We start from the raw sequence: 112750 nt of genomic DNA, 5'->3' as shown, positions 1-112750 counted from the left end.
TCGCCTCGGCATGATCGTAGGTCTTGGGGAACAGGCCGATCGGGTTGATGCCCTCGCTCTTGCGGCCCGCGTACCAGATGTCGAGATTGGCGACGACGGCGGCGGCATCGAGTGGGGTGCCGTCGGAGAAGGTCACGCCTGATTTGAGATGGAGCGTGAATTCGGTTGCCTTGTCATTCTGTTCCCACTTCTCGACGAGCCAGGGACTCACCTTGCCCTCGGCATCGACGTAAAGCAGCTTGTCTGTCACATGGCCCCAGATATGGCCCTGAAAACTGGAGATTGCGCTGTTGTTCGGCACCCAGGTATCGCCGAGCGAATCGATGAGAAAGGTGATGTCACCACCTTCTTGCGGGTTGTCCGCACTCAAAGCCGGGCTGAATCCCGCCGAGGCGACCACGGAGGCAGCGGCCAGCATTGAGGTGGCGGTCAGCAGACGGCGGCGGGAAATGAAAAGTGGAAAGGAATAGTCGGTCATGATTCGGTCCTGTCTTGATTGCCGAGCAGATCACGAGGCCTAGCCTAGCAGGGCAAAGTCTGAGAGAAAGACTGGTTATTCTTTTTCTATCAAATTTATAGATTTTATTTTCTGCGATTGCAAGAGTTGGAGATCGGCTTTTTCGAATCCGGCCGGATATCGGATGGTGAGCCTCATTCGACCTGGCAGGCGACCGTTAAAAAAGCAGGCTACCGCTCGCCACCATTCCCGGTGGAATTGCCGTTGTTCACAAATCTCACTTCCTCGAGTATCCGCACCGGAGGTGGTTCGCCAATGAAACGCTCGACCTCCACCCTGGTAAGCTGTCCTGTCGAGGCCTGAGCCACCTGAGAGGTTCCGATGTCGCGGGTGAGGATGTTCGGGTTGCCATGGATACACATGGTCTTGTCGACACTCGGGTCTTCCGGCTCAAACCATGCGCCCGTGGCGAGCTGTATCACGCCCCGCCGTACGTCGTCGCTCAAGACGGCGGCCGCGAGGCACGCGCCGCGCGCGTTGAAAAGCCTTACAATGTCACCATTCGAGATGCCGCGTTTGGCCGCATCGCGCGGGTTGATTCGAACCGGTTCCCGGCCCCTGATCTTGGTGGAGCGACTGAAGTCGCCGTAGTCCAACTGACTATGCAGCCGCTGACGTGGCTGATTGCAGACGAGATGGAGCGGATAGCGGCCGTCATCCGCCTGTGCTTCCGGCCTGGCCGGATACCATCGCGGATGACCAGAGCAATCGTCGTAGCCGAAGCTATCGATCGTCTGCGAAAAGATCTCGATCTTGCCGGATGGCGTTGGAAGTGCGGCGGTCTCTGGGTCGTCGCGGAAGGCACGCGCCGGCCCGCCGTCGTCGGGTTGAAGTGGCAGTACCAGCTCTCCCCGCTCCCAGAATGTCTCGAAGTCGGGAGCCTCTTGCCCGCCAGCTGCGAGCGCCTGGCGCGTCGGCTCGTAGAGCAAAGCGAGCCATTCCGTGGCTGTGCGATTTTCGGTGAATGCTTCGACTATGCCGAGACGGCGCGCGATCCCGGCGAAGATATCGTAATCGTCTCGCGCCTCGCCGACCGGTTCGATCAGCTTCTTCATCGCGATCATCAGGGGATCGCCCTGCGCCGCGCCGATATCGTCGCGCTCGAGCGTCGTCGTGGCCGGCAGGACAATGTCGGCGTGGCGTGCCGAGGATGTCCAAGCCGACTCATGGACGATGATGGTGTCGGGCCGCTTGAATGCTGCCCGCAATCTGTTGAGATCTTGATGGTGATGAAACGGATTGCCCCCCGCCCAATAGACGAGCCGGATATCGGGATAGTTCAGTGCCTGACCGTTATAATTAAATGCGCCGCCGGGATTGAGCAGCATGTCGGCGATGCGCGCGACGGGAATGAAATCTTGTACGGGGTTCTTGAACTGTCCAAACGTGGGCAGCGGAACCGTGAGTTGGCGTTTGCCAGTGTTGCCCAAGGCTCCAAGGGAATAGGAATAGCCGCCGCCGTCCAGACCCATCTGTCCGAGCATGGCGGCCAGCACGATACCCATCCAGACCGGCTGCTCGCCATGGTCGGCACGCTGCAGGGAGTGACTTACGGTGACCAGCGTTCTGTTGCGCGCCATCGCTCGTGCCAGATCTCTGATGACATCGATGCCGATGCCGCAGATTTGGGACGCCCATTCCGGGCTCTTTTCGACACCGTCGGTCCGGCCGAGCAGATAATCTTCGAAGCGGTCATAGCCGATCGTATAGCGGTCGAGAAATCCGCGATCGTGCAATCCTTCGCTGACGAGGACTCGGGCTAGGCCGAGCATCAGTGCGACATCGGTGCCGGGCAGAAGCGCCAGCCACTCGGCATTGGCCTCGGGGAGAAAATCGTCGCGCAACGGGCTGACGAGGACGAAGCGCGCGCCGCGCGCACTGGCGCTCTTGAGCCTGTCCGGCACAATATGCTGGCTGTTGCCCCCGCCATGCACATCAGCGTTCTTGATTGCCATACCACCGAAGGCGACGACCAGTTCCGTGCTCCGCTCAATGGCGTCCCAGGTGACGCTTTTGCGCTCGAAATGGTCGTAAGGTCCGAGCACATGCGGAATGATGACCATCGCAGCGCCGGAGCTGTAGGTGTTGACGGACCGCACATATCCGCCCAGCAGGTTCAGGAAACGGTGTACCTGGCTTTGCGCGTGATGGAAGCGTCCGGCACTGGCCCAGCCATAGGACCCTCCGAACACCGCCCGAGCCCCGAAGTTTCCGTAGACGCGCCGAAGCTCGTTCGCTACAAGGTCAAGCGCTTCCGGCCAACTGACTTCCACATAGTCATCCGCCCCACGGTTCTGCGAGTTGCCGGAGGTACCTTCGAGCCAGCCACGTCTAACGGCCGGGCGCCGGATGCGCACGGGACTATCCGCAATCGCTGGCAGGTTGCCCAGCAGCGGCGATGGGTTCGGATCGTCGGGGTGAGGCCGGATCTCAAGCTTTCCATCCTGGTAGCGGCCGGAGAACGCGCCCCAATGCGAGCTATGGGTCTTGAACATAGTCATGGCAGGGTTCCCGGATATTCTGTTCCTAACCGGGCAAGATCTTGCCTGGATTCATGATCCCCTTGGGATCGATGGCATGCTTGATGACGGCCATGAGGTCGACGGCATCGCCGTGTTCATGGCGGAGATAGGCAATCTTGCCGGTGCCCACGCCGTGTTCACCCGTCGAGGTGCCGCCGACGGAGATCGCGTACTCAACCATCTTTTTGTTGATGGCTGCGACTTCCTCGATTTCCCGAGGGTTCGTTGGATCGACAGCGAAGACGACATGATAGTTGCCGTCGCCGACATGGCCCAGGATCGCGGCCGGGACTGTGCAGCCTTGCAGGAGCTCGCGCGTCTTGACGATGCAGCCGCTCAGCTGGGAGACCGGCACGCAGACATCGGAGGACCAGCCCTTGGCGTTCGGCCGCTGCGAGACGACAGCGTAGAATGCGTTATGACGCGCCTTCCACAGCCGGTTGCGCTCTTCCGGTGCATTGGCCCACTCGAAATCCTTGCCGCCATGGTCCTCGACGATCGCCGCCACCATTTCGACCTGCTCCTGCACGCCGGCGGGCGAGCCGTGGAATTCGAAGGCAAGCGTGTCCTCGATCTTCAATGCGAGATTGGAATAGGCATTGACGGCCTTGATCAGACCGCGATCCATCAACTCCATGCGGGCAACCGGAATTCCGAGCTGCACGACCGCAATCGCGGCATTAACCGCCTGTTCGACGCTTTCGAACGAGCAGAGTGCCGCGGAGATCGTGTCGGGGATGCCGTAGAGCCGGACCGTCACTTCGGTGATGATGCCGAGTGTGCCCTCGGAACCGACGAACAGCCGGGTGAGGTCGTACCCGGCCGATGACTTCCGCGCCCGGCCGCCGGTGCGGATGACCTGGCCGGTTGGAAGCACAACAGCCAACGACAGGACGTTCTCGCGCATGGTGCCGTAGCGCACTGCATTGGTGCCGGAGGCGCGCGTCGAAGCCATGCCACCGAGCGAGGCGTTGGCCCCGGGATCGATGGGAAAGAACAGCCCTTGGTCGCGGAGATGCGCATTGAGCTGTTCGCGGGTCGCGCCGGCCTGGACTGTGCAATCAAGATCCTCGGCGCTGACGCGGAGGATTTCGGACATGCGAGAGAGATCGATCGAGATGCCACCGCGCACTGCTGTTAGATGACCTTCAAGTGATGTGCCGGCACCATAGGCGATAACAGGTACGTTCTCCGCCGCGCAGAGCCGAACGAGGTCCGCCACCTCTTCGGTGGTCTCCGCGAATACGACCGCGTCCGGGATCTCAGGCGTGTGGTGCGATTCACCGCGGCCATGCTGTTCGCGCAAGGCCTGTGCAATGGAGAAACGATCTTCGAAACGGCTGCGAAGCGTCTCGGTGAGAGCGGGAGGCAGCGCGCTCATCGGCCGCCCGGACCAGTGTCGACAGGCGTATCGCCCGGCTGGCCCCACTCGGCCCAGGCGCCATCATAGATCGCGACATCGACCTTACCGGCCAGATGCAGCCCGAAGGCAAGCGCTGCCGCGGTGACGCCCGAGCCGCAACTCGTGATGACGGGCTTGGTGAAATCGAGGCCCGCCATCTCGAACGCCTTGCGGATGTCCGCGACCTTGAGGAGTTCGCCGGTCTCCGGGTTGGTCAGAGCGTTGAAGGGAAGATTGAGGCTGCCGGGGATATGGCCCGAGCGCAGGCCTGGTCGCGCTTCCTTTTCCTCCGCCGTGAACCGGCCGGCCGAGCGCGCATCGATGACTTGCTCCGCCCGACTTTCCAGATTTGCGAGAACATAGGCCTTCGATCGTACGGCGGCCGGGTCGAACGTGGCGCGGAAACGTCCACTGGCGGGTGTTGCGGTTTCGGCAGTCACCGGACGTCCTTCGGCCAACCATTTCCTGAGCCCACCATCGAGGATCGCGATCTTGTCATGGCCGAAGGTGCGCAGGGTCCACCAGACGCGTCCAGCCGACATCAGGCCGGGCGTGTCGTAGACGATGACGATGCTGTCGTTGGAAATGCCGAGTTCCGTGGCATGGCGCTCGAAGGCCGCCGCCGAGGGCAGCATATGCGGCAGCGTCGTCTCGTGATCGGCAATCGCATCAATGTCGAAGAAGCGCGCACCGGGGATGTGCCGCGCAGCAAAGTCCTCGGCCGCGACGGGCGTCACGCCAGGCAGCTTGAAGGACCCATCGAGAATGACGAGATCCGGATCATCGAGATGGGCCGCCAGCCATTCGGTGGAGACGAGCGAGCCCGGCAGGGAAACAGACATGTGAAACTCCGGAATGTGGTCTCAAGAAGCGCAACGCGCGGCCGGCGCAGCTTGCTGACCAAGCCGCGCCACACGATGACTTCAAGCGACGAGCTTTTCGCCTTTGAGATGGCGTTCGAGGAAGGGCAGGCTGTCCTGCCCCCAATAGAGCTCATCCTCGAAGCGGAAGGTCGGAAGGCCGAAGACACCCGAGGCCTTGGCAGCCTCGATGTTCGACTTCCAGATAGAGAGTGCGGTGCTGGCATGGGCAAGCGCTTCGAGCGCTGCACCGTCGAAGCCGGCTGCTTCAGCGGTAGCCTGGCGGATCTCGGTCTTGCCTATGTCCTCGCCGCGCGTCCAGAAAGCCTCTTGGAGCGCGCCCGTCAGTTTCAGCCAATCCGCGCCACTTTCGATTGCGGCGATGACCATGAGACCGGCAGGCGTCGGATCGGAGAGGGCGGCGCGATTTTCGAAGCTCAGAGTCTTACCACGCATTGCCGCCCAGCGCTTCAGGTCCTTGGTCCAATAGGCACGCCGCGCCTCCGGCCTGTTGCGCGAATAGATCGCCCCATTATCTTCGATCAACGGGATGACATAGGGGCGAATGGACGCTCCGTGCTGCGCAGCAAGCGCGACGAACGGCTCAAGGCCAATGAAGGACTAGGGCGAACCTATTCCGAAGAAATAATCGATGGTCTTTGTCATGTTGCAGCATTCTCAAAAGATTTGGTTGAATGGATTGCCGTGTCGAACACGGACAGTGCGCAGTCCCGCGCGACGAGCACGGCCTGTGGGTCGCGTCCCACAGCCACCGTTGCCAGCGCTCCTTCATAGAGGAGGGCGAGGTGGGCCGCAGGCTTGTCGGGCTCAACATCGACCTTCGACATGATATCGCGGAAAATATTCCCGACCATCTTCTTGTGCAGTCGCGCGACGGACACGACACGCTCGGAATCGCCGTGCTCGGCAACAGCGAGTGCAAATGCGCAGCCCCTGAATTCCGGGCTGTCGGCCTTGTCGTACAAGCGCTCGAAAATCAGCTTGAGCTGGTTTCTCGGTTCCTCTTCCCTCTCCAGGGCGTCGCGGAGCGAGCTAATGACCCGGTCGTGACGATCCTGAAGATAGGCCGCAACAAGATGGTCCTTGGAGGGAAAGTGGCGATAGAGCGTCGCCTTGGCGACCTTCGCCACGTCGATGATGCGATCTATGCCGACGGCGCGGATGCCTTCGCTATAGAAAAGCGCGCCGGCGGCTGTAAGAATTTGCTCTGATATGGGCTCTTTCATTGGACTGCTTCGGGTTGGGAATTTCTCATCAAGGGACCGCACGCCACATTATCCGGCTGTTGCCCACATGGTGGGTTCCTGGCGGGGTGAATCGCTCCGCGATCGGTGGGCGTTGGGCAAGACGAGAAATCGAGAAACTGGCTTGGGCGAGACAGCCAGAAGCGCGTTGCCTCCAGCAAATTCCGGGTTTTGCTAACGAGCCATCTTGATTTCTGCTCCTTCTCAAGTCGCAATAGTTTATTCCCCTGTTGCCCGCTGATCCATTCAGTCGACGAGGCATCAAATCTATAGGATTAGGCGATTAATAGAAAGACAGGTCGTTCCTTTTCCACTATGTTATTAGAAATGTTTTGCTTACGATTCATTTGGAACGCTCAGTTTTTCCGCGGTCCGGCCCGACCATGCCTTCTTAAGCACACGGGTGTTGATTTCCGCGAAGAACTGACCCGGGATTTCCACTGAGAAGTGACCCGCCTATTAGATATTTTCCGGGTCGATGGTCGTGGTCAAGGTCTTGGTCTTCTCCTTTGCTTTTTTGGGTTCCTGGGCAGAGCTGTTTTTGAATCGGAAGCTGTCGTTGCCGGATTCAAGGATGTGGCAATGATGGGTCAGGCGATCGAGCAGCGCCGTCGTCATCTTGGCATCGCCGTAGACGCTGGCCCATTCGCTGAAGCTGAGATTGGTGGTTATGATGACGCTCGTGTGCTCATAGAGCTTGCTCAGCAGATGGAAGAGCAGCGCGGCGCCTGAAACGCGGCGGCATGGTTGTGGCCTTGTGAAGGCGCCGAGCCCTGTCCACCGCCGTGCTGGCAATAATTAAAGGACTACTGGTAGCGAAGAAGCAGGCTATGCCTTTTTGCTGGGTCACGTCGAGGGCGGGCGTTTTCGCTTGCTTGGCAGATACTGAACGTCCTGACGACTCCCCAAACTGAGTATCCGGGAGCGCAGATTAGAAGATCGGTGTCTCGCTGCTCGGTCGACAAAGGAGATACCGGCCCGCCGAGCCGCTATCTGGAAAAGGCAATTCAGCGGCCAAGTGTCTAGCCAGGATGGAGCGAGTGCCCGGAGACATCAGGAAACTCGAGAAAGCTGAGCCTTCATTGACTATTCGCAAGGCGCCCGGCGGAGATCTTGGTCGCAGCCACGATGTGTGCTATGGGCCAAAGGCGGAAGTCGGGTCGGCTTTGCGCCCCCATTTTCGCGTTCCACTCCAGCCGGCGCCTCCCTGGAACCTGCCGTTCGTTCAGCCTGTCCGCTGCACGATCGCAGCGGCCGAATTGGAACCTTTCCGAAGCATCCGCCAAGTCGTCAGTGATCCTTGTCGGCCTTCTTGGCTGCGTCCTCGCGCTGCTTGAGCTGCTGATTCCGGACCTGACCCGCTTCGTCGAAGAACTCGAAAGGCAGTGCGTCGAAGACGTCCCCCGAGATTCGAAGGATCGGCCCGCGACCAGAGAAAGAAGGGATCGACCAGCTCGATGATCGCCAGGAGTCTGGCCCATTGGAGGGGCTTCGGCGACGTCATCAGCAGGGCCCGACGCTCCATTGCCGACGCTTCCAGCGCACGCCGCCGGACGGCGTCGCGAGCGGCCTCCTGAACGCCGGGCGAAGCATCCCCGGCGAGCGTGTCGAGCCATGCGAGCGAGATATAGGGAGGTATCACCGCGGCCAGCCGGGCGGCCATGGTCCGATCCTTGGCGCGCGAGGCCGTAGCGAGTGGGGAGGCCAAGGTCGCTAGTTCCTCGCCGCCAAGGTGGATGCGCAGCCGCCGCTCAAGCCCCAGGCGAAGCGACGGCTTGGCGGTGCGATTTCGCTCGATCGGTTCCGGGCCGGCGCACTCAGGATCGACCTCGAGCATGAGGTCGGCCGCCACTGCGAGATCGTGGCGAACCGGGAGGCGACGGGCAGCGAAATATGCCTGTTCGGGATCCTCCTCGCGCAGATACTCATACGTCGCAATAATCGGTCGCTTAATTCTAACTAAAATCGGGAATTTGCAGCGAATAGGATAGGAAAACAGAATGCTTGCACGGGGCATTATACGGCTTGCCGCCCGTTAGACTCTGATGACGGGGGCCGCCGGCCGTCTGATGGCATTCCTGCGGTTAAATTCTTCAACTATCTGCGCAACGAGATTGGAATGCTGTCCCGGGATCTTCGATCCCTTTCAACGCGAAAACAACGTCTGCGATCTGACGAAAAACCGATCGACAATCTTCAACCCGCGTGATTGGGCAAGTCTTATGGACGTGCCACGTTCCCTGCAGCGAGAAAATCATCCTTATGCAAGGATTCCGAGGCAATACCTGCCAGTTCGCGGATGAAGAAGTCGAGGACGGTCGAGGGCTTTTCTGCGGAACGCGTAGCGATGACGAATGTGGAGTGAATTCGAGTTTCGTCCGGAATAAGTGACCGGAAACAACCTTTCTGAACCCAGTCGCGTGCATAATGGTCCGGCAAGTAACCGACATAGTGTCCGGACATCACGAACATCGCCTGTGCCTCCATATTGGAGGCGATAGCGCGAACTCGTGCCTGCGGAAAGAATTGCAATTCACGCATGTTGGCGTATGGCCGTACAACGAAATCGAAGGCCTCGATGCGTTCTATCGTCAATTCGGCTTCCGCTTGCTTAAAGAGCGGGTGCCCCTGGGCGCAGTAGAGCGAATGGATTTCCTCCCGAAGTCGGGAGAGCTTCAGACCCTGATAGGGTTGCGTTTCCGGTAGAAGCGCGATGTCGAGTCCGCCATTGGCGATTTCGGAAAGCAGTGCATCCGGAGAGTCGATTGCCAGTTCAATTCGCGCTTCAGGTGCCTTCTCGCTGATACGAGCGATAACTCGATGGATCGGCAGATCGGTGTCAGTAATGGTGTTGTCGATCAGGCCGAGCCTCAGTGTGCCGGTAATCCGGTTCTTGAGCGCACCAATGTCGCTCTCGAAGGCATTGAGCGCCAGAAAGAGTCCTTTCGATCGTTCAAGCACGATAGCGCCACGATCCGTCAGCTCGAAACCCGAGCGGCCGCGCCGGCACAGCTTGAAGCCCAAACGATCTTCCAGAGCCTTGATGTGAAAGCTGACGGCGGATTGGCTAAGGCCGAGCGCGATCTGTGCGCCGAGAAAGCTCTTATGCTCGGCGACTGCCCGAAACGCCGTCAAGGAGCGAAGGTCGGATTGAGCCAGCAGCATCCGTCTTTCCTTACATTAATAATTCTGATGTAGACTTTATATCTTTCCTATTTTTCTGCGCTATTGTCCATGCTTTTCTCTTCTGCGGAGATCACTAAGCGATCCGAAAAAACAGGGGAACAAAACTATGAAAGCCATTCGGAATTCGAAGATCCTTGTGGTGGGCGCGGTGTTTGCTGTTGCCCTTGCTGGGCCTGCCGCGCGCTCCGCCGATCTGCTGGAAAAGATCAAGGCTGCAAAGGTTTTCACCGTTGCCACCGAGGCACGCTTTGCGCCGTTCGAATTTGTCGAGGACGGGAAGATCGTTGGCTATTCCGCCGACATCATGGAAGAAGTCATGAAGGCGATGCCCGGCGTCCAACTGAAGCGGCTCGATCTGCCTTGGCAAGGTATCCTGCCGGGTCTTGCGGCTAGCCGCTTCGATTATGTCGTCACTTCGGTCACGGTTACGCCGGAGCGTATGAAGGCCTACCATCTATCCGCACCGATCGCAGATGCCACGATGGCTATCCTGAAGCGTAAGGGTGATGCCGAGATTACCAAGCCAGAAGACATTGCCGGCAAGGCAGTCGGCTCGCAGGCAGGCTCGGCCCAGCTCGCAGCGCTTGAAAAATTCGCCGGCGAACTGAAAGCGGGCGGTAAGGGTGAGATAGCGGTTTCGACATACACCGACTTCTCAGAAGCCTATGCAGACCTCGGAGCCGGTCGTATCAGCGCCGTCGTCAACTCGTTGCCTAACCTCCTCGAAGCGGCGCGTCAGCGCCCGGACGTCTTCGAAGTCGTGCTGCCAACTTTCGGTCAAAAGACCTATTTCTCCTGGGCTGGCCGCAACGATGCCGACAGCGCCTCGCTCAACGCCCTGATCGATGCGGAGCTCGTCAAGCTCAACAAATCCGGCAAGCTTGTCGAACTTCAGAAGAAGTGGTTTGGCGCTCCAATGGAACTGCCGGAATCCCTTCCCGCCGCCGAGTAAGCCGGACGAAGAGAACCGGTAATGAATAGGGCACTTGCAGACGTTTGGCCACCGCTTCTGGACGGCCTTGTCACCACGGTCACGGTCAGTTTTTCGGCACTTCTTCTCGGTGCGCCATTGGCCATTCTCCTTGCCGCGGCTTCCCGGGGCGGCAAGGTCGTGAGCCGCGCGGCAGGGCTTTATCTCTCCTTCTGGCGAGGTACCCCCATCCTCGTGCAACTATTGATCGTCTTCTATTTTTTGCCCTTTCTCGGACTGGCGTTGGAACCCGCCGTCGCGGCAACACTAGCACTGGCATTGAACACCGCCGCCTTCCAGTCGGAAATCTACCGCGCCGGACTTCAAGCGATCCCGCAGGGTGAGATCGAGGCGGCTGAAATGCTTGGTCTGTCCGCCAGCCAGACGTTTTTCAGGATCGAAGCACCGCAGGCGGTGCGTCTGATGCTGCCGGCGCTGGTCGGGGAGATGCAGGCTCTCGTCAAGAACTCTTCGCTCGTCTCCGTGATCGCCGTTACCGACATTGCCCGCCGGGCGCAGCAAGTGGCCGCGTCTACGTTCCGTCCGCTGGAAGCCTATGCCTCGGCGCTGTTGTTTTACGTGACGATCGGAGCGGTGCTGGCATATATCGGTCTTTTGCTCGAACGCCACTTGGCGCGGAGGGCAAAACGATAATGCCCGGTTTCGTCAACGATATTCCACTCTATGCCGCCGGCCTCGCCACGACGGTTGCGGTTTCCCTGCTCGGCATTGGCATTTCCATTCTCGTCGGTATCGTTCTGGCACTGGCGCTCCGTAGCCGCTTCCAGTTCATCGCGCTGCCGATTCGATTCTACGTCGAATTTGCCCGCGGCGCACCGCTAGCGCTCGTGCTTTTCCTTTTCTATTATGGCGGTCCGCAATTTGGTTTGTTGCTCAGCCCCTTTGTCGCTGGCGTCGTCGGTCTCGGTCTTTATGGCGCGGCCCCTTTTGCGGAAATCTTTCGTGCCGGCTTCAACGCCATCCCGAAGGGTGAGCGTGAGGCCGCCGAAATGCTCGGCCTCACGCCGGGCCAAACCTTTCTCAACATCGAACTACCCCAGGCACTGCGCCTCACACTTCCTGCCTCCGTGGGGCAGACGATCAATCTGGTGAAAGAGTCGGCGGTCCTATCAGTCATCACGCTTGGCGAACTGACGAAGGTTGCTGCCACGATCAGTTCCATCACCTTTGCCGTCGTCACGCCCTATCTTACCATCGCCCTCCTTTACTGGGCGCTCGTCGAAATTATTTCGCGGTTCGGCTTTTATGCGGAGCGGCACTTTGCGGTGAAAGGCTCCTGATATGACGGCAAGAACAGCTGCGATCTCGGTGCGCGGACTTCAGAAGCGGTTCGGTGCGAAGACGGTGCTGTCCGGCATCGACCTCGACATTCATGCCGGCGACGTCACCTGCATCATCGGCCCCTCCGGTTCGGGCAAGAGCACGCTGTTGCGTTCGATCGCGTTTCTCGACCCTTACGACGGCGGCGAGGTGCAAGTTTTTGGAAAAATAATCGGCTGGCGGGAGACGCCACTCGGGCGCGAACGGGCCGGTGCGAAAGAACTGGCGGAAACACGCCGACCGCTCGGCATGGTGTTCCAGCATTTCCACCTCTGGCCGCATATGAGCGTACTCGACAATGTCACATTAGCGCTTCGGCTGGCGCATGGCGCTGCTCGAAAGCAAGCGGAGGAAACCGGGCGTGCAATGCTGGAAAAGGTAGGGCTTGCCGCCTTCGCGGACCGCCGTCCCGACAGTCTGTCCGGGGGGCAGAAGCAACGCGTGGCGATTGCCCGGGCGCTTGCCAGCACGCCAAAGGCAATGCTGTTCGACGAACCGACGTCCGCGCTCGATCCCGAACTGGTAGGCGAGGTGCTTTCGGTCATGAAGACGCTCGCGGCGGAGGGCATGACCATGGTCATCGTCACGCACGAGATGGGTTTCGCTGCCCATGCGGCCAACCGCGTCGTCTTCATGGATGGCGGTCGCATTGTCGAGGAAGGCTCGCCGCGAGCGCTATTCGCCGAGCCGAAGAGCATGCGTCTTGCGCAATTTCTACAAACCTGGCGCGAACGCGCACTTTGATACCTTGAAAGGAACGATCATGGCTGCTCACGGTTACGACAATGGCCGGCTCAACCTGCCCTTCGTCGGCATTTCTACCTTTGCCAAGAGCCCTTATGTCGAGAACTGGGACCAGATCTCAGCGGATGTCGCTGTCCTCGGCGCGCCCTTCGACTTCGGCACGCAGTGGCGTTCCGGCGCGCGCTTCGGACCAAGAGGCATCCGCGAGGCGTCCACGCTGTTTGCGTTCGGCCACGCGGGAGCTTACGATCATGAAGACGACGTGACCTATCTCGAAGGCGTCAGGATCGTCGATATCGGCGATGCCGATATCATTCACACCGACACGATTTCGAGCCACGCCAATATCGAAATCGGCGTCCGCAAGATTCTTGCGGCGCGCGCGCTGCCGGTTGTGCTTGGCGGCGATCATTCCGTCAACATACCCTGCATCAATGCCTTCAGTGATCAGCCGCCGATTCATCTCGTGCAGTTCGACGCGCATCTCGATTTCGTCGACGAGCGTCACGGCGTGCGCTACGGCCACGGCAGTCCAATGCGCCGCGCGTCGGAAAAGCCTTGGGTCACCGGCATGACGCAGCTCGGCATCCGCAATGTGTCATCCACCGCCAAGGAAGGTTACGACCATGCCCGCGCTCAAGGATCGGACATTCTATCGGTGCGTCAGATCCGGAATCTCGGCGTCGAAGGTGTTCTGAACCGAATTCCTGCAGGTGAACGCTATTACCTTTCCATCGACATCGACGGTTTCGATCCATCGATCGCGCCAGGCACAGGCACTCCAAGTCATGGAGGCTTCATATACTATGAGGTGTTGGAACTTATTGCCGGTCTTGCGAAGCGTGGCACCATCGTTGGCGTTGATCTGGTCGAAGTCGCGCCCGACTACGACCATACCGGCACAACCGCTATTCTCGCCGCACAACTTCTGCTTAACGCCATCGGCCGCATCTTTGCGGTTAGCGGCAGAGCGGTAGGCAAGATCTCGCGGTGATTAGTGCTTCCGCGAAAATCCTGATTTTTCTAGGCCCCGGGGCAAAGTCAGCCGCTGTAGCGGGGTCGTTCGGGCGTTCTCGCAGATAGTCGAACGCTCGCTCGATCAGTGCGCCCAAGCTCGGGACCTGTCGGGAAATCCCTGATCCTACCCACAGCGCGAACGCGCCGTTCTCGGCGGCTTGGTAGGCGCGGCGCCGCGATCGGGCTAGCGGGCGAATCCCGAACCAACTGTTTCAGAAGCAATCAAGCCATCCTATTATGCTTCTTGGGGAATTCGATGCCACGACCTCTGGGTTAAGTATATGTTTTAAGACCAGATTGCGCGCCCATTTCAGCCGTCGCATGGCTCGTTCAGGTCCTCCTGAAAGCAGCCATGGCTGGGCCCCGACCTCCGAGGCTCTAACCTGTCTTCGTCATGGGACGCGGACAACCATTTCCACCTCGAGCTGCAATATCGGGGTAAAGAGGGACTGTACTCCCAGCACGGTGAGACTGGGCATTGCGCCGGCAAGCATCGCTTGGATAGGTGCGTAAGCCTCGAGAAAGCGCTCCGTTGTGCCATCGACAACATAGATGCGGAGCATAACGATGTCGGCGGTCGAAGCGCCTAGCTCCCGAAGGGCAGCCTTCAAGCTATCGGCAATGAGCTCCGCTTGGCCTCCTACGGTCTCTGGCACTGCCGAGCCGTCGAGCGGGGAAGCAATCTGCCCCGACAGGTAGGCCAGTTGCCTTGCCTGGGCGACGCTGATTTGTGAGTGACCGTTCGTGGTCGAGTCCCACATCGTTGGAGGGTTGTGACGAACCACGGGGGCGGTATCGAGAGGGGACATGGCGGACATGACTATTCTCCATCGTGTTTGCTTCGCGCGCGAGTGGGAACGGAAGGTGCCCTCGCGCTACAATTCGCGATATAAGCGATATATTGGGGAATGTGTGTCCCCACACTGTGGACGAGGTGCCTGTTGCGAGACGAACTCGACATCGGAGCCATCCGGGCGTTTGTCGCGGTTGTGGACGCCGGCGATTTCACGACGGCTGGGCGGGCGCTGCGGATAACGCGATCGGCTGTGGGGAAGGCCGTTATCAGGCTGGAGGAGCGTCTCGGCGCAAGGTTGCTTAACCGAAGTACGCGCCGGGTTTCGCCCACTTCGGACGGCCTGCTTTTCTACGAACGCTGCGTTTCGCTGCTGGCAGATATGGAGGAGGCAGAGGCGGCAGTCCGGCACCGTGTGCAAAAGCCCCGTGGCACGATAAAACTGTCCATTCCTGATGCCTATGGCCGGCTACGCATCCTGCCGGTTCTGCAGGAATACCTCCTCCAATGGCCAGAGATCAGGGCGGAGGTAACATTTTCCGATCGCATCAGTGACCTCGTTGGCGGCGGCTATGATCTCGCGGTTCGCATAGGGGGACTTGAATTCAGCGCCGGCCTTGTGAGCCGCGTCATTGATCGGATCGATGGAGTCCTGTGCGCCGCGCCGTCCTACCTCTCCGGACGCGGCAAGCCAGACGCCCCCGAAATGCTCCAGGATCATGATCATCTGGCATTTGGCCGCGATGGGCAATTAATGGCCTGGTCGCTTCAGACTGGAAATGAACCGGTCAAAGTCGGGCACGCGCAGGCGAGAATGGTCATGGACAGCGCCGATGGCTTGCGCGCCGCTGCGATTGCAGGCCTCGGCATCGCCAATCTGCCCAGCGCAATTGTAGCGGCCGATCTCGAAGCGGGGAGATTGGTCCGTCTTCTGGAGGACCATCAAGGTGAACCGCTCCCGGTATATGCGCTCTATCCAGATCGTCGCCATATGCCCTCGAAGGTCCGAATGCTCATTGATCTGCTCGTTCAACGTCTGGCGCAACGCGGGAAAGGGACGGATTTGTGAGAGCCCTGCGCGCACCTACGCCTTCTCAACAGTGCCTGACCGCTTTTGGCCATTTTGCCGGGCTCGTTGAACGACCGCAATGGGGTCGAAAGCTGAAAGAGCTGACCTGCGGCGCAACGGCAGCTATCCTGCTTGCGGCGCCTAAAAGCTGCCAGACAGCTACCGGCCCCAATCCAGTCACTCATCTTGGTCGCGCCAATGACCACTTTGGGGCCGACAGCGGACTGACGGCTTTCATAAACCTGATCAGGCAAAGATGACATTCCGTCCTGCAAGAGGAGTTTGCAGATGCCAGGAAGCCTGACATTGCCGCGTTCCAAGCCTAATCATGCCTGGCGCACACAGGTTCCCTATCGTCTTGTAGATCAGGGCTCGCCGAGCGTCCGATATTGGCATAGCTGCATCAAAACTCTTTCCACTCGCTTGCTGCCACGGCCCCATTGCCGCTGAATGCCTTGGTCAGCTTGGCGGTCATCTGGCGCGCCGGCGACGCCACCGGGTTGGAGTTCGGCCGAGCCGGAGCAGGAGCCGCAGAATGCGGCAGGTTTCGTGATGCTGGTACGGTTCCAATGTTGAACTGTCTCACCAGTTGGAACAGGCTGTCGGCCTCCCTGGCCAAGCTGTGTGCAGCGGCGGTCGCCTCCTCGACCATCGCCGCGTTCTGCTGCGTGCCTTGGTCCATGGAATTGACTGCAGTGTTGATTTCCTTGAGGCCTGTCGCCTGTTCTTTGGAGCTTTCGACGATAGCGCTGACATTCGAATTGACCAGTTGCACCTGACTGACAATCTCTTGCAGTGCCGTGCCCGTTTCACCAACCAGGCTCACGCCGCTCCTCACATGCTGGTTTGACGCGCTGATGAGTTCCTTGATTTCTTTCGCAGCTTTGGCGGACCTTTGGGCAAGTTCCCGAACTTCCTGAGCCACGACGGCAAAGCCCTTCCCGGCATCTCCCGCCCGGGCCGCTTCGACCCCAGCATTCAATGCGAGCAGGTTTGTCTGGAACGCAATCTCATCGATAACGCCAATAATGTTGCCGATCTCCGATGACGAGGACTCGATCTTGCCCATTGCATCCACGGCGTTGCGAACCACCGTTCCGGAGCGCTCGGCATTGTCACGAGTCTTCGCCACCAGCTGACCGGCCTCCTGGGCTCGATGGCTGGAATCTGCCACGGTCGTCGTAATTTCTTCGAGTGCTGCGGCTGTTTCCTCGACGGAGGCTGCCTGCTGCTCCGTCCGTTTCGACAGGTCGTCGGACGCCGTGCGTATCTGTTGAGCACCGGCCGCAATCGCGCTCGCGTTCTCCGCCACCGACTGCATGGCCCCACGGAGTTTGGCCGTCGCGCTGTTGAAGTCGATGCGAAGCTTTTCGAGCGTCGAAATGAAGGGGGTTCCGACGTCCTGGGTCAGGTCGCCATCCGAGAGTGCCTGCAAAGCGTCCGCCAGCCGATCCACATTCTCAACGCGGGCGGTAACGTCGGTGGCGAACTTGACCACCTTAAAAATTTTGCCGTTCATGTCGATAATCGGATTGTAGGAGGCTTGAATGTGGACCTTTTTGCCGCCCTTGCCGACCCGCAGGAATTCGTCAGCAACAAACTCACCGCCGGCGAGCCGCTGCCAGAAACGGCGATAGTCATCGGTGGACGTGTAGTCCTTCTCGCAGAACATCGCGTGATGCTTTCCCACGATTTCACTCAGCGAATAGCCGAGCGTGGTTAGAAAGTTCTCGTTGGCGGTGAGAATGTCGCCATTGGGGGTGAACTCGATCACCGCCTGGGCTCTCGATAGTGCGTCGAGTTTTCCGGCGTCTTCGGCGGCCTTCAGCTTCTGTGCAGTAATGTCTGTCGCGAACTTCACGACTTTAAAGGGTTTTCCGCCCCGGAACACCGGATTATAGGATGCTTCGATCCAGATTTCCCTCCCACCCTTGGCGATACGCTTATACTGGGCCCGGTCGAAATTGCCGGCTGCAAGATTGCGCCAGAATTCTGTATAGGCAGGACTGGAGGCTTCGGCCGGATCAACGAACATCCGATGATGTTGGCCAACAATCTCCCGGAGCTCATAGTTCAGCGCTCGGCAGAAGTTCTCATTCGCTTTGAGGATTTTACCGTCGAGGCTGAATTCGATAATGGCCTGCGACTTGTTCATCGCAGCCATTATCACGTCGTTGTCACGGCTCAAGAGCGCGAAGTTCATAATTGGTTTTCCTTTGGGCGATTGGTTGCGCGCTGACTTCCTCGGCAAGCGCTTGGACTTTCTGCTGATCGTCGAGCGTCATTCGTAGAGTTTCGACCGCAATCAGGTTCTCCTCGGGAATGACAAGAAAACCACGAGTAGGTTTCTCTGGATGGGGCTCCAAAAGCGCCCGGAAAAGCCTGGAACAGTCGGTCGACATTTTAGGTTTTCGATCAGGAGTGCGTCGGTGGAAGTCGCTAGAGATTAACTTTCTTTCGGATTTTCGAGCGGATTTCCGGCGGTTCTCCGAAATACAATCCGCATGGATAGTTACGAATTCACTAAAATGATGCCGTTCAGCTCAATTTGACGGTTCTTTGCCCAGCAGAGGTTGAGCACGGAAACTCAGAAAGTACCTCTGATGGAATTTTCTGATCTGGACAGTGTTGTGCAGCTGATAAATGCCATTCGAATCATTCCGAAGAAGCAGCACTTGCGCGTCTCCGCACTCTCAAGCGCGAATTTCCGAGGTCGCCTGACGCGACGGACATGAAACCGTGTTCGCTGGTGTGGCTCGTTTTGAAATATACGTGTACCGCAAGCGCATTCTTGGCTCGGCGCGTTCATCAGCGAACTGTTCAATTAGAATCCGCATCTGCCCCTTCGACGTCCCTCCGGGCAGGAAATTCCAATCTCCTGTGTGCCAACTTTTGGAACTCTGCCGCCGACACGGGCTTGCTGAACAGATATCCCTGCATTTCATCGCAGTTGTTGTCATGTAGGAACTGCATCTGCTCTTTGGTTTCGACGCCTTCGGCGATCACTCTCAGGTTGAGCTTTTGGCCGAGCAGAATGATCGCACTTGCAACCGTCCGGTCGCTCTCGTTCGAGGCAAGATCGTTGATAAACGATTTATCGATCTTAAGGCGGGTGACGGGGAAATTCTTCAGGGCACTCAGGCTGGAATACCCCGTGCCGAAGTCATCAATGGAAAGCTGCACGCCCAGTGACTGCAATTCGGACATCGTATTGATCGCCTGACCGATGTCCTGCATGATCAAGCTCTCGGTCAGCTCCAGTTCGAGAAAATTCGCCGCAAGCTTGCTGGTTTTCAATGCGTGCCGAACAAGCGCTACCAGGTTCTTATCCCAGAACTGACGCGCCGAGACGTTTACGCACACGCTTATTGGGCTGAGCCCTGCGTCTTGCCAAGCTTTGTTCTGTCGGCACGCTTCGGTGATCACCCAGTCGCCAATCGGAACAATGAGGCCGGTTTCTTCCGCCAATGGAATGAACTCCGCCGGCGATATCCGGCCCATCGCTGGATGATTCCAGCGAAGCAGGGCCTCTGCGGCGAAAATCTCGCCGGTTCGCAAATCTATTTGCGGTTGGTATTCCAGGATCAATTCCGAACGCGTCAATGCGTTGCGCAGTTGTTCGTGAAGCATCAGTTTTTGATGCGCCTTGGCGTTCAAATCAGATGAATAAAACTGGAAGTTGTCTCGGCCGATGGCCTTGGCTTGATACATCGCCGCGTCGGCGTTGGCGAGCAACGTTCGAGTATCGGTGCCATCCGCAGGGTAGTTGGCAATGCCGATGCTGCAGGTCACTCGCAACTCGTGCCCCCCGACATGGATTGGCGCGGAGATGGCGTCAATGATCCTTTGGCAGGTGGTGGCAATGGTATTTGTCTCCTTCGGCCGATCCGGCAGGAGGATGACGAACTCATCTCCACCGATCCTGACGACGCTGTCGGATGTCTGCACATGCTGTTGCATCCGTGCGGCGACAATTTGCAAGAGCTCGTCACCGGCTTCATGGCCGAGACTATCGTTAACGAGCTTAAATCGGTCCAAGTCGATGAACATTACAGACACACTCTCGTCGCGGCTCGCCGCGCGATCGAGCGCCTGGGAGACGCGGTCGCTCAGAACTGTGCGATTGGGAAGGTTCGTCAGGACGTCGTGAGTGGCTATATATTGGATGCGCTCCTCGGCGAGTTTCCTCTCGATCGCTATGCCTGCGATGCGCGTCGCGACTTCGACGAGGGCTCTCTCCGAATCGGTAGGCCGGCGTATGGTCTCCGAATACATCGCGAATGTACCGAGCACCGGGCCCGTATGCGAGATGATCGGTTCCGACCAGCAGGCGCGATAGCCGAAGGTTGACGCCAGGTCTCGATAATCGGCCCAGAGCGGGTCGGTCTGAGTGTCCGCGACGATGACAGATTCACGGCGATAAACGGCTGTGCCGCATGAGCCGACATTTGGCCCGACCCTAACGCCGTTGATCGCTTCAATATAGGCAGGATGGAGACTCGGTGCAGCGCCGTGCCGGAGATGCAGACCGTCGGCGTCGAGTAGCAACACGGATCCGATAATGCCCGTAAGCTGTCCCTCGACGAGATGAATGAGCTCGGTCAGAATATCCTGCAGCGGCGCCGCCGTTGCGATCATTTCGAGAACTTTTGCCTGGCCCTTGCTCAGCATTTCCGAACGCTTGCGTTCTGTTATGTCCCTGGCGATGCCGATTAGGCCGAAGACGACATTGTTTTCGTCGCGCAATGGCATCTTGGTCGATGCGAACCATTTACATGCGCCGGTTGTATCGAGAATGCTTTCTTCCCGATCGATCATCGGTATTTCGGTGGCCAGGATCGCCAGTTCACGCTCACGAAAAGACTTTGCCAAGTCGGGAGAATGGAAGTCTGCATCGGAAAGGCCGATCATTTCGGCCGGCGTCCTGCCGCAATCGGCCGCGAGCGCCTTGTTGGCCACGACAAAGCGGCATTCCAGATCCTTGACCCAAAGGTAATCCGGCACCGTGTCGATCAGATGCTGCAGCGACAAGCGCTCATTCGCAAGCGCCGCATTCGCGACCTTGTCGGTAATTTCCTCATGGGTGGCGACCCATCCACCGTCAGCCATGGGCTGATGACAAATGCGGATGATCCTGCCATCCCTGAGTTCGACGTTCCGGACATGGCTACGGTCGGCGACTTCGGGTGACGTACAGAAAACATGGTATTCCTCGGCGGTGTCCATCGGACACATGCCGCTTTGAAAGCGAAGATCGATAATCTCCCAAAGCGTCATTCCGGGTTGCAGCAATTCGGGGTCCAGACGGTAGAGTTCGGCATATCGATCATTACTGAGGACCAGTCGGTACTCACCGTCAAAAAAGCACACGCCTTGTGAAATATTATCAATCGCCGTCTGATAACGCAGCATCTGAGCCATCAGCGTGGGCAGTTCCGAAAGGGAATCCGTTTCGGTTCCGGAAGCGGGCGGGCCATCGGCCGTGTAACGCGGAGCTGATGTTTTCGACTTTCGTTCCAAAGACACCTCACACCTCCCTAAGGGCAATCCAACGGACTATTGCCGGTGGAGCATGAAGGAAATATTAACTCTTACTAAAGCAAGTGTCGGTTGAACACGACCCGCACATTCGTTGTGTCCCGGCCGCAGTTAATTGCCTGTTACCAACGAGCAAGCTTGACGCCGTCCTGCTACCTATTGCAAGCCTCTCAAGGCCAAGTTTGATTTCCGGGGCATCCACAAAAATATCCCATAGAAGCCGCGACCGGTGATTTTCAATCATCGCCACGATCGGCCCTAGTGATTAGGCAGAGAAGTTTAACCCCTCTGGGCGCCCAATTATGCCCTTACAAACGTGGCCTAAGGCAAGGAGGGTAAACCTTCGATGCCTTTGGTAAAGTCAAAAGCCGCGCCAAAACACACTCCAGCTTGATTTGGCCGTTTGCCAAGGCGGAATAAGTGGTCTGGATGCCGAGCACATAATGCATAAGCAGGTCTGTGGCTTTGCGCAGGTTATTGGCCGAGCTGCGCATCGCGGAACCATCCATCGGCGTGAACCAATCGAACGGACTTTCCGTTTCTCCCGGAGCAAGGGATGTGCTCCTCATGCCATCCAAATCGAAGCGACCGACTTCGACCGTCGTGCCGCCTTCCTTTCTCGCCACCACCGAACCGAGACCCGACTCAAGAAAGTAGACTAGTTCGATCGGCTGATGTGCGGTCTCAACGACTGCCGAAGGCTGAGCTGCACTCTCCCGTGACTGAGAGCAAGTAGCCCGAGGTCGGCGGGCGAAAGCGCGCAGAGCAGACGGTTCTTGAGTAACTTGGGTGGGAGAAAAAACGATGATCTTCCAATCGTGAGCGCCCCTGCGGGGCTGACGATGCATATCAAGGTGCGCTTAACTGCGCAACAACTTGGGTACGAATTTGCACGAAAACACGACCGAGAATCGTTATGTGTCGCGCAACGCTAAATGTTATTGTTTTGGATGTATTCAATTTAAGAGAGAAATGACCGCAAGCAACGACTCCGTTCCCAGTTGCATGCGAAGACACCCATCGTGTCATCATGAGCGATCATTCAACGTCCGGGCGGATTTCGTGTTGATCAATTGGAACCAGGGCAGATGATAGCATGACAAACGCAACTTCCAGCAAACTCGTTGATTTTGCCCATACGGACTGCACAGTGTTTTTTTGGCTGGGCGAGATACCCGATGAGAGGTTTTGCTCTCTGGAAGGGGCCGTACGCCACGTCAGCCGCCATCGTGCGTTCGCGGACTCGGTTGAAATTTTCGTCCATTCGGCCGTAACACGTCCCCCAATCATCAGTGGGGAGGACTTGGTCGCGCTCATGCACCGAGTTGGGCATCCTGTGAGAAGCGCAAGCTGACAGCTATTTCCTCCCGGCCGCTTAACTCGCTTTCAAGCAGGATTTCGGCGATGTCGGGATTGGCTATTCGATTCGGTGCTCTGGTCGCGTCGTTGAAATGACGGCGTCGCCTTAAGCGACAGGTGCTGACCGAGACGTGATGTATCAGTATGACCGAAGCCTTGTTCACCCATTATAGACGCTATCGCTTTCCAGCCGAGATCATCGCGCATGCGGTGTGACCCTACTTCGGTTTCCGCGTGAACGTGCAAGATAGTTCCCGCATGACGACAGCGTCTGTGCTAGGTTCAACTAGCCAGGAGCTTTAGGCCCGTGCCTATACCACCTTCAGAAATTTCTGCCGGTTTTGCTTTCGCTTGGAAAGCCTCCTGTGCCCATGAAGGGCTATCATGACAAATCCGCCGCCGCCCGCTCCAGAATTCGCTTTCGATTTCGCGCTGGCAGTAGTTCTATCATCTGATACGCCCTTACTAATGCTCGACGAAAACCTTCTTATCTTAGCAGCCAGCAAGTCCTTTTGCAGGGCGTTCCAAATCAATCCTGCCGATGTTAACGGTCGGCCGATGGCGGAACTGGGTTCAGGCGAATGGGACGTCCCACAGTTGGACTCCCTGTTGATGGCTACCGCTTCGGGATTTGCTAACGTTGCAGCGTATGAGATGAGGCTACAACGTCCTGACCGGCCTTTAAGCAACCTGGTGATCAATGCTCATCGAGTCGATCATCCCGACCCTGGCATCGTTCGACTTCTGCTATCCATCGCCGATGTTACAGCGGCACGCGCTAACGAGAAGCAAAAGGATGATCTTATCCGAGAAAAGGCCATTCTATTGCAGGAGCTGCAGCATAGAGTCGCCAACAGCCTCCAGATTATTGCCAGCGTATTGATGCAGAGCGCACGCAAGGTTCAGTCTGAGGAAGGCAGGCTGCATTTGTTCAACGCCCACAATCGGGTGATGTCAGTTGCTGCTCTGCAGCGGCAGTTGGCGACATCGAGCGTTGAGGATGTCGCGCTTCGCGCCTATCTGACGGACCTTTGTCGGAGCATCGGAGCATCCATGATCCACGACCGCGACCTTATCTCGTTGAAGGTGGAAGTCGACGATAGCGTCGTAAAGGCAGACATCTCCATCAGTTTGGGGTTGGTCGTCACCGAATTGGTGATCAACACTCTCAAACATGCCTTTGCCGGACAGCGTCCTGGAAGAATTGCAGTGAATTATCGATCTCGCGGCGCGACATGGATGTTGTCGGTCGCCGACGACGGTGTCGGCATGCCCGGAAGCCTCGAAAACGCGAAGGCTGGGCTCGGCACGAGCATTGTAAGAGCCCTTGCAGCCCAGCTCGAAGCGGAAATAGTAGTTGCTGACGGCCGCCCAGGCACCCGCGTCTCGCTGACCTATACGCCTGAGGTCGCTAGGAATCCCGTTGCTGGTACTTCCTCCATCGTACCTGTCTGAGCGGAGATACCGAAAGCGACGACACAGCCCAGTACACAGTCGAGAATACGGCCAAGCGCATCCGTGACGATGTCGCTTTCCGAAATAATTCTCTCTGCGTCTCTGCAATAGCCACCCCCGCCCGTAGACCGGGCGGGCGGATGCCCGTTCGATTGCTAGCGATAAGTGTCATTCTCACTACCCTTGACGTTCCAGCCGTCGCACCATTTTGACCATGCGGTGTCACAGCCTGGCAGCGAACGGTTGATCCGTCTGCCGGCGAGTACAGGCCGGAGAGGTTCTTTAAGAGCACGGCAAGCATCCGGGGATGGAGTGAACGTGATGTGTCGGACGGTCTCGCGGCTTAAACTACTCGGCGACGGTCCTAATAACGCTCATTGTGTCAGGCGCGGCATATTGACGACTTTCAAGAACAGCGCGTTCATCGCTTCGTCGATGCCTTGGGACGGGGAAACTTCGAAGAACAGTCCTTCCGAGGCGCAGGCTTCCATTTGCGTGCCGATATCGGAGCGAAAGGGCTTGATCCAGTCCCGATACCAGCTGTTATTCTCGATCGACAGATAGGTCGTATAGAGAACGGCGATCTGCACGCCGTTTTTCTTGATCTGATCGCAGACTTTGAAATCGAGGGGGGCCTGACAGCGGCCACTTGTCAGCTTCTTGAGGCAGCCCGAGGGTTTGTAACTGTCGTTGACGCCGTCCGAGACGAAGAACATCACCTTTTGTCGATCCGAATTGTTGAGACCGCTGCCGCCCTTGTCCATGATTTGCTTAAGCTCTTTCAGCATCTTCTCGAAATCGGTCTGCTGGTCGTTATCGTAGCCCTGCTTAGGAATTGACATCAAATCAATGGTCTGCGTCTGGGTCTTCACGGTGTCAAGATCCGCCGACAAAGGTGCAACATTCGTCAACTCCACCTTGGTCGCCTTAGCGCCCATCGAGTAAACCGCCATGCGATATTGATTGGAGTAGCGTCGCACCTTCTTCGCAGTGTCCATCATTTTCTGTGCGGCTTTGCTAACGAGTTGGACGCGCAGCGTGACACCGAGCTTCTTGGCAAGGGAATAGTAATCCGAGGTACTTCCTTCGATGTGGCAGGCGAAGGCACATTTGTCAGGAGTATTGGCTTCCATTTTGGCTATGTCCGCCGTCGTGGCGCCCAAACCCATGGATGGCGAATTGTCGAGCATCAGGTGGAAGTCAATGTAGCTCGCGGGCACGTAGGTAGCCTTGGCAATACCGGATACATCAATCTCACGTACGCCGAACATCCTCAGGAAGCTAGTCGGCACAGTCGCCTTGAAGCTAACGGTGGAGACGAACGTATTTCCCGTGCGAATAATGCTGATTTCCTTGGACTTAAAATTGTCCTTGCCCATTTTCTGGAGATTGGAATCGAAGAGATATCCAGCATCCAACTCGGCCAGCTTGATCTCGCCGGTCAGGCTTTCCGTCAGGGCGGCAATAACGCCGGCTGATTGCTCCGAAAGCGCTCCCACGGCGGCGACGTCGGCTGCGTTTTGCATTTCAGTTTTGACTGAGAGCGCATAGCCATAGTCGATGGCCACTCCTATCGCCAATGCTATAGGCGCCATCAACAACGCGAAAATTATTCCGAAGTTTCCGGAACTATTGCGAGTGAGACTCGCGAAACCATTCTTTAATGAAAACATGGCAGCACCCGACCCCTCTTGATCAAGAGCTACTCTATCTACCGCTTATTGAGCTGTAGTTAATAAAGGACGCGCCACGGCCAGTTGTTGTCCCATATTTAATTAGAGGTTAACACCGATGCATGCGGCCAGTTCTAGAAATGGCCACCGCCTCTACCAGGGCGCACTTGCAATGATCTTGTACTATTGGAGGGTGCCCCCAACCCACTGAGTACGGTGAAGATCATTGTCTTCAGCTAGCGAGAATGACGGTTATCGATACCAAACCGACGTGCCAGCGATGCGCCCTCCAATGTCGTATGGTCGGGGGACGGTACCGAAAGTCTTTTATGCCCGCTTACGTGTCGCCGGTTGGCGGGACTTTGTGACCAATATAGGGCGCCTTGCTGACCGGCTGCTCCTGACGAGTCTGAACGAGAAGGCAAGTCTAAGCTCGTCGCCTATCTCCAAAAGATCAACGCCATCCCGGCCACCACAAGTGCGGCTCCGGCCCATGCACCAGTTGCAGGTACTTCCCGGGTCTTCAGCCAGAGCATCGGCAGGATAATCACAGGTGTTGTCGCAGACAACGTCGAGACGATACCGACCTTTCCGCCGGAAAGCGCGAAGAGAAGAAGCGTCATACCGAAAGCCAGGGCGATGATACCTGTCATGGCGGTTTGGAGAAACACGCTCTTCGTTAGTCGGCCCCTCGGCCTAACCGCCTCGATGGGCAGCTGGGTGAGCGCGGTCAGGCAGAGGGCGCCGACCGCAACACGCAGCATGGAGGCGGCCAGAGGATCGATTCCGGTCGCCATGACGGGCCTCGCGATCAGGGAGCCGATCGCCTGGCTGAGCGCGGCCAGAAGGCCGACGAGCACGCCAAGCCAAAGCGGTCCTTTCACAGTCTCCCATTCGTGCAGCTGCGCCTTGCGCTTGCCGAAGAGGATTGCGAGCAGAACGCCGCAGAGTGTCAAGGCTATGCCAGTCACGGCAGGACCCGAAAGCTGTTCGCCGAGCACCAACCATCCGAGCAGCGCAGCAATCGGGGCGTTAAGGGCGAAAAGGATTCCCGAGCGGCGCGGCCCCAGTCGGTTCAGGCAGGTGAACAGAAGCGTGTCACCAGCAAAGATGCCGATGAAGCCGGACAAGAGGAGGGGCCAAAGTATCTCGGGCTGCAGTTCCCGCCATGTTCCCGATGCGAGGACGTAGAGGCCGAGCAGGAAGGCGACAAAGAGCTGCCGCGTCCTGTTGAAGGCCAAAGCTCCGAGATGTCCCGCTGGGCCTGCGGACAGAAGTCCCGTCAGCGCCCAGCAGGTCGCGGCACCCACGGCCGCCAATTCATATGTTGGCATCTCGTCCTCCTTATCCCGCGACCCGCTTTATCCGGTCGCCGACGCTACCTGTGCTTGCGCGCCCATCTCACGTTCTGGGTCAGCCCGCCATAGCCATAGGCATCGCCGTCGACGGCGTGGACCAAGACATAGCTTGCCTCGTGCACGGGGCCGATCAGCGCGTTCATCTCGTCATAGACGCGCCGGACCCATTCGGTCGTCTCGTCCTTGATGTTCGTGTGCTCAGTGATCGAGACCTCGACATAAAATGTTCCGATCTTCTGGTCGGCGACACTCGATCCGGCAACGATCCAATCACCGGGTTCGGCGCTCTCCACGAGGACCGCGGTGACACCCGGATCCTTGTGTAGGATTTCGGCCGTAAGGCGAGACAGCAGAGCTGCAATTTCCTGTTTCGGATCGCGTCCGTCCTGGGGTTTCGTGTAACGCACTTTGATCATGGGCATGGGGTATCTCCTTGTTGCCGAAGGACCTTGCGCGAATCTCATCATAATGAGAAGATGCGTCCTGATATTCCAGCTATAGTGATTTCCTATGATTGATCTCGAGGGCGTCCGCCTGTTCATTCTCACCGTCGAGCTCGGCAGCCTGACGAAGGCGGCCGAGGCGGCGGGAACCGTGCAGCCCGTCGTCAGCCTGAAGCTGAAGACGTTGGAGCAGCGGCTGGGCAGGCGTCTCATCGACCGTACGCCGCGTCACATGCGGTTGACAGAGGACGGCGAGGTCTTCCTGCCGAAGGCACGAGAGCTGCTGGTCAAGCACGAGGAAGCGGTGACCTTCGGCGACGAAACACCGCTGAATTTCTCGCTCGCTGTCAGTGACCACGCGATCGGCAGTCGGTTGTCGCCGGCAATCCGGGCGATGCGTGTGGCGCTTCCCGCCAACGCGGTGATAGACGTGAGTATCGGCTTCTCCCGGCACGTCAGGGAGACCTTCGCATCTGGACTGGCGGACGCCGCCATCATCCGTCGCAACGGCGGTGGTTCCGAGGGCGAGATTCTGCGCACCGACAGGCTGGGATGGCGGACGGCCCCGGGCTGGCGGCCACGCTCGAACAGCGCCATCTCGCTGGTGTCGCTGGGATCCGGATGCGGCGTCCGAGAAATCGCGATAGCGGAGCTTCGAAGGGCCGGCGTAGATTGGCGCGACGCTTTCACCGCTGGAAGCTGCGCGGCTCTTCTCGAGGGAATTCTTGCAGAGGCGGGCGTCGCACCAATGGGAGACATCTGCGCCCGCGGCCTGCCCGACCGCGGCCCCGAGCTGGGGCTGCCGCTGTTGCCAGCGTCAGACATTGTCCTTCTTTCCCGAGCACGAACGCCAGCCCATGCGTCGGCGATCAGGGCGCTGGCCGCCGCCGTATCGAGCACGGCCGGCTAGGCTGAAGAGATGAACGTGTCTTGATCTCCGGCCGCGGCGCCATCAGCAACAATCCCGCCACGCGGTCAGCGCTGCGCGGGGTGGTGCGGTCGATGGCGTTCTAGCGCTGCCACTGGACGTCGAGATGCTCGTAGTGGCGCATTTCGGTGATTTCGCCAATGAAAGGGCGGATCAGGGCCAAGAATGGCGGGAAGTGAGGACCTTTGCGAAAGCCTTCCAGATGGTCCTCCGTCGATGTCCATTGGATTCGCAAGATCAAACTGAGCGGTTCTTCCACGCAGCGGGTGAGATCATATCCCAAACACTGTGGCGCAGCACGCAGATGCTCTATTGCAGCACTATAGGCTTCAATCAGCTTCTCAGGTTTATGTTCTGTCATCTGATAACGAATGTATTCGACTATCATTGAATTTCCCCAGTTGACTCGCCATCATGATGAACAATTCTCCAGTCACTGCAATGGCTTACCTCAAGGTAAGGGGTGTACGACTAAAGCGTGTCGCATTTATTCAGCCTCATAGCCGGCTGCTCTGAAGAAGTTTCTGCATTCTGACACGGAGAAGAGTGCGACAATGTCGCCGAGCGCCTGAGTGATGGCGTCGAAGCTTCGAGCGGCTCGTTTTCGCAATAGGGACTTGAGCTTGGAGAATGCCATCTCGATCGGGTTCAGGTCCGGCGAGTAAGGCGGGAGGAAGAGGAGCCAGGCACCCTTGGCCTTGACGAGCTGCTCTGCGCGCTCGCTCTTGTGGAAGCCGACATTGTCGAGAATGACGACGTCACCTGGCGATAGCGTCGGGGCAAGCTGTGTTTCAACCCAGGTATCAAAGATGCGGCTATTCATGGGTGCATCGACGATGAAGGGGGCAGTGAGGCCGTGGCAGCGAAGTCCAGCAATGAATGTCTGCGTCTTCCATTTTCCGAAGGGAGCATAGGCGACAAAGCGCCGCCCTTTGCGGGACCATCCGGTGCGCTTGGTCAGCCGCGTGTTTGTCGATGTCTCATCGACGAAGATCAGCCGCGCCAATGCCTTGTTGAAGAACCGCTTTCGACGCCTAATCCACAGGTCACGCGCCTTGGCGATCTGCGGCCTGCACTGTTCGCTTGCCCTGAGGCTTTTTTTTATTGCTGAGCCCCAGCCGATGCAGGAACCGGCCGACGGTCGCGCGATGGACTTCGACACCGCGCTCGGCGAGCTCGACACACAATTCGTCCAGTGTCACTTCGCCATGGCCTGACACACGTTGGTTGATCCATTCGCCGTGAGCCGACAGCTTGCTGCCGGGCGGCTGGCCCTGCCGGGCAGGCGCAAGTGAGCCCGACGATCGTTGCAGGATCATCATGTTGTTGACGAACCGAGGAGATACCCGAAAATGCCGGGCAGCCTCACGATGACTATGACCCTCTTCCACAAACGCAACAACACGCGCACGCAACGCTATCGGATGCGGCTTGCCCATGGTCGTTCTCCTTCCGTGGGCAAATTGAATCACAAATCACAAAATAACGGAATCCCGAATCTGATTACCTGCGACACGCTTTAGAAGACACCTCAATACCTTTCCGCCCTGCTCGGATCGAAGATGGGAAACATCCATGGAATTTGATAAGCTGAACGACTGCACTGTCATGGACACGATTCAAGCGATCGGTGGCAAATGGAAGCCACGTATTCTGTGGCACTTGCGGAACGGAGCGGCCACATTCGGTGAACTACACCGCGTCGTGGGAATCTCAGAAAAGGTTCTGCATGAAAACCTGCGTGCCTTGCAGCGCGACGGACTAATATCGCGGACGCCTTACAAAGAAGGATCGGTCGAATTCGTCGAATATGACTATACAGATTACGGCCGCACGCTAATCCCCGTCTTAAATGCCGTGGGGACGTGGGGCTTATTGCACAAGGCAAGATCCGCTTGAGCTCGAGGACGCCCTGCGACCGCCGAGTATGTCGAAACCAACACGTGTCGCAATGTGTCGGGCCGCCAGCACGTGCTTATTGAACGCATAGGACTTCACCACCCAAGGCGGAATGCAGGTTTGCAGGCGTATGCTTTTCCTCGGCGTACTTGGACGCCGTGCCATGAGCCCCACGGTAACGGTTGTATCAAGAGCGTCGTTCGACTTCGGCGGCTCCTTCGCGATGTTTTGCGACTATGTCGCTCATTGGGAGGCGGCAGGTCCGCAGGCAGCGTCAAACCAAATCAATGGCTGCTTTTGGGCAGAGGCAAGGACCGCCTTTACGACCGACATGGGGGCGCAAAGCTGCCGGTACAGACCGAGGATTAATCAAACTAAGATCGTTAGCCATCGCTTCGGAACAGATGAGGAAACCTAATGGCTAACCGACCCGGTAGCCAATTGATTTCACTGTCTAATGTGTGTCCCTCCGGGACCGACTATCCTTTGGGCTGCATGAGAACGTGACGTGCCAGTCGGCGTTGGAGTTGGCCGCTTGAAAATTCTCGCCTGCTTCTATGCAGGCAGCGCGTGTGTCAAGCTCGGCAGAGGTGACGTCGGTGCCCGTTGGTGTCGTAAGCGCTACTATTAAGATCCACTTCATGACTATGCCCGCAATCGCTCGATGATCTCGCTGGCCTGCTCTTCAGGTCCGCGTCTGCGACGGCCAAGAAAGGCGTCGGCCGAGGCGCGTGAGATGCGCAGCGATCTTCCCTTTCCGGTGGTCTCCAACTCGCCGTCTTTTACAAGGCCTCGAATATAGTGCTCCGATGTCTTCCACATCTTCGCCAACTCGCTCACACTGTGAGTTTCGGCCGATTGCGTATCGCCATCGTCGCGCAGCCCGAGCGCCATAATCTTGCGCACGGCTGTTTCGAGTTCCTCGCGATCCCAAATCGGAAAATCGCCGACCATGCGGGGCTGCGGCATTTGCCCCGATTTCCACCACTTTACGAATTCATTTGGATCGATACCAACGAAGGCCGCCGCCTTGTCTTTGTCGAGGCCGATCGGCTTGAGGCTGACTATCTCGATATGAGGCGCTGAGAACGATTGTTCGAGCCTGGCTACGATTTCTGCGGACAGACTTCGACGACTTTGGTCAGCCGCACCGTCAAGCCGCTTTTTGAGGGCTGCCGGAATTATGAGTTTGAATTGTGTATCGCCTGTCGCCATGCCCGCAAGTATGGACATAAAGTGTCCTTGACGCCATGGACATTTTATGTCCATACAAAAAGGACAAAAAATGTCCCTCATGGAGGCGCGCGTGCGTAATGATCAAGTTCAGTTCAAAGTCAATCTACCGGAGCATGTGAAGCAATGGCTGGCTGAGGAGGCCAACCGAAACATGCGTTCGCAAACTGCAGAGGTCATCTTGGCGATTAAAGAAAAGATGGGCCGTCAGCAGCAATCCCACCAAACGCAAAATGGCTCTGTCACGGCCTGAGAAACCGACGGAGCCATTTTCTGTGAGGACCAAGGAGGGTCTCAAATGCAAGAGCTTTCTACACCAAGCCTTCGTCTCATTCTGACTTCGATTGGCGATTTCGCCAACACAGACGGCCGCCCGCCCCGCCGCCTCGAGCGGGCCGCCCGGGCGGGTGCTGCATGAGCGCGCCCGCCATCAGCGGCCCGGCGATCGTTGCCGCCGGGCCGCGTTCCAGTTTCAAGCAGATCGATGTTGAGCGTGCCATCAAGGGCGCGCTCAAGGCTGGCATGATCGTCCATGAAATCATTGCGTCGGCCGATGGCATCCGCGTCGTTACGCATCCCTCGGCCGCCAAAGTTCGGCCGGCGGTAAACGAATGGGACGAGGTCTTCGACGATGGCGCGCAAGAGTAAGTCGGCGCTGCCGAAACACGTCTCGCCGGCCCGCGATCGCCACGGAAAAATGCGATATCGGTTCCGCAAGGGGATGCACTCCGCCTATATCAAGGCGGAGTTTCCATCCGACGATTTCGACCGCCAGTACCAAGCAGCCCTGAAGGGCGAGACGATTGCGAAAACGCAGGTCGGCAAGAAGCGCGAGGTATCGCGCTCGATGTCGGCGTTGATCGCCTCCTACTACCAGACAGCGGAATTCACCGGCACGGCCGCTTCGACGCAAAACACCTATCGCGGCATAAGCGAAGCGCTGCGCCGGGAACACGGCACTAAACTTGTCGCGGATCTTACTCGGGCGCACGTCAAGGCCATGATTGGCAAGATGTCGAAAACCCCGGCCGCCGCCAACAATCGACTTCGCATGCTCCGGATCCTGATGCGCACCGCGCTCGACCTCGAATGGATAAAGGTCGATCCCACCGACAAGGTGAAGGGCTTTTCGAAGAAGACGGACGGCTTCCACACCTGGACCGAGGACGAGATCGCCGCCTATGAAACCCGCCATCCGATCGGCACCAAGGCTCGATTGGCAATGGCGTTGATGTTGTATACGGGCCAGCGCCGAGGTGATGCCGTTCGATTGGGCTGGAAGGATGTCAGCGGCATCAAGATCGCGGTGCGACAGGAGAAAACCGGGACGCGATTGAAGCTCAAAATGCACCCCTCACTCGTTGAAGCGCTGGCCATGACCGACATCGGCGCGCCTTCGTTTCTTCGAACAGAGTTCAAGAAGGAATTCTCACCTGCCGGCTTTGGCAACTGGTTTCGCGACCGGTGCGATGAGGCGGGCTTGCCGCAGTGCTCGGCCCATGGCTTGCGCAAGGCGGCCGCCCGGCGCCTGGCCGAGGCAGGCAACAGCGTAAACCTCATCGCAGCGGTGACCGGGCATCTCTCACTCAAGGAAGTCGAGCGTTACACGCGCGAGGCAGATCAGGAAAGAATGGCCGCTGCGGCGGTCGATACGATGCCGGAAAGGTCCGATCGCAAACAAGAGATTGTCCAACCGGCCCAAGAGGTTGGACACACGAAAGGAAATAGCGATGATAAGTCAAATAGTTAAGAAAAATGATGGCGGACAGAGCGGGATTCGAACCCGCGGTACGCTTTCACGTACACACACTTTCCAGGCGTGCGCCTTCAACCACTCGGCCACCTGTCCGTAACGGAAAGCCGATCAGATCGGCGGAAGACGAGATAAGAACTCAGCCCCGCCCGTTCCGGCTACCGGGCGCGGATATATACCGAGGTCCCTCGCCATATCAACCCTGTTTTGACATTTTTGAGACAATTCGTCCGTCGTCGCATAGATGAAACATTGAAACCGCAAAATCCCGGGATTATCTGATCTGTGAGTGGATTGTCCAAGCGCTAAGTTCCGCGTGGATCCGACGGTGTGGGAAGTGTCATGCGTTTCGTGTTGAGGTTCCTCAGTCTGGCCTTTCTCGTGGCCGCGGTGATGACCGGGATCATCGATTCCATCCAGTCGGTGGCGAGTGAGATGGTGGTCGTCACGCCCTTCGGCGCGGCGATCTTCAGCGTCAATCCGGAAATCCTGGCCGCCGCCGAAACCTGGTCGCTGGCGCACCTGCCGGCCTGGATGTGGAACACCTTCGCCGAATGGACGCTGCTGCAGCCTGCCTTTGCGGTTTTCCTGTTCCTCTCCTTCGTGCTCTGGGCGGTCGCTTACAAGCGCGAACCGGCGGCCGGCCGCTTCGCTGCATGAACCTGCCAAATATCTGAAAGAACAGGAGAAATCGGCATCTGCCGGTTTTTTTTACCATTTGAAAAATTTTTGGTGAATTTTTTCTTCCACCATGCAAGGATGCCGCGCAGCCGGGTCTCGGGAGGTTTGAGGCCGGTCGGAAGGTGCGTGGCGCGCTTACGCTCAAGAGGGGAGCGTGCCCGAGCTGAACCAAAGAAAATGTGTTAGCAAAAACAGGGCTCACAAATGAAAAAAATTCTTCTGACACTCATGGCCACTGCATCCATGGCCGCTTCGGCTTTGGCAGCCGACGTCAAGCCAGCACTGATCTATGACCTTGGCGGCAAGTTCGACAAGTCGTTCAACGAAGCGGCCTTCAACGGCGCCGAGAAGTTCAAGGCCGAAACCGGCATCGAATATCGCGAGTTCGAAATCGCCAACGACGCGCAGCGCGAACAGGCGCTGCGCAAGTTCGCCGGCGACGGCAACAACCCGATCGTGGTCGCAGGCTTCTCATGGGCCGCGGCACTAGAAAAGGTCGCGGCTGAATATCCCGACACCAAGTTCTCGATCATCGACATGGTCGTCGTCGGCAAGCCGAACGTCAAGTCGATCGTCTTCAAGGAACAGGAAGGCTCCTATCTTGCGGGCGTCATGGCCGCGATGGCTGCCAAGTCCAAGAAGGCCGGCTTTGTCGGCGGCATGGATATCCCGCTGATCCACAAGTTCGCCTGCGGCTTCGTCGGCGGCTTCAAGTCCGTCGCCAAGGACGGCGAAGTGCTCCAGGCCTATACCGGCACGGATTACACCGCATGGAACGACCCGGTTAAGGGCGGCGAAATCACCAAGTCGCAGATCGCCCAGGGCGCCGATGTCGTCTATCACGCCGCTGGCGGCACCGGCGTCGGTGTTCTCCAGGCGGCTGCCGAAGCAAACAAGCTCGGCATCGGTGTCGACTCCAACCAGAATGGCCTGCAGCCCGGCAAGGTCCTGACCTCGATGCTCAAGCGCGTCGATGTCGCGGTCTATTCGTCCTTCATGGATGCCAAGAACGACAAGTTCGTCGCCGACATCCAGAATCTCGGCCTCAAGGAAGATGGCGTCGGCGTCGCGCTCGACGACAACAACAAGGCGCTCGTGAGCCCGGAAATGCTCGCTGCGGTCGACAAGGCCAAGGCTGACATCATTGCCGGCACCGTTCAGGTCCACGACTACATGTCGGACGAGAAGTGCCCCTACTGAGACTAGTTGAGAAGGCCCGCCTCTTCACATGAAGGGGCGGGCTTGTCATATCCAGGGGAATGGGACGCGGGCAAGATCCGGACACCGGGCAGCGTCAATAGTGGGGCGGCCGTGTGATCGCGGGGGCTTCGAGGCTTGATTCTTCGATCGCGCTAAATCGCTCCTTCAGCTGTTCGAGCGTCTTCTGCATCTTGTCGATGGCGTTCCACTGGCTGGCGATCTCGGCCGACAGTTCGTCGATGGTTCGCGCCTGGTGGGCAGCGAGTTCCTCGAGTTCGGTAAGGCGGGCGGGCAGGGCGCCGGTCGCATCTTCCATGGCTTCAATCCCCGATAATTTCGTCAAAGGCGCTGGACATCAGGCCCGGAACCTTAAAATGTGAATCGTATGCGCCGCCATGAGAGGCAGGCCGTCAGCGATATGGACCGTCATGAGCGAACTCGCCATCGAACTCAAGGGCATCGACAAGAGCTTTGGGCCTGTCCACGCCAACAAGAATATCGACCTCAAGGTCCGCAAGGGCACGATCCATGGCATTATCGGCGAAAATGGTGCCGGAAAATCGACGCTGATGTCGATCCTGTATGGCTTCTACCAGGCAGACAAGGGCGAGATTCATATCGGCGGCAAGCAGGCTAACATCAAGGATCCGAGTGCCGCGATCGCATCCGGCATCGGCATGGTCCACCAGCATTTCATGCTGGTCGAGAATTTCACCGTGCTCGAGAATGTCATGCTCGGCGCCGAGGACAGCCCGATCCTCAACAAGGGTATCGCCAAGGCGCGCAAGGAGCTCAAGCGGCTTGAGGACGAATACGAGATGGAGGTCGATCCGGACGCCCTGATCGAAGAACTGCCGGTCGGCATCCAGCAGCGGGTGGAAATCCTCAAAGCCCTGTTTCGCGGTGCCGAAATCCTCATCCTCGACGAGCCCACCGGCGTGCTGACGCCGGCCGAGGCCGACCATCTGTTCCGCATTCTCGGACAGCTCAAGGACCAGGGCAAGACAGTCATCCTCATCACCCACAAGCTGCGCGAGATCATGGCAATCACCGACGAAGTCTCGGTCATGCGCCGCGGTGAGATGGTCGCGACCCGTGAGACGGCGAAGACCTCGGTCGAGGAACTGGCCGAACTGATGGTCGGCCGCCGCGTGCTGCTGCGTGTCGAGAAAGGCGAGGCCAAGCCCGAGGGCGTAAAACTTGCGGTGCGCAATCTCACGGTCCGGGATTCCCGCGGCGTCACCATGGTCGATAACGTCTCGTTCGATGTCCGCGCCGGCGAGATCGTTGGCATTGCGGGTGTCGCTGGCAACGGGCAGTCCGAACTGCTCGAAGCGATTTCAGGCATGCGCCGCGCCGTGTCCGGCAGCGTCGAACTCGATGGCAGGGATACGGATGCCACCGGCCATCGCGATCCGGCGGGCTTGCGCAAGCGCGGTCTCGCCCATGTGCCCGAGGACCGCCACCATATGGGCCTGGTGCTGAAATTCGAGGAGAGCGAGAATTCCATCCTCGGCTACCACGACGACCCCAAATACGGCCGCGCCGGCCTGCTCAATGTCGACGCCATCCGTGCCGATGCGCAGGCCAAGATGGAGCAGTATGATATCAGGCCGCCCAATTCCCGGTTGAAGACCGCCAATTTCTCCGGCGGCAACCAGCAGAAGATCGTGCTGGCGCGTGAAATGGAACGCGACCCGATCGTGCTGATCATCGGCCAGCCGACGCGCGGCGTCGATGTGGGCGCCATCGAATTCATCCACCGCCGCATCATCGAAATGCGCGACGCCGGCAAGGCCATTCTGCTGGTCTCGGTCGAGCTCGACGAAATCCGCTCGCTGGCCGATCGTATCCTCGTGATGTTTGCCGGCCGCGTGGTCGGCGAGCGCACGCCCGAAACGCCCGAAGGCGAGATCGGCCTGCTCATGGCCGGCGTCGAACAGAAACTGGAGGCTGCCGAATGAGTGCGCCCTTTGCGAAACTGCCGAACTGGGCGGAATATGGCCTGATCCCGGTGATCAACCTCGTCGTTGCCTTTCTGATTTCGGGCCTGGTCGTGGTGTTTGCCGGCGAAAATCCGTTCAAGGCCGCCTATCTCATGGTTTCGGGCGCCTTCGGCTCGGGCGAGGGCATTGGCTACACACTCTACTATGCGACAAACTTCATCTTCGCCGGGCTGGCGGTCGCCGTCGCCTTTCACGCCGGCCTGTTCAATATCGGCGTCGAGGGCCAAGCCTATGTCGGCGGCATCGGTGTCGCGGCCGCCGCGCTCGCATTCGATGCCACGCTGCCCTGGTATCTCGTTTTTATGCTCGCTGTCATCGGCGGCGCCATCATGGGTGCGCTCTGGGCGCTGATCCCGGCCTGGCTGCAGGCCTATCGCGGCAGCCACATCGTCATCACCACCATCATGTTCAACTATATCTCGTATAACCTGATGCTGTGGATGCTGAACAATGTCTACAAGCCGCTTGGCTCCATGGCGCCGCAGTCGCGCACCTTCGGGCCGGGTGGTGAAGTGCCGAAGCTCGATTGGCTACTCGCCATATTCGGCCTCGACAACCGCAACTCGCCTTTCAATCTCACCTTCCTTCTGGCGCTTCTGGCCGCCTTCCTGGTCTGGGTGCTGATCTGGCGGTCGCGGCTGGGTTACGAGATCCGCACGCTCGGCTTTTCCTCGGGCGCAGCGCGCTACGCCGGCATCTATGAGAAGCGCATCATCATTATCACCATGCTGATTTCGGGCGGCCTTGCCGGCCTCCTGGCGATCAATTCGATCATGGGCGACCAGCACCGCATCCAGCAGGAATTTGTCTCCGGCGCCGGCTTCGTCGGCATCGCGGTGGCGCTGATGGGCCGTTCGCATCCCATCGGCATCGTGCTCGCCTCCGTGCTGTTCGGCATGCTCTACCAGGGCGGTGCCGAAATCGCCTTCGACATGCCCAATATCTCGCGCGACATGATCGTGGTCATCCAGGGTCTTGTTATCCTGTTTGCCGGCGCGCTCGAACACCTGTTCCGGCCGTGGGTCGTGGAGGCCTTCGCGCGAGCGCGTAGCAGGACGACCGCAACCATCGTGGAGAGGGCGTGAACCATGGGCAATGTCGATCTCTACGTTTCGATCATCCAGGGCACGATCCGCAATTCGGTGCCGCTCATCCTGACGGCACTGGCCGGCCTTTATGCCGAGCGCTCGGGCGTTGTCGATATCGGCCTTGAGGGCAAGCTGCTGGCGGCGGCTTTTGCGGGTGCCTCCGCCGCGGCCTTCACCGGGTCCGCTACGCTGGGCCTGCTAGCCGCCGTTCTCTGCGCCGTCGCCTTCTCCGCGGTCCATGGCTATGCCTCGATTTCCCAGCGCGGCGACCAGATCGTCTCCGGTACAGCGCTTAATTTCATCGCCATCGGCGGCACGGTGATCATCGGCCAGGCCTGGTTCAACATGGCCGGCCGCACGCCCTCGCTGCCGCCGGAAGCCAAATTCGCCAGCGACTGGGGACTGCCCTTCCATCAGGCGCTCGCCGGCATCCCGGTATTCGGCGACATCTATTCGCGCATCCTGTCAGGCCACTACTGGCTGACCTATTTCGCCTATGCGCTGATCCCGATCACTTGGTGGATACTCTACCGCACCCGCTTTGGCCTCAGGCTCCGCGCCGTGGGTGAAAATCCCGGCGCCGTCGACACGGCCGGTATCTCGGTCGTCAAGCTGCGTTACCAGGCCGTGCTGCTCGGCGGCGTGTTTGTCGGCCTCGCGGGCGCCTTCCTATCGATGGCGGTCAGTTCCGGATTCACCAAGGGCATGTCGGCAGGCAAGGGCTATATCGCGCTCGCGGCACTGGTCTTTGCCAATTGGAAGCCGAAGAACATCCTGTTCACCTGCCTGCTGTTTGGTTTCCTCGATGCCCTGTCGATCGCCTATCAGGGCGCCAGCATTCCGTTTGTCGGCCAGATCCCGGTTCAGGTCTGGACGGCTTTGCCCTATGTCCTGACCGTCGTGCTGCTGGCCGGCTTCATTGGCAAGGCTATTCCGCCCAAGGCTTCGGGCACGCCTTACGTCAAGGAGCGTTGAGATGGCCGTCACGGATATCCTGTTCGAAGCCGCGCAAGACGCGATGACCCGCTGCCATGCGCCCTATTCGAAATTCCCGGTGGGAGCCGCGATCCTGGCCGAGGACGGCAAGGTCTATAAGGGCGCCAATATCGAGAACCTCGCCTTTCCGCAGGGCTGGTGCGCCGAATGCACCGCGATCGGGGCGATGGTTATGGGCGGCGCAAGGAGGATCATCGAGATCGGCGTCATAGCCGAAAAACTGGCCTACTGCCCGCCCTGCGGCGGCTGCCGGCAGAAGATCGCCGAATTTGCCGATCCATCGACATTGATCCATCTCTACGACGGCGCAGGCATGGTGAAGACAATGACCATGAATGAGCTTCTGCCCTTCAGCTTCCAGACCGATACGATCGATAGAGGCTGAACGATGATCCCGCAGGAAATCATCCTGACCAAGCGCAACGGCGGCGTGTTGGGTGCACCGGAGATCAGGGAATTCATCCAGGCGCTTTCCGACGGGCGACTGTCCGAGGGCCAGATCGCGGCCTTTGCGATGGCCATCTGGTTCAATGGCATGAACCGCGACGAGACCGTGGCGCTGACGATCGCCATGCGCGATTCCGGCGACGTCATGGCCTGGCCGGATCTCGACCGGCCGGTTGCCGACAAGCATTCGACCGGCGGCGTGGGAGACAATGTCTCGCTCATGCTGGCGCCGATCGTCGCCGCCTGTGGTGCTTCTGTGCCGATGATATCGGGCCGGGGTCTCGGCCATACGGGCGGCACCCTCGACAAGCTCGAATCCATCCCCGGCTACGATATTTTCCCGAGCGCCGAACGCTTCCGGGAGATCGTCGGCGAGATCGGCTGCGCTATCATCGGCCAGACCGGCGAGATCGCGCCCGCCGACAAGCGGCTCTACGCCATCCGCGACGTGACCGCCACCGTCGATTCCGTGCCGCTGATCACGGCCTCGATCCTGTCCAAGAAGCTTGCGGCCGGCCTCCAGTCGCTGACCATGGATATCAAGGTCGGCAACGGCGCCTTCATGCAGACCATGGAGGAGGCCGAGGTGCTGGCCCGCTCGATCGTCGACGTGGCCAACGGTGCCGGCGTGAAGACGACCGCGCTGATCACCGATATGAATCAACCGCTTGCGGATTGCGCCGGCAACGCCGTGGAAGTGGCACATGCCATGGCGTTCCTCGAAGGGCGCAAGTCGGGCACGCGGCTCCACGAGGTGGTAATGGCCTTCGCCGCCGACATGCTGGTCAATGCCGGCCTCGCGCCCTCGCTTGCCGAGGCACACGCCAAGGCCTCACATGCCTTGGACAGCGGTGCCGCGCTGGAGCGATTCGGCCGCATGGTGCATGCGCTAGGCGGGCCATCGGACTTCTCGGAGAACTGGAAAACCCATCTGCCGGTCGCACCAATCGTCAGGCCCGTGCCCGCACGCGAAAGCGGCTTCGTCTCGGCCTACGCGACGCGGGAAACAGGCCTCGCCGTGATCGCGCTCGGTGGCGGACGGACACATCCGGACGATACGATCGACCACCGGACCGGCTTTTCAGCGATTCTTCCTGGAGGTACCAGGGTAGAGCGGGGGGATCCCATCGCCTTCGTCCACGCGGCCGACGAGGCGTCGGCCGAACGGGGCACATGGCATTATCTCTCTGCCGTGACGATTGCCGATGAGGCACCAGCGCATTCGCCGGTCATACTCGACAGGATCAGTTGACGAGCTTCAACTCGTCGTTCTCCGCCTTGTAAGAGGAGAGTTTCTTGAGGAAGCTCATGCCGATCAGCGGGAAACTCAGCGCCTTGCCGCGGATCACCATCGCATCGACATTGCGCACCTGCACGGTGCCGATCTCGACGGATTTGAGGATGATGCGTGCCGCCTTGACCTTGCCGTTGGCGGTCGCGACCTCGTAGCGGAACTTCAGGTCGTTGCCGCCATAGCCGAGGCTGCGCGCCGTCATTTCGGAAAGCGTCACGAAGGTCGCGCCGGTATCGATCATTGACTCGACCGGCTTGCCGTTGATGCGGAACTTGCCGCCGAAATGGCCGTTGTCGGCCGCTCTCAGCGTATAGCTGCGGCCGTCGTCGGCAGGCGCCGAAGCATCGACCAGGCTCGCATGCGCCCCGACCTCTTCCTTCGCGGCTTGTTTTGTCCCGACAAAGCCGACCATACTAGGAACATTGACGGCGACGACGATCGTCGCTGACCAAATCAGAATTGCACGTCCTATCATCACGACCGTTCCAGCCTCAAAACATTGCTGAAACGCTAGGCCCAATTCCTCATCAAATGGTAAAACCAGTAATTTTCAGGGGCTTGGAAGGCAATCGCCTGATTGGAGGGTTAACGGATCACTTCGTTCCGTACATGCGGTCGCCCGCATCGCCCAATCCCGGCACAATATAGCCCTTCTCGTTGAGATGGCTGTCGATCGAGGCCGTGTAGATCGGCACATCAGGGTGCACGCTGTGGAAGTTCTTGATCCCTTCGGGGGCGGCCAGCAGGCAGAGGAAGCGTATGTTCTTGGCATTCCGTTCCTTGAGCTTGTCGATCGCCGCGATCGAGGAATTGCCGGTCGCCAGCATCGGATCGACGACGATCACCAGCCGCTCGTCGATATCCTCGGGAGCCTTGAAGTAATATTCCACCGGCTTCAGCGTCTCGTGGTCGCGGTAGACGCCGATATGGGAGACGCGCGCCGAGGGCACGAGATCGAGCATGCCTTCGAGCAAGCCGTTGCCGGCGCGCAGGATGGAGGCGAAAACCAGCTTCTTGCCCTCGAGCACCGGCGACTGCATCACCTGCAGCGGCGTCTCGATCTCTTCCATCGTCATTTCGAGGTCGCGCGTCACTTCGTAACAGAGCAGCGTCGAGATCTCGCGCAGCAGCCGCCGGAAGCCGGCCGTGGAGGTCTCCTTCTTGCGCATGATCGTCAGTTTGTGCTGCACAAGCGGATGATCGATGACTATGACGCCGTCCATGGGAGAAGCCTTCCGAGCATAGAGTTTCCAGTTCGACTCTTTTCATGCCCAGCCGTCATTCGCAAGCTTTTGGCGGCGGATTTGTCCTATCATCCCCAAACGTGAAGTTCTAAAGGAAGCTCCGTCCATGCTGTCCCGCCGCTATGCCGAGATGCCGCGCCACCGTCTCGCCAATATCGGCAAAACTCTTGAGTACGCCTTGCGCACCGGGCCGTATCGTCGGGCCGAACGCCAGCACCGGCACCTTTTCGCGGGTATGGTCGGTGCCGCGCCATGTCGGGTCGCAGCCGTGGTCGGCGGTCAGGATCACCAGGTCATGCGGCCGCATCTTGCGGGCTACCTCGGGCAGGCGCCGGTCGAAGGCTTCGAGCGCCGCGGCATAGCCCGGCACGTCGCGCCGGTGTCCGAAAAGCTGGTCGAAATCGACGAAATTGGTGAACACCAGATCGCCGTCGCCCGCCTCGTCCATCGCGACAAGCGTCGCATCGAACAGCGCGTCGTTGCCATTGGCCTTTGTGAGTGTCGAAATGCCCTTATGCGCAAAGATGTCGCCGATCTTGCCGACCGCATGCACCTGCCTTCCGGCCTCTACCAGCCGGTCGAGAAGCGTGGGCTCGGGCGGCGGCACGGAAAAATCCCGCCGGTTGCCGGAGCGCACGAATGTCTCGCGGCTCTCGCCAATGAAGGGCCGGGCGATGACACGCCCGATATTCAGCGGATCGAGAATGCCGCGCACCGTCTCGCACATCGCGATCAGCCGATCGAGGCCGAATGTCCGCTCATGCGCCGCGATCTGGAACACGGAGTCGGAGGATGTGTAGCAGATCGGCTTGCCGGTCCGCATGTGCTCCTGGCCGAGTTCCGCGATCACTGTGGTGCCCGAGGCGTGCTTGTTCCCCAATATCCCGGGCAGATCGCAGGCGGAACAGATCTGCTCCACGAGCTCGGGGCTGAACGCGTCGCCCTCGTCAGGGAAATAACCCCATTCGAACATCACGGGCGTGCCCGCGATCTCCCAGTGGCCGGAGGGTGTATCCTTGCCGCGCGAGGTTTCGCTCGCGGCTGCATAGGCGCCGATCACCTTGTCCGGACGCTCCATGCCGGCCGGCCAGAAGCGCGAGGCGGCTTCATGGGCATGCAGCAGGCCGATCGCACTCATATTGGGCAGCTGCAATGCACCTTCGCGCAGGCCTGCCCGGTCGCCGGCGCCGGCAGCGCAGAATTCCGCGATATGGCCGAGCGTGTTAGCGCCGAGATCGCCATAGGCCTCGGCATCGGGCGCATTGCCGATGCCGAAGGAATCCAGCACAAAGAGAAAAGCCCGCGCCATGCGATCGCCTCGTTGAGGTCATCAGGGCGCGCATATCGGGTCGCGCGCCGGTTCCGCTGGCGTAACGCGACATCCGCCAATTTGCAACGGGATTGCTAGCCGCAGTCGCTGCAGGGCACGTCATTGCCCAGGCGCTCACGATAATAGAATTCGCGGTTGATGGTGATCGTCCGTGTCGAGGCTTCGCTGCCGGCCGGCGAGCCGAAGAACAGCAGCATCGTGTGCTCCACCGAAAGCTCGGATCGCACCAGGAAGGAATTGGCCTTCTTCAAGTCGTCGGGGACAGCCACGGCCGAGCCCTTTGTATAGGGGTTGCCGCCACTTTCGTCCCATGACCAGAGCACCTGGGCATTGCCGCCGCCGTCTATCGTCACCCCGGTGATCTTGAGCTTGAGGCCGGGAGCCGGGCTCGGCGCGATGGTGGCCTCGGCGGTGTCGACCATTTCAGTCAGGAACGCCTTGTTCACCGTCTCCTGCCGCGTCACGATATCGGCGATCGTGCCGGCGGCCTTGAGCGTCTTCTGGGCAACGGAATAGCCCGTCGTGATCTCGAACGAACTGATATAGATGGCAAGCAGGATCGGGGCCAGGAAGGCAAATTCCATGGCGCTCGCGCCCGATCGGTCGCGAGCCACGTCCCGGAGCAGGCCAAACGCACGGTTGAGGCGCAGGAACACGCCCGATCGGCCGCCGATCTTCACATCCGACTTCGCGACCTGTTCACTCATTGTAGTCCTCGTTCTCGAAAGCGGCGGTCTGCACGATCAGGAAGTCCGTCGGAACGGGCTTGTTGGCGGGGCGGATATTGGTGATGTAGGGCCGCATCAGGTCGGTCATGATCTGCCACCGATAATAGGCGCGCAGCATGTTCTTGGTTTCCGGGCCGCCGGGAGAGAATGCGAATTCGGTCGTGTCGAGGTCGGAATAGGTGTCCGTGGAGATCTTGGGGACCTCGCGCGGCATGTCGGCGAAACTCGCGAACTGCCGGACGTCGAGATAAAGTTTCTCCGGCGTGGTGGCCTCGGTCGCTGAGCACATGCCCATCAGTTTGACCTCGTCGCAGAACATCTGGCGGAATTCGGCTTCCGTCACGTCGGTGGGCTTGCCTTGGCCGAATGTGATTTCACCCGTGCGCAGCTTGCGCGCCATGGTCTCGACGGCGTTGGCCATCAGCTGCTCGCCTGCAAAGGCAACGAAGGTCTCGAAGATTGCGAAGATCAGCAGAAGAAAGGGAACGGCAAGCAGGGCGAATTCGAGCGCGGCCGCGCCCTCACGGTCGCGGCCGAGACGAAACAGCGATCGCAGTCGCCGCGGCCTCTTACGCATGTCCTTAGAATCCATATGGATGCCCGTCCGCCACAATGTGAAAAGTCACAATAGCGGCAAAGCTTTAAGCCCGGGTTTTTGGCGCGGCGGGTTTTTTACGTATATTCGCAATAGGATGGTAAGGATTTGGCCGGCCTGCGGCCTTTACTTGCTGTCGCCGCCAGTTAGCGCTTGATGTTCTTCACAGGAGGGCGTGCAGGAAAGCACCGTGCGCTCCGTCTGCTTGAACAGGCGCACCGTGTTGCCCTCGTCGATCGAGACCAGGATCCGCTCGTCGAGCAGCGCATTGCCTTCCGCGTCCAGCAGCACCAGGTTGGTCGTGCCGAATGCTTTCCCAGTCAATACGATAGTGCGGGAATCCGCCACCGTTGCATCCGCGACCTCGGAATTGCCGACGATGACCTTGGAAACCGGCTGGTCGAGCTTCAGAACCTTGGCGTGGTTGAGGAACACGCGCATCATGCCCTCTTCATCCTCGGCCAGGCCAATTGCAGGCACGGCGAGCGAAGCTGCCACCGCGAAAACGCTCGCGTATATTATATGGAGGGATGTCCGGAGGGTTGGCCCTACGCGCATGTCTGTGCTTTCAGATGGTCTTTGCTGAACGAAATGTGGACGAGAATGATGAATGAAGCCTTAAAGTGTCATGTAATAGCGATGTTCGCCGGTAAGAAGTGTTGAAGTGCCTCCGGCACATGCGATTGAACCTTCAGGTTTATTTTTACGGCACGTGGCGTCTACTGAGCTGTTCAGGAACATGATCGGAAGAATCCGGCGTTGGCGCTCCCTGTCGTCGGCAAAAGTAACTTGACAAAAAATATCATAGATTCAACGTTTTGAAGTAAAAAACAGAATATTTTACCGATCGAATTACGAGCTTGTTCACCAAGTCTGTCTTTGGAAAGCATTTACCGGTTGTTAACCGAATTTCTTAAGTCGCAAGCAACGACCCGTATGTAGATTGTGTTCATCCGATCCAACGGCCAAAAAGTTGGCGGAAGTGCTGATGTAATAGTTACCAAGGAGACGACCATGTCCGCGATTTTCGCACGCTTTATGAAAGATGAGTCCGGCGCTACCGCCATCGAATACGGCCTCATTGCTGCTCTGATCTCCGTTGCCCTGATCACCGGTGCAACGACCCTCGGCGGCGCTCTGAACAACCAGTTCCAGAACCTGTCGACCCACCTTGATACGCCGGCGGGCTGATAATTCAGAACATTCTCATTCTGAATCGAGCTTGAAGAAGCCCGCCTCTCGGGAGGTGGGCTTCCTTCATTTTCGCCGGGTTTGGCGGCAAATGGCACACTTTATTTGCAATTTCACGGTCTTTTCCATCACCGGATTAGCTTCGTTTAAAGGTTTGGGTGATTAGATCAGTCGATGCATTGCCGGAGCAAGAGTTTTATGTTTGCAAAATTCATCGCATGCGAAGACGGCGCCACGGCCATCGAATACGGGCTGATATCCGCGATCATGGCCGTCGCGTTGCTCACCGGCTTCGGAGCATTCAGCAACGCGATAAGCAATCAATTCGTTTATCTATCCGACACGATGACCAATTCCTGGAACTAAAAATAGGCTCGTCGCAATGGTTACGGCTGCAATTCTGGTTGTTTTCCCGCTGTGCATGGCCATGGCTGCCTGCAGCGACCTCCTGACCATGACCATCCCCAACCGCCTGTCGGTGATCCTGATCGCATCGTTTCTCCTGATCGCGCCGTTTGCCGGGCTCTCGCTTCAGGATATGCTGATGCATCTCGCAGGCGGCGGCATTGTCTTTGCGGCCTGCTTCGCGCTCTTTGCCTTCGGCATCATGGGCGGCGGCGATGCCAAGATCCTGGCTGCCAGTGCGCTGTGGTTCGGTTTCGACCAGAGCCTTCTCGTCTATATCATCTATGTCTCGGTGTTCGGCGGCCTGCTGAGCCTCGCCATTATCAGCATGCGCTCCCAGCACGATATGATCATGACCTATGGCATCCCCGTTCCGCAGACAATGATGCATGCGAAGAAAGTGCCATATGGCATTGCCATTGGTGCCGCGGCCTTCATCGCCTATCCGTCTTCGCCACTGGTATTGTCGGCACTCGGCATAGCGCAGTCGTGATCATGTTTATCTTCAATTAACTATAGCTGTAAGCATAAAGTTAACCATAATTACACCAATTGCTGATCATTCTGCGCGTTGAAATCAGTTCAATCCGCAGGGATCACCAATGAAGCCCGCCCGACTCATCATTCTTACCGTCGCCCTGCTCGCGGCCGGCGCTGCCGCGTTCCTGGCCTTGAAGCTGACGGGCCGCGAGCGCGTCGTCGAGCTTCAGGCGGAAACGGTCATCAAGAAAGAGCCGTCGATCAACGTTCTGGTCGCAGCGGCGAATCTGCCGGTCGGCTCGCGGCTGACCGAGGAATCGATGCGCTGGACCGGCTTTCCGGAAGGCAGCATCGTCGAAGGCTTCATCACCGACCAGGCCCGTCCCGAAGCGCTCACCGAACTCAAGGATGCGATCATCCGCATGCCGATCTTCGAGGGCGAACCGATCCGGCCGGAAAAGATCGCCGATGCCAGCGGCGCGATCATGTCTTCGCTCCTGCCCTCGGGCAAGCGCGCGGTTGCCGCCGACATTTCCGTCTCGACCTCGGCCGGCGGCTTTATCCTCCCCAATGACCGCGTCGATGTGATCATGGTCAAGAAGGATGAGCAGGACGGTTACGATACCGAGACGATCCTCTCCAATATCCGCGTTCTGGCCATCGACCAGGAAGTGCAGGAAAAGGACGACGCCAAGACCTTCGTCGGCGCCACGGCGACGCTCGAACTGACCCCCGAACAGGCAAAGGTTCTCGCCGTCGCCACGCAGATGGCCGACCGGCTGACGCTGGCGCTACGCTCGGTGGCCGATGCGCAGGAGCCCGACGCGCTTGTCGCCAAGCACCTGCTGTCGGGCGAAGGCAATCGCAATACCATCCAGATCATCAAGTCCGGTGTCATCCAGAAGATGAACGACGCCAAGACGTCCAGCGAACAGTCGCAGTAAACGGGGCCGAAAGAGATGACATCAAGATCCACAATCCTCGCCCCGCTCAAGATCGCGCTCTGCCTGTCGCTCACATTCGCAGGCATTCCGGGTTTCGAGACCAACATGATTGCGGGCCTCGGCACGCTGCCTGCCGCGGAGGCCGCCCAGGCGATGATCAAGATCTCGCAGGTCGGCCCCGGCGTGAACAGGAAGATCAAGCTCGGCCTCAACAAGGCGGTGGTCATCGACCTGCCGACCGATGCGCATGATATTCTGGTCGCCGACCCCGCGATCGCCGACGCCGTGACCCGCTCGTCGCGCCGGCTCTATGTCTTCGGCAAGCAGGTCGGCCAGACCAATGTCTTCATCTTCGGGCCGAACGGCGAGGAACTGATCTCGGTCGATCTCGAAATCGAGCGTGACATCACCGGCCTCGAAGTGAACCTCAAGCGCTTCATTCCGGAATCCGACATCAAGGTCGAGATCATCTCCGACAATATCGTGCTTACCGGCACGGTCCGCACGCCGCAGGATGCCTCGCAGGCCGAGAAGCTCGCGGAAATCTTCGTCAAGGGCGGTGAAGCCACCACCCGTAATGTCTCCGCCTCATCGACTTCGGCTACGGGCGATGCCTCGGTCGCGCTCTTCAACGAAGACCGCCAGCAGTCCCAGATCGTCAACATGCTGACCATCGAGGCCGAAGACCAGGTGATGCTCAAGGTCACTGTCGCGGAAGTCAGCCGCAGTGTCATGAAGCAGCTCGGCGTGAACAGTGCGATATCCGGTGACAATGGCACGATCAGCTTCCAGAACCCGACCAATCTCGGCGGTGCGACGAACTGGATCAATCCGACCCAGGCGACCGGCACCATCGGCGGCCTCGATATCTCGGCTTTCGTCAACGCGATGGAACAGGCGGGTGTCATGCGCACTCTCGCCGAACCGACCCTGACGGCGATATCAGGCGAACAGGCCAAGTTCTATGTCGGCGGCGAGTTCCGCATGGTCGGCCAGCAGGACGTGGACGACGGCGGCGTCACCCGCGAACACGAACAGGTCGAATACGGCATCAGGCTCAATTTCAAGCCCGTCGTGCTCGCGCCGGGCCGTATTTCACTGCAGATCGAGACGAATGTCTCCGAGCCGACCTTCGAAGGCTCGGTCACCTCGGCCGGCACGATCTGGCCGATCATCGGCAAGAAGAAGAGCGTCGACATTGCGGCCTCGACCCTGATGGGCATCCGCAAGCGCGAAGCCTCGACCACCGTCGAACTGCCCTCCGGCGGCTCGATCGTGATCGCCGGCCTCGTCCGCGACGATATCCGCCAGGCGAGTTCGGGCACGCCGGCACTGATGAACATACCGATCCTGGGCACGCTGTTCCGCTCACGGGATTTCCAGCGCAACGAGACCGAACTGGTGATCATCGCCACGCCCTATCTCGTCAGGCCCGTCGAACGGTCCAAGCTTGCCCGCCCGGACGACAACTTCAATCCGGAAAACGATGTGACCGGCTTCTTCCTCAACCGGGTCAACAAGATCTACGGCCGCAAGGAAAACAGGCAGCCCGGGCCGTATAACGGCACCATCGGCTTCATCTACAAGTGAGAAGGGGACCCGCAATGATCAACGAAAACAAGAAATTCCGCCTTCTCAAACTCGCTTCCGTGGCCGCCCTGATCGCTGTCGCCGCAACGATGTCGTCCTGTGCCGCAAGGCCCGACCGGCAGACCACGAGCGGCATCCCGGACGATTACCGGACGCGGCATCCGATCACGCTGGCCGAAGTCCAGCACAATCTCGATGTGCCGGTCGGCACCGGCGAACACCGGCTGCCAACGGGCACGCGCGACCTCATCCGCGGCTTCGTGCAGGACTATGCTGCCTTGTCCTCGGGCACGATGCTGGTCGCGGCCCCGACGCAGTCCGCCAATGCCGGCACCGCCCAGGTGTTGAAGGCCGAGGTGCGGCGCGTGCTGATCAACGCCGGCGTCAAGCCCAGCCGCGTCGTCGTGACCTCCTATGATCCGTCGAATGTCGAAGCCTCGGCCCCGATCAGGCTCAGCTTCGTCGCTGTCACCGCCATCACCGGCGAATGCGGCCAGTGGCCGACGGATCTCTTCGGCCCGACGATCATGGACAATACCAACTGGGAGAATTTCGGCTGCGCGACCCAGCAGAATCTCGCGGCCCAGATCGCCAACCCGACGGACCTCGTCGGACCGCGCGGCACGTCGCCGATCGATGCCCAGCGCCGCGCCGAAGTCATCCGGGTCTATCGTGAGGGCGACACCACGCCGTAAGGCGGGCGCGGGCTGCCGCGCCGCCGATGTCAGGAATTTGAAAACGGAAGTCCAGGACCATGAACGCAGTCGAATATGGCATCAACACGGGGCAGGACGAGCCCGAGGCCGAGGTCCAGACCCGGCCCGGTGATCTCGATCATCTCCGGCCGCTTCCCCGCATATCGGTTCATGCCTTTTGCGAAACCGAAGGCATGTTCACGGTCATGGAAAAGCTCGCCCAGGACCGGCGCATGGCCAAGGTCTCCTTCCGGGTGACCCAGGGCAGCATCCAGGCCGCGGCCAACATGTTCTCCTCGGCCCCGACGCCCAATCTCATCATTCTGGAAACCGGCGCAGTGCCGGCCGATATCATGGAGGAACTGGCCCCGCTTGCGGAGGTCTGCGATCCCTCGACCAAGGTCGTCCTCATCGGTCGTTACAACGATATCCCGCTCTATCGCGAACTGATCCGCAACGGTATTTCCGAATACATGGTGGCGCCGGTCGCGCTCGCCGATATCATCGCCGCAATCTCCTCGATCTTCGTCGATCCCGAAGCCGAGCCGCTCGGCCGCACCATCGCCTTCATGGGCGCCAAGGGCGGCGTCGGATCGTCGACCATTGCGCATAACATCGCCTGGGGCGTCTCGACGCTCTTCTCGTCGGAAACCATCCTCGCCGATCTCGACCTGCCCTATGGCACCGCCAATATCGATTTCGACCAGGACCCGGCCCAGGGCATCGCCGAGGCGGTGTTCTCGCCGGAGCGCCTCGACGACGTGTTCCTCGACCGCCTGCTGACGAAATGCTCCGAGCGGCTGTCGCTCCTGGCGGCGCCCTCGCTTCTCGACCGCGCCTATGATTTCGACCGCGTCGCCTTCCAGCCGATCCTGGAAATCCTGCAGCGCACCGCGCCGGTCAGCATTCTCGACGTGCCGCATGTCTGGAACGAGTGGACCCGCTCGCTGCTGGCCGATGTCGACGAGATCGTCATCGTCGCGTCGCCCGACCTTGCCAACCTGCGCAACGCCAAGAACCTGTTCGACCAGCTCAGGAAACTCCGGCCCAACGACAGGGGCGCGCATCTGGTGCTCAACCAGGTCGGCATGCCGAAGCGGCCGGAAATCCTGCCGCAGGACTTCTGCCAGCCGCTCGACCTCGAGCCGATGGCGATCATTCCCTTCGACGTCCAGTTGTTCGGCCAGGCGGCGAATTCGGGCCGCATGATCGCGGAACTCGATTCGAAATCGCCTGTCGCCGAAATCATGTCGCAGATCGCCCATGTGGTGACTGGACGCGCCTCGGTGAAGAAGCCCAGGAAGGCCGGCCTCGGCGGCATTCTCGGCCGCCTCGGCAAGAAAAAGAAGTAGTTGCATTCGCTTTTGGATTGGTAGGGATCGATGTTTGGCAAACGTGGAAATGAAGGCCCGGTAAGGCCTGCGGGCGGTACGCTCACCGCGCCGCCGCCGCAACAGCAGCAGCCGGTCGCGACAATCCAGCCGCCGCCGCTCGCACCCGTGCCGGTGCTGCAGGAGCCGACCCGCGACTCCCAGCCGATGCGCAATAATAACGCGCCCGTGCCGCCCTTGGCGCGCAAGAAGCAGGCGCGGTCGGAAGATTATTACGACACCAAAAGCCAGGTCTTCTCGGCCCTGATCGACACGATCGACCTTTCCCAGCTCGCCAAGCTCGACACCGAGAGCGCGCGCGAGGAAATCCGCGACATCGTCAACGACATCATCACCATCAAGAACTATGCGATGTCGATCTCCGAGCAGGAGGAACTGCTCGAGGATATCTGCAACGACGTTCTCGGTTACGGCCCGCTCGAGCCGCTGCTCGCCCGCGACGACATCTCCGACATCATGGTCAATGGCGCCAACCAGACCTTCATCGAAGTCAACGGCAAGATCGAGGATTCGGAAATCCGTTTCCGGGACAATAGCCAGCTTCTCTCGATCTGCCAGCGTATCGTCAGCCAGGTCGGCCGCCGCGTCGATGAAAGCTCGCCGATATGCGACGCACGTCTTCCCGACGGCTCCCGCGTCAACGTCATCGCGCCGCCGCTCGCCATCGATGGCGCGGCCCTCACCATTCGCAAGTTCAAGAAGGACAAGCTGACGCTCGACCAGCTTGTCCGCTTCGGCGCCATCACGCCCGAAGGCGCCACGCTGCTGCAGATCATCGGCCGCGTCCGCTGCAACGTCGTCATCTCCGGCGGTACCGGCTCGGGCAAGACCACGCTGCTCAACTGCCTAACCGCCTATATCGACGGCCACGAACGCGTCATCACCTGCGAAGACTCGGCCGAACTCCAGCTGCAGCAGCCGCATGTCGTGCGGCTCGAAACCCGCCCGCCGAATATCGAAGGCGAGGGCGAGATCACCATGCGCGATCTGGTCAAGAACTGCCTGCGTATGCGTCCCGAACGCATCATCGTCGGCGAAGTCCGCGGACCTGAAGTGTTCGACCTTTTGCAGGCAATGAACACCGGTCACGACGGTTCGATGGGCACGATCCACTCCAACAGCCCGCGCGAGTGCCTCAACCGTATCGAATCGATGATCGCCATGGGCGGCTTCACGCTGCCGGCCAAGACGGTGCGCGAGATCGTCTCCGGCTCGGTCGACGTCATCGTCCAGGCGGCCCGCCTCCGCGATGGTTCGCGTCGTATCACCCACATCACCGAAGTGATCGGGATGGAAGGCGAAGTGATCATCACCCAGGATCTGATGCGCTACGAGATCGAGGGTGAAGACGCCAACGGCAAGATCATCGGCCGGCACAAGTCGACCGGCATCGGCAAGCCATATTTCTGGGATCGCGCGCGCTATTTCGGCGAGGACAAGCGGCTCGCCGCGGCGATGGACGAGATGGAACAGAAATCGAAATAGGTGGAAGTGTAATGTTCGGTCTCGATCCTGTCATACTGGCTATCATCGCGCTGGCCGCCATCTCGGCGGGCGCGGTCAGTTACGGCGTGCTCTTCTCGCGCATCGAGAACGACAAGAAGGCCCAGTCGCGCGTTGCCAAGGTCAAGTCGGCCGAGACCGACCGGGTCAAGATCAAGGCATCGCGAGACCGCCTCGCCGAGATGACCAAGCGCCGCAAATCGGTGCAGGATTCGCTGAAGGAACTCGAAAAGAAGCAGGACGAGGTCAACAAGAAGAAGGCCGCGACCCTCAAGGCCAAGATCATGCAGGCCGGATTGGGTTTTTCCGAAACCCAGTTCTATATCGGCAGCGTGCTGCTCGGCCTGTTTGCCGGCACCTTCGCCTTCCTCGGTGGCATGAACATTTTCGTCGTGCTCGGCATCGCTTTCGTCGTCGGCGCCGGCATTCCGCGCTTTTTCGTCAATTACGCTCTCAAGCGCCGCCTCAAGAAATTCATGGACGAATTGCCGAATGCGCTCGACGTCATGGTGCGTTCGATCAAGTCGGGCCTGCCGCTCAACGATGCGCTGAGACTGATTGCCAACGAGGCAAAGGAGCCGGTGAAATCCGAATTCCGCCGCGTGGTTGAAGCCCAGCAGATGGGCCTCTCCGTTCCCGACGCGATCGGCCGCATGTATATGACGGTGCCGCTGTCGGAAGTCAGTTTCTTCGCCATCGTCATCCAGATCCAGGCGCAGGCCGGCGGCAATCTCTCCGAAGCACTGGGCAATCTTTCCCGCGTCATCCGCGACCGCAAGAAGATGAAGGCGAAGGTCACGGCGCTTTCGATGGAAGCCAAGGCATCGGCCTACATCATCGGCGCGCTGCCCTTCATCGTCTCGTTCCTCGTCTACCTGACATCGCCGGACTACATGATGATCCTGTTCACCGATCCGCGCGGCCATCTGATCATGGGCATTTCGGCGGTGTGGATGTCGATCGGCATCTTCGTCATGCGCAACATGATCAATTTCGATATCTGAGGACGAGCGGCCATGGACGAAAATCTCGTAGCAACGCTCACCGATCCGCAGGTCATCCTGGCGGGCCTCGTCGCCATTGCGGTGTTCGCCACGCTTTACACGCTGGTGCTACCCTATTTCGACTCGGGCGGTCTCGACAAGCGCATGAAATCCGTCACCACCGAGCGCGAGCAGATTCGCGGCCGCGAGCGTGCGCGGCTCAACACCGAATCGTCCTCCAACCGAGCGTCGCTCCGCCACCAGAACAATTCCTCCGTCCGCAATATCGTCGATAAGCTCAACCTTCGCGAGGCGCTGGTCGACCAGAATACGATCGACAAGCTGCGCGCCGCCGGCTTCCGCTCGCAGAACGCGCTCAACATGTTCCTCGTCGCGCGCTTCACGCTGCCCTTCGTGTTCCTCGCATTCGCCGCCTTCCACATCTTCGTCCTCGGCTACCTCGCCGACAAGGGCCTGATGATCCGCCTCCTCGCCGTCATCGGCATCGGCTACCTCGGCTTCTATTCGCCCAACATCTTCATCTCCAACAAGATGGGCAAGCGGCAGAAATCGATCCGCCGCGCCTGGCCCGATGCCCTCGACCTGATGCTGATCTGCGTCGAATCCGGCGTCTCGATCGAGGCCGCAATCAAGCGCGTATCTGAGGAAATGACCACCAATTCGCCGGAACTCGCCGAGGAAATGGTGCTGACCAATGCCGAGCTGTCCTTCTTGCAGGAACGCCGCGTCGCCTACGAAAACCTCGCCAAGCGCACCCAGCTCGACACCGTCCAGGCCGTCAGCCAGGCGTTGATCCAGGCCGAACGCTACGGCACGCCGATCGCCCAGGCGCTGCGCGTGCTGGCCCAGGAAAGCCGCGACCAGCGCATGAACGAAGCCGAAAAGAAGGCCTCGGCGCTACCGCCCAAGCTCACCGTGCCGATGATCCTGTTCTTCCTGCCGGTGCTGATCGCGGTCATTCTCGGACCGGCGGGTATTCAGGTTTCGGATAAGTTCTGAGTTTAGAAAGACCCCGCCCCGAAACCCCTCCCCACAAGGGGGAGGGGCCAATCCGTGGTATTCCGTGCAGACCCCACTTCCCTTCCCGTATGCTGCACGGAAAACAGTTCTGCTCGCTCTACGTTAAGTGGCGCAGGGCGCTGCAACACTTAAGCCCCTCCCCCTTGTGGGGAGGGGTTGGGGCGGGGTCTTTCTTTCTGTCTTTCGTTGCCCCCTCAATTCTCCTTCAGCCGATACGGCAGCGTCGCCCGCCGCTCGTGATCGATCACCAGCCGGCCCTTGAGCGGCGGCACGGCGCGCGCCGCACAGGTCGTCCGCTCGCAGATCCGGCAGGAAATCCCGATCGGGTCGTAGGCGGAGCGGTTGCCGAGATCCATGTCATCGGCATAGACGAAATTCGCCGCGTAGGAGATCTCGCAGCCCAAAGCCAAAGCATAGTGCTGCCGCGCCAGGTGAAAGCCGCGCCCGCCCTTGGTGATCTGTGTCGAGAGACAGAGATAGCGCACCCCATCCGGTGTCTCCGCCAATTGCCTTATGATCCGCCCCGGCGACTCGAAGGCCTGATGCACGTTCCATAGCGGACAGGCCGCGCCGAAGCGGGCAAATTGCAGCTTGGCCGCGCTGTGCCGCTTGGTGATGTTGCCGGCGCGGTCGATGCGGGCGAAGAAGATCGGAATGCCCTTCAGCCCCGGCCGCTGCAGCGTCGAAAGCCGGTGGCAGACCTGCTCCAGGCTCGCCCCGAAGCGCACCGATAGCAGGTCGAGATCGTGCCTGATCTCACGAGCCGCATCCATAAACTTCCGGTACGGCAGGATCAGCGCGCCGGCGAAATAATTGTGCAAGCCGATGCGACAGATCTCATAGGCTTCGCTGGTGCGGAACGCCGCATTCCGGGCAATCGCATCGATCGCCGGCCCCGCCGACAATTGCGCGATCTGCAACGCGATCTGGAAATCGCGCGTCGATGCCGGCAGATAGGGGTTGAGCGTCAATATCCGCGCCTCGCGGTCATAGCTGCGGATCAGGTCGTCATCGCGGCCCGCACGCGTGATCCGCACCCCGAACGCCCGCTCCAGATAGCCACTAAGCGCCGCATAGCTGTCGGTATCGCCGATCCCCAGTTCGCCGGCGAGCTTCTCCGCCAGCAGGTCTATCTCGTGGATATAATTGTCGACGAAATGGAAGAAATCGCGGACCTCCTCATAAGGCGTGTTCTCGGTGAGCCCGGATGTTCGCCCCAGCGTATCGTCGATGCTGGCAAGCTGCTCGGAATTGTGCCGGTAGGCCTGGTGCGCCGCGATCAGCGCATGCGCCAGCCCAGGCGCATTCTGCGTCACCAGCTTCAACTCCTGCAGGTTCGGTGCATAGGCCGCGAAGATCGGATCGCTCAAGGTTTCCGACAGCGCCGACATCAGCCGGTCGCCTTCCCCGGCCGAGAGATCAGCCAGGTCGATCTTGAATTTCTCCGCCAGCGACAGCAGCACCGAAGCTGAGACCGGCCGCTGGTTGTTTTCGATCTGGTTGAGATAGCTGATCGAAATGCCGATCCGCTCGGCGAATTGCGCCTGCGTCGCCCGGTTGGCGAGCCGGAGATCGCGAACCTTCCGGCCGATATAGAGTTTCCCAATCGCCATGCGCGAACCCCGCTTTGCAAATTTGCAAATTTCAATCTTGCTTCTTGTAAACTGCGCATATTTGCCTGATCAATAGTTTTCTTGCATGCCGCGCGGACGTATGGAAATTCAAGGCGTCCGCTATTCGCAGCCGAAATGGGAGACACATGCGCGAAATCCTCGATCAACTCGAAGCGCGCCGGGAGGCTGCCCGCATGGGCGGCGGCGAAGCCCGTATCGCGACCCAGCATTCCAAGGGCAAGCTCACCGCCCGCGAACGTCTTGACGTGCTGCTCGATGAGGGCTCGTTCGAGGAATACGACATGTATGTCACCCACCGCACCACCGATTTCGGCATGGCCGAAAACAAAGTGCCGGGCGATGGCGTGGTGACCGGTTGGGGCACGATCAATGGCCGGCTGGTCTATGTTTTCAGCCAGGACTTTACCGTGCTCGGCGGCTCGCTCTCCGAAACGCATGCGGAAAAAATCTGCAAGATCATGGACATGGCTGCCCGCAACGGCGCGCCCGTCATTGGCCTCAACGATTCCGGCGGCGCCCGCATCCAGGAAGGCGTCGCTTCACTGGCCGGCTATGCTGAAGTCTTCCGCCGCAATGCCGAAGTTTCCGGGGTCATTCCGCAGATCTCCGTCATCATGGGCCCCTGCGCCGGCGGCGCGGTCTATTCGCCTGCCATGACCGACTTCATCTTCATGGTGCGCGATTCCTCCTACATGTTCGTCACCGGTCCCGATGTGGTGAAGACCGTCACCAATGAGATCGTCACGGCGGAAGACCTCGGCGGCGCCAGCACCCACACGACCAAGTCCTCCGTCGCCGATGGCGCCTTCGACAACGACATCGAGGCACTGCTCAAAATCCGCGACCTCTTCGATTTCCTGCCGCTCAACAACCGGGAAAAGCCCCCCGTGCGGCCCTTCTTCGACGATCCGGACAGGCTGGAGGATCGCCTCGACACGCTGATCCCCGATAGCGCCAACAAGCCCTACGACATGCGCGAACTGATCCTTGCGATTGCCGACGAAAGTGAGTTCCACGAAATCTCCGAAGCCTTCGCCCGCAACATCCTCACCGGCTTCATTCGTCTGGAGGGCCAGACCGTCGGCGTCGTCGCCAACCAGCCTATGGTGCTCGCCGGCTGCCTCGATATCGATTCCTCGCGCAAGGGTGCCAAGTTCGTCCGCTTCTGCGATGCCTTCAACATCCCGATCCTGACGCTGGTCGATGTGCCGGGCTTCCTGCCGGGCACCAGCCAGGAATATGGCGGCATCATCAAGCACGGCGCCAAGCTGCTCTTCGCCTACTCGCAGGCCACCGTCCCGATGGTCACGCTGATCACGCGAAAGGCCTATGGCGGCGCCTATGACGTCATGGCTTCCAAGCATATCGGCGCCGACGTCAACTACGCCTGGCCGACCGCCGAGATCGCCGTCATGGGCGCCAAGGGCGCGACCGAAATCCTCTACCGCTCGGAACTCAAGAACCCGGAAAAGATCGCCGCCCGCACGAAGGAATACGAAGACCGCTTCGCCAACCCCTTCGTCGCCGCCGAACGCGGCTTCATCGATGAGGTCATCATGCCGCATTCCTCCCGCAAACGCCTCGCCCGCGCCTTCGCCATGCTCCGCACCAAGAAGCAGGAAAGCCACTGGCGCAAGCACGATACGATGCCGTTGTGAGGTTGGATCGGTTGATGGTTGTCCTGGAGGGGGTAACTCAACGCACCGACCAGACCTATATGACTTCTGCGCTCGCTCCCAAGGGCGCTCAAGCACAGCAAGGATGGAGTTTCCATGACTGACAAATTACCCGAGAACAATTTTCCCGCCGGCTATGAAGTGCCCAAGGTCTGGACCTGGGACAAGGGCAATGGCGGTACTTTCGCCAGTATCAACCGGCCGATCGCCGGTCCCACGCATGACAAGGAGCTGCCGGTCGGCAAGCATCCGCTGCAGCTCTATTCGCTCGCCACGCCCAACGGCCAGAAGGTGACGATCATGCTCGAAGAGCTGCTCGCCCTGGGCCACAAGGGCGCCGAATATGATGCCTGGCTGATCAGGATCGGCGATGGCGACCAGTTCGGCTCCGGCTTCGTCGGGGTCAATCCGAATTCCAAGATCCCCGCCATGATGGACCACTCGACACCCGAGCCGACTCGTGTCTTCGAATCCGGCTCGATCCTGGTCTATCTCGCGGAGAAATTCGGCGCCTTCCAGCCCAAGGATTTGAAAGGCCGAACGGAGGCGATGAACTGGCTGTTCTGGCAGATGGGCTCGGCACCCTTCCTCGGGGGCGGCTTCGGTCACTTCTTCGCCTATGCGCCGATGCACATCAAATATGCCATCGATCGCTATGCGATGGAGGTGAAGCGCCAGATGGACGTGCTCGACCGCCATCTCGCCGATCACCGGTTCTTGGCCGGATCGGAATATTCGATCGCCGACATGGCGACCTGGCCTTGGTACGGCAAGATCACCGTCAACCAGTCGTATCCCGATGCCGGCATCTTCCTTGAAGGGGCTAGCTACAGACACGTGCGGCGCTGGTTTGAGGAGATTGGCGCCCGGCCGGCCGTCCAGCGTGGCATCATGGTGAACCGCACATCGGGTGATCCATCCGGGCAATTGCATGAGCGTCATGACGCCTCCGACTTCGAGACCAGAACCGCGGACAAGCTCGCCGCGGCCTGAGAACTGAACTAAGGCGGCCCGACGCCTCGCGCATCGGGCCGCCTGTCACGAGCATCGCCTCGGCCCATCCGGAAGCAACCACTTCATGATCACCAAAATCCTCATCGCCAATCGTGGTGAAATCGCCTGCCGGGTCATCCGCACCGCCCGCGCCATGGGCATCAAGACCGTTGCCGTCTATTCCGATGCCGACCGCGAGGCGATGCATGTGAAGATGGCGGATGAGGCCGTGCATATCGGTGCGCCGCCCTCGGCCCAGTCCTATCTGGTCATCGATCGCATCATCGAAGCGATCAAGCAGACGGGTGCCGATGCGGTGCACCCCGGCTATGGCTTCCTGTCGGAAAACCGCGACTTCGCCGAACGCCTCAAGCAGGACGGCGTCATCTTCATCGGCCCGCCGGTCGGCGCAATCGAGGCGATGGGCGACAAGATCACCTCCAAGAAGATCGCAGCTGAGGCCGGTGTCTCCACCGTGCCGGGCCATATGGGCCTGATCGCGGATGCCGACGAGGCGGTGAAAATCTCCACCGGCATCGGCTATCCCGTGATGATCAAGGCTTCGGCCGGCGGCGGCGGCAAGGGCATGCGCATCGCCTGGAACGATGCCGAAGCCCGCGAGGGCTTCCAGGCCTCGAAGAACGAGGCCAAGAGCTCCTTCGGCGACGACCGCATCTTTATCGAGAAATTCGTCGACCAGCCCCGTCATATCGAAATCCAGGTTCTCGGCGACCAGCATGGCAACACGCTCTATCTCGGCGAGCGCGAATGCTCGATCCAGCGCCGCAACCAGAAGGTTGTCGAGGAGGCGCCGTCCTCGTTCCTTGATGAAGCGACGCGCAAAGCCATGGGTGAACAGGCGGTGCTTCTGGCGAAAGCAGTCGGCTATTTCTCCGCAGGCACTGTGGAATTCATCGTCGATGGCGCCAGGAATTTCTACTTCCTCGAAATGAATACCCGTCTGCAGGTCGAGCATCCCGTGACCGAACTCGTCACCGGTATCGACCTCGTCGAGCAGATGATCCGCGTCGCCAATGGCGAAGCGCTCGCCTTCGCGCAGGAAGACGTGCAGCTCAATGGCTGGGCGATCGAAAGCCGGCTCTATGCCGAGGATCCCTATCGCGGCTTCCTGCCATCGATCGGCAGGCTGACCCGCTATCGTCCACCGGTCGAAGGCCACCAGGCCAATGGCACCATCATCCGCAACGATACCGGCGTTTATGAGGGCGGCGAAATCTCGATGTATTACGACCCGATGATCGCCAAGCTCTGCACCCACGCACCGGATCGGCCGCAGGCGATCGAGGCGATGGCGGCGGCACTCGATCATTTCGAGGTCGAGGGCATCGGCCACAACCTGCCATTCCTGTCGGCCGTCATGGCCCATCCGCGTTTCTATTCTGGCAACATCACCACCGCCTTCATCGCCGAGGAGTGGCCGGAGGGTTTTCACGGTGTTTCGCCGGATAACGATCAGGCCCGGCTGCTCGCTTCCATCGCGGCCTATCTCAACCTGATCGACGAGGACCGCAAGACGCGAATCTCAGGCACGCTCGCCAACCACACCCGCAAGCTGGGCGCCGAATTCGTCGCCGTCGGCGGCGATCACTATTGGCCGCATGCTATCACCTTCGAGGCCGGTGTCACGACGATCAGCTACGGCGATGGCATCACGCATGCGGTTTCGAGCGACTGGAAGCCGGGCACACCCTTCGCCGTCTTCACGCTCAACGGTCAGGAACTCGGCGTCAAGGTCTCCCGCTCCAGCACCGGCTGGCGCCTGCGCTGGCGCGGCATCGACATGGTCTACCGCGTCATGAGCCCACGCCTGTTCGAACTCTCGCAGTTCATGCCCGTCAAGCAGGCGGCCGATACGTCGAAACAGCTCCTCTGCCCCATGCCCGGCGTTATCACGCAGGTGCTGGTCAAGGAAGGCGACACGGTCGAAGCCGGCCAGCCGCTGGCCACGGTGGAGGCTATGAAGATGGAAAACATGCTGAAAGCCGAGAAGAAGGCGCTGGTGAAGTCGATCAAGGTCGAGGCGGGGCAGAGTCTCGCGGTCGATGAAGTGATCATGGAGTTCGAGTGATGTCTTTGGGCTTGGCACACCCCCCTCTGTCCTGCCGGACATCTCCCCCTCAAGGGGGGAGATTGGCAAGCGGCACAGGCCTCGCCCTACATCAGCGTCGAGCGCAGCTTGCACGACGTTCAACTGAGGCCGAGCGAATGCCCCATCCAATCTCCCCCCTTGAGGGGGAGATGTCCGGCAGGACAGAGGGGGGTAAACCGGCCCCAAAGTGCACTATAGGCCGTAGGCCTTCCTCTTGTCTGCAATCAGCTTCTCGAGCTGAGCGCGACTTTGCTCCCTATCGAGAAACTCACCTCGCCGGCGTCGAGCGATCAGTTCTCGCAACGCCGCAAGCTCCTCCTCATTCCAAGCCGGCTCCGACTCTGGCTCCTCGGCCTTCGATTTCTCAGACATGCGGCACTCCTTCTGATCTCATCGAAGGTCATGACTCGGCAGCACCGTCGTCAATCTGCAGTGGTGCCCCATGAAAAAGCCCACCTCCATGGCGGCTCTCGAAAAGCTCGGTCGCGCCCGCCTCTCCAAGTCGTTCTTCATGCGCGAGTTTCTCTATTCGGAAATCGCCAATCTCCACGGCATGACGAACATCCCCGACGATCCCGATCTCGCGATCGAAGCCGGCACGCGGCTTTGCGAGGATTTGCTCGAACCGCTGCAGGATCGCTTCGGCCGCATCGCTATCCGGTCGGCTTATCGCACCGGCGAGGTCAACGCCTTCGGCAACAGGCACAATTACAGCTGCGCCCGCAACGAATCGACCTGGGCCGATCATATCTGGGACCGGCGCGATGCCCTGGGCCGCATGGGCGCCACGGCCACCATTGTGATCCCCTGGTTCGCTGATCACTACGAAAAGGGTGCCGACTGGCGGGCGCTCGCCTGGTGGATCCACGACCATCTGCCCTATTCGCACCTCTATTTCTTCCCGATCCGCGCCGCCTTCAACATCCGCTGGCGCGAAGATCCGGAACGCCGCATCGACTCCTACATTGTACCGAAGGGCACCCTGACCAAGCGGGGCATGGCGAATTGGGACGGCAAGCATGCTGATGAATATGCCTGGTTTTCAGGCGGCGCCTATGAAACGGGATCACGCCAATGACTGACAAGAAAACGATCGCAGACTGGGAGAAGCTCGCCGAACGCGAACTCAAAGCCGCTCCCGATACGCTGACCTGGCACACGCCCGAGGGCATCGACGTCAAGCCGCTCTATACCGAGGCCGATACCGAGAACCTCACCCATCTCGGCTCGCTCCCCGGCCTCGCGCCCTTCACCCGCGGCCCTCGCGCCACGATGTATGCCGGCCGGCCCTGGACGATCCGTCAATATGCCGGCTTCTCGACCGCCGAGGAATCCAACACCTTCTACCGCAAGGCGCTCTTGGCCGGCCAGAAGGGCCTCTCCGTCGCCTTCGACCTCGCCACCCATCGCGGATACGACTCCGATCACGCCCGCGTCACCGGGGATGTCGGCAAGGCAGGCGTTGCGATCGATTCCGTCGAGGACATGAAGATCCTCTTCGACCGGATTCCGCTCAATGAAATGTCCGTCTCGATGACCATGAACGGCGCTGTCATCCCGATCCTCGCCAATTTCATCGTCGCGGGCGAGGAGCAGGGCGTGTCGCGCGCCGATCTCTCCGGCACCATCCAGAACGATATTCTCAAGGAGTTCATGGTCCGCAACACCTACATCTATCCACCCGAAGCCTCGATGCGGATCGTTGCCGACATCATCGAATTCACCTCGAAGGAAATGCCGAAGTTCAACTCCATCTCGATCTCCGGCTACCACATGCAGGAGGCCGGCGCGACGCTGGTGCAGGAACTCGCTTTCACGCTGGCCGACGGCCGCGAATATGTCCGCGCGGCGATCGCCAAGGGTTTGGATGTCGATGACTTCGCCGGCCGCCTCTCCTTCTTCTTCGCCATCGGCATGAATTTCTTCATGGAGGCGGCCAAGCTGCGCGCCGCGCGCCTGCTCTGGTCGCGGATCATGGAAGAGTTCCAGCCCAGGAAGGCCTCGTCCTCGATGCTGCGCACCCATTGCCAGACCTCAGGCGTGTCCCTGCAAGAACAGGACCCCTATAACAACATCGTCCGCACCGCCTATGAGGCGCTGTCGGCCGCACTCGGCGGCACCCAGTCGCTGCATACCAATTCCTTCGACGAGGCCATCGCGCTGCCGACTGAATTCTCCGCCCGCATCGCCCGCAACACCCAGCTCATCCTCCAGCACGAAACCGGCGTCACCAAGGTCGTCGATCCGCTCGCCGGCTCCTATTATGTCGAGAGCCTCACGGCGGAGCTGGCGGAAAAAGCCTGGGCGCTGATCGAGGAAGTGGAAAGCCTCGGCGGCATGACCAAGGCCATCCATACCGGCCTGCCCAAGCGCCTGATCGAGGAAGCCGCCACCCGCCGCCAGGCCGCCGTCGATCGCGGTGAGGAGGTGATCGTCGGCGTCAACAAATACCGTCTCAATGAGGAAGCCGATATCGAAACCCTCGATATCGACAACAAGGTCGTCCGCGAGGGCCAGGTCAAGCGGCTCGAAAAGACCTGCCAGCTGCGCGACCCCGGGACATGGGCGGATTCGCTGGAAGCGCTCAAGCAGGTTGCCCGTAGCGGCGAGGGCAATCTTCTCGCCGCCGCCGTCGAGGCCGCCCGTGCCCGCGCCACAGTGGGGGAAATCTCGGATGCGATGCGCGAAAGCTTCGGCGATCACACCGCCATCCCTGAAGTCGTCACCGACATCTACGGCCCGGCCAGTATCAACGATCCCGAATATCAAACGCTTGTTAGCCGGCTAAGAGCGCAGATCGACAAATCGGGCAAGCGGCCGAAAATCCTCGTCGCCAAGCTCGGCCAGGATGGCCACGATCGCGGCGCCAAGGTCATCGCCTCGGCCTTCGGCGATATCGGCTTCGAGGTCGTCGCTGGCCCGCTGTTCCAGACGCCGGATGAGGCGGCCGATCTCGCGATCGAGAGACAAGTCGACGTCATCGGCGTCTCCTCGCTCGCCGCCGGCCACAAGACACTGATGCCGCAGCTGGTCGATGAGTTGAAGGCGAGGGGCGGCGGCCATATCATCGTCGTCTGCGGCGGCGTCATCCCGCGCAAGGACTATCAGTTCCTCATGGATCACGGCGTCTCCGCCGTCTTCGGCCCTGGTACCAATGTCGTCGATGCGGCGCGCGCCGTGCTCGATCTCGCCGAGGGAAGGTTGAGGAACGAATGATGCTGGGCCGGGTCAATCACATCGCACTTGCCGTGCCCAATCTCGAAGTCGCCATCGCGCGCTACCGCGACAGCCTCGGCGCCACTGTCTCGGTGCCGCAGCCGCTGCCCGAGCACGGCGTCACGGTCGTCTTCGTCGTCTTCGACAACACCAAGGTCGAGCTGCTCGAACCGCTCGGCGAAAACTCCACCATTGCGGGCTTTTTGGCGAAGAACCCCGACGGCGGCATGCATCACATCTGCTACGAAGTCACCGACATCATCGCCGCCCGCGACCAGCTGAAAGCTGCCGGCGCCCGCGTGCTGGGCGGCGAGCCCAGGATCGGCGCCCATGGCAATCCGGTGCTCTTCCTGCATCCGAAGGATTTCTTCGGCACGCTGATTGAACTGGAGGAGGTTCGTGCTTGAAGTCAGGCTATTCAGCGGCGAAACCTGCCTCGGCACCGCAACTCTTTATGCCGCCGACCCGCCAATGGGCGTCGCATCCGGTCCGCTGAATCCAAACGATGCCTATTTGCCATTAAGGTCGATCATTGACGCGATTTTTCAAAACTCCGGTGATTGGGATGCCTTGGCGCTGAAAGTCGTTGCAATTGGCGACGGGTCGCGTGTTGAAGGTGTTGGCGGCATCTCTATCGGAGACTTTCTCGGTAACGAGGCATTTCCGCCAGAAGTGACAGTCCTCGGGATCGATTGTGCCAGCGGCCTCTATGAGCTTTGGTTCGGAACAGATCCGGCCTACCGCGCATACTACGGCACGTGACCCCTGAACGAGCCGCGCTTCCTTGCTTTGCGCATACACGGCGTATCTCCTTGTCGGGGATGCGCCGCTATATGTTTGCCTGCAGTGGGTTGAGGACTGTAGTTATTTGAGGAACCGTTCCACCGCCTCGATCTCGCTGCGGCGGATTTCGTGCCCGCCATCGTGCCAGTCGAGCTCAACCGTTGCTCCCTGCGCGGCGAGATAATCGGCGAGCGCCTGGGTGACCCGCGCCGGTCCGATCGGATCGGTGCGGCCGGCGGTGATCAGCACATCGACGCCCTTGAGCGTCGGATTGTCCTTCGGTGCGAACGGGATCAGCGGATGCATCAGCACCGCCTTGTCGAACAGCCTGCCCTTTTCGATCAGCACATTGGCGAGGATATTGGCGCCGTTGGAAAAGCCGAGCCCGATCACTTCGGATGCCTGATGCTCCGCCTTGAGCGCCGATACGAAGCCGGCGAACTTCTCCGTCGCCCGTGCAAGGTCGGCCATGTCATAGACACCCTCGCCGGTGCGCTTGAAGAAACGCGCCGCGCCATATTCGCTGACATCGCCGCGCGGCGATATGATCGTCGCATCGGGTATCAGGTCGCTGCCGAATTCGAAAAACTGGTTCTCGTCGCCGCCCGTGCCATGCAGCACGAAGAAGATCGGCTGGCCCTGTGCACCTGATTTCACCCGGTGCACATAGCCGTGGTCTCTGGAAAGTTCGATCGTCGCCATTTACGCCTCCAGATTCGCAAGCGTCTGGGTCAGGATCGGCCTGAGATGCTTGTGCTGCTGCGGCAGCATCAGGCCCTCGCCGAGATGCGCCGTATCCTCGTCGCGGTTGAAGCCCGGCTCGCTGGTGGCAATTTCGAACAGTACGCCGCCCGGAGTGCGGAAATAGATCGCCCAGAAGTAGTCACGGTCGATCACCGGCGTCACCTGGTAGCCCGTATCCATCAGCGCCTTGCGCACTTCGAGCTGGGTCTCTCGGTTGTCGACGGCAAAGGCCACATGGTGCACGGAGCCCGCGCCCTGCTGGCTTCTGGCGATATTCGGCATGATTTCGAGGTCGATGAACTTCGCGTCGTTGCCACTGGGCACGATCAGGCGGGTGACACCGTCCTTGGCTTCGAACTGTTCGTAGCCCATGAACTTCATCAGCTCAGTCGTCGCACCTTCGTCGCGCAGCCGCATGGCAACCGAGTGGAAACCACGGATCGCATGATCGGCGCTGACACCGTTCTCTGTCCAGGGTTCGCGGCTATCGTCCTTCACCTCGACCAGCGCGAAACCGTCGCCATCGGGGCCGGCAAATTCCAGCCGCTTCTCGCCGAAGGTCTCGTCGCGCTTGATGCCGGTGACGCCCTGCTTTGCAAGCCGCTCTTCCCAGAAGCCGAGCGAGCCCTGCGGAACCGAGAACACGGTCGTGCCGACCTCACCGGTGCCCGGACGGCCACGGCCGATATTGGGAAAGGGGAAATAGGTCATCACAGTGCCCGGCGTGCCGGCTTCATCGCCGTAATAGAGATGATAGACGTCCGGCGCGTCGAAATTGACGGTCTTCTTCACGCGGCGCAGGCCGAGCGTATGGGTGAAGAACTGGTTGTTGGTCCTTGCATCCGCAGCCATCGACGTGACGTGATGCAGGCCCTTGATCTGGTTCAACATGGGTTTCTTCTTTCTCCGGCCCGTGCCGGCACTGATTGGATGACGCTTATATGCGCCTCCCCAGACGGTTCGGGTATCCCCCGCCGCGAGCACGGATTGTCTTCAAATATTGAACGATAGATAATACGAAACGCAATAAGTGGTTTACGATGGCCGGCGGTAAAGCAGCGGCAATCCATACATCGGCTCAATGCGCTTGATCGCATCGGCGAGGCTTTCGTGGGAGACATCCATGGTGAATCCATTCGAATGGATCATCATATCGGCATCGACCATGATGGCGACATGGCCCTTCCAGAACACCAGATCGCCACGCCTGAGTTCATCCCCTGATATCTCCATCCCGATCGAGGCGCGCTGCATGTCGGTGTCGCGAAGCACCGCTCGGCCGGTCATCATCATCGAAAGCTGCACGAGGCCTGAGCAATCGAGCCCGAAGCCCGAGCGTCCACCCCAGAGATAAGGTGACGCGAGAAAGCGCGTCGCGACGTCCACATAATCGCCGGCCAGCGGCACGCCGACCTCGGCCACGTGCTTGGCGATCACTGCCCCACCGTCTACCAGCAGATATCGCGTGCCGCGCGTCTCGGCGTCGCCGGTCACGGTAATCCGGCTGCCCATCGAAAGCGCTCTCACCGTCGGCCGCTTCATGTCGGGCTCGGAATAGACGAAAGTCCGCGGCGCCGTCACCCAATGCGTCGGCTCGGCACCGGGTCCGCCCAGCGCCGCCTCCTCGACATAGCCGACATAATCGTCGACGCCGGATTTCACCCAGGCCCAGCCATCTGCGCGGTCGAGCACGCTCACAGGCTCGCCGAACAGCAGTTCCGTATCGATGCCGGATGTGAGGCTCGGCTGCGGCCGCATCGCCGTCGTGGATGCGACCACCCGGGCAGGCTTGCCCTCGACGAAGCGCAGGGCCTCCACCTGGCCCTCGAGCCTCTTCTCGGCAAGGTCGGTTCGGAAAGCATTCAGGCGGCGGTCGAGCATTGCGTCCTCAGCTGAGTTGGCGGCCCTGGTCGATGATCAGGTCACCGAATTTCTCAAGATAAAGCGCACCGGTCAATGTTCTTTTAATGATCACATTGCGGCGGTCGCGATCGTCGCGCACCCGGTCGACGATGCCCATCTCGCCCATTGTGTTGAGCGCCCGCGTGATCACCGGCTTGGTCACACCCAGCGTCGCCGCCAGACCGCGCACCGTATGCGGTGGCGGCACGAGATAGATATGCAGCAGGATCGCCACCTGTCGCATGGTCAGATCGACATCCCCCGCCTTCACCTGTTCCAGCGAAACCTGGTGCCAGAGGCCGAGCGCCTGCGAGGCGGTGAGTTCGACGGGCAACGGCCGGCTCCGGAAAAATCGTTTCGAGACCGTTCCATTTTCCGCGAAATGGCGAGCCGGTGCAATGGGAGTCCGCATCCGTGGTTAATCGCACCTGGCTCCAGGCCCCTGGATCTTGGAAAGCCGATACTCCGCCTCTTCCCTCAATGGAGCGATTTCCGAATTCACACAATCGCGAATGACAGCAATAGCATCCGGTGTTCCGATAGCACTCAGCGCCCAAAGGCATTTCTTGTAATAGGAGCCATAGTCGTCATGTGCGAGATGCTCAAGCCTGGGCTTAAGATCGATGGCCGTTCTTAGAAAGGGTATCGCACGCGCATCTTCGGCGTCCTGGAGCAGACGAATGATGTCTTCCTGGGAGATGTGCCAGTCTTCGGTAACAAGCTGGCACGACAAATCAAAATACACGGACAGGGGCACATCAAATAAGAGAGCCAGCCCGAGTGCTGCTTCGACAACGTCGGAACTCTTGGCGGTTATCGCCGCACCCAGTTGATCGCGCACAGCAGAGGAAATGTCATTGAGGTCAAGCGGCAACGTGTCGGGCGAAATCTGTGGAGCCGGCCGCTTCTCGGGAAGACCGATGGCGCGCGAATGTATGTACACGAAAACCTTGGCAAGTTCGTCGTCCGTCCACATCACCCCCGCGCGCTTCTATTCTCCAGCATATGGAATATCGCCCTTATCGCCTGCGCTTCGCCGCCCACCGGGGCATGCGGCCGCTCTGATGGCGTCCAGCCGAAAATGTCGAAATGCGCCCAGCTCTCGGTCTTCTTCACGAAGCGCTTGAGGAAGAGCGCGGCCGTGATCGCACCGGCCATGCCCCCCGAGGGCGCGTTGGTCAGGTCGGCGATCTTGGCGTTGATGTCCTTCTCGTAGCCCTTGTGGAGCGGCAGGCGCCACATCGGATCGTCCACTTCGAGGCTTGCATCGGTCAGCTGGCCGGCGAGGTTCTCGTCGTCGGTGAAGAACGGCGGCAGGTCCGGACCGAGTGCAACCCTTGCGGCCCCGGTCAGCGTCGCCATGTCGATCATCAGCTCCGGTTCGTCCTCGTCGGCCAGCGCCAGGGCATCGGCCAGGATCAGCCGTCCCTCTGCGTCGGTATTGTCGATCTGCACGGTCAGCCCCGCACGGCTCCGGTAGATATCGCCCGGCCGGAAGGCATTGCCGGAAATCGAGTTCTCGACAACCGGCACCAGCACGGTCAGGTCGATCTTGAGCTTGGCATCCATGATCATCAGCGCCAGGCCCATGACGTTCGCCGCACCACCCATGTCCTTCTTCATCAGCAGCATCGAGGCGGACGGCTTGATGTCGAGCCCGCCGGTGTCGAAGCAGACGCCCTTGCCGACCAGCGTCACCTTGCGATGGCCCTTCTTGCCCCAGCGCAGCTTGAGCAGCCGCGGCGCCTGTTCGGACGCGCGGCCGACGGCATGGATCAGCGGAAAGTTCTGTTGCAGCAGATCGTCGCCCCGCACCACGGAAACGTCGGCCTTGTAATGCGCCGCAAGCTCGCGGAACGCGGCCTCCATCGCATCCGGCCCCATGTCGTTGGTCGGCACGTTGATCAGGTCGCGGGCGAGGAACACGCCGGCCAGCAGCCGCTTGACGCGCGCCGCATCGGCATCGGCCGGAAGCATCAGCGTCGGCTGTTCGCTGCCGTCGGCCTTGTATTTGTCGAACCGGTAGCTGCCCAGCCCAAAGCCCAGCAGCAGCCGGTTGGCGGTCAGCGGCGCGGTCTCGATATGCCAGTCGCCGGCCGGCAGCAGCCGCGCCAGCTTGCCGGTGATATAGGGCGTGTCCGACGGGTTCTTGCCGAGCCCGAACAGCGCGCCGCCGAGAAGTCCGGTATCGGATGGCACCAGCAGCAGCGAACCGGCGTCGCCCTTCCAGCCTGCCTTCTTGGCCCATTCCAGCGCCACCGGATCGACCATTTCGGTCTCGATATGGGCCGGTGTCACGGCAAAGACCGGCAGCGTCTTGCCACCCTTGGTGTTGAAGGGCGAGGTACGCTCGATGAACTGATAGGGGGCCATGGCAAGTCCTTGGAAGGGCGCGTTGGGAAGGGCGCGTTAACGCTCTGTTAGGGTTAACAGATTATTGCTTGAGCGAGGATTGCGGCAGCATTGGGCACGAGCTTTGCCAGCCGCGCCAGATTTCGCAAGGGGTTCGGCGATGACATATCATACGGGGCGGAAAGCGCCATTCAGGCAGGCGATGGTCGGGCTGGGTTTCCTGGCGCTGGCGCTCACCGCTTCTTGCGCCACCAACCGCGGCGATACGACCGGCTCGATCCCGAATTCCCGCAAGCCCGTCGACCAGATGAGTGCTGCGGAGATCGCCGGCGCCACCCGCAGCATCGGTGCTGCCTATGCCAGGAACCCGAAGGACCGCAATACCGGCCTGCAATATGCATCGCTGCTGCGCATGACCGGCAAGAATGACCAGGCGCTCGCCGTGATGCGGCAGGTTGCCATCCTCTATCCCAAGGATCGCGACGTGCTCGCCGCCTATGGCAAGGCACTGGCCAGCGCCGGCGATCTCGAACAGGCGCTCGGCACGATCAGCCGCGCCCAGACGCCGGATCGCCCGGATTGGAAGTTGAAATCCGCCGAAGGCGCCATCCTCGACCAGCTCGGCCGCTCCGATGCCGCGCGCCAGGCCTATCGCGATGCGCTCGACATCAAGCCGAACGAGGCCAGCGTGCTCTCCAATCTCGGCATGTCCTACCTGCTGACCCGAGACCTCAAGACCGCCGAGACCTATATGCGCTCGGCCATCTCCCAGCCCGGCGCCGACAGCCGCGTGCGCCAGAACCTCGCGCTCGTTGTCGGCCTGCAGGGCCGCTTCCAGGAAGCCGAGAACATCGCCCGCCAGGAACTGACCGCCGAACAGGCGGATGCCAACATGACTTATCTCAAGGCCATGCTGGCGCAGGAAAATTCCTGGAAAAAGCTCGCCTCGAACGACGATAACAGCACGAACTAACGCTGCGATTCGACGAACAGGCGGTATTGATTGACGCCTCGTGCGCGGATTGATACTTCTGGTTGGAGGGATTGTCTCCAGACGCGTACGGCGACGCAGTCCGGCCCACGAGCATATTTGGCTGCGAAATTCACACTTGGACAGCGCATCGCATGACGTCCGGATCGGCTTTATAGGTCAGGGGGAGAAGCGCGCATGGTAGCCGGCAACGAGAGCGTTCCCACCACGGCGGTGCAGTCCGACAAGCTCACGCTCGTACCCCTGATCGCCCTGGTCGTCGGCCCGATGGTCGGCAGCGGCATTTTCAACCTGCCTTCGGACATGTCGCGCCACGCTTCGCCGGGGGCGATCATCATCGGCTGGGTGATCACCGGTATCGGCATGCTGATGCTCGCCTTCGTCTACCAGTCCCTGGCGGTGCGAAAGCCGGAGCTCAATTCGGGCCCCTATGCGTATGCCAAGGCCGGGTTCGGCTCATATGTCGGTTTCACCAGCGCCTGGGGCTACTGGCTCAGCGCGTCGCTGGCCAATGTCGCCTTCGTGGTGGCGATCTTCTCGGCGCTGTCGTTCTTTATCCCCGCCTTCGGCAGCGGCAACAATCTGCTGTCGATCGTCGGCGCATCGATCTGCCTGGTGCTGGTGCGCCTGCTGATTCTGCGGGGTGTCAAACAGGCGGCACTGATCAATGTCGCCACCACCGCCGCCAAGTTGATACCGCTGCTGCTGTTCGTGCTGATCGCGATCGTCGCCTTCAACTGGGACAAGTTCACCTTCAATTTCTGGGGCCGGCCCAATGGTGCAGACGCCGGGCTCGGCAGCGTCGTGGACCAGGTCAAGAGCACGATGCTGGTGACGCTCTGGGTGTTCATCGGCATCGAAGGCGCCAGCGTCTGCTCGGCGCGAGCCGCCAAGCGCTCCGATGTCGGTCTCGCCACCGTCATCGGCTTCCTGGGTGCGCTGGTGCTGTATGTGCTGGTGTCGCTGCTGTCGGCCGGCTTGCTCAGCCAGCCCGAGCTCGCCGGTCTCGGGGTTCCCTCCATGGCCGGCGTCCTCGAGCCGTTGATCGGCCACTGGGGCGCGGCGGTGATCAATATCGGCCTGCTGATCTCGGTGGGTGGCGCGTTTCTGTCATGGACGGTGATCTGCGCGGAAATCCCGTTCATCTGCGGCAAGGAGGGGACTTTTCCAAGCTGGTTCGGCCGGGAGAACGCCAGCGGCGCGCCGGCCAACGCATTGCTGGCGACCAACATTCTCGTCCAGATATTCGTGCTCGTCAGCTATTTCTCGCTCAGCGCCTACCAGTTCTTTGCCTTCATTTCGTCGGTCGCCATCCTGCCGCCCTATGTCCTGTCGGGTGCCTATGCGTTGAAACTTGCGCTCAAGGGCGAAACCTACAGAACCGATGGAGCGGGCCGCAACCGTGACGCGGTCGTTGGCCTGTTGGCGACGATCTATGGCCTCTGGCTGATCTATGCCGCGGGCCTCACCTATCTGCTCTTGTGCACGATCCTTTTCGTCCCCGGCATCCTTGTCTATGCGATGGCAAGGCGCGAGCGCGGTGAAAAGACATTTGCCGGCGCCGAAGTGGTGCTGGCGGCGATCATTGTCGTGCTCGCGTTGCTGGCGGCGTGGCTGCTCTATACCGGTGAGATCGGCAGGGCCTGAGGCAAGATCGTCGGATTCTTAAGGTTGGTGTGCGCCCGAACTCAGCCGCTCGATCCATTTGTCTCAGTCCTGATTTCCGCTATTCTGGGCGAAAACATGCCTGGAACGATCGGAGGACCAATGACGAAGCATCGCATCTATTCAATAAGCCTCGCGAGCGTCTATCCCCACTATGTCGCCAAGGCGGAGAAGAAGGCGCGCACCAAGGCGGAGGTCGATGAAATCATCTGCTGGCTCACGGGCCACAGCTTGGAGAGCCTGGGCGACCGGCTGGCAGACAAGACGACTTTGGAGGATTTCTTCACGCAAGCGCCTCGCATGAACCCCTCGCGATCATTGATTACAGGTGTCATCTGCGGCATCCGCGTGGAAGAAATCGAGGAGCCTCTCATGCGAGAAATCCGCTACCTGGACAAACTGATCGACGAACTCGCGAAAGGCAAGGCGATGAGCAAAATCCTCCGAGGCTCGCCGCCCAATAGCGACGACAAAACGCAGTGAGGGCTCCGGCAGGCAAAAGTCGCGGACCCGCTAGACCAAAGATTGACCTGCTGCCATCTCTACTATAAGGTTTATTGTATACAAAGATCGCGCAAGTTATGCGTGCCGCTCCTGTCGCTTTGGCAGTGCCAATTGTGAGGTATTTTCTCTCGGAATTGCTTTCAGACCAAACAGCATTCTCTGGCTTATAGTTTACGGACAAGGGGGCGGATATGGACGAACAGGCTATCTATGCAAAACTCGACAGGGCGAGCGCACTCATGTTCGCCAAGGACATGGCCATCGTCGATGAACTCTGGAGTAACGGCTTTCGATTGGTGGGATCGGAAGTTGGCGAGATCGCAGAGACGCGTGATGAACTCGAGGGGCTGGTCGCCTATGTTTTCACTGCGCCTTTCAGACTGCGCTGGATTTGGGACAGCAAACCCGTCACCATAGAGAACGACATCGCCTGGGTCTTCGCGCAGGGTCGTGTCGAGTTCGTGTATGATCGTCATGTCCATCCGGCGGCCTACCGCCTGGCGGCGATCTTCCGCCGCGCAGGCACCGACTGGACATGGCGCCTCTACAGCGGTTCTGAACCGATGCCTCAGAGAGCTTGGCCGTCGCAGACGACATAAGGCATCCACGCCCGACCCCTTGAAAGTGCTGCAATCAGCGCCATACCAAATGGTGCCGAGCAGTTTTCTGTTGTGGCAAACGAAAAATCTGATTTACTGGAATCTCGCTCTTTGGCTTCAGGGGAGATGGCCGATGGTGTTGACGCGCAGGGAAACTTTGATTGGTGGTTTGGCGCTCCTTGGCAGCGCTGCCATCGAAAGTCCGGCACTCGCCGCGGCGTCCGATTTTGCCGGCACCGCGGTCGACAATGGCGTGACGTACCGGACGACCAATTTCGCCAGGATCGACAAGAAGTGGCGCCGCCAGGTCGTCAAATATTTCTCGAGCGAGCCCATTGGCACGGTTGTCGTCGATACCAGGCATCATTTTCTCTACCTGATCATGGAGAACAAGACGGCCATCCGCTACGGCGTCGGCGTCGGCAAGGATGGCTTCAAATGGTATGGCCGCGCCACGATCGACGCCAAGACGCTTTGGCCGAAGTGGACGCCGCCGGCGGAGATGCGCAAGCGCCATCCCGAACTGCCCGAATCCGTCGAGGGCGGCTCCTCGAAAAACCCGCTTGGCCCCCGCGCCATGTACCTGCATAACGGCGGCGTCGACACCGGCTACCGCTTCCATGGCACGATCGTGCCGTCGAGCATCGGCAAGGATGCGTCGAGCGGCTGCATCCGGATGTTCAACGAGGACGCCATCGACCTCTACCAGCGTTGCCCCATCGGCACCGCCGTGCAGGTCCTGCCGCATATTGCCGACCAGGCCCCGCCAGGCGATCAGGCCAGCCAGGCAGTGGTCGAATGAGGAATATCATCCAGATGCCGGCAACAGCAGAATACATGAAGCGCCTTGTGGCTGCGATCGCGCTGGTCGCGCTCGCCGCCTGTTCCACCACCGAAGTCGCCTCCGTGGAGGAACCTCCGGCGGTGCCGATGACCGGCCAGACCAACGATCCCGCGCCCGGCTTCGAGACGGTGTCCGCCGGCAGCCAGGAGGATTTCATCCTCAATGTCGGCCGCCGGATCTACTTCCCCCAGGATTCCGCGGCGCTCGATTCCGTCGCCAGGGCGACGCTGGATAGCCAGGCCGCCTGGCTCAACCGGCACCCGAAATGGCTCCTCAAGCTGCAGGGATTCTCCGACGATTCCGGCTCCGCGTCCAAGATGAAGACGCTGTCGCAGAAGCGCGCCGATGCCGCGATGGCCTATCTCGTCTCGAAGGGCGTCGACCCGAGCCGGATGTGGGCCAAGGGCTACGGCAACGACCGCGAAGTCCGCGATTGCAACGATCGCTCCTGCAAGGTGCAGAACCGGCGCGTCGTCTCCAACCTGCGTACCCAGCCCGAGGACAGCTAACGCGGGCGGCGCCCTCAGATCCACACGTCGTTCCGCGCCGTCAGTTCGCTTTCGAATTCGCCGGTATTCTTCACGCCGCGCGGCTCGATCAGCATCATCTTCACCTCGCGTTCGGCATAGGGCTTGTGCTCCTTGCCCTTCGGCACCACGAACATCTCGCCCGGCCCGATCGTCACCGCGCCGTCGCGGAAATCGATCCTCAGCACGCCATCGAGCACGATGAAGGTCTCGTCGGTATCGGCATGTTGATGCCACACGAAGTCGCCCTCGATCCGGACGATCTTGAACTGGTAGTCGTTCATCTCGGCCACCACGCGCGGCTGCCACTGGTCGGAAAACAGCGCGAATTTCTCGTCGAGCCGGATCGGGTCATAGGTCTTGGTCATGCGAAAACTCCTCTATCGAAGCCGCACACTATCCGTCCCGCTGCAAAACGTATTGAACGATTGTGCGCGCCGGTCCTATTGTGCGGGCTTGCGCCGGAATCGACAGTCTGATTGAACATTCATTCAGAATGCAAAGGAGTTTCGCATGTCCCGCCACGATGTCATCGTCATCGGCGCCGGCTTCTCCGGCCTCAGCGCCGCAACCGAGCTCATGGCCCAAGGCCTCGACGTGATCCTTCTCGAGGCCCGCGACCGCGTCGGCGGTCGCGTCGAGTCGAAGCTGCTCGCCGATGGCGCGCGCATCGATACCGGCGGCCAGTTCCTCTGCCGTGACATGGTGGAACTCAATGCGCTGGCGCGTGCCCATGGCAGGGCGGTGACCTGGGCCTATGTCGAGGGCGACGAGGTGTTCCAGCCGCCGATCTCGCTCACGCGCGGCTACGAAATCTGGGAGGGCGTCGAGGCATTGCGCGAACATATCATCCGCCTCGACCCCACCGACCCCGCGCTGAAAGGCCTCACCGTCAGCCAGTGGATCGCCCGCCAGCCCGGTCTCGACCAAGATGTCGCGAGCGCCTTCCTCCGCCTGATCGAGGGCCTGTGGTGCCGCTCGCCCGACGAGGTCTCCTTCGCCTGGCTCGCCTCGACGGATTCCCGCATCACCAATGAATATTCCGAGATGGAATCCTTCCTCGCCACCACCATGCACGCGCTGGCCGAGGATGTCGCGGCCACCCTCGGCACCCGCCTCAAGCTCTCGAGCCCCGTCAAAAGCATCGCGCATGGCCCCGACGGCGCCACGGTGCATACCGGCGACACAACCTACGAAGCCCGCCGCGTCATCGTCTCCGTGCCGCCCGTCATGGCGAGCCGCATCACCTACGATCCGCCGCTGCCCGCGCCTATCACGAATGCCTTCGCCGCCTGGGGAACGGGCCACTGCATCAAGATCTTCATCCGCTATGCCACCCCGTTCTGGCGCGCCCGCGGCTTCTCCGGCACCGTCATGTGGAGCGCGCCCCAGGGCCTCTATGCCTGCGACGCCAGCCGCGAGGGGAACGGGGGTCTCGCAGACCTTTTCGGCCTGGTCATGTTCATCGGCGGCAGCTTCGCCAAGTCGTGGCACGGCCGCCCGCAATCCGAGCTCGAAACCTTCATCCGCACCCAGCTCGTCACCGCCTTGGGCGAGGAGGCCGGCAACATCATCGAACTCTCCATCCGCGACTGGACCGACGACACCTGGTCCGGCGGCGCCTATTCCGACGACGTCATCGATCCCAACGCGGCCGACCCCGAAGCCCCGCTCCGCCTCGGCCACGGCCCCCTCCGCTTCGCCTCGTCCGAACTCTCCCCCAGCTACCCCGGCTATATCGAGGGCGCGATTGTCATGGGCAGATTTGCGGCGCGCGAGGCTGTTCAGGATTTGGCACGGTAGGTGCCGCTCGCTCCCGCTTCTCCCCTTGGGGAGAAGATGCCCGTAGGGCAGATGAGGGGTTCCCTCAAGTAGAGTTAAAACCCCTCATCTGCCTGCCGGCATCTTGTGTGTTGAATTTCTGGTAAAGTTGGTTTTGTCCGGTTTGTCCGCCTGATGTTGACGCACCAGGCGGACCACCGTCGGAGGGACCGTTGGCATCAGAGCCCTTTGGGCTGTGGAGAAGCTGGGTCGCCGTCGGCTGTTCACTGATCCGGATGGTTGCAGGGACGATCGGGTCCGGAGCCACAAGGAGGGATCGATGAACATATCGAAGTCTAACACATTTAGCGCCGGGGTCGATGTCGCCAAGCTCTGGCTGGACGCGGCGATCCACGGCTCGGAGGCGATGGTTCGGGTGGCCAACACGCCGGCCGGACATGGCGAGCTGATCGACTGGCTTTGTGCCCAGGGCGCCGGGCGCGTCGGACTGGAGGCCACCGGCGGTTATGAGCGCGCCATCGTCAAAGCCTTGCGCGACGCAGCGCTTGAGGTGGTCGTGCACCAGCCCATCGAGGTCAGGCTGTTTGCCCGCATCAAGCGCCTGCGGGCCAAGAATGATCGCATCGACGCCCGGCTGATCGCCTGCGCCACGGCCCAGGTCGAGAGCGTCAGAGCCGCCGCCGATCCGCGCCTTGCCGAACTGGCCGAGCGACTGACGGCCTATGAGCAAGCCAGCGAGCTTGCAACGCTGCTGAAGACCCAGATGGAGCATCTGAGCCTGCCCGACCTGATTGAGGATGCCCGCGCCCAGTTGACCATCCTGCTGGCGCGAAAGGCCAGGATTGTCGCCGACATCATGGCCCGCGTCCGGCTCTGGCCCGACCTCGCCCGGCGGCTCGCCCTGCTCAACTCCTTGCCTGGTGTCGGTTCCATCGTGGCGCTGAGCCTGCTGATCCGGATGCCCGAACTGGGCGCGATGAAGCGCGGACAGGCCGCCGCCCTGGTCGGTGTTGCGCCGTTCGACCGCGATTCCGGCGAGCGAAAGGGCCAGCGCTTCATTGCCGGAGGCCGCCGCAGGCCTCGAAAACTGCTCTACATGGCTGCTCTTGCCGCCAAACGATGCGATCCCGGCCATCGCAGCTTCGCCCAACGCCTGGCTGCCGCCGGAAAACCGCCCAAGCTCATCCTCGTCGCCATCATGCGAAAGCTCATCGAGGCCGCAAACCTCGTCATCCTGCGCGATACGCCTTGGGTTCCACAATAAAAATGACATGGTTGCTTCTCCCCCAAGGGGAGAAGAGGGAAGCTGCCGCCCCGCATGTATGAAACGTACCGTCCCATCCCTGGCGCGATAACCCCTTGCCCCTACATCCGTTTTCTCTAAAGTCCCTGCCATCGCAGGCCTAGCGCGCTTGGCCTTGCCCCTCACCCTGACCCTCTCCCCGTAAGAACGGGGCGAGGGGACGCCAGAGGCGCCAACAGTGCCGCGAGTCCCTTCTCCCCGCGAGCGGGGAGAAGATGCCGGCAGGCAGATGAGGGGCAATCTCCAGGCACGCCAGAAGCAAGGAGAACCTATGCCATCCACCACATCCATGATGATGAAAAAAATCGTCCGCAAGGGCTCGCTCCGCCTCACGCTCCCCACGGGCGCCTCCCACACCTTCGGCGATGGCTCCGAATCCACCATCGCCATCCGCATCACTGATGACGAGGCCGATCGCGCCATCGCCAATGATCCGGCGCTGAAGCTCGGCGAGATGTATATGGAAGGCCGGCTGATCATCGAGGAAGGCAATATCTTCGATTTCCTGTCGCTGCTCGCCCGCAATGGCATCCGCAAGGCGGCGACCCCGCGCATGGTGGCGCAGGGCCTTGCCCGCATCCTCGCCTTCCAGGCAAGCTCCCGCCTGCCGATCAATCGCAACCTCAGGAATGTCTCGCACCATTACGATCTCTCGGCAAAACTCTTCGATCTCTTCCTCGATGAGGACTGGCAATATTCCTGCGCCTATTTCGAGCCGCGCGAGATCAGCCTCGATCAGGCCCAGCTCGCCAAGAAGCGCCATATCGCGGCCAAGCTCCAGCTCCAGCCGGGCAATCGCGTGCTGGAGATCGGCTCGGGCTGGGGCGGGCTCGGCATGTATCTCGCCGAATCCTCCGGCGTAGATGTCACCGGCATCACGCTGTCGGAGGAGCAGCTGAAGGTCTCCCGCATCCGGGCGCAAAAGCGCGGGCTGGCGGAAAAAGTCCGCTTCGAGCTCACCGATTACCGCGATCTCAAGGGCCAGTACGATCGCATCGTCTCGGTCGGCATGTTCGAGCATGTCGGCGTCGGCAATTTCCGCAATTTCTTCCGCAAGATAGCCGAGGTGCTGGATAAGCAGGGCGTCATGGTGCTGCATTCCATCGGCCGCACGAAGCCCAACTACGCCACCAATCCCTTCATCGAGAAATATATCTTCCCCGGCGGCTACATCCCCTCGCTCGCCGAAGTCCTGCCGGCGGTCGAAAAGGCGGGCCTGCTGGTCAAGGATATCGAGATCCTGCCCATGCACTATGCCTGGACGCTGCGCGCCTGGCGCGAACGCTTCGTTGCCAAGCGCGCCGAGGCCGTCGCGCTCTACGACGAACGCTTCTTCCGCATGTGGGAATTCTACCTCGCCGCCTCAGAAGTCGCCTTCCGCCACGACCGCCTGTTCATCTTCCAGATGCAACTCGCAAGACACCAGGACATGGTGCCCTTCGACCGGAATTACATCGCGCGGCGGGAAGCGGAATTGCGGGAGTTCGAGGCGGGGAGACGGGGGCTGGAGAGGGTGGAGTTTTGAGGGGGGCACCGCCGATACTCAGTTCGGGCAAGTGAATTGAGTTGAAAATCCCAGGCAAGATCGTTAAGCTCTGCGTTGAGGGATCATGGGTCGGCAACCTACTTGAACGAACGTTGGGCGCAACTATTGTTCGCTGGAGCACCGCTAGCGCTCGGCTACTTAGCGGGTATCGCATATTTGTCGGAATACCTTAACGCTTTTGGCATTTCGATCAATGAAATAGAGCTCTCCATACCGACGGTGCTCTCCTATTCCATCAACGTATTTTCTAGTTCATATTTGATCTATCCTCTGTTCTTAATCTTCTTTGTCGCGTCATTGTTTTATTTTTTTAGACTGATAGATGGCGTTTACCCGACGATTTTGAACATATCAAAATCTCCGTGGTATTTCTCAATATTCTTGACATTTTTACTCTTCGTACTGTTTTTCTATACAAAATGGGCTGCCACTTCAGTAGCAGAAAGCAAGGCGAAGCTCGTATGGAATGTGCCATCGCAGAATGTAATTCTTCGACAAATCTCGGAGAAGGATTTTGCTTTCGGCAGACGACAACTTGAAATGCTTAAAGACTGCCTGACTTCGGCGAGGACTCGGCAAATATTCTCAACGAGCAAAAATACATTTTCGCTTTGCCGTTTTAAGAATGGAGAGGCATTGGTCTTTTCGCATGGGCCGGACGGACAAGTAATATCTATCAGGAGTATCAGCGGTGAAATCTTGGCTGACTAGTTCAATAATATTAATGCTGACCGCCAATATGGCTTTGGGACAGGCCAAGGAAGAAAATACTCAGAACACCAGCTTGGCCGCCGCCGTCAAGCGAGTTTATGCTTTCACAGACGACTTTTCCTTGGGCTATTATTTCGAGGTTGTTGACGCATCGAAGATAAAATTTCACGACTGCAAGACGCAAGAGATATCAGACATCGAAGTCGAAAAACTCAATAAGACGACAGAAACCTGCGACTCGATAGGTGGGCCACCGTCTAAAGACTTTACCGCGATTGGGGGCAGTGAATGGAGTTACGTTGCCAACGGCAGCTATTTTCTTGTGACGAGTTCGGACAACAAACAAAATCCCGCCAAGGTACCTTGTGGGCAAATTCCTGCAACTGTCTTTGCGGCAGCGGTGTCTGCCAAAAAGGACGTGCTGTCCTACGCTGTAAGTTCACCAACAAGTCTTGCGACTGTAGTCGCGGATTTGAATGTTAGTAAAGACAATGTGAGTGTTGTGTCGGCAGACCAGACAGTCACCGACGAAGACTGCAAATTTGCAGAAAGTTTTTGGACTGTGCCTCTTGGCACTGTCTTGAACTCCGCGCCAGAAGGGGCATTGGCAGTCTTTTCCACTCAGTCACAGTAGATTGTCTTCGCCGACGAAGAGGGTCGTTTTCTTCATTCCTAGGAAAACTTTGTGCCCCTCATTCCCGTGGTGTGGATGAGCTCAAGTATGATCTACTTATATAAAGGTTCGCAGAAAAATGATGGGGCAATGGAGAGGTCGGTTTAACGGCTACGCCGCTGGAGAGATCACCGTCGAAATTGATGAATTGGATCAAACCTTTTCCGGTCGCGCCTGTGTTTTTCAAGACGCGATGGAGCCTTTAGTTTTTGTTGTACAGTTTGAGACAGCTAACAAAAATCAAACTCAATCTTTCATGCAAAGCATCGATATTCAAAGGGTCGCAGACACGACGAGTGTCTCAAGGGACGAACTGATGAAGGCGTTCCCGACAGCCATCTTCCCAGAGACCGTCTTCGTGCGGCTTCGCAAAACCAGTAAATCTCTCCACCTAAATGCAGAAACGTATTCAAACGGAACCAAGGTAGGAAAGATAACCGCATCCTTGGCTTATGGAAATTCCGAAAAGAAAAGTAAGCTTAAAGCTGATAGAAAGGTAAATACGTGGGAAAAATTTAAATCTATGGTTGGAAAAATGGAATCAGATAGATTTATATTTCGTGGTCAATCAGTCTGTAAAAGATTGAGAACGTCGTTTCATAGAACAAATAGAAGAGACTTAGGAAAGTTCGTAAGTCAGGATATTCCCACTCTCCATGGGGTTGTCACGTCGAAAACCAAACATTTCTTCGATTTGACGAACAATTATCAGAACGCGGCTTTTTGGAATTTGCTTCAACATCACGGATATCCGACTCCGTTATTAGACTGGACACACTCCCCCTATGTCGCTGCCTACTTTGCTTTCAGGGAAAGAGCGTCAGCAGATGCTGATCCTCGACGAAAAATACGGATCTTTATGTTTGATAGAGCAGAATGGGAAGGAGACTATAGGCAGATTTATTCGGTTGCAAATGTTTCACCGCATTTTTCAATATTGCGTCCCATTGCTTTAGAAAATCCTCGCGCCATACCTCAGCAAGGGATTTGCTCAATAACAACTGTCGATGATGTCGAGGATTACATAGAACTTCTCGGAAAGCAGAAGTCGAAATCTTATTTACGAGTGTTTGAGTTGCCTTACAGCGAGCGTGCTGCGGTATTGTCCGAGTTACGGCTGATGGGGGTGGCTGCGGGATCGCTTTTCCCTGGGATAGACGGCGCATGCGAGGAAATGAAGCTACGAAATTTTGCCCTTTAGTGTGTCTCAACGATTGAAAGAACGCTGTGCTTGCCAATCGTAGATCCTGATTAGCAGTTAGTAGCCTGCAATAGGAAAAAATTCCTCCTCCATCTTCCCAAATCCCCAACTCCATGCCATAATCCCTCCCGTTCCGTATCGGCTACACCCTGAGGCGTCAGGGCGAGGCGGGACCGGTGACCGGCATGGAGAGACGACGTAAGTCTCCATGCGGGGCGTCCGCGAGAAGGGCCAGTCCTCTGGGGACGGCAGTCGAGAGACTGAGTTTCGCCCCGGACGTGCGCTGTAGCGCACACATATCCGCCTCCAATCGCGAAAAGATGGAGATACGGGGGCAGTGCTGGCGAGTTCGTGGATGGAGACACCGTTTGACGGGGCACGGCGACGTGTCTTAACCGGCCGCGAAAGCGGTCATATAATCCGGCACGGAGACGTGCCCCGGCCGATTTCCTTTGTCCAGACGGAGGGATCGGGACGAGAATGCATCACACCACGGACGGAACCCGCCGCGTGAATGCCCTCCCATGCCTGAAACCCCGCCCATGCCTGAAACCACCCCAAGCCTGAAAGGAGCCCCATGTCCACCTGGTCCCTCACCCCTCTCGAACGTGCCCGCCTCGCGCGCCGCACCGTTGAAATGCTGGCGATGCCGGAGCTGGTCTGCGAAAAGCGCGTGTGCCGGCGCAGTCACATTTGCGAATTCTTCGACAGCAAGAGCGGCGAGCGCTGGTGTCTGCGCCACCTCGACCCCGAAGCGCGCGCCGTCTGGGATGAACTCCACGCCATCGTCATCAAGATCGCCGATCAGGTCCATGTCAGGGAGCCCTCGCGCGACCCGCGCTTGCGCGAACTCGAAGAGGCCGCGATCGAAATCGTCAAGGCCGTCCCGTTGCATGACCCCGTGTGCCACCTGTTCGGAAACTGGCTCAAGGCCTATCGCGCGAGCGTATCGGGGCAACCGGTGGAGAAGCCCGACGGCCGCGACGCCGAGTTGATGCTCCCGGAGGGCGCGGATTTGGATGACTGGAGGAATTATCGGTGAGGACGGAGCGAGGACCCCCCTCTGCCCTGCCGGGCATCTCCCCCTCAAGGGGGGAGATTGCCTAGACGCGTTCGCCTCGCCCTACATCAGCGTCGAGTGCTGCATGCACTACGCTCAATTGAAGGCGAGCGAGTGCCCCATCCAATCTCCCCCCTTGAGGGGGAGATGGCCGGCAGGCCAGAGGGGGGTGCGCCACACTCGCCGACTCTCTACGCCACCACCGTCAACCTCCGCCGCCGCTCGTCCAGCATCACGATCACCAGCCCGCTGGCGATCACCAGCACGATGCCGATCACCGCCCACGCATTGGGAAATTCCCCGAACACGACCAGCCCCGAAATCACCGCCCAGACCGAGAACGTGTAGTAGAACGGCGCCACCACCCCGGTCGGCCCGGTGCGATAGGCCATGAAGATGAAGAAATGCCCGAAGATCAGGAAGAAGCCGGCGCCGGCGAGCAGTGCCAGATGTGACGCCTCGGGCATGACAGTGGTCTCGAGCGAAAAATGCGCGATCACCGCGCCGATCAGCACCACGACGACCGCCGAGATCGCCACGATCATCCCGGGTACTTCCGCGCCCACCCGCCGCCCGGCGACATCGCGCGCCGCGCCGAACACCGCGTTGGCAATGGCGAGCAGCGCGAAGATCGAGATCCCCTCCATATCAGGCTGCGCCACCATGATAGCGCCGGCAAAGCCAAGCCCGATCAGCGCCATCCGGAGACCGCCGATCCGTTCGCGAAACAGAATCGAAACGCCGAGCAAAACCAAGAGCGGTGTGAGCTGTCCCAGCGCCGAGGAATCGGCGATCGGCATGTTGGCGAGCGCCACCACATAGGCCAGGATCGCCGCCGTTTCCAAGAGGTTGCGGGTCAGCACCCGCCCCTCGAACATGAGCGGCAGCCGGCGTCCGTAACCGAGCGCGAACAGCATGGGAAACCCGAATGCCGCCGCCCAAAGCCCGCGCAGCATCAGCACCTCATAGGGCGGCAGGCCCGCTGTCGCGAGCTTCATCAGCGTATCGTTGACGACGTAGGAACCGGTCGCGATGACCATGAAAAGCGGGCCACGGATGGCGGAGGGAATGGCATTCATGCCGGCACCAGATCAGAGTTATCAAGCGCCGGCAATCCACATCCCCATCCCGGCACTTTACTCGCCGTACGGAATCCACACATTCTTGATATCGGTGGCGCGGCGGAGGTAAAGCGGCCCTTCCCCCTGCGCCGGATCCATCCAGTCGTATGCCTTGCCGTAATCGGTGAACACCCGCTTGAGATTGCCCACAGAGGCCTTCTCCACCATCTCCGACAGCGCCTGCGACCCGAAGGCCCAGACCGCGTCGACGTCGTTGTGCGAAGCGATCGCCTTGCCCAGCTCCATCGCCGAACCGGTGACGATATTGACCACGCCGACCGGAAGATCCGAGGTTTCCAGCACCGAATAGAAATCCGTCGCCGACAGCGGATAGGGCTCGCTCGGCACCACCACCGCCCGGTTGCCCACCGCGATCAAGGGTGCCACGAGGCTGATGAAGCCGAGCAGCGGCGCTTCCGGCGGGCAGATCACGCCGACCACGCCCTGCGGTTCCGGCATGGCGAGTGCGACGCCGCGCAACGGCGGCTGGTGGATCGCGCCTTCATACTTGTCGGCCCAGGCGCCATAGGTGAACAGCCGCGACACCGACGCATCGAACTCCGCCCGCGCCGAACCCGGCGTGCGGCCGGTCTGGGCGGCGAGGCGGGCGATGAATTCATCCGCCCGGCCGGAGAGATTCTCGGCGATGTAGTAGAGGATCTGCGCCCGGTTATGCGCCGTCGCCGAACCCCAGCTCGAAGCACCGATCGCCGCGACCACGGCGTTGCGGATGTCCTTGCGGTTGCCCTCGCCGACCTCACCGACCAGCTTGCCCTTGGGCGAGACGATCGGGCGATTGTAGTTGCCATCCGGCCGCGCCTGCTTGCCGCCGATGAAGAGTTTCGCCGTGCGGTCGATCAGCGGCGCGGAGAAATCGCCTGCCGTCGTCCGCAGCTGTGGCACGGCGTAATCGAGCCGCGCCTTGCGGTTCGCCCATGCCTTGGGCTTGAGATATTCGTAAGCGCCCTCGCGTCCGCCCTCGCGGCCGAAGCCGCTCTCCTTCTTGCCGCCGAAACCGGCCGCCGCATCGAAGAGATTGGTGGCATTGACCCACACCACGCCCGCCTGCAGCCGCGCCGCGACATGCAGCGCCAGCCCGATCGTCTCGCTCCACACGCTGGCCGCAAGGCCATAGCGCGTGTGATTGGCGAGCTGCACCGCTTCCTCAGGCGTGCGGAACGTCATCGACACCGCCACCGGCCCGAAGATTTCCTCGGTCGCGACAATCGAGGTCGGCTGAACGTTTGCGAGCAGCGTCGGCCGGAAGAAGCTCCCACCTTTCGGCAGTTCGATCTCGCTCTGGTAGAGCGTGGCACCTTCCTCGACACCCTGCTTGACCAGCTTCTCGATGCGCTTCAATTGCACCGGGGCGACGATGGCGCCCATGTCGATCGCCTTGTCGAGCGGCTGACCGACGCGGAGCGACTGCATGCGGCGCCTGAGCCGCGCATGGAACTTTTCCGCGACGCCTTCCTGCACCAGAATGCGAGAGCCCGCGCAGCAGACCTGGCCCTGGTTGAACCAGATCGCATCGACCACGCCTTCCACCGCGCCATCGAGATCGGCGTCGTCGAACACGATGAACGGCGACTTGCCGCCGAGTTCCAGCGTCAGCGATTTGCCGGAGCCGGCGGTCTTTTCGCGGATGATGCGGCCGACATCGGTCGAGCCGGTAAAGGCGATCTTGTCGATGCCGTCATGCTCGACGATCAAGGCGCCGGTCTCGCCTTCGCCGGTCACGACGTTCAACACGCCCGGCGGCAGGCCGGCAGCGGCGGCCAGTTCCGCAAACAGCAGCGCCGTCAACGAGGTGAATTCGGCGGGCTTCAGGATCACCGTATTGCCGAGCGCGAGCGCCGGCGCGACCTTCCAGGCGAGCATCAGCAGCGGGAAGTTCCACGGAATGATCTGGCCGACGACGCCCACCGGCACATGGTCGGAAAATTCGCTCTCCTGCAGCTGCGCCCAGCCGGCGTGATGGTAGAAATGCCGGGCGGCGAGCGGCACGTCGATATCACGCGTCTCACGGATCGGCTTGCCGTTGTCGATCGCCTCGACCACCGCGAGCAGGCGGCCGTGGCGCTGGATCATCCGGGCGAGCGCATAGAGATGCCGCGCCCGTTGGTGGCCCGAAAGCTTCGCCCATTGCGCCTGCGCCTTGCGGGCGGATGCAACGGCCGCATCGACATCGTCCTTGGTGCCGATCGCGAGCTTGGCAAGATCGCCGCCGGTCGCGGGCTCATGGGTAACGAAGGTCTTGTTGCCGGAGGAAGCGCGGAACTCGCCATTGATGAAATGGCCGAACGTGCCACCGTGGCGCTTGATCCAGCCGCGCGCTTCGGTATCGGCTTCAGGGGCAGGGCCGTATGACATCTCGTCGAAGAATTTTGCTACGCTCATTTCTATCATCCAATCGGGTGTCTGTTGAAGGACGAATAGGCGCCCGTGACGTGGTGTTCGAGCTGGCGCTCGATATCGGACAGCAGCGTCGAGGCGCCGATGCGGAAGAGATCGGGCTCGAGCCATTCGCGGCCGAGCTCTTCCTTCATCAGGAACTGGTAGTTCAGCACATCCTTGGCCGCCGAAATACCGCCGGCCGGCTTATAGCCGACCTTGAAGCCGGTGCGTTCCTCGTAGTCACGGATCATCCGCAGCATGATAAGCGTCACCAGCAGCGTCGCATTGGTGCCTTCCTTGCCGGTCGAGGTCTTGATGAAATCGGCGCCCGCCATCATGCAGACCAGCGAGGCACGGGCGACATTGCGCAGCGTCTTGAGGTCGCCGGTCGCGAGAATGGCCTTCACATGCGCGTCACCGCAGGCAGCGCGATAATCCTGCATTTCCTTGTAGAGCGCATCCCAATTGCCGGTCAGCACATGCTCGCGGGTAATGACGATGTCGATTTCCTTCGCGCCATCGGCGACGGAGGCTTCGATCTCCTTGACCTTGGTCGCATGTGGCGACAGGCCGGCTGGGAAGCCGGTCGAGACGGCGGCGACCGGAATGCCGGTGCCGTCGAGCGCTTCTACAGCGGTCGAGACGAAGCGGTGATAGACGCAGACCGCACCCGTCGTGATGCGGCGATCGCCCATGCCGAGGCTGTCGAGGATATCCTGCCGGATCGGGCTGGCGGCCTTGGCGCAGAGCCGCTTGACGCGGCCGGCCGTATCATCGCCGTTCAGCGTGGTCAGGTCGATGCAGGTCAGCGCCTTGAGCAGCCATGCAGCCTGCGCGTCCTTCTTCACCGTGCGGCGCCCGGGCAGCGAGGCGACGCGCCGCTCGCCGGCGGAGAGATTGACCCGCTGCTCGGCAACCCAGCCGAGATCGAGCTCCATGCCGGGATTGCGCGGCCAGCCATGATTGGTGGCGGCTTTCGGCCTTTCCATCGTTGTCGTATCCACGTCAACCTCCCTGGGACATCGAGGTCCGAGATTGTTATATTTCTATCAAATTGGTGTTATGATTGCATCAATCCTTGGTATGGTCAAGCGCAATCTCGCGCACGAATGTGCCATGAACGTGGCTTGCTACGCGGCTTCGTCAGCGAACCAAGGCCCGTCCTCGGTATAGATGACATCGAACGCATCGGCGCGGGCGAAGAAGGCGGGCTTCACCCGCCCGAGCTTGGAATTGTCGATGACCAGCAGGTTTTTCTGGGCAATGGCCATCGCCTTCTGCTTGACTGCGACCTCATGAAAATGCGCGCAGGTGGCGCCGCGCATCTCGTCGAGACCGGCGGCGGAGAGGAATGCGGTGTTGATTCCGACCCGGTCCAGCGTATCGAGCCCCTGCGGACCGGAGAAGGATGCCGTCTCCGGATGATAGAGGCCGCCGAGCACGATGAGCCGGATATTGGGCGCCCGCGACAGGCGCTCGGCGATGTTGAGCGCATAGCACACCACCGTCACCGGCATGGTTTCCGGAACAAGATCAATGAGATGCGACAGCGTCGTGCCGCAATCGACGAAGATCGTGTCGTCGGCATGGATATGGGTGAATGCGTGGCGGCAGGCCTCCCGCTTGGCAGTCGCGTGCCGGTCGGCCTGCTTGCGCAGATCATAGGGTTGCTCCGGTTCGACCTTTCCCGCCGGCATGATATGGCCGCCGAGATAGGCAAAGCGCGCCGCATCGCCGGCAATGTCGCGCCGGATGGTCATCTCCGACACGCCGAGCCGCTGGGCGGCATCCCTGAGATGCATCACGCCGCGTTCGCCGAGGATCGCGGCAAGCTGGTCGAGCCGGTCCTTGTTGCGCGGCGCCATGAGAGAATTCCTTCGGATCTTGATGATCCACAGGATGTAACCCTTTGGCCAAGACGTCAACCGATTTGTGAAAATCGTAACAGAAATGGGTTATTCGTAGATCGCCCGCAACTGCTTGGACCCCTGCGTCAGCAGGCTCGCATCGTTGCCGATGGCGATGAAGGTGGCGCCGAGGTTGATAAAGTGCTTGGCCAGTTCCGGGTTCGCCATGTAGATGCCGACGGCCTTGCCATGCTCAAGAATGCGCTTGATGGCGCCCTCGATGACGGCGGTCACTTCGGGCGCGTAGGGATTGCCGAGATAGCCCATGTCGGCCGAGAGGTCGGCGGGGCCGATAAAGACACAATCGACGCCGTCGACGGTGGCGATCTCGTCGATCGCCTCGATCGCCTTCATGCTTTCGACCTGCACCATGAGCAGGATTTCCGCATCGGCCGTCGCGGCATAGTCGGCGATGTAGCTGAAACGCGAGGCCCGCGCACCACCCGCGCCGACGCCCCGTATGCCATGCGGCGGATAGCGTACGGCCTTCGCCAGCATTTCCGCCTGCTCGCGATTATCGACCATCGGGATGAGCAGCGATTGCGCGCCGGCATCGAGCAACTGCTTGATGATCCAGGCCTCGCCGATCGGCGGCCGCACCAGCACGCTCGATTCCGAGAAACGCAGCACCTGCAACTGCTGCATGATAGTCTGCAGATCGTTGGGCGAATGCTCGCCATCGATCAGCAGCCAGGAGAAGCCGGCATCGCCCAGCAGTTCGGCCGAATAGCTGTTGGCGAGCGACAACCAGAGCCCGGTCTGCAATTTACCCGCCTTGAGCGCAGCCTTGAGTTTGTTATGCGGGGCAGGCATGTGGCGGTCTCCAAGATGTGTGTGCGGGTTTGATACGCCCTTCCGAGTGGTCGACACAAGGGGCGCAGGGCGCAGATCCCACTTATCCGGCGCTCGCCGCCATGAGTTCCTTCCGGTGTTGCAGACACCACTCCAACAGGGGATAATCGCGGATGTAATGCTGCCGGATGTTTTGTTCGCCCAGCGCCGAAAGAGTCTTGGACATGGTGTCCGGTGCCTTGTGGGCGCCGACTTGGTCCTTGGGCAGTTCGATATCCGGTCTCATCCCCACGATCTCCTTGAACCGGATAAAATCGTCGTCAAGCGAGCGCTGGTCGCCTATGAAAACGATCTGATCCTTGGCGGCTTCAAGAATCTCTATCGAGCCGAGATGGAAGCGGAGGTCGCGCTTGAGGTGACCGACGGCTTGCATCGCTTTCTCGGCAATGGCTCTGGTGGTGCCATCGCTGGAAGACAGCGCTTCTGCAAGGTCGTTGGGCCTAATGAACCGCGAGAACACCTTCTCCTCGCGTGGCGACCACTTGTGAACGCCATATCTGCCGCCTCTGAATCTGCTGTTGAACGCCGACACGAACCGATCGACAGGATCGCGCACGACAAAGCACAGCTTGAGCTTCGGCTGATGCTCCAGGATTTCCTCGATCCGGGCGCCATGCCCGAGATTGGCGACGTTCTGCTCCCCGGTCAGGTCAAGATGTTGCTTGATCGCCGTTTTGAGCGCCGAACCGCCCGTCTTGGCAATGTGGAGAAATCCGAACGGTCGTTCAAAAACGTCTTTATGCTTGTCAAAATCCATGGATCGATCTTAGGTCGGCAAGCTAGAAGCGGCAAGATGGAAATGACCGGTGTCACACCAGTCAAAGCCGGAGAATTTTCATCTCTACAACAACGACTTCATATTGAACCCCGGATCCGCGACCTGCTCCCGCGTCAGCACCTTGCCACCCTCGAGTATCTTCCGCGCCATCATGTATGCTGCACCATCGTTGAGACAATCTGCCGCCAAAAACTCGTCGCCCTTGAAATAGAAATGCGATTTTGCTCCCTCGCGCAGGCCTTTGCGGGTGATGACGTGGTCGAAGCCGGTATTCAGGCCCGCGATCTGCAGCTTGAGTTCGAACTGATCGGACCAGAACCACGGCACCGGCTTGTAGGATCTGGCCTCGCCCAGGACGTTGTGGGCCACGACCACACCCATGTCGTTGGCGTTCTGAACGCTTTCGAGCCGGATCATGGTGCCGCGATAGGGAAAGCTCGCGCAGTCGCCGATCGCGTAGATCGAGGGGTCGGAAGTTTCCAGCCTCTCGTTGACGACGATGCCGTTGTTGTAGGTCAGGCCGGCAGCTTCGGCCAGCGCGGTATCGGGATAAACGCCGATGCCGGTGATGATGAAATCAGCCGGAATGACGCGGTCGTCGGCGAGGATGACGCCGTCGGCGATGCCATTCGTTTCGTGGATTTCATGCAACTGGGCGTTTTCGAGAATTGTTACGCCATGGCCCTGGTGTAGCGCGCGGATATCGTCGGCGGTCTCGGCTGAGGCCACGCGCTTGAGAATGCGGTCGGCAGCCTCGATGACGGTGACGGAAACGCCCTTCTTGGCGGCTTCGGATGCGGCTTCCAGGCCGATATAGCCGCCACCGATGACGACCAGCTTCCGGCCTTCCTTCATCCGTTCGATGAGTTTCAGCGCATCACCATGGTCGCGCATAACGTAAACGTTGGGCAGGTTGCCGCCGATCTCCGCCGGAAGGCGGCGCGGTCTGGCTCCGGTAGCAAGAACGAGGGCATCGTAGGAAATATGGCGGTCGTCGTCGAGCACGACGAGCTTGTCCTTGCGATCCACGGCCTCGGCGCGCGCACCCTTGAGCAGTTCGATCCGGTTCGGCTCGTACCAGTCCTCGGGCCTGAGCAGCACCTGTTCGAAGGTAACCTTGCCGGACATGTAGCCCTTGGAGAGCGGCGGCCGCTGATAGGGGGGCTCTGCATCGGCGCTGACGATGGTGATTTCGGCATCGGGCGAAAGGTGCCTGAGCTGGGCTGCGAGCGAAAGCCCCGCATGGCTGCCGCCGATGATCACTGTCTTCATGTATTTTCACTCCCTGGCGCTGGCGGGCAGATACTGAGTCTCCGTTCAGAGTACCAGTCCCGGCGACTGGTCATTGTCTGTCTGCGCAGCGCTCATGTCTGTTCCCGGCTTCCGGCGATGATCAGCTGGATCCCGTTGGCCTCAAGCATGGCCTTCAGGTCGTCGGGCGGCGCCGTATCGGTCACCAGCATGTCGGGCATATCGACGGTGATTGGTGCCGTATGACCGAATTTGCCGCCGTCTGCGACGATGATCCGGTTCTCTGCGATCCGCGCGGCCTCGCGGGAGAATTCCGCTTCCTCCATGTCCTGCAGCATGAAACCGCGCTCGTTGATTGCGGCGATGGAGAGGATCGCATGCTTGACATTGAAGCGGCGGATGAAGCTGACCGCTTCATTGCCGAAGGCGCCGCCGTCATGCGAGCGCAGCGGCCCGCCGGCGAGGAAGACGCGATTGCCGTTCCTGGTGGCAAGCGTGTGGGCGACCGAGATCGAATTGGTGACGATGAACAGGTTCTGATGCTTCTGCAGCGCCACCGCAATGAAGGCGGTGGTCGAGCCGATGTCGAGAAACAGCGTATCGCCATCCTGGATCAGATTGGAAACCTCCGCCGCGATCACCCGCTTGGCCTCGGCGCTCTCGTTCATGCGGAAATGCAGCGGCTGTTCGGAGGAAAAGTCCTTGAGGTGGACACCGCCATGGACCTTGGTCACATGGCCGCTTTCCTCGAGCACCCGGATGTTGCGCCGGATCGTCTCTTCGGAGACGTTGAGCCGTTCGGCCAGGAATTGCACGCGGCTAGAACCGCCCGACAGCCTGAGTTCCTCGAGGATCTCCCGCTCCCGGTGGTTGGAATAGCCACCGCCCCGCTCCGCTGATGACATGGTCTTCAACCCCGCAATCCATATCAGGCAAACAACCAGGAAATCCACAATTAGCCAAAACAATGACGGAAAATGTGGCGCCGACTTGACCTTCAATTCATTTTGAAAGAGCTTACAGGCCGAAATCAGCCTGCGGCAAGTGCTAACTTTAGCACTGAGACCGGTATAAGGGCGGGGGAACACGACCGCGAAAGCGGGCTGGATGGAACGCATGATAGAATCGCCCGAGGACAGGATCCGCTCGCTCGGCATATGGTCGGGTCCGCTGACGATCGAGCCGCTCTCCGGCGGCATGACCAACCGGAACTACCGGGTGCGCGATGGCGCGCGCACGGTGGCGGTCAGGTTCGGCGAGGATATCCCGGTCCATATGATCAGCCGCGCCAACGAGCTTGCGGCGGGCGCCGCAGCGCATGCGGCCGGCATCTCGCCGGCGATCGTCCACCACGCACCCGGCCTGCTGGTGATGGACTACATCGACGCAAAGACGTTCGGCCCTGACGATGTCAACGACCCGGCCAACCTCAGTCGCATCATTCCGCTGATTCGCCGGTGCCACACTGAAATCCCGAAATATTTTCGCGGACCGGCGATGATCTTCTGGGTTTTCCAGGTGATCCGCGATTACGCCAATACGCTTCGGGACGGCGACAGCCCCTATCTGCCGGAACTCAAGACGCTGCTCAAGCGCGCCGAACAGCTCGAAGCGGCCGCCGGGCCTTACACGATCGCCTTCGGCCATAACGACCTGCTGGCTGCCAATTTCATGGACGACGGCAAGCGGTTGTGGCTGATCGACTGGGATTATGCCGGCTTCAACTCGCCGCTCTTCGACCTCGGCGGCCTGGCCTCGAACAACTCTCTGCCCGAGGCAAAGGAGCATATGCTGCTCGAAGCCTATTTCGAACAGCCGCTCAGCGACATGGTGTGGCGCCGCTACCAGGCGATGAAATGCGCCTCGCTGCTGCGCGAGACCATGTGGAGCATGGTGTCGGAAATCCATTCGACCATCGGCTTCGACTATCAAAGCTACACGACTGAAAATCGTGCGCGCTTCAATCGCGCGTTCGACGCATTCAAGGACATCTGACATGAAAGATCTTCCTGCTTCGGCAAAGATCGTCGTTATCGGCGGCGGCATTATCGGCTGCTCCACCGCCTATCATCTCGGCAAGCTGGGTTTCACCGATACGGTACTGCTGGAACGTAAGAAGCTGACCTCGGGCACGACATTTCATGCCGCGGGTCTCGTCGGGCAACTCCGGACCAGCGCCAACATCACCCAGATGCTCGGCCATTCCGTCGAACTCTACAAGACGCTGGAAGCGGAGACCGGGCTCGGCACGGGCTGGAAGATGAATGGCGGCCTGCGGCTCGCCTGCAACCAGGAACGCTGGACGGAGGTCAAGCGGCAGGCGACGACCGCGCATTCCTTCGGGCTTGAAATGCACCTGCTGACGCCACGCGAAGCGCAGGAACTCTGGCCGCTGATGCAGGTCGACGATCTCGTCGGCGCCGCGTTCCTGCCGACCGACGGTCAGGCCAACCCGTCCGACATCACCCAGGCGCTTGCCAAGGGCGCGCGGATGAAAGGCGTCTCGATTTTCGAGGATACCGAGGTCACCGATCTTGAGATCGAGAATGGGCGGATTCGCGCCGTGATCACCGAGCGCGGCCGGATCGAATGCGAGAAGGTCGTGGTCTGCGCCGGCCAGTGGACGCGGGCTTTTGCCGGCCGCTTCGGCGTCAATGTGCCGCTGGTTTCGGTACAGCACCAATATATGATGACCGAGGCGTTCGGCGTGCCTGGCAATCTGCCGACATTGCGCGACCCGGACCGCTTGACCTATTACAAGGAAGAAGTCGGCGGGCTGGTCATGGGCGGCTACGAGCCGAACCCGATCGGCTGGGCGGAAAGCGGCATTCCGGATGGCTTCCATTTCTCGCTGCTCGACAGCAATTTCGACCATTTCGAGCCGATCATGGAACTCGCGCTCGGCCGCGTGCCGATGCTCGAAACCGCTGGCGTCAAGCAATTGCTCAATGGCCCGGAAAGCTTCACGCCCGATGGCAACTTCATTCTCGGCGAAGCGCCGGAACTGAGGAATTTCTATGTCGGCGCAGGCTTCAACGCCTTCGGCATTGCCTCGGGTGGAGGTGCCGGCATGGCGCTCGCCGAATGGGCCGCCAAGGGCGAGCCGCCCTATGACCTCTGGCCCGTCGATATCCGCCGTTTCGGGCGCCCGCATTTCGACACCGACTGGGTCCGCACCCGCACCTACGAGGCCTATGGCAAGCACTATACGCTGGCTTGGCCCTTCGAGGAAAACATGTCAGGCCGGCCTGTGCGCAAGTCGCCGCTCTATGACAAGCTCAGGGGCCAGGGCGCATGTTTCGGCGAGAAACTCGGTTGGGAACGGCCCAACTGGTTTGCTGATCTCGCCGCCGGTGAAAAGGCCGAGGACGTCTATACCTATGGACGGCAGAACTGGTTCGCCGCCGTCGGCCGCGAGCACAAGGCGGCGCGCGAGGCTGCCGTCGTCTTCGACCAGACATCGTTCGCCAAATTCGCGCTCAAGGGCCGCGATGCGGAAGCCGCGCTGCAATGGATCGCGTCGAACAACGTCGCACGGCCGGTGGGCTCGCTGACCTACACCCAGATGCTCAACGACAAGGGCGGCATCGAATGCGACGTGACCGCCGCGCGGGTGGCGGAGGACGAATATTACATCGTCACCGGCACCGGCTTTGCCACCCATGACTTCGACTGGATCGCCCGAAACATTCCCGATGGCCTGCATGCTAGCCTGGTCGATGTCACCTCGGGCTGGTCGGTTCTGTCGCTGATGGGTCCCAAGGCGCGGGATATCCTGCAATCGATCACTACGGCCGATGTGTCGAACGCTGCTCTGCCGTTTGGACAATTCCGCACGATCGGCATATCAGGCGCGCCGGTGCGCGCGCTGCGCATCACCTATGTTGGTGAACTGGGTTATGAGTTGCACATGCCGGTGGAGTTCACATCGGGCGTCTACGATCGGCTGATGGAAGCCGGCCGCGCCCATGGACTGGTCAATGCCGGTTACCGCTCCATCGAGAGCCTGCGACTGGAAAAAGGCTATCGCGCCTGGGGATCCGATATCGGCCCCGATCACACGCCATTCGAGGCCGGCCTGAACTGGGCCGTGAAAATGAAAAGCGGCGCGAAATTCCGTGGCCGTGACGCGCTGGAAAAGCAGGCGGAGGGTGGCGTCAAGAAGATGCTGGCTGCCTTCACGGTCGATGATCCGGATGTGGTGCTGCTCGGCCGCGAGACCATCTATCGCGATGGCAGGCGGGCCGGCTGGCTGACCTCCGGGGGCTTCGGCTATACGTTGGGCAAGCCGATTGGCTACGGCTATATCAGGAATCCGGAAGGCGTCACGGCGGATTATGTGATGTCGGGGACATATGAGCTTGAAGTCGCGACGGAACGTCTGAAGGCGAATGTATCGCTGAAGCCGTTGTATGATCCGGAAAATGTGCGGATCAAGGGGTGATGTGACCAGCGGGCGGAGTGTGTCGTTTCACCCCCCTCTGTCCTTCCGGACATCTCCCCCTCAAGGGGGGAGATTGACTCGTGGCAACGCCTCGATCAAAGCCGAAACAGAGATCGCAGTTCTCGGTGTGTGAGTAGGAGCCAACGTCGTGATCCCAGCCTCTCCCTCCTTGTGGGGGAGATGCCCGGCAGGGCAGAGGGGGGTGCTTACACCCACCAAGGCTCACACAACCCCCGCCAATTCCCGCCGCTGTTCCTGCATCTTGAGGAACACGCGGTAATCGCGATCCAGCGCCATCGCACGAATCTCATTGGGCGGGATGACATTGGCCGGCCGCGCCATGGCCTGGCAGGCCTCGGCAAGCGATGGATACCAGCCGGCGGCACTGGCGGCATTCATGGCGGTGCCAAGCAGCATGGCTTCCTCGCCGGCCGAGATCGCGACTTGCCGCCGCGTGGCATCGGCATAGAGTCGCGCGAGCAGCGTGTTGCGGGCGTGGCCGCCGCCGAGATGCAGTGTTTCGACCGGGCCGTCAAATTCCATGAGTTCGAGGATCTGCCGCATACCCAAAGCGAGCGATACCATCGCGCGGTAATAGATCGCGCACATCGCATCGAACGAACTGTCGAGTGTCAGACCATGGATGGCGCCGAGCACGCGGGCGTCACCGAGCGGCGAGCGGTTGCCGTGGAAATCGGGCAGAACATGGATAGAGCCGCCGAAGCTGTCGCCGGTCTCCGCGATCAGGTCCTGGATCCGCTCCAGCACCAGATCATGGGTTTCCGGCGTCGGCCCGAGACCGGCGCCATGGGCACGGATGATGTGGTCGAGCAGCGCGCCGGTGGCCGATTGTCCGCCCTCGATCACCCACCAATCGGGCAGCACCGCATCGCGGTAAGGACCCCAGAATGATTTGATGAATTGCGGCTCCTTCGAGAAGCGCATGACGCAGCTCGACGTGCCGCCGATCAGCCCCGCCTCGTTGCGTGACGCCGGGTTGCTGCCGGTCAGCGCCAATTGGCCCGCATAGGCGTCGACCATGCCCGACGCGACCTTGCAGTTCGTGCTCAGCCCCAATGACCTGGCAGCCGGCGCCGTCAGCGTGCCGACGCACGCGCCGACCTGTGCGGGGATGTCGGTGATGCCGGCGCGCGTGCCGAGATCGTCGAGGCCGGCGCGATCGAGGAAATCCCGTGTCCAACCTTCCTCGGTATGGCTGAGATAGTTCCACTTGGTGGTCATCGTGCAGACCGAGCGCGTCAGGCCGCCGCTCGCCCGCCATGTCAGGAAATCGGCGAGATCGAAGATCATCCCAGCCCGGTTCCAGACATCGGGACGATGCGATTTCAGCCACATCAGTTTGGGAATCTGCATTTCGGGCGAGATCGACCCGCCGGAATGCTTCACCATCTCTCCACCCAGCGCGGCCAGCTCTTCGGCTTGCTCTACGGCCCTGTGGTCGAGCCAGGCGATCGTATCCCAACGCGGATCATCGTTCTGGGAAACCGGGAGTGGCCGGCCCTCCGCGTCGCGAACCGTCAATGAACAGGTCGCGTCGAAACCGATGGCGTCGATCTCGCCGGCCGCGACGCCGGCTTCATCTCTTGCGCCAGCCACGGCCCGAGTGACAGCGGACCAGATATCTTCTGAATCATGCTCAGCGGATTGTCCGGATGTCCGGTTCATCTCGATGGGGAAGCTGGCGCGCCCAAGCATCTCGCCCCGCCGGTCGAAAATACCGGCCCGGGCACTGCCCGTGCCCACATCGACGGCAACAACGTATCTTCCCATTACTCCGCCCTAACTGCCGGATGCGGCTATCAGGCCGGGCAGCTGCGCCATATCATCAAAAATGGCGGCGGGTTTCAAGCTTTCGACGATGGGAAGCAGATTGGATGCCACGGCATGCGAGGCGCCGGTAAAGGCAAACACCGTCATTCCGGCGGCTTTGGCGGCGCGGATGCCGGCTGGGCTATCCTCGATCACGATGCAGTTGCGCGGGGAAAAACCCATGCTGCGCGCGGCATGCAGGAAGAGATCCGGCGCCGGCTTGCCGTTCGCCACCATGCTGGCCGAGAAGATATTCGGTTCGAAGTAATCGATCAGCCCGGTCTTCCGGAGGCAGAGGCGAATGCGCTCCAACTGGCTCGAAGAGGCAACGCAATGCGCAAGCGGAAGGCTGCTCAGGATATCGGCCACGCCATGCACCGGCTCCAGTTCGGCCTCGAAACGGGCATAGAGGCGCTTGCGCATATCGCCGAGCGCGTCGTCGTCGAGCATCAGCGAATGTTCCGTGGCGATCATCGCGGTGATCGACGCCATGCTCTTGCCGAGGAAATTCTCGTAGGCCCAGCTTTCGCTGAAAGTCAGGCCCGCATCGGCCAGCATTTCGCGCAGCACCGCAAACGAGATCGGCTCGCTATCGACCAGTACGCCGTCGCAGTCAAAGATGACCAGCTTGCCGTTGGACTTATTCATCATGGGGAACTCTGAACATCGCGTCTGTGGATGGGCCATCCAGCGGACGGATGAGGGGCAAGCGCTTGCCCCTCATCGCCTTACCGCGCCCGACACTTCTCTGCAAGCCGTGGTGGCGCCGGAGAAGCGGGAGGGTTGGGGCGCGGGAGGTCATGGCTCCAAACTAAGCCAGGTTTCCGTCGATATAGGCCTTCAGCGTCGCCCGTGTGCCCCTCGAATGGAGCGACGCCAGCGCCTCGGCAAAACGCTTCTGGAATATGGGCGAGGTCCCGACATCGCCAAAGATGTCCTTGAGTTCGAGGAAGGCGAGGGGGTCCTCGCGTGATTTCATTGCAGCCTCGTGCAGCCGGCCGGCGCTGGCATCGTTGAATTCGATTGTCTTGCCGGAATCCGACTTGCCCTCGAAATAGCGGCACCAGAGCGCCGAGACCAGTGCCAGGCCCTGGACATCCTGGCCCTTGGCGAGCCGGTCGGAGGTCGAGGGCAGGATGAATTTCGGCTGCCGGTTCGAGCCGTCCTGTGCAAGCCGCGCCACCGTATCGCCGATCTTCGGATTGGCGAAGCGCCGCTCGATCAGCTTGAAATAGTCCTGGATATCGGTGTTCGGCACCGGCGGCACGCAGGGAATGATTTCAGTCTTTTCGAGCTTGGCGAGAAAGCCGCGGATGTCAGGATCCTCCATCGTCTCATGGACGAAATGGATGTCGAGCAGCGCGCCGGGATAGGCGATCGTCGCATGCCCGCCGTTGAGGATGCGGATCTTCATCAGCTCGAAGGGTGCGACATCATCGACGAAGGTGACGCCGACATCCTCCAGCGCCGGCCGTCCTGCGGTGAACTTGTCCTCCATCACCCATTGCTTGAATTCCTCGCAATAGACCGGCCAGGCATCCGCGATGCCGAAGGTCTCGTCGCAATGGCTGATCTCGCGCGCGCCGGTGGCCGGCGTGATGCGGTCGACCATGGAATTGGGGAACGAGACGTTGTTGGCGATCCACTCGCCGAAAGCAGTGTCATCAGCGAGCCGGGCAAGGCCGACGACGGCATGCTCGGTGACATGGCCATTGCCGGGAATGTTGTCGCAGGACATCACCGTGAAGGGCACGATGCCGCGATCGCGGCGGAGTTTCAGGCTTGCGAGGATGATGCCGAACACGGTCTTCGGGTCCGACGGGTTCTTCGCGTCCGCAACGATGGCCGGATGTTCCGGATCGAATTTTCCGGATGCCGGATTGATGAAATAGCCGCCTTCGGTGATCGTCATCGAGACGATGCGGATCGATGGATCGGCGAGCTTTTCGATAATGGCGCCGCGGTCGGCGGGATCGAGGAAGTCGATCATCGCGCCGGTGACGCGCGCGGCCGACTTGCCGACATCCTGCTCGACAACCGTGGTCAGGTAATCCTGACCCTTGAGCTTGTCGCGCATGGCGCCGTCATAGGCCGTCACGCCGGCGCCGATGAGCGCCCAATCGCGGTCGCGGCCGGTGTTGAACAGGTCGTCGAGATAGACCGCCTGATGCGCCCGGTGGAAATTGCCGATGCCGAAGTGAACGATACCGGCCTTCAGATCGCCGCGCTGATAGGCCGGGATCGCGGCCGTCGCGGAAATGGCGCCGAGATTGGCGAGCGAGAGTTTCGTACTCATGGCATACGTTCCTTATGCAAATCGGACGAGCTAGCTCATCCAGTTGCCGCCATCGACATTGTAGGTCTGGGCGACGATATAATCGGCTTCGGACGAGGCGAGGAAGACTGCCATTCCGGTCAGGTCATCCGGCCGGCCCATGCGCCCGAAGGGCACGGCCTCGCCGACGAGCCGTTTCTTCTCGCCAAGCGGACGGTTCTCGTATTTCGCAAACAATGCGTCGACGTGTTCCCAGTGCTCGCCATCCACCACGCCGGGCGCGATGGCGTTGACGTTGATGCCGTGCTGGATCAGGTTGAGCCCGGCCGACTGCGTCAGTGAGATGACGGCGGCCTTGGTGGCGCAATAGACGGCGACCAGAGCCTCGCCCCGGCGTCCCGCCTGGCTCGCCATGTTGATGATCTTGCCGCCCTTGCCGCGCTTGATCATGGTCTTGGCCGCAGCCTGCATCATGAACAGCGTGCCCGATACGTTGATAACAAACAGCCTCTCGTAGCTCTCGCGCGTGATGTCGGTGATCGGCGCGAGATCGAATAGCGCGGCACCGTTGATCAGGATATCGAGACCGCCGGTCTTGTCCTCGACCGAGACGATCGCGGCATCGATGGAGTCCTGGTCGGTCACGTCAAGTCGTATCGCATAGGCTGACGGCCCGAGATCGGAGGCTGTATGGCTCGCACGCTCGATGTCGATATCGGCGATCGCCACCTTCGCGCCCTCGCGGATATAGGCTTCCGCGAAGGCCCGGCCGATCCCCCGCGCCGATCCGGTGATCAGCGCGGATTTGCCGTCGAGGCGTTTCATCGGATCGCGAGCCCCCTGTCGTCGAACTTGTGGACGCGGCTTGCGTCCGGCGTGAGATAGACCTTGTCGTCGAAGCGGATGTCGGTCTCGCCGGGCGCGCGCACGGTAATGACGCCCGCCTTGTCGGTCTTGACGTGGATGAAAGTATCCGAACCGAGATGTTCCGTCACGCCCGCAATGCCGCTCCAGGTGCCCTCGGTCTTGGAGATGCCGAGATGTTCGGGCCGGACACCGATCGTCGCCGCGCCATAGGGCTTGGCGATGTCGCCGGAGACCAGGTTCATCTTCGGCGAACCGATGAAGCCCGCGACAAAGACATTGTCCGGCTTGTGATAGAGTTCCATCGGCGAACCGACCTGCTCGATATTGCCGGCATTGAGCACCACGATCTTGTCGGCCATGGTCATCGCCTCGACCTGGTCGTGGGTGACGTAGATCATCGTCGTCTTGAGCTGGTGATGCAGTTCCGAGATTTCGAGCCGCATGTTGCCGCGCAACGCCGCATCCAGGTTGGAGAGCGGCTCGTCGAACAGGAAGGCCGAGGGTTCGCGGACGATGGCGCGGCCGATCGCGACACGCTGGCGCTGGCCGCCGGAGAGTTGGCCGGGCCGGCGTTCGAGATAGTTGGTGAGGTTGAGCACGCGTGCCGCATCCTCGACCTTCTTGTCGATGGCAGATTGATCCATCTTCGCCATCTTCAGCGGAAAGGCGATGTTCTTGCGCACGCTCATATGCGGATAGAGCGCATAGGACTGGAATACCATGGCGAGCTTGCGCTTGGCCGGAGCCTCGCCGGTGACATTGCGGCCGTCGATCTCGATCGTGCCGGATGTCGTGTCCTCGAGCCCCGCGATCAGGCGCAGCAGCGTGGACTTGCCGCAGCCCGACGGGCCGACGAACACCACGAACTCGCCTTCGTTGATGGTCAGGTCGATGCCGGGAATAACCTGCGTCGCGCCGAAGGACTTGTTGACTTGTCTGAGCTGAATATTTCCCATTTTACCCTCCCGGAGTTTCTTATTTCACGGCGCCGAATGTCAGGCCACGCACCAGCTGCTTCTGGCTGAACCAGCCCATGATCAGGATCGGTGCGATCGCGAGTGTCGAGGCTGCACTGAGTTTCGCCCAGAACAAGCCCTGAGGGCTCGAGAACGAAGTTATGAACGTGGTCAGTGGCGCTGCGTTCGTCGTGGTCAGGCGGATCGTCCAGAACGCTTCGTTCCAGGCGAGGATGATGTTGAGCAGCATTGTCGAGGCGATGCCCGGCACCGCCATCGGCAGCAGCACGTAATAGATCTCACCCCAGAGCGAAGCCCCGTCCATCCGCGCAGCCTCCAGGATCTCGCCCGGAATTTCGCGGAAGTAAGTGTAGAGCATCCAGATCACGATCGGCAGGTTGATCAGCATCAGCATGATGGTCAGGCCGATGCGGCTGTCGAGCAGGCCAAGGTCGCGAAAGATCATGTAGATCGGAAACAGCACCGCCACGGCCGGCATCATCTTGGTGGAGAGCATCCACATCAGGATGTCCTTGGTCCGGCGCGTCGGCGCGAAAGCCATCGACCAGGCCGCGGGCACGGCGACCAGCAGCGCAAGCACCGTGGAGCCGAGCGCCAGAATCACCGAATTCAGGAAAGGCCTGAAGTAGTTGTACTGGCTCTGGACGTCATAATAGCTCTCCATCGTAAAGGACGGGATCAGGTTGAAGCCCTGGATCGCTTCCTGCTCCGACTTGAAGCTCGTTATGATCGTGTAGAGGATCGGAAAGAAGATCAGTAAGGCGATAGCCCACGCCGCGACGGTGACGGCTGCGGTACGCCTGGTGGAAACAGCTCGTGCCATGATGCGCTCCTATCGGTCGAGGTTCTTCCCAACCGCCCGCATCGCGAAGAAGGCGACGATGTTGGCGAGGATGACTGCGATGATGCCGCCGGCCGAAGCTTGGCCGATCTTGAATTCGAGGGTCGCCTTCTGGGCGACGAGGAACGGCAGGTTGGTGGATGCGTAGCCGGGGCCGCCATTGGTCGTAACCAGGATTTCCGCATAGACCGAGAGCAGGAAGATCGTCTGGATCAGGATCACCACGGTGATGGCGCGGGCGAGATGCGGCAGTGTCAAATAAACGAAACGGTTGAGAAAATTCGCGCCATCCATCTCGGCCGCTTCCTTCTGCTCGCCATCGAGCGATTGCAGCGCGGTGAGCAGGATCAGCGTGGCGAAGGGCAGCCATTGCCAGGCGACAATGATGATGATCGACAATAGCGGGAACCGCCCGAACCAGTCGATGGGACTGAGGCCGATGGAGCGCAGAAGATCGGAGATCACGCCATATTGGGCATGCATGATCATGTTCTTCCAGACAAGTGCGGCCACCGGCGGCATGACGAAGAACGGCGAGATCACGAGAATGCGGACGATACCCTGACCCCACATCGGCTGGTCGAGCAGCAGTGCGAGCAGGATGCCGCCGACGAGGGTGATGGCAAGCGCGCTCGCCACGATCGTGAGCGTATTGAGGATCGACCACAGGAAGGCGGGATTGTTGAAGAACAGCAGGTAATTGGAGAACCCGACAAAGCCATCGCGCATCGGGCTGAGGGGATTATATTGCTGGAAGGAGAACCACAGCGTGATCGCCAGCGGCACCGCCATCCAGATCAGCAGCAGCCCGACGGACGGCGCCAGCATGGCGCGGGCAAGCGAGCGGGTTTGTTGCGTAGCCATTCCAATCCTCCTCCCATTTACGGTCCTGCGACAGGTTCCCGCAAGCGGGAGAGACAGCACCAGCCTACTTCTTGATCAAAGCGTTTGTTCTTGGAGTTATCGCACAGGCACGCATCGATGGCGACGCGTGGAAAGTTCTTGAAAGAGGCCGCCCGACCAGGCCGGGCAGCCAAACGTCCTTGGGAGACGATTACTGGATATATCCGCCTTCGGTCATGGTTGCCGTGGCGGCATCCTGCGCCTGCTTCAGCGCTTCATCGGTGCTCATCTGGCCGGCAAGTGCCGCCGAGAAGAGCTGGCCGACAGTGGTACCAAGACCCTGGAATTCAGGAATGGCCACGAACTGCACGCCCACGTAAGGCACCGGCTTGACAGTCGGCTTGGTCGGATCGGCGGAGTTGATGCTGTCGAGCGTCATCTTCGCGAAGGGAGCAGCCTTCTGGTATTCCGGGTTGTTGTAAAGCGAGGTGCGCGTGCCCGGAGGAACGTTGGCCCAACCTTCCTTGGCGGCGACGATTTCGAGATAGTGCTTCGAGGTTGCCCAGGCGATGAACTTCTCGGCCGAAGCGGCCTTCTGCGTCCCGGCCGGAATGGCCAGCGTCCATGCCCAGAGCCAGTTGCCACGCTTGCCGAGCCCGTTATCGGGCGCCAGTGCATAGCCGACCTTGTCGGCAACCGTCGAGTCCTTCGGGTTGGAAACGAAGGAAGCAGCCACGGTGGCATCGATCCACATGCCGCACTTGCCCTGCTGGAAGAGTGCGAGATTTTCGTTGAAGCCGTTGGACGAAGCGCCCTGCGGACCGGCATCGTTCATCAGCTTGACATAGGTATCGAGCGTCGTCTTCCATTCCGGTGAATCGAACTGGGGCTTCCAGCTTTCATCGAACCAGCGTGCGCCGAACGAGTTGGACATGGCGGTCAGGAACGCCATGTTCTCGCCCCAGCCGGCCTTGCCGCGCAGGCAGATGCCGTTGATGCCTTCGTCACGATTGGTCATCTTGCGGGCCGCATCCGCAATGAATTCCCATGTCGGGGCGTCGGGCATGGTCAGCCCTGCCTTTTCCATGAGGTCCTTGCGGTACATGACCATCGAGCTTTCGCCGTAGAACGGCGCGGCATAGAGCTTGCCGTCGGCGGAAAGACCGCCGCGGATGGCCGGCAGGATATCGTCGACGTCGTAGTCGGCGCCGAGATTGTCGAGCGGTAGGAGCCAGCTCTGCTTGGCCCAGATCGGAACTTCATAGGTACCGATCGTCATCACGTCGTATTGGCCGCCCTTGGTGGCGATGTCGGTAGTCACGCGCTCACGCAGCACGTTCTCCTCGAGCGTCACCCATTCAAGCTGGATGTCGGGATTTGCCTTGGTGAAATCGTCCGTCAGCTTCTGCATACGGACCATGTCGCCATTGTTGACGGTCGCGATGGTGATGGTTTCGGCGTTGGCCATGCCTGATATGGCGATTGCTGTGCTCGCGCCCAGCAAGAAGGTCTTCAAGTTCATGAGATCTTCCTCCCAGAAGAAAAATGAGCAAATGCTATGCTCATGGGCATTTACCCGAGCATTCGCGAATGTGTCAAGCGGAATTCGTTGCCGCAGCGCAGCAATGTTCTTTCAGGAGAAACAAAAACAGTCCCGCAACGGCTGAAATGCCGGCAGGCCGAAAGGTTGCAGGAATTGAAAGAAGATCAGGCCGTCTTGAGCAGATGCTCGGCAGTTTCCTCATCGGTGATGAGGCCGTTGATCAGGTTGCCGCGCAAGGCGCCCGATATGCCGGGGAACTTGCGGTGCCCCTTGGCGGCGGCGATGACCAGCGAGGTTTCGCGCGGTGGGATCGGCGACGAAGCCACCCGCTCATTGGTGATCCCCTGGATCATCTTGCCGTCACTGTCGAACGACCAGCCGACGATCTCGCCGGCGGCACCGGCACTTCTCAGTGCCGCCAGTTCGGCCGATGTGATGAAACCATCGACATAGAGCGGCGCATCCTCGGTGAAATCGCCGATGCCGACGAAGGTGACATCGGCACGCGCGGCGAGCGCCAGCGTCGGCTTGATCATCGCCTGGGCATGCAGCATTTCCCGCTCGCTGCGCGAACTGGCGATAACGGGCAGCGGCATCGGGAAGGAGCGGACATTGACCGAGTCCGACATGGTGAAGACGACGTTGTAATACGCGGCGGAGCCATCGGGCGCGATATTGCCGGTCAGCGACACGACCCTGTGGTGGCGGCAATCCATGCGCGGCAGCAGTTCGACGGCGGCCTTCAGCGTGCGGCCCGTACCGACCGCGATCAGCACCGGCTCCTCGCGCTTCAGCCACCGCTCCATCTCGGCGCTCGCCGCCTCGGCCACGCCTGTGATGGTGGAATCGGACCCAGGATCGGTTGGCACGACATCGACGAATTTCAGCCCGAACCTCTCCCTCAGGGCGTCGGACAGCTCGAGACAATTGGCGATCGGATGGTCGATCTGCACGCGCACCAGACCCTCGGAACGAGCGAGCGAGACGAGGCGCTGGGCCGATTGCCTGGACACGCCGAGCTTGGCGGCGATCTGGTCCTGGGTATTGCCGGCGACATAGTAGAGCCAGCCCGCACGGGCTGCGTCGTCGAGGCGGCTCACTCTCTTGCTCATGGATCGGTTGGCTCCCGGAATTTTCCGCGCGGATCATAGGCCGCAACCCGAAAATTGGAAGGGGTCCCGCAAAATTCGCGGGGGGCACGTCTTGGCTTTTCCTTCCGCTCGGATATGGTCAGCGAAGGCCCTTCATAAAGTGATTTCATGCGCATACTCATCGTCGAAAATCTCCATAAGACATCCCTCGGGCAGGTCGGCATTGCCCTTGAAGAGGCGGACGCCGAACAGGTCTGGGTCCGGCCCTGGAATGCCGAACCGCTTCCCGCCGCGAGCGACGGTTTCGACGGCATGGTGGTGCTGGGCGGCGAGCAGAGCGCCATCGACGACCATATCCATCCCTATCTGCCGGAACTCGCGCGGCTGATGAAATGCTTCGGCGACGACGACAAGGCGGTGCTCGGCATCTGCCTCGGCAGCCAGCTGCTTGCCCGCGCCCATGGCGGCACCAATATTCTGGGCCAAGCGCGGCAATTCGGCTGGCATCGCGTGGCGAGGACCGAGGCTGCGGCTCAAGATCCGGTGCTGTCGGCGATCGATGCCGAGTTTCCGATCTTCGAATGGCACAGCGACACATTCACGCTGCCGGAAGACGCGATCCATCTGGCGACCAATCCCGATGTCGCCAACCAGTGCTTCCGGATCGGCCGGGCGTCCTATGGCATGCAATTCCATTTCGAGGCGAACCGCCAGGTGGTCGAGGACTGGAATCGTGGATTTGCCGAGACGATCGAGCGGACAATGCCGGGCTGGCTCGCTGACTATGACAAGCATGCCGCAACCGATGGCGTCATTGCAGACAAGGCGGGCCTTGCCATTGCCCGCGCCTGGGTCGGGCAAATCTAGAGAGCTTGAGAACACCAAAAAGCCCCGGCGTTGCCGCCGGGGAGGATGATCAGTCTCCGGGGACGCGGAGACTGACGGTGAGGTGGTGGGCGGTGAGGTGATGGGCGGTGAGGCTGTTGGTTGGCGCCGGTCTGCAGCGCGCTGGCCGGCGCGTGCCGGGGGTCAGGGCCGCTTGAACGCGCAGCCCCGGTCGGTCACACGCGCTTTGAGGTCACACCAGCTTTTCGAAACGGTAGCCGGTCCGCGAGCGGCGGACGATCGACTTGCGGATATTGTCGAGCGCGAATTCGCCCGACGTGGTCTTGACGATCAGGATGGCATGGCCTTCGCCGCGGCGGGTGCGGACAACGGCGATCTTCAGGGCCGAGGCCGGCACGCCGGCGCGGATCAGCTTGTGGCGCTTGGTCATCGCATAGTCGTCGCAATCGCCGTAGGCCGGATTGATCGACCATGTGTCGCCACGCTCGCGGCGCGGGCGGATCGAACGGTTGACCTGGGCATTGACCGACACGAGAAGCGCCCGGATCTTCGGCGTGTAGGTGACCACCGAGCGGCGCGACTTGCGGCATTCGCTCGGGTTCTTGAGGCAGAACAGCTGGAAGGCGAGCGGGGCGGCGGCCATCTCGGCGCGCTGGTGGCGCGAGCGGGAACCGAGGTTCCAGGCATTGGCCTCGGGCACGCTTGCCGCGGTGAATGTCAGAGCCGCGAGAACCGCGACGATAAGCTTGCGAAACATCTCAGTCATCCCCGTTTTCCGGCCTGCCCTTTGTTGCCGGGCCTGGTGCCGATTGGTTGGGGCGGAGGCTCCTGTTATCCGGATATTCTCTCCGCCGATGACACCAATCTACCGACGACCCGCTAAGGCCCTCTCAAACCAATCGCTAAAATTTGACCTATCTGTCGTTTTTAGGGACGCATGTGTTCCGCAATGGCGCGAAGCAGGCTATTGCGGCTTCGGCCTTCCATCCGGTCACGAACTTCTTTAGGATCGGGGCCTCCTCCCGCGACGCGATTTCATGCCCGGCAAAGTCACCATCCAAAGCATTACACTGACCGCTTTCCGCAACTATGCGGAGGCGTCGCTCGGCTTTGACGGACGTCACGTCGTGCTGACCGGCGACAACGGGTCCGGCAAGACCAACCTGCTGGAGGCGCTGTCGTTCCTGTCGCCCGGGCGCGGATTGCGCCGCGCCGTCTATGCCGATGCGGCCAAGGAAGGCATGGACCGGGGCTTTTCGATCTTCACCCGGCTCGACGGCATGGATGGTGAAGTGGAGATCGGGACCGGCATCAATCCCGGCGAGGCCGGTACCCGCAAGGTCCGCATCAATGGTACCGAGGTGAAATCCGCCGACGAACTGCTCGATCATCTCCGGGTGCTGTGGCTGACGCCTGCCATGGACGGGCTGTTCACCGGTCCGGCTTCCGACCGGCGGCGCTTCCTCGACCGTCTTGTGCTCTCGCTCGACCCTGCCCACGGGCGCCGGGCGGCGGATTTCGAAAAAGCGATGAAGATGCGCAACCGGCTGTTGGAAGAGCGCCGCCATGACGGAACCTGGCTGTCCGGCATCGAGCAGCAGATGGCCAGCCTCGGCGTTGCCATGGCCATGGCGCGATCGGAAATGCTGGGGCTGCTGACCAGGCTCGGCGGTCACGGTGCGGCAGCGGGTGCCTTTCCGGCTGCCGGTCTCGCACTCACTGGTTTCCTTGATGACACACAGAACTCCGCGGCCATCGATCTCGAAGACCGATATCGGGCGATGCTGGAGGAGACCCGCTACCGCGACCAGGCGGCAGGGCGTACGCTAGACGGGCCGCACCGTACGGACCTGATCGTCACCCACGTCGCCAAGAACATGGATGCGGCGCGCTGCTCGACCGGCGAGCAGAAGGCCTTGCTCACCGGACTGATCCTAGCGCATGCGCGCCTGACCGCCAACATGACAGGCTTCGCGCCGATATTGCTGCTCGACGAAATTGCCGCCCATTTCGACCAGGCGCGGCGCGAGGCCCTCTTCGACCTGATAGACGATCTCGGCGGCCAGACCTTCATGACCGGCACCGACAGCCATCTTTTCGACGCACTCGGCAGCCGTGCGCAGTATTTTACTGTCTCACACGGGGACGTTGAAATCAAAAATTAGAGAAGTCTTAAACACCTGAAGAAGACGCACCATCACGCGGTCTTCACATTAACGTTTTTTAACAGTTGGGGCTTTGCCCATTCATTGAAATGCCACATTTGAAGCACCAAATATCTATTAATGGTGGTCGTCGCCCCTTGACCACCACGATCCGGGATCAGGCCCGTCCCCCGCCGGCCCGGAGATGCGGAAACAAAGACGCCCCTTATCTTTGTTCCGCTTTATAAGAAGACCGTCATGGCACCGCCCTCCGGCCATGACGGTCTTGCTTTATCTGGGGTTCGATTCTTGGAATTGATATACCGAAAACAGAAATGGCCGGAAAACCGGCCATCGTGCTCTTCTATGTTCTTTGGATTGAACGCTTACATCAGGCCGACGGCTTTGTAGGCTTCCTCGATGCGGCCCTTGCCCCATTTCTTTGTATCGGACATGTCGCCACCGAACAGGGAACGGGTCTTGGCGTCGGTTGCGATATCGACACCCTCGCCCGCGCCGACCTTGCGCAGCGTCTTGCCGCTCTTGACCTCGACCAGGCCATGCTCGACGAAAACCGCGAAATTGCCACGGCTCTTGCCGGTGAAGAACTTGGTGCCGCGCACGCCGATCTGGCCGAACGTGGTGCGGATCGTCAGGTCGATCTTCGGCGTGCCTTCGGGCCGGTCGAAAACCATGTCGCCGGACACGAGTTCCAGCACGCCGCCCTGTTCGGCAAGGAAGCTGTCGAGCAGGACCTCCGTGTTCTCGCCCATCAGGATCTTGGTGTCGGAACCGAGCGTCATGGAAGCAAAGCTCTTGGCGCCGGTGGCGACGAGATCGTTGTTGGCCAGCGGCGCGCCGGTGCGGATCGCGGTCTCGATGTCGTTCTGGGTCTTCATCACCTCGCCCTTGGCATCGACCACCTTGCCGATCTCGTCGGAGGCGAATGACGGGAAGGCCGGCGAAATTGCCAGCGCTGCGGCAAACCCGAGCGTCTGCCGGCGGGTGAGACCTGTGCCGATATAAAATGTCTTGATGCCGCTCATGGCTCTGAGCCTCCTGAAACGATTTATGAAAGACTATTCCAACTGACGTCTTTTGCAAGGCGCGTATTCGGTATGTCTTTCCGGACTTGGGTCTATTATCGCGCCTGGACAGCGGATTGTTGTTCCGCTGGTAACAAGGCGCTGTTTCAGGACAACGACACCTCGTCAGCGAATTTCCCCTGCCTCCGGACCCCAGACATCGGTCACGGCGAAGCCCTCGGCGGTCGGGTCGAAGGGATCGAGCGCCATTTGCGTCAGGCCGAAGGTCCAGGCGCGGCCGGTAATGGTGGGAATGATCGCCGGCCTGCCCGCGATTTCGGTGACACCGCTGAGCGCGACCTTGAACTCCGTGCCGATCGTCGAGCGCGATGTCAGCACGTCGCCGACCTTGGCCTTGCCGCGCGCATAGAGCGTTGCCAGGTTGGCGGAGCTGCCCGTGCCGCAGGGCGAGCGATCGACACGGCCGGGCCACATCGTCGTACAGGTACGCACCGCGCCATCCGGCTCCTCGCTGCGGAACATGACATAGGAGATGCCCCTGATTTCGGGGATCTCCGGATGCACGACCTCAAGGCTTCGGTTGAGCTCCGCCTTGATCTTCATGCCGGCTTCGACCAGCGTACGGGCATTGGCCTTGCTGATCGATGTGCCGATCGCGGAGGCATCGACCAGTGCGTAGAAGATGCCGCCGTAGCAGATATCCACCTTGATCGTGCCGAGGCTCTCGATCGTCACTTCCAGATCGAGTTCATGGACGAAGGAGGGCGGCATGGTGAGTGTGACGCTCTCGCAGCGTCCGTCACGGCATGCGGCGGTTGCCTTGACGAGGCCGGACGCCGTATCGAGCATGACCACCGTTTCGGGTTCCTTCATCTCGACCATGCCGGTCTCGAGCAGCGCGGTCGTGACACAGATGGCATTGGAACCGGACATGGCATGCGCCTGATCGGCCTGCAGGATGATGAAGCCGGCATCCGCGCCTTCACGCCGGGGCGGCACCAGCAAGTTGGCTGAGCCGAGCGGGCCGGAACGCGGCTCCAGGCACAGGAAGCGGCGGAGCGAATCGTCCACCGTGTTGATATGGTTCAGCTGTTCCGCAATCGTTTTGCCGGGAATATTGGGCACGCCGCCGGTCGCGACGCGGCCGATCTCGCCCTCGCAATGCACATCCACCAGTTGGATCGTCCGCTTCCATCTCATGCCGTCAGTCCTCAAAAACGATCGATGCGAAAAGGCGTCATGTCCACGGGCGGCGTCCGGCCCATGATCATGTCGGCCATCACGATACCCGTCGTGGCCGAATAGGTCAGGCCGAGATGGCCATGACCGGTCGAATAGTAGAGCCCCTTAGTCTTCGCCGAAGCCGAGAGAACGGGGATCGTATCCGGTGTTGCCGGCCGATGTCCCATCCATTCGGACGTGTCTTCCACATCAAGCGATGGTAGGGCGAACTTCGCGTGCTCGACCAGGATGCGTGCGCGCCGCCAGTTGGGCGCGCAGGTAAGTCCCGCCATTTCGACGGACCCGCCGACGCGGATGCCGCCGGCTGTCGGCGTGACCATGAAGGCGCGCTCCGGCCAGATCAGCGAATATCTGAGCCCCACCGCGCCACCCGGCGCCATGATCTGGGTGTGGTAGCCGCGCTCGGTTTCCAGCGGGATCGGCTCGTCCAGCGCCTTCGAAATATCGGCCGTCTGCATGCCCATGGCGATGACGACGCGATC

Annotated in this window: 110 protein-coding genes, 1 tRNA gene and 2 pseudogenes (2 of these 113 only partly in view); 54 read left to right on the top strand and 59 right to left on the bottom strand. The window is 60.3% G+C overall.

What is annotated here, in order from left to right; all coding sequences use genetic code 11:
* The 9 genes and pseudogenes from ACSQ26_RS23675 to ACSQ26_RS23635 all read right to left on the bottom strand — a co-directional run.
* Positions 1 to 478: the start of an ABC transporter substrate-binding protein gene (locus ACSQ26_RS23675; protein ID WP_436013258.1), read on the bottom strand. The gene continues 1178 nt to the left of window position 1, outside the view; 478 of the gene's 1656 nt are visible here — the first part of the coding sequence; it begins with the start codon at positions 476 to 478; the stop codon falls past the left edge of the window.
* A 209-nt stretch (positions 479 to 687) separates the two neighbouring features.
* Positions 688 to 3018, bottom strand: a complete 2331-nt coding sequence (locus tag ACSQ26_RS23670; RefSeq protein WP_436013256.1) for a molybdopterin guanine dinucleotide-containing S/N-oxide reductase — start codon at positions 3016 to 3018, stop codon at positions 688 to 690.
* A 25-nt stretch (positions 3019 to 3043) separates the two neighbouring features.
* Positions 3044 to 4420, bottom strand: coding sequence for an FAD-binding oxidoreductase (locus ACSQ26_RS23665; RefSeq protein WP_436013254.1), 1377 nt, complete (start codon positions 4418 to 4420; stop codon positions 3044 to 3046).
* Positions 4417 to 5283 (bottom strand): 3-mercaptopyruvate sulfurtransferase, encoded by an 867-nt coding sequence (gene sseA, locus ACSQ26_RS23660; protein WP_436013252.1) that lies wholly within the window; start codon positions 5281 to 5283, stop codon positions 4417 to 4419. The genes ACSQ26_RS23665 and sseA overlap by 4 nt, the downstream gene beginning before the upstream one ends.
* Before the next feature lie 81 nt (positions 5284 to 5364).
* A complete protein-coding gene (locus ACSQ26_RS23655) occupies positions 5365 to 5916 on the bottom strand; it encodes a 2-hydroxychromene-2-carboxylate isomerase (protein ID WP_436015441.1) in 552 nt (183 codons plus the stop codon).
* Positions 5917 to 5963: 47 nt separating this feature from the next.
* The gene (locus tag ACSQ26_RS23650) at positions 5964 to 6548 is read right to left on the bottom strand and encodes a TetR/AcrR family transcriptional regulator (RefSeq protein ID WP_436013250.1); all 585 of its coding nucleotides are present in this window, start codon (positions 6546 to 6548) and stop codon (positions 5964 to 5966) included.
* A gap of 477 nt (positions 6549 to 7025) precedes the next feature.
* Positions 7026 to 7298, bottom strand: a pseudogene (locus ACSQ26_RS23645) (ATP-binding protein); the annotation flags it as partial.
* A gap of 493 nt (positions 7299 to 7791) precedes the next feature.
* Positions 7792 to 8583: a hypothetical protein gene (locus tag ACSQ26_RS23640; protein ID WP_436013248.1), complete on the bottom strand. Its 792-nt coding sequence runs from the start codon at positions 8581 to 8583 to the stop codon at positions 7792 to 7794.
* Positions 8584 to 8786: 203 nt separating this feature from the next.
* Positions 8787 to 9731: a LysR family transcriptional regulator gene (locus tag ACSQ26_RS23635; RefSeq protein ID WP_436013246.1), complete on the bottom strand. Its 945-nt coding sequence runs from the start codon at positions 9729 to 9731 to the stop codon at positions 8787 to 8789.
* Between the two features lie 127 nt (positions 9732 to 9858).
* On the opposite strand from ACSQ26_RS23635, the gene ACSQ26_RS23630 reads away from it, so the two are divergent.
* The 5 genes from ACSQ26_RS23630 to speB are packed head-to-tail and all read left to right on the top strand — an operon-like array spanning position 9859 to position 13801.
* Positions 9859 to 10704 (top strand): transporter substrate-binding domain-containing protein, encoded by an 846-nt coding sequence (locus ACSQ26_RS23630; protein WP_436013244.1) that lies wholly within the window; start codon positions 9859 to 9861, stop codon positions 10702 to 10704.
* Positions 10705 to 10725: 21 nt separating this feature from the next.
* Entirely contained in the window at positions 10726 to 11376 is a 651-nt protein-coding gene (locus ACSQ26_RS23625; RefSeq protein ID WP_436013242.1) for an amino acid ABC transporter permease, read from the top strand.
* Positions 11376 to 12023 carry an amino acid ABC transporter permease gene (locus ACSQ26_RS23620; RefSeq protein WP_436013240.1) on the top strand — a complete coding sequence of 216 codons (648 nt, stop codon included), beginning with the start codon at positions 11376 to 11378 and terminating at the stop codon, positions 12021 to 12023. Before ACSQ26_RS23625 ends, ACSQ26_RS23620 begins: the two co-directional genes overlap by 1 nt.
* 1 nt (position 12024) lies before the next feature.
* Positions 12025 to 12807 (top strand): amino acid ABC transporter ATP-binding protein, encoded by a 783-nt coding sequence (locus ACSQ26_RS23615; protein WP_436013238.1) that lies wholly within the window; start codon positions 12025 to 12027, stop codon positions 12805 to 12807.
* Positions 12808 to 12826: 19 nt separating this feature from the next.
* A complete protein-coding gene (gene speB, locus ACSQ26_RS23610; protein WP_436013236.1) occupies positions 12827 to 13801 on the top strand; it encodes an agmatinase in 975 nt (324 codons plus the stop codon).
* A 415-nt stretch (positions 13802 to 14216) separates the two neighbouring features.
* Here the strand turns inward: speB and ACSQ26_RS23605 are convergent, their stop codons facing one another.
* A complete protein-coding gene (locus ACSQ26_RS23605; protein WP_436013234.1) occupies positions 14217 to 14642 on the bottom strand; it encodes a RidA family protein in 426 nt (141 codons plus the stop codon).
* A 123-nt stretch (positions 14643 to 14765) separates the two neighbouring features.
* Here ACSQ26_RS23605 and ACSQ26_RS23600 point away from each other — a divergent pair, with 123 nt between their 5' ends.
* Complete coding sequence (locus ACSQ26_RS23600) at positions 14766 to 15686, top strand: LysR family transcriptional regulator (RefSeq protein ID WP_436013232.1); 921 nt, start codon at positions 14766 to 14768, stop codon at positions 15684 to 15686.
* A gap of 403 nt (positions 15687 to 16089) precedes the next feature.
* Here the strand turns inward: ACSQ26_RS23600 and ACSQ26_RS23595 are convergent, their stop codons facing one another.
* From ACSQ26_RS23595 to ACSQ26_RS23580, 4 genes are all read right to left on the bottom strand, one after another.
* On the bottom strand, positions 16090 to 17889 hold the full coding sequence (locus ACSQ26_RS23595) for a methyl-accepting chemotaxis protein (RefSeq protein WP_436013230.1): 1800 nt from the start codon (positions 17887 to 17889) through the stop codon (positions 16090 to 16092).
* Positions 17864 to 18088, bottom strand: coding sequence for a hypothetical protein (locus ACSQ26_RS23590; protein WP_436013228.1), 225 nt, complete (start codon positions 18086 to 18088; stop codon positions 17864 to 17866). Before ACSQ26_RS23590 ends, ACSQ26_RS23595 begins: the two co-directional genes overlap by 26 nt.
* 418 nt (positions 18089 to 18506) lie before the next feature.
* Positions 18507 to 21212, bottom strand: a complete 2706-nt coding sequence (locus tag ACSQ26_RS23585; RefSeq protein WP_436013226.1) for an EAL domain-containing protein — start codon at positions 21210 to 21212, stop codon at positions 18507 to 18509.
* Between the two features lie 320 nt (positions 21213 to 21532).
* The gene (locus ACSQ26_RS23580) at positions 21533 to 21853 is read right to left on the bottom strand and encodes a hypothetical protein (protein ID WP_436013224.1); all 321 of its coding nucleotides are present in this window, start codon (positions 21851 to 21853) and stop codon (positions 21533 to 21535) included.
* A 1114-nt stretch (positions 21854 to 22967) separates the two neighbouring features.
* Here ACSQ26_RS23580 and ACSQ26_RS23575 point away from each other — a divergent pair.
* Positions 22968 to 24038: a sensor histidine kinase gene (locus tag ACSQ26_RS23575; protein WP_436013222.1), complete on the top strand. Its 1071-nt coding sequence runs from the start codon at positions 22968 to 22970 to the stop codon at positions 24036 to 24038.
* A 374-nt stretch (positions 24039 to 24412) separates the two neighbouring features.
* Here ACSQ26_RS23575 and ACSQ26_RS23570 read toward each other — a convergent pair whose 3' ends face one another.
* The 3 genes from ACSQ26_RS23570 to ACSQ26_RS23560 form a co-directional block, all read right to left on the bottom strand.
* On the bottom strand, positions 24413 to 25711 hold the full coding sequence (locus ACSQ26_RS23570) for a TadE/TadG family type IV pilus assembly protein (RefSeq protein WP_436013220.1): 1299 nt from the start codon (positions 25709 to 25711) through the stop codon (positions 24413 to 24415).
* A 440-nt stretch (positions 25712 to 26151) separates the two neighbouring features.
* Positions 26152 to 27045 carry a DMT family transporter gene (locus ACSQ26_RS23565; protein ID WP_436013218.1) on the bottom strand — a complete coding sequence of 298 codons (894 nt, stop codon included), beginning with the start codon at positions 27043 to 27045 and terminating at the stop codon, positions 26152 to 26154.
* 44 nt (positions 27046 to 27089) lie between these two features.
* Complete coding sequence (locus ACSQ26_RS23560) at positions 27090 to 27491, bottom strand: tautomerase family protein (protein WP_436013216.1); 402 nt, start codon at positions 27489 to 27491, stop codon at positions 27090 to 27092.
* A gap of 88 nt (positions 27492 to 27579) precedes the next feature.
* On the opposite strand from ACSQ26_RS23560, the gene ACSQ26_RS23555 reads away from it, so the two are divergent.
* The gene (locus tag ACSQ26_RS23555; RefSeq protein WP_436013214.1) at positions 27580 to 28422 is read left to right on the top strand and encodes a LysR family transcriptional regulator; all 843 of its coding nucleotides are present in this window, start codon (positions 27580 to 27582) and stop codon (positions 28420 to 28422) included.
* A gap of 100 nt (positions 28423 to 28522) precedes the next feature.
* On the opposite strand, the gene ACSQ26_RS23550 is transcribed toward ACSQ26_RS23555, so the two are convergent.
* The 3 genes from ACSQ26_RS23550 to ACSQ26_RS23540 form a co-directional block, all read right to left on the bottom strand.
* On the bottom strand, positions 28523 to 28828 hold the full coding sequence (locus ACSQ26_RS23550; protein ID WP_436013212.1) for a putative quinol monooxygenase: 306 nt from the start codon (positions 28826 to 28828) through the stop codon (positions 28523 to 28525).
* A 99-nt stretch (positions 28829 to 28927) separates the two neighbouring features.
* Positions 28928 to 29446 carry an IS630 family transposase gene (locus ACSQ26_RS23545; protein ID WP_436005704.1) on the bottom strand — a complete coding sequence of 173 codons (519 nt, stop codon included), beginning with the start codon at positions 29444 to 29446 and terminating at the stop codon, positions 28928 to 28930.
* Between the two features lie 40 nt (positions 29447 to 29486).
* On the bottom strand, positions 29487 to 29879 hold the full coding sequence (locus ACSQ26_RS23540; protein WP_436005706.1) for a winged helix-turn-helix domain-containing protein: 393 nt from the start codon (positions 29877 to 29879) through the stop codon (positions 29487 to 29489).
* A gap of 136 nt (positions 29880 to 30015) precedes the next feature.
* On the opposite strand from ACSQ26_RS23540, the gene ACSQ26_RS23535 reads away from it, so the two are divergent.
* A complete protein-coding gene (locus tag ACSQ26_RS23535; RefSeq protein WP_436013210.1) occupies positions 30016 to 30339 on the top strand; it encodes a winged helix-turn-helix transcriptional regulator in 324 nt (107 codons plus the stop codon).
* Between the two features lie 645 nt (positions 30340 to 30984).
* On the opposite strand, the gene ACSQ26_RS23530 is transcribed toward ACSQ26_RS23535, so the two are convergent.
* On the bottom strand, positions 30985 to 31572 hold the full coding sequence (locus tag ACSQ26_RS23530) for a helix-turn-helix domain-containing protein (protein ID WP_436013208.1): 588 nt from the start codon (positions 31570 to 31572) through the stop codon (positions 30985 to 30987).
* Positions 31573 to 31600: 28 nt separating this feature from the next.
* Between ACSQ26_RS23530 and ACSQ26_RS23525 the strand changes: the two genes are divergently transcribed.
* The 3 genes from ACSQ26_RS23525 (at position 31601) to ACSQ26_RS23515 (ending at position 33322) form a co-directional block, all read left to right on the top strand.
* Positions 31601 to 31825, top strand: a complete 225-nt coding sequence (locus ACSQ26_RS23525; protein ID WP_436013206.1) for a hypothetical protein — start codon at positions 31601 to 31603, stop codon at positions 31823 to 31825.
* A gap of 161 nt (positions 31826 to 31986) precedes the next feature.
* Positions 31987 to 32220 (top strand): hypothetical protein, encoded by a 234-nt coding sequence (locus ACSQ26_RS23520; protein WP_436013204.1) that lies wholly within the window; start codon positions 31987 to 31989, stop codon positions 32218 to 32220.
* A 199-nt stretch (positions 32221 to 32419) separates the two neighbouring features.
* Positions 32420 to 33322, top strand: a complete 903-nt coding sequence (locus ACSQ26_RS23515) for a tyrosine-type recombinase/integrase (RefSeq protein WP_436013202.1) — start codon at positions 32420 to 32422, stop codon at positions 33320 to 33322.
* A 9-nt stretch (positions 33323 to 33331) separates the two neighbouring features.
* Here ACSQ26_RS23515 and ACSQ26_RS23510 read toward each other — a convergent pair.
* Positions 33332 to 33421: transfer RNA gene (locus ACSQ26_RS23510), tRNA-Ser, on the bottom strand.
* A 246-nt stretch (positions 33422 to 33667) separates the two neighbouring features.
* On the opposite strand from ACSQ26_RS23510, the gene ACSQ26_RS23505 reads away from it, so the two are divergent.
* Positions 33668 to 33985 (top strand): hypothetical protein, encoded by a 318-nt coding sequence (locus ACSQ26_RS23505; RefSeq protein ID WP_436013200.1) that lies wholly within the window; start codon positions 33668 to 33670, stop codon positions 33983 to 33985.
* Between the two features lie 225 nt (positions 33986 to 34210).
* Positions 34211 to 35206: a BMP family lipoprotein gene (locus ACSQ26_RS23500; RefSeq protein WP_436013198.1), complete on the top strand. Its 996-nt coding sequence runs from the start codon at positions 34211 to 34213 to the stop codon at positions 35204 to 35206.
* 94 nt (positions 35207 to 35300) lie between these two features.
* Here ACSQ26_RS23500 and ACSQ26_RS23495 read toward each other — a convergent pair whose 3' ends face one another.
* Positions 35301 to 35522: a SlyX family protein gene (locus ACSQ26_RS23495; RefSeq protein ID WP_436013196.1), complete on the bottom strand. Its 222-nt coding sequence runs from the start codon at positions 35520 to 35522 to the stop codon at positions 35301 to 35303.
* Between the two features lie 112 nt (positions 35523 to 35634).
* On the opposite strand from ACSQ26_RS23495, the gene ACSQ26_RS23490 reads away from it, so the two are divergent.
* The 5 genes from ACSQ26_RS23490 to deoA are packed head-to-tail and all read left to right on the top strand — an operon-like array spanning position 35635 to position 40995.
* Positions 35635 to 37170: an ABC transporter ATP-binding protein gene (locus tag ACSQ26_RS23490; RefSeq protein WP_436013195.1), complete on the top strand. Its 1536-nt coding sequence runs from the start codon at positions 35635 to 35637 to the stop codon at positions 37168 to 37170.
* Positions 37167 to 38297: an ABC transporter permease gene (locus ACSQ26_RS23485; protein WP_436013193.1), complete on the top strand. Its 1131-nt coding sequence runs from the start codon at positions 37167 to 37169 to the stop codon at positions 38295 to 38297. The genes ACSQ26_RS23490 and ACSQ26_RS23485 overlap by 4 nt, the downstream gene beginning before the upstream one ends.
* Before the next feature lie 3 nt (positions 38298 to 38300).
* Complete coding sequence (locus ACSQ26_RS23480) at positions 38301 to 39275, top strand: ABC transporter permease (protein WP_436013191.1); 975 nt, start codon at positions 38301 to 38303, stop codon at positions 39273 to 39275.
* A gap of 1 nt (position 39276) precedes the next feature.
* A complete protein-coding gene (locus ACSQ26_RS23475) occupies positions 39277 to 39681 on the top strand; it encodes a cytidine deaminase (protein WP_436013189.1) in 405 nt (134 codons plus the stop codon).
* A gap of 3 nt (positions 39682 to 39684) precedes the next feature.
* Positions 39685 to 40995 (top strand): thymidine phosphorylase, encoded by a 1311-nt coding sequence (deoA, locus tag ACSQ26_RS23470; protein ID WP_436013187.1) that lies wholly within the window; start codon positions 39685 to 39687, stop codon positions 40993 to 40995.
* Here the strand turns inward: deoA and ACSQ26_RS23465 are convergent.
* The 6 genes from ACSQ26_RS23465 to ACSQ26_RS23440 all read right to left on the bottom strand — a co-directional run bounded on the left by ACSQ26_RS23465 (position 40988) and on the right by ACSQ26_RS23440 (position 45492).
* On the bottom strand, positions 40988 to 41512 hold the full coding sequence (locus ACSQ26_RS23465; protein ID WP_436013185.1) for a TIGR02281 family clan AA aspartic protease: 525 nt from the start codon (positions 41510 to 41512) through the stop codon (positions 40988 to 40990). The genes deoA and ACSQ26_RS23465 overlap by 8 nt on opposite strands.
* Positions 41513 to 41630: 118 nt before the next feature.
* Positions 41631 to 42260 (bottom strand): uracil phosphoribosyltransferase, encoded by a 630-nt coding sequence (gene upp, locus ACSQ26_RS23460; RefSeq protein ID WP_436013183.1) that lies wholly within the window; start codon positions 42258 to 42260, stop codon positions 41631 to 41633.
* A gap of 109 nt (positions 42261 to 42369) precedes the next feature.
* On the bottom strand, positions 42370 to 43590 hold the full coding sequence (locus ACSQ26_RS23455) for a phosphopentomutase (protein ID WP_436013181.1): 1221 nt from the start codon (positions 43588 to 43590) through the stop codon (positions 42370 to 42372).
* Positions 43591 to 43685: 95 nt separating this feature from the next.
* A complete protein-coding gene (locus ACSQ26_RS23450; protein ID WP_436013179.1) occupies positions 43686 to 44318 on the bottom strand; it encodes a TadE/TadG family type IV pilus assembly protein in 633 nt (210 codons plus the stop codon).
* Positions 44311 to 44916 (bottom strand): TadE/TadG family type IV pilus assembly protein, encoded by a 606-nt coding sequence (locus tag ACSQ26_RS23445; RefSeq protein WP_436013177.1) that lies wholly within the window; start codon positions 44914 to 44916, stop codon positions 44311 to 44313. Before ACSQ26_RS23445 ends, ACSQ26_RS23450 begins: the two co-directional genes overlap by 8 nt.
* Before the next feature lie 144 nt (positions 44917 to 45060).
* Positions 45061 to 45492 (bottom strand): pilus assembly protein N-terminal domain-containing protein, encoded by a 432-nt coding sequence (locus ACSQ26_RS23440; RefSeq protein ID WP_436013175.1) that lies wholly within the window; start codon positions 45490 to 45492, stop codon positions 45061 to 45063.
* Positions 45493 to 45948: 456 nt separating this feature from the next.
* On the opposite strand from ACSQ26_RS23440, the gene ACSQ26_RS23435 reads away from it, so the two are divergent.
* From ACSQ26_RS23435 to ACSQ26_RS23390, 10 genes are all read left to right on the top strand, one after another.
* Positions 45949 to 46125, top strand: coding sequence for a Flp family type IVb pilin (locus ACSQ26_RS23435; protein ID WP_436013173.1), 177 nt, complete (start codon positions 45949 to 45951; stop codon positions 46123 to 46125).
* Between the two features lie 198 nt (positions 46126 to 46323).
* Complete coding sequence (locus ACSQ26_RS23430; RefSeq protein ID WP_436013171.1) at positions 46324 to 46491, top strand: Flp family type IVb pilin; 168 nt, start codon at positions 46324 to 46326, stop codon at positions 46489 to 46491.
* 16 nt (positions 46492 to 46507) lie between these two features.
* Entirely contained in the window at positions 46508 to 47023 is a 516-nt protein-coding gene (locus ACSQ26_RS23425; RefSeq protein ID WP_436013169.1) for an A24 family peptidase, read from the top strand.
* 109 nt (positions 47024 to 47132) lie between these two features.
* Entirely contained in the window at positions 47133 to 47954 is an 822-nt protein-coding gene (gene cpaB / locus ACSQ26_RS23420; protein ID WP_436013167.1) for a Flp pilus assembly protein CpaB, read from the top strand.
* Positions 47955 to 47969: 15 nt separating this feature from the next.
* Complete coding sequence (locus ACSQ26_RS23415; protein WP_436013165.1) at positions 47970 to 49544, top strand: type II and III secretion system protein family protein; 1575 nt, start codon at positions 47970 to 47972, stop codon at positions 49542 to 49544.
* Positions 49545 to 49558: 14 nt separating this feature from the next.
* The gene (locus tag ACSQ26_RS23410) at positions 49559 to 50239 is read left to right on the top strand and encodes a CpaD family pilus assembly protein (RefSeq protein ID WP_436013163.1); all 681 of its coding nucleotides are present in this window, start codon (positions 49559 to 49561) and stop codon (positions 50237 to 50239) included.
* Between the two features lie 59 nt (positions 50240 to 50298).
* Complete coding sequence (locus tag ACSQ26_RS23405; protein ID WP_436013161.1) at positions 50299 to 51591, top strand: AAA family ATPase; 1293 nt, start codon at positions 50299 to 50301, stop codon at positions 51589 to 51591.
* Between the two features lie 30 nt (positions 51592 to 51621).
* Entirely contained in the window at positions 51622 to 53115 is a 1494-nt protein-coding gene (locus ACSQ26_RS23400; protein ID WP_436013159.1) for a CpaF family protein, read from the top strand.
* Between the two features lie 11 nt (positions 53116 to 53126).
* Complete coding sequence (locus ACSQ26_RS23395; protein WP_436013157.1) at positions 53127 to 54137, top strand: type II secretion system F family protein; 1011 nt, start codon at positions 53127 to 53129, stop codon at positions 54135 to 54137.
* A 12-nt stretch (positions 54138 to 54149) separates the two neighbouring features.
* Positions 54150 to 55136, top strand: a complete 987-nt coding sequence (locus tag ACSQ26_RS23390) for a type II secretion system F family protein (protein ID WP_436013155.1) — start codon at positions 54150 to 54152, stop codon at positions 55134 to 55136.
* Between the two features lie 215 nt (positions 55137 to 55351).
* Here ACSQ26_RS23390 and ACSQ26_RS23385 read toward each other — a convergent pair whose 3' ends face one another.
* Positions 55352 to 56770, bottom strand: a complete 1419-nt coding sequence (locus ACSQ26_RS23385; RefSeq protein WP_436013153.1) for a helix-turn-helix domain-containing protein — start codon at positions 56768 to 56770, stop codon at positions 55352 to 55354.
* 146 nt (positions 56771 to 56916) lie between these two features.
* Here ACSQ26_RS23385 and ACSQ26_RS23380 point away from each other — a divergent pair, with 146 nt between their 5' ends.
* The 4 genes and pseudogenes from ACSQ26_RS23380 (at position 56917) to ACSQ26_RS23365 (ending at position 61549) form a co-directional block, all read left to right on the top strand.
* A complete protein-coding gene (locus ACSQ26_RS23380) occupies positions 56917 to 58449 on the top strand; it encodes an acyl-CoA carboxylase subunit beta (protein ID WP_436013151.1) in 1533 nt (510 codons plus the stop codon).
* A 114-nt stretch (positions 58450 to 58563) separates the two neighbouring features.
* Positions 58564 to 59460, top strand: a complete 897-nt coding sequence (gene yghU, locus ACSQ26_RS23375) for a glutathione-dependent disulfide-bond oxidoreductase (protein WP_436013149.1) — start codon at positions 58564 to 58566, stop codon at positions 59458 to 59460.
* An 85-nt stretch (positions 59461 to 59545) separates the two neighbouring features.
* Positions 59546 to 61016, top strand: a pseudogene (locus tag ACSQ26_RS23370) (acetyl-CoA carboxylase biotin carboxylase subunit); the annotation flags it as partial.
* Entirely contained in the window at positions 61001 to 61549 is a 549-nt protein-coding gene (locus tag ACSQ26_RS23365) for a biotin/lipoyl-containing protein (protein WP_436015439.1), read from the top strand. The pseudogene ACSQ26_RS23370 and the gene ACSQ26_RS23365, both read left to right, overlap by 16 nt.
* Before the next feature lie 213 nt (positions 61550 to 61762).
* Here the strand turns inward: ACSQ26_RS23365 and ACSQ26_RS23360 are convergent, their stop codons facing one another.
* Complete coding sequence (locus ACSQ26_RS23360; protein ID WP_436013147.1) at positions 61763 to 61942, bottom strand: hypothetical protein; 180 nt, start codon at positions 61940 to 61942, stop codon at positions 61763 to 61765.
* A gap of 70 nt (positions 61943 to 62012) precedes the next feature.
* Here ACSQ26_RS23360 and ACSQ26_RS23355 point away from each other — a divergent pair, with 70 nt between their 5' ends.
* From ACSQ26_RS23355 to ACSQ26_RS23340, 4 genes are read left to right on the top strand one after another with little or no spacing between them, the layout of a single operon-like run.
* Positions 62013 to 62648 carry a hypothetical protein gene (locus tag ACSQ26_RS23355; RefSeq protein ID WP_436013145.1) on the top strand — a complete coding sequence of 212 codons (636 nt, stop codon included), beginning with the start codon at positions 62013 to 62015 and terminating at the stop codon, positions 62646 to 62648.
* Positions 62645 to 64786 carry a methylmalonyl-CoA mutase gene (gene scpA, locus ACSQ26_RS23350; RefSeq protein WP_436013143.1) on the top strand — a complete coding sequence of 714 codons (2142 nt, stop codon included), beginning with the start codon at positions 62645 to 62647 and terminating at the stop codon, positions 64784 to 64786. The genes ACSQ26_RS23355 and scpA overlap by 4 nt, the downstream gene beginning before the upstream one ends.
* Positions 64786 to 65193: a methylmalonyl-CoA epimerase gene (gene mce / locus ACSQ26_RS23345; RefSeq protein ID WP_436015437.1), complete on the top strand. Its 408-nt coding sequence runs from the start codon at positions 64786 to 64788 to the stop codon at positions 65191 to 65193. The genes scpA and mce overlap by 1 nt, the downstream gene beginning before the upstream one ends.
* Positions 65186 to 65548, top strand: a complete 363-nt coding sequence (locus tag ACSQ26_RS23340; protein ID WP_436013141.1) for a hypothetical protein — start codon at positions 65186 to 65188, stop codon at positions 65546 to 65548. Before mce ends, ACSQ26_RS23340 begins: the two co-directional genes overlap by 8 nt.
* Positions 65549 to 65650: 102 nt before the next feature.
* Here the strand turns inward: ACSQ26_RS23340 and ACSQ26_RS23335 are convergent, their stop codons facing one another.
* The 6 genes from ACSQ26_RS23335 to ACSQ26_RS23310 all read right to left on the bottom strand — a co-directional run bounded on the left by ACSQ26_RS23335 (position 65651) and on the right by ACSQ26_RS23310 (position 70588).
* Complete coding sequence (locus tag ACSQ26_RS23335; RefSeq protein ID WP_436013139.1) at positions 65651 to 66271, bottom strand: alpha/beta hydrolase; 621 nt, start codon at positions 66269 to 66271, stop codon at positions 65651 to 65653.
* Positions 66272 to 67204, bottom strand: coding sequence for a VOC family protein (locus ACSQ26_RS23330; protein WP_436013137.1), 933 nt, complete (start codon positions 67202 to 67204; stop codon positions 66272 to 66274).
* Between the two features lie 144 nt (positions 67205 to 67348).
* Positions 67349 to 68194 (bottom strand): NlpC/P60 family protein, encoded by an 846-nt coding sequence (locus tag ACSQ26_RS23325; RefSeq protein WP_436013135.1) that lies wholly within the window; start codon positions 68192 to 68194, stop codon positions 67349 to 67351.
* A 7-nt stretch (positions 68195 to 68201) separates the two neighbouring features.
* On the bottom strand, positions 68202 to 68549 hold the full coding sequence (locus tag ACSQ26_RS23320; RefSeq protein WP_436013133.1) for a MarR family transcriptional regulator: 348 nt from the start codon (positions 68547 to 68549) through the stop codon (positions 68202 to 68204).
* 84 nt (positions 68550 to 68633) lie between these two features.
* A complete protein-coding gene (locus ACSQ26_RS23315) occupies positions 68634 to 69191 on the bottom strand; it encodes a hypothetical protein (RefSeq protein ID WP_436013131.1) in 558 nt (185 codons plus the stop codon).
* Positions 69191 to 70588 (bottom strand): leucyl aminopeptidase family protein, encoded by a 1398-nt coding sequence (locus tag ACSQ26_RS23310; protein ID WP_436013129.1) that lies wholly within the window; start codon positions 70586 to 70588, stop codon positions 69191 to 69193. Before ACSQ26_RS23310 ends, ACSQ26_RS23315 begins: the two co-directional genes overlap by 1 nt.
* Before the next feature lie 139 nt (positions 70589 to 70727).
* Between ACSQ26_RS23310 and ACSQ26_RS23305 the strand changes: the two genes are divergently transcribed.
* From ACSQ26_RS23305 to ACSQ26_RS23280, 6 genes are all read left to right on the top strand, one after another.
* Positions 70728 to 71540, top strand: a complete 813-nt coding sequence (locus ACSQ26_RS23305; RefSeq protein WP_436013127.1) for a tetratricopeptide repeat protein — start codon at positions 70728 to 70730, stop codon at positions 71538 to 71540.
* A gap of 195 nt (positions 71541 to 71735) precedes the next feature.
* A complete protein-coding gene (gene arcD / locus ACSQ26_RS23300) occupies positions 71736 to 73205 on the top strand; it encodes an arginine-ornithine antiporter (protein WP_436013125.1) in 1470 nt (489 codons plus the stop codon).
* A gap of 120 nt (positions 73206 to 73325) precedes the next feature.
* Positions 73326 to 73706 carry a DUF2200 domain-containing protein gene (locus tag ACSQ26_RS23295; protein WP_436015435.1) on the top strand — a complete coding sequence of 127 codons (381 nt, stop codon included), beginning with the start codon at positions 73326 to 73328 and terminating at the stop codon, positions 73704 to 73706.
* A gap of 212 nt (positions 73707 to 73918) precedes the next feature.
* Complete coding sequence (locus ACSQ26_RS23290) at positions 73919 to 74326, top strand: nuclear transport factor 2 family protein (RefSeq protein WP_436013123.1); 408 nt, start codon at positions 73919 to 73921, stop codon at positions 74324 to 74326.
* A gap of 133 nt (positions 74327 to 74459) precedes the next feature.
* Positions 74460 to 75128 (top strand): L,D-transpeptidase, encoded by a 669-nt coding sequence (locus ACSQ26_RS23285; RefSeq protein WP_436013121.1) that lies wholly within the window; start codon positions 74460 to 74462, stop codon positions 75126 to 75128.
* 14 nt (positions 75129 to 75142) lie between these two features.
* Positions 75143 to 75679, top strand: coding sequence for an OmpA family protein (locus tag ACSQ26_RS23280; RefSeq protein ID WP_436013119.1), 537 nt, complete (start codon positions 75143 to 75145; stop codon positions 75677 to 75679).
* A gap of 14 nt (positions 75680 to 75693) precedes the next feature.
* Here the strand turns inward: ACSQ26_RS23280 and ACSQ26_RS23275 are convergent, their stop codons facing one another.
* On the bottom strand, positions 75694 to 76065 hold the full coding sequence (locus tag ACSQ26_RS23275) for a cupin domain-containing protein (RefSeq protein WP_436013117.1): 372 nt from the start codon (positions 76063 to 76065) through the stop codon (positions 75694 to 75696).
* A 145-nt stretch (positions 76066 to 76210) separates the two neighbouring features.
* Between ACSQ26_RS23275 and ACSQ26_RS23270 the strand changes: the two genes are divergently transcribed.
* The 7 genes from ACSQ26_RS23270 to ACSQ26_RS23240 all read left to right on the top strand — a co-directional run bounded on the left by ACSQ26_RS23270 (position 76211) and on the right by ACSQ26_RS23240 (position 83955).
* Positions 76211 to 77500 (top strand): flavin monoamine oxidase family protein, encoded by a 1290-nt coding sequence (locus ACSQ26_RS23270; RefSeq protein WP_436013115.1) that lies wholly within the window; start codon positions 76211 to 76213, stop codon positions 77498 to 77500.
* Positions 77501 to 77798: 298 nt separating this feature from the next.
* A complete protein-coding gene (locus ACSQ26_RS23265) occupies positions 77799 to 78743 on the top strand; it encodes an IS110 family transposase (RefSeq protein WP_436005541.1) in 945 nt (314 codons plus the stop codon).
* 310 nt (positions 78744 to 79053) lie between these two features.
* Positions 79054 to 80307 (top strand): class I SAM-dependent methyltransferase, encoded by a 1254-nt coding sequence (locus ACSQ26_RS23260; RefSeq protein ID WP_436013113.1) that lies wholly within the window; start codon positions 79054 to 79056, stop codon positions 80305 to 80307.
* A gap of 102 nt (positions 80308 to 80409) precedes the next feature.
* The gene (locus ACSQ26_RS23255; protein ID WP_436013111.1) at positions 80410 to 81039 is read left to right on the top strand and encodes a hypothetical protein; all 630 of its coding nucleotides are present in this window, start codon (positions 80410 to 80412) and stop codon (positions 81037 to 81039) included.
* Entirely contained in the window at positions 81020 to 81673 is a 654-nt protein-coding gene (locus ACSQ26_RS23250; RefSeq protein WP_436013109.1) for a hypothetical protein, read from the top strand. The genes ACSQ26_RS23255 and ACSQ26_RS23250 overlap by 20 nt, the downstream gene beginning before the upstream one ends.
* A 118-nt stretch (positions 81674 to 81791) precedes the next feature.
* Positions 81792 to 82913 (top strand): FRG domain-containing protein, encoded by a 1122-nt coding sequence (locus ACSQ26_RS23245; RefSeq protein ID WP_436013107.1) that lies wholly within the window; start codon positions 81792 to 81794, stop codon positions 82911 to 82913.
* Between the two features lie 577 nt (positions 82914 to 83490).
* Positions 83491 to 83955 carry a hypothetical protein gene (locus ACSQ26_RS23240; RefSeq protein WP_436013105.1) on the top strand — a complete coding sequence of 155 codons (465 nt, stop codon included), beginning with the start codon at positions 83491 to 83493 and terminating at the stop codon, positions 83953 to 83955.
* Between the two features lie 209 nt (positions 83956 to 84164).
* On the opposite strand, the gene ACSQ26_RS23235 is transcribed toward ACSQ26_RS23240, so the two are convergent.
* From ACSQ26_RS23235 to ACSQ26_RS23200, 8 genes are all read right to left on the bottom strand, one after another.
* Positions 84165 to 85052: a DMT family transporter gene (locus ACSQ26_RS23235; protein ID WP_436013103.1), complete on the bottom strand. Its 888-nt coding sequence runs from the start codon at positions 85050 to 85052 to the stop codon at positions 84165 to 84167.
* Between the two features lie 57 nt (positions 85053 to 85109).
* Positions 85110 to 87494, bottom strand: a complete 2385-nt coding sequence (locus tag ACSQ26_RS23230) for an aldehyde dehydrogenase family protein (protein WP_436013101.1) — start codon at positions 87492 to 87494, stop codon at positions 85110 to 85112.
* Between the two features lie 5 nt (positions 87495 to 87499).
* Complete coding sequence (gene deoC / locus ACSQ26_RS23225) at positions 87500 to 88480, bottom strand: deoxyribose-phosphate aldolase (RefSeq protein ID WP_436015433.1); 981 nt, start codon at positions 88478 to 88480, stop codon at positions 87500 to 87502.
* Between the two features lie 141 nt (positions 88481 to 88621).
* Positions 88622 to 89356 carry a DeoR/GlpR family DNA-binding transcription regulator gene (locus ACSQ26_RS23220; RefSeq protein WP_436013099.1) on the bottom strand — a complete coding sequence of 245 codons (735 nt, stop codon included), beginning with the start codon at positions 89354 to 89356 and terminating at the stop codon, positions 88622 to 88624.
* A 90-nt stretch (positions 89357 to 89446) separates the two neighbouring features.
* Positions 89447 to 90211 (bottom strand): aldolase/citrate lyase family protein, encoded by a 765-nt coding sequence (locus tag ACSQ26_RS23215; RefSeq protein ID WP_436013097.1) that lies wholly within the window; start codon positions 90209 to 90211, stop codon positions 89447 to 89449.
* A gap of 82 nt (positions 90212 to 90293) precedes the next feature.
* Complete coding sequence (locus tag ACSQ26_RS23210) at positions 90294 to 91007, bottom strand: sulfotransferase family 2 domain-containing protein (RefSeq protein WP_436013095.1); 714 nt, start codon at positions 91005 to 91007, stop codon at positions 90294 to 90296.
* 84 nt (positions 91008 to 91091) lie between these two features.
* The gene (locus ACSQ26_RS23205) at positions 91092 to 92300 is read right to left on the bottom strand and encodes an NAD(P)/FAD-dependent oxidoreductase (protein ID WP_436013093.1); all 1209 of its coding nucleotides are present in this window, start codon (positions 92298 to 92300) and stop codon (positions 91092 to 91094) included.
* Between the two features lie 92 nt (positions 92301 to 92392).
* The gene (locus tag ACSQ26_RS23200) at positions 92393 to 93184 is read right to left on the bottom strand and encodes a DeoR/GlpR family DNA-binding transcription regulator (RefSeq protein WP_436013091.1); all 792 of its coding nucleotides are present in this window, start codon (positions 93182 to 93184) and stop codon (positions 92393 to 92395) included.
* Positions 93185 to 93395: 211 nt separating this feature from the next.
* On the opposite strand from ACSQ26_RS23200, the gene ACSQ26_RS23195 reads away from it, so the two are divergent.
* The gene (locus ACSQ26_RS23195; protein WP_436013089.1) at positions 93396 to 94274 is read left to right on the top strand and encodes a phosphotransferase; all 879 of its coding nucleotides are present in this window, start codon (positions 93396 to 93398) and stop codon (positions 94272 to 94274) included.
* Between the two features lies 1 nt (position 94275).
* Positions 94276 to 96723 carry a GcvT family protein gene (locus ACSQ26_RS23190; protein WP_436013087.1) on the top strand — a complete coding sequence of 816 codons (2448 nt, stop codon included), beginning with the start codon at positions 94276 to 94278 and terminating at the stop codon, positions 96721 to 96723.
* A gap of 222 nt (positions 96724 to 96945) precedes the next feature.
* Here ACSQ26_RS23190 and ACSQ26_RS23185 read toward each other — a convergent pair whose 3' ends face one another.
* The 9 genes from ACSQ26_RS23185 to ACSQ26_RS23145 all read right to left on the bottom strand — a co-directional run bounded on the left by ACSQ26_RS23185 (position 96946) and on the right by ACSQ26_RS23145 (position 107011).
* Positions 96946 to 98514, bottom strand: coding sequence for an FGGY-family carbohydrate kinase (locus ACSQ26_RS23185; RefSeq protein ID WP_436013085.1), 1569 nt, complete (start codon positions 98512 to 98514; stop codon positions 96946 to 96948).
* Positions 98515 to 98523: 9 nt separating this feature from the next.
* Positions 98524 to 99201, bottom strand: coding sequence for an HAD family hydrolase (locus ACSQ26_RS23180; RefSeq protein ID WP_436015431.1), 678 nt, complete (start codon positions 99199 to 99201; stop codon positions 98524 to 98526).
* Positions 99202 to 99364: 163 nt separating this feature from the next.
* Complete coding sequence (locus ACSQ26_RS23175; protein ID WP_436013083.1) at positions 99365 to 100849, bottom strand: mannitol dehydrogenase family protein; 1485 nt, start codon at positions 100847 to 100849, stop codon at positions 99365 to 99367.
* Positions 100850 to 100879: 30 nt separating this feature from the next.
* The gene (locus tag ACSQ26_RS23170) at positions 100880 to 101653 is read right to left on the bottom strand and encodes an L-iditol 2-dehydrogenase (protein WP_436013081.1); all 774 of its coding nucleotides are present in this window, start codon (positions 101651 to 101653) and stop codon (positions 100880 to 100882) included.
* Complete coding sequence (locus ACSQ26_RS23165) at positions 101650 to 102651, bottom strand: ABC transporter ATP-binding protein (RefSeq protein WP_436013079.1); 1002 nt, start codon at positions 102649 to 102651, stop codon at positions 101650 to 101652. Before ACSQ26_RS23165 ends, ACSQ26_RS23170 begins: the two co-directional genes overlap by 4 nt.
* A gap of 19 nt (positions 102652 to 102670) precedes the next feature.
* Positions 102671 to 103495 (bottom strand): carbohydrate ABC transporter permease, encoded by an 825-nt coding sequence (locus ACSQ26_RS23160; RefSeq protein ID WP_436013077.1) that lies wholly within the window; start codon positions 103493 to 103495, stop codon positions 102671 to 102673.
* A gap of 9 nt (positions 103496 to 103504) precedes the next feature.
* Entirely contained in the window at positions 103505 to 104377 is an 873-nt protein-coding gene (locus ACSQ26_RS23155; RefSeq protein ID WP_436013075.1) for a carbohydrate ABC transporter permease, read from the bottom strand.
* A 190-nt stretch (positions 104378 to 104567) separates the two neighbouring features.
* Entirely contained in the window at positions 104568 to 105878 is a 1311-nt protein-coding gene (locus tag ACSQ26_RS23150; protein ID WP_436013073.1) for an ABC transporter substrate-binding protein, read from the bottom strand.
* 185 nt (positions 105879 to 106063) lie between these two features.
* Positions 106064 to 107011, bottom strand: a complete 948-nt coding sequence (locus tag ACSQ26_RS23145) for a sugar-binding transcriptional regulator (RefSeq protein ID WP_436013071.1) — start codon at positions 107009 to 107011, stop codon at positions 106064 to 106066.
* Between the two features lie 147 nt (positions 107012 to 107158).
* On the opposite strand from ACSQ26_RS23145, the gene ACSQ26_RS23140 reads away from it, so the two are divergent.
* Positions 107159 to 107857 (top strand): type 1 glutamine amidotransferase, encoded by a 699-nt coding sequence (locus tag ACSQ26_RS23140; protein ID WP_436013069.1) that lies wholly within the window; start codon positions 107159 to 107161, stop codon positions 107855 to 107857.
* A gap of 211 nt (positions 107858 to 108068) precedes the next feature.
* Here ACSQ26_RS23140 and ACSQ26_RS23135 read toward each other — a convergent pair whose 3' ends face one another.
* Entirely contained in the window at positions 108069 to 108602 is a 534-nt protein-coding gene (locus tag ACSQ26_RS23135; protein ID WP_436013067.1) for a transglutaminase-like cysteine peptidase, read from the bottom strand.
* Between the two features lie 271 nt (positions 108603 to 108873).
* On the opposite strand from ACSQ26_RS23135, the gene recF reads away from it, so the two are divergent.
* Positions 108874 to 110001, top strand: coding sequence for a DNA replication/repair protein RecF (gene recF, locus ACSQ26_RS23130; RefSeq protein WP_436013065.1), 1128 nt, complete (start codon positions 108874 to 108876; stop codon positions 109999 to 110001).
* A 365-nt stretch (positions 110002 to 110366) separates the two neighbouring features.
* Here recF and ACSQ26_RS23125 read toward each other — a convergent pair whose 3' ends face one another.
* The 3 genes from ACSQ26_RS23125 to ACSQ26_RS23115 form a co-directional block, all read right to left on the bottom strand.
* Positions 110367 to 111026: a FecR family protein gene (locus tag ACSQ26_RS23125; RefSeq protein ID WP_436013063.1), complete on the bottom strand. Its 660-nt coding sequence runs from the start codon at positions 111024 to 111026 to the stop codon at positions 110367 to 110369.
* A 165-nt stretch (positions 111027 to 111191) separates the two neighbouring features.
* Positions 111192 to 112226, bottom strand: a complete 1035-nt coding sequence (locus tag ACSQ26_RS23120; RefSeq protein ID WP_436013061.1) for a proline racemase family protein — start codon at positions 112224 to 112226, stop codon at positions 111192 to 111194.
* An 11-nt stretch (positions 112227 to 112237) separates the two neighbouring features.
* A protein-coding gene (locus tag ACSQ26_RS23115; RefSeq protein WP_436013059.1) for an NAD(P)/FAD-dependent oxidoreductase crosses the window boundary here: on the bottom strand, positions 112238 to 112750 show its end. 741 nt of this gene lie beyond the right edge of the window; only the last 513 of its 1254 coding nucleotides appear in the window; its start codon lies beyond the right edge, outside the window; the stop codon is at positions 112238 to 112240.

Source organism: Rhizobium sp. LjRoot254 (assembly GCF_964254105.1).
Classification (GTDB): Bacteria; Pseudomonadota; Alphaproteobacteria; order Rhizobiales; family Rhizobiaceae; genus Rhizobium_E.
Note: the sequence above shows the minus strand (reverse complement) of the source record. Positions and strands in the feature narration are given on the sequence as shown.

Excerpts from the sequence above, each read along its gene's own strand:
- ACSQ26_RS23670 (WP_436013256.1), bottom strand. The coding sequence starts at position 3,018 with ATGACTATGTTCAAGACCCATAGCTCGCATTGGGGCGCGTTCTCCGGC.
- ACSQ26_RS23665 (WP_436013254.1), bottom strand. The coding sequence starts at position 4,420 with ATGAGCGCGCTGCCTCCCGCTCTCACCGAGACGCTTCGCAGCCGTTTC.
- sseA (WP_436013252.1), bottom strand. The coding sequence starts at position 5,283 with ATGTCTGTTTCCCTGCCGGGCTCGCTCGTCTCCACCGAATGGCTGGCG.
- ACSQ26_RS23650 (WP_436013250.1), bottom strand. The coding sequence starts at position 6,548 with ATGAAAGAGCCCATATCAGAGCAAATTCTTACAGCCGCCGGCGCGCTT.
- ACSQ26_RS23640 (WP_436013248.1), bottom strand. The coding sequence starts at position 8,583 with ATGCCCCGTGCAAGCATTCTGTTTTCCTATCCTATTCGCTGCAAATTC.
- ACSQ26_RS23635 (WP_436013246.1), bottom strand. The coding sequence starts at position 9,731 with ATGCTGCTGGCTCAATCCGACCTTCGCTCCTTGACGGCGTTTCGGGCA.
- ACSQ26_RS23630 (WP_436013244.1), top strand. The coding sequence starts at position 9,859 with ATGAAAGCCATTCGGAATTCGAAGATCCTTGTGGTGGGCGCGGTGTTT.
- ACSQ26_RS23625 (WP_436013242.1), top strand. The coding sequence starts at position 10,726 with ATGAATAGGGCACTTGCAGACGTTTGGCCACCGCTTCTGGACGGCCTT.
- ACSQ26_RS23620 (WP_436013240.1), top strand. The coding sequence starts at position 11,376 with ATGCCCGGTTTCGTCAACGATATTCCACTCTATGCCGCCGGCCTCGCC.
- ACSQ26_RS23615 (WP_436013238.1), top strand. The coding sequence starts at position 12,025 with ATGACGGCAAGAACAGCTGCGATCTCGGTGCGCGGACTTCAGAAGCGG.
- speB (WP_436013236.1), top strand. The coding sequence starts at position 12,827 with ATGGCTGCTCACGGTTACGACAATGGCCGGCTCAACCTGCCCTTCGTC.
- ACSQ26_RS23605 (WP_436013234.1), bottom strand. The coding sequence starts at position 14,642 with ATGTCCGCCATGTCCCCTCTCGATACCGCCCCCGTGGTTCGTCACAAC.
- ACSQ26_RS23595 (WP_436013230.1), bottom strand. The coding sequence starts at position 17,889 with ATGAACTTCGCGCTCTTGAGCCGTGACAACGACGTGATAATGGCTGCG.
- ACSQ26_RS23590 (WP_436013228.1), bottom strand. The coding sequence starts at position 18,088 with ATGTCGACCGACTGTTCCAGGCTTTTCCGGGCGCTTTTGGAGCCCCAT.
- ACSQ26_RS23575 (WP_436013222.1), top strand. The coding sequence starts at position 22,968 with ATGACAAATCCGCCGCCGCCCGCTCCAGAATTCGCTTTCGATTTCGCG.
- ACSQ26_RS23570 (WP_436013220.1), bottom strand. The coding sequence starts at position 25,711 with ATGTTTTCATTAAAGAATGGTTTCGCGAGTCTCACTCGCAATAGTTCC.
- ACSQ26_RS23565 (WP_436013218.1), bottom strand. The coding sequence starts at position 27,045 with ATGCCAACATATGAATTGGCGGCCGTGGGTGCCGCGACCTGCTGGGCG.
- ACSQ26_RS23560 (WP_436013216.1), bottom strand. The coding sequence starts at position 27,491 with ATGCCCATGATCAAAGTGCGTTACACGAAACCCCAGGACGGACGCGAT.
- ACSQ26_RS23555 (WP_436013214.1), top strand. The coding sequence starts at position 27,580 with ATGATTGATCTCGAGGGCGTCCGCCTGTTCATTCTCACCGTCGAGCTC.
- ACSQ26_RS23550 (WP_436013212.1), bottom strand. The coding sequence starts at position 28,828 with ATGATAGTCGAATACATTCGTTATCAGATGACAGAACATAAACCTGAG.
- ACSQ26_RS23540 (WP_436005706.1), bottom strand. The coding sequence starts at position 29,879 with ATGGGCAAGCCGCATCCGATAGCGTTGCGTGCGCGTGTTGTTGCGTTT.
- ACSQ26_RS23535 (WP_436013210.1), top strand. The coding sequence starts at position 30,016 with ATGGAATTTGATAAGCTGAACGACTGCACTGTCATGGACACGATTCAA.
- ACSQ26_RS23530 (WP_436013208.1), bottom strand. The coding sequence starts at position 31,572 with ATGTCCATACTTGCGGGCATGGCGACAGGCGATACACAATTCAAACTC.
- ACSQ26_RS23525 (WP_436013206.1), top strand. The coding sequence starts at position 31,601 with ATGTCCATACAAAAAGGACAAAAAATGTCCCTCATGGAGGCGCGCGTG.
- ACSQ26_RS23520 (WP_436013204.1), top strand. The coding sequence starts at position 31,987 with ATGAGCGCGCCCGCCATCAGCGGCCCGGCGATCGTTGCCGCCGGGCCG.
- ACSQ26_RS23515 (WP_436013202.1), top strand. The coding sequence starts at position 32,420 with ATGTCGGCGTTGATCGCCTCCTACTACCAGACAGCGGAATTCACCGGC.
- ACSQ26_RS23505 (WP_436013200.1), top strand. The coding sequence starts at position 33,668 with ATGCGTTTCGTGTTGAGGTTCCTCAGTCTGGCCTTTCTCGTGGCCGCG.
- ACSQ26_RS23500 (WP_436013198.1), top strand. The coding sequence starts at position 34,211 with ATGAAAAAAATTCTTCTGACACTCATGGCCACTGCATCCATGGCCGCT.
- ACSQ26_RS23495 (WP_436013196.1), bottom strand. The coding sequence starts at position 35,522 with ATGGAAGATGCGACCGGCGCCCTGCCCGCCCGCCTTACCGAACTCGAG.
- ACSQ26_RS23490 (WP_436013195.1), top strand. The coding sequence starts at position 35,635 with ATGAGCGAACTCGCCATCGAACTCAAGGGCATCGACAAGAGCTTTGGG.
- ACSQ26_RS23485 (WP_436013193.1), top strand. The coding sequence starts at position 37,167 with ATGAGTGCGCCCTTTGCGAAACTGCCGAACTGGGCGGAATATGGCCTG.
- ACSQ26_RS23480 (WP_436013191.1), top strand. The coding sequence starts at position 38,301 with ATGGGCAATGTCGATCTCTACGTTTCGATCATCCAGGGCACGATCCGC.
- ACSQ26_RS23475 (WP_436013189.1), top strand. The coding sequence starts at position 39,277 with ATGGCCGTCACGGATATCCTGTTCGAAGCCGCGCAAGACGCGATGACC.
- deoA (WP_436013187.1), top strand. The coding sequence starts at position 39,685 with ATGATCCCGCAGGAAATCATCCTGACCAAGCGCAACGGCGGCGTGTTG.
- ACSQ26_RS23465 (WP_436013185.1), bottom strand. The coding sequence starts at position 41,512 with ATGATAGGACGTGCAATTCTGATTTGGTCAGCGACGATCGTCGTCGCC.
- upp (WP_436013183.1), bottom strand. The coding sequence starts at position 42,260 with ATGGACGGCGTCATAGTCATCGATCATCCGCTTGTGCAGCACAAACTG.
- ACSQ26_RS23455 (WP_436013181.1), bottom strand. The coding sequence starts at position 43,590 with ATGGCGCGGGCTTTTCTCTTTGTGCTGGATTCCTTCGGCATCGGCAAT.
- ACSQ26_RS23450 (WP_436013179.1), bottom strand. The coding sequence starts at position 44,318 with ATGAGTGAACAGGTCGCGAAGTCGGATGTGAAGATCGGCGGCCGATCG.
- ACSQ26_RS23445 (WP_436013177.1), bottom strand. The coding sequence starts at position 44,916 with ATGCGTAAGAGGCCGCGGCGACTGCGATCGCTGTTTCGTCTCGGCCGC.
- ACSQ26_RS23440 (WP_436013175.1), bottom strand. The coding sequence starts at position 45,492 with ATGCGCGTAGGGCCAACCCTCCGGACATCCCTCCATATAATATACGCG.
- ACSQ26_RS23435 (WP_436013173.1), top strand. The coding sequence starts at position 45,949 with ATGTCCGCGATTTTCGCACGCTTTATGAAAGATGAGTCCGGCGCTACC.
- ACSQ26_RS23430 (WP_436013171.1), top strand. The coding sequence starts at position 46,324 with ATGTTTGCAAAATTCATCGCATGCGAAGACGGCGCCACGGCCATCGAA.
- ACSQ26_RS23425 (WP_436013169.1), top strand. The coding sequence starts at position 46,508 with ATGGTTACGGCTGCAATTCTGGTTGTTTTCCCGCTGTGCATGGCCATG.
- cpaB (WP_436013167.1), top strand. The coding sequence starts at position 47,133 with ATGAAGCCCGCCCGACTCATCATTCTTACCGTCGCCCTGCTCGCGGCC.
- ACSQ26_RS23415 (WP_436013165.1), top strand. The coding sequence starts at position 47,970 with ATGACATCAAGATCCACAATCCTCGCCCCGCTCAAGATCGCGCTCTGC.
- ACSQ26_RS23410 (WP_436013163.1), top strand. The coding sequence starts at position 49,559 with ATGATCAACGAAAACAAGAAATTCCGCCTTCTCAAACTCGCTTCCGTG.
- ACSQ26_RS23405 (WP_436013161.1), top strand. The coding sequence starts at position 50,299 with ATGAACGCAGTCGAATATGGCATCAACACGGGGCAGGACGAGCCCGAG.
- ACSQ26_RS23400 (WP_436013159.1), top strand. The coding sequence starts at position 51,622 with ATGTTTGGCAAACGTGGAAATGAAGGCCCGGTAAGGCCTGCGGGCGGT.
- ACSQ26_RS23395 (WP_436013157.1), top strand. The coding sequence starts at position 53,127 with ATGTTCGGTCTCGATCCTGTCATACTGGCTATCATCGCGCTGGCCGCC.
- ACSQ26_RS23390 (WP_436013155.1), top strand. The coding sequence starts at position 54,150 with ATGGACGAAAATCTCGTAGCAACGCTCACCGATCCGCAGGTCATCCTG.
- ACSQ26_RS23385 (WP_436013153.1), bottom strand. The coding sequence starts at position 56,770 with ATGGCGATTGGGAAACTCTATATCGGCCGGAAGGTTCGCGATCTCCGG.
- ACSQ26_RS23380 (WP_436013151.1), top strand. The coding sequence starts at position 56,917 with ATGCGCGAAATCCTCGATCAACTCGAAGCGCGCCGGGAGGCTGCCCGC.
- yghU (WP_436013149.1), top strand. The coding sequence starts at position 58,564 with ATGACTGACAAATTACCCGAGAACAATTTTCCCGCCGGCTATGAAGTG.
- ACSQ26_RS23360 (WP_436013147.1), bottom strand. The coding sequence starts at position 61,942 with ATGTCTGAGAAATCGAAGGCCGAGGAGCCAGAGTCGGAGCCGGCTTGG.
- ACSQ26_RS23355 (WP_436013145.1), top strand. The coding sequence starts at position 62,013 with ATGAAAAAGCCCACCTCCATGGCGGCTCTCGAAAAGCTCGGTCGCGCC.
- scpA (WP_436013143.1), top strand. The coding sequence starts at position 62,645 with ATGACTGACAAGAAAACGATCGCAGACTGGGAGAAGCTCGCCGAACGC.
- mce (WP_436015437.1), top strand. The coding sequence starts at position 64,786 with ATGCTGGGCCGGGTCAATCACATCGCACTTGCCGTGCCCAATCTCGAA.
- ACSQ26_RS23335 (WP_436013139.1), bottom strand. The coding sequence starts at position 66,271 with ATGGCGACGATCGAACTTTCCAGAGACCACGGCTATGTGCACCGGGTG.
- ACSQ26_RS23330 (WP_436013137.1), bottom strand. The coding sequence starts at position 67,204 with ATGTTGAACCAGATCAAGGGCCTGCATCACGTCACGTCGATGGCTGCG.
- ACSQ26_RS23325 (WP_436013135.1), bottom strand. The coding sequence starts at position 68,194 with ATGCTCGACCGCCGCCTGAATGCTTTCCGAACCGACCTTGCCGAGAAG.
- ACSQ26_RS23315 (WP_436013131.1), bottom strand. The coding sequence starts at position 69,191 with ATGTGGACGGACGACGAACTTGCCAAGGTTTTCGTGTACATACATTCG.
- ACSQ26_RS23310 (WP_436013129.1), bottom strand. The coding sequence starts at position 70,588 with ATGGCCCCCTATCAGTTCATCGAGCGTACCTCGCCCTTCAACACCAAG.
- ACSQ26_RS23305 (WP_436013127.1), top strand. The coding sequence starts at position 70,728 with ATGACATATCATACGGGGCGGAAAGCGCCATTCAGGCAGGCGATGGTC.
- arcD (WP_436013125.1), top strand. The coding sequence starts at position 71,736 with ATGGTAGCCGGCAACGAGAGCGTTCCCACCACGGCGGTGCAGTCCGAC.
- ACSQ26_RS23295 (WP_436015435.1), top strand. The coding sequence starts at position 73,326 with ATGACGAAGCATCGCATCTATTCAATAAGCCTCGCGAGCGTCTATCCC.
- ACSQ26_RS23290 (WP_436013123.1), top strand. The coding sequence starts at position 73,919 with ATGGACGAACAGGCTATCTATGCAAAACTCGACAGGGCGAGCGCACTC.
- ACSQ26_RS23285 (WP_436013121.1), top strand. The coding sequence starts at position 74,460 with ATGGTGTTGACGCGCAGGGAAACTTTGATTGGTGGTTTGGCGCTCCTT.
- ACSQ26_RS23280 (WP_436013119.1), top strand. The coding sequence starts at position 75,143 with ATGCCGGCAACAGCAGAATACATGAAGCGCCTTGTGGCTGCGATCGCG.
- ACSQ26_RS23275 (WP_436013117.1), bottom strand. The coding sequence starts at position 76,065 with ATGACCAAGACCTATGACCCGATCCGGCTCGACGAGAAATTCGCGCTG.
- ACSQ26_RS23270 (WP_436013115.1), top strand. The coding sequence starts at position 76,211 with ATGTCCCGCCACGATGTCATCGTCATCGGCGCCGGCTTCTCCGGCCTC.
- ACSQ26_RS23265 (WP_436005541.1), top strand. The coding sequence starts at position 77,799 with ATGAACATATCGAAGTCTAACACATTTAGCGCCGGGGTCGATGTCGCC.
- ACSQ26_RS23260 (WP_436013113.1), top strand. The coding sequence starts at position 79,054 with ATGCCATCCACCACATCCATGATGATGAAAAAAATCGTCCGCAAGGGC.
- ACSQ26_RS23245 (WP_436013107.1), top strand. The coding sequence starts at position 81,792 with ATGATGGGGCAATGGAGAGGTCGGTTTAACGGCTACGCCGCTGGAGAG.
- ACSQ26_RS23240 (WP_436013105.1), top strand. The coding sequence starts at position 83,491 with ATGTCCACCTGGTCCCTCACCCCTCTCGAACGTGCCCGCCTCGCGCGC.
- ACSQ26_RS23235 (WP_436013103.1), bottom strand. The coding sequence starts at position 85,052 with ATGAATGCCATTCCCTCCGCCATCCGTGGCCCGCTTTTCATGGTCATC.
- ACSQ26_RS23230 (WP_436013101.1), bottom strand. The coding sequence starts at position 87,494 with ATGAGCGTAGCAAAATTCTTCGACGAGATGTCATACGGCCCTGCCCCT.
- deoC (WP_436015433.1), bottom strand. The coding sequence starts at position 88,480 with ATGGAAAGGCCGAAAGCCGCCACCAATCATGGCTGGCCGCGCAATCCC.
- ACSQ26_RS23220 (WP_436013099.1), bottom strand. The coding sequence starts at position 89,356 with ATGGCGCCGCGCAACAAGGACCGGCTCGACCAGCTTGCCGCGATCCTC.
- ACSQ26_RS23215 (WP_436013097.1), bottom strand. The coding sequence starts at position 90,211 with ATGCCTGCCCCGCATAACAAACTCAAGGCTGCGCTCAAGGCGGGTAAA.
- ACSQ26_RS23210 (WP_436013095.1), bottom strand. The coding sequence starts at position 91,007 with ATGGATTTTGACAAGCATAAAGACGTTTTTGAACGACCGTTCGGATTT.
- ACSQ26_RS23205 (WP_436013093.1), bottom strand. The coding sequence starts at position 92,300 with ATGAAGACAGTGATCATCGGCGGCAGCCATGCGGGGCTTTCGCTCGCA.
- ACSQ26_RS23200 (WP_436013091.1), bottom strand. The coding sequence starts at position 93,184 with ATGTCATCAGCGGAGCGGGGCGGTGGCTATTCCAACCACCGGGAGCGG.
- ACSQ26_RS23195 (WP_436013089.1), top strand. The coding sequence starts at position 93,396 with ATGATAGAATCGCCCGAGGACAGGATCCGCTCGCTCGGCATATGGTCG.
- ACSQ26_RS23190 (WP_436013087.1), top strand. The coding sequence starts at position 94,276 with ATGAAAGATCTTCCTGCTTCGGCAAAGATCGTCGTTATCGGCGGCGGC.
- ACSQ26_RS23185 (WP_436013085.1), bottom strand. The coding sequence starts at position 98,514 with ATGGGAAGATACGTTGTTGCCGTCGATGTGGGCACGGGCAGTGCCCGG.
- ACSQ26_RS23180 (WP_436015431.1), bottom strand. The coding sequence starts at position 99,201 with ATGAATAAGTCCAACGGCAAGCTGGTCATCTTTGACTGCGACGGCGTA.
- ACSQ26_RS23175 (WP_436013083.1), bottom strand. The coding sequence starts at position 100,849 with ATGAGTACGAAACTCTCGCTCGCCAATCTCGGCGCCATTTCCGCGACG.
- ACSQ26_RS23170 (WP_436013081.1), bottom strand. The coding sequence starts at position 101,653 with ATGAAACGCCTCGACGGCAAATCCGCGCTGATCACCGGATCGGCGCGG.
- ACSQ26_RS23165 (WP_436013079.1), bottom strand. The coding sequence starts at position 102,651 with ATGGGAAATATTCAGCTCAGACAAGTCAACAAGTCCTTCGGCGCGACG.
- ACSQ26_RS23160 (WP_436013077.1), bottom strand. The coding sequence starts at position 103,495 with ATGGCACGAGCTGTTTCCACCAGGCGTACCGCAGCCGTCACCGTCGCG.
- ACSQ26_RS23155 (WP_436013075.1), bottom strand. The coding sequence starts at position 104,377 with ATGGCTACGCAACAAACCCGCTCGCTTGCCCGCGCCATGCTGGCGCCG.
- ACSQ26_RS23150 (WP_436013073.1), bottom strand. The coding sequence starts at position 105,878 with ATGAACTTGAAGACCTTCTTGCTGGGCGCGAGCACAGCAATCGCCATA.
- ACSQ26_RS23145 (WP_436013071.1), bottom strand. The coding sequence starts at position 107,011 with ATGAGCAAGAGAGTGAGCCGCCTCGACGACGCAGCCCGTGCGGGCTGG.
- ACSQ26_RS23140 (WP_436013069.1), top strand. The coding sequence starts at position 107,159 with ATGCGCATACTCATCGTCGAAAATCTCCATAAGACATCCCTCGGGCAG.
- ACSQ26_RS23135 (WP_436013067.1), bottom strand. The coding sequence starts at position 108,602 with ATGACTGAGATGTTTCGCAAGCTTATCGTCGCGGTTCTCGCGGCTCTG.
- recF (WP_436013065.1), top strand. The coding sequence starts at position 108,874 with ATGCCCGGCAAAGTCACCATCCAAAGCATTACACTGACCGCTTTCCGC.
- ACSQ26_RS23125 (WP_436013063.1), bottom strand. The coding sequence starts at position 111,026 with ATGAGCGGCATCAAGACATTTTATATCGGCACAGGTCTCACCCGCCGG.
- ACSQ26_RS23120 (WP_436013061.1), bottom strand. The coding sequence starts at position 112,226 with ATGAGATGGAAGCGGACGATCCAACTGGTGGATGTGCATTGCGAGGGC.